The 111,986-nt window shown below is 67.9% G+C and carries 107 protein-coding genes (2 of these 107 cut by a window edge); 49 read left to right on the forward strand and 58 right to left on the reverse strand.

The features are described 5' to 3' along the window. From J2P76_RS03700 to J2P76_RS03715, 4 genes are all read left to right on the forward strand, one after another. Window positions 1-37, forward strand: partial view of a TRAP transporter substrate-binding protein gene (locus tag J2P76_RS03700; protein ID WP_207404541.1) — the end only. Its footprint begins 938 nt before the window's first position; 37 of the gene's 975 nt are visible here — the last part of the coding sequence; its start codon lies beyond the left edge, outside the window; it ends in the stop codon at window positions 35-37. 6 nt (window positions 38-43) lie between these two features. After that, on the forward strand, window positions 44-544 hold the full coding sequence (locus J2P76_RS03705; RefSeq protein ID WP_207404542.1) for a TRAP transporter small permease: 501 nt from the start codon (window positions 44-46) through the stop codon (window positions 542-544). Then, entirely contained in the window at window positions 537-1,838 is a 1,302-nt protein-coding gene (locus J2P76_RS03710; protein ID WP_207404544.1) for a TRAP transporter large permease, read from the forward strand. Before J2P76_RS03705 ends, J2P76_RS03710 begins: the two co-directional genes overlap by 8 nt. Window positions 1,839-1,976: 138 nt before the next feature. After that, a complete protein-coding gene (locus J2P76_RS03715) occupies window positions 1,977-3,035 on the forward strand; it encodes a porin (RefSeq protein ID WP_207404545.1) in 1,059 nt (352 codons plus the stop codon). Window positions 3,036-3,183: 148 nt separating this feature from the next. Here the strand turns inward: J2P76_RS03715 and J2P76_RS03720 are convergent, their stop codons facing one another. The 7 genes from J2P76_RS03720 to J2P76_RS03750 all read right to left on the reverse strand — a co-directional run bounded on the left by J2P76_RS03720 (window position 3,184) and on the right by J2P76_RS03750 (window position 9,851). Continuing rightward, complete coding sequence (locus tag J2P76_RS03720; protein WP_207404546.1) at window positions 3,184-3,978, reverse strand: putative hydro-lyase; 795 nt, start codon at window positions 3,976-3,978, stop codon at window positions 3,184-3,186. Further along, window positions 3,975-5,321 carry an amidase gene (locus J2P76_RS03725; RefSeq protein ID WP_207404548.1) on the reverse strand — a complete coding sequence of 449 codons (1,347 nt, stop codon included), beginning with the start codon at window positions 5,319-5,321 and terminating at the stop codon, window positions 3,975-3,977. The genes J2P76_RS03720 and J2P76_RS03725 overlap by 4 nt, the downstream gene beginning before the upstream one ends. Window positions 5,322-5,383: 62 nt before the next feature. After that, window positions 5,384-6,067, reverse strand: a complete 684-nt coding sequence (locus J2P76_RS03730) for a DUF2848 domain-containing protein (RefSeq protein ID WP_207404550.1) — start codon at window positions 6,065-6,067, stop codon at window positions 5,384-5,386. A gap of 44 nt (window positions 6,068-6,111) precedes the next feature. Continuing rightward, window positions 6,112-7,395: a TRAP transporter large permease gene (locus tag J2P76_RS03735; RefSeq protein ID WP_207404551.1), complete on the reverse strand. Its 1,284-nt coding sequence runs from the start codon at window positions 7,393-7,395 to the stop codon at window positions 6,112-6,114. Beyond that, window positions 7,392-8,012, reverse strand: a complete 621-nt coding sequence (locus J2P76_RS03740) for a TRAP transporter small permease subunit (protein ID WP_207404552.1) — start codon at window positions 8,010-8,012, stop codon at window positions 7,392-7,394. The genes J2P76_RS03735 and J2P76_RS03740 overlap by 4 nt, the downstream gene beginning before the upstream one ends. 87 nt (window positions 8,013-8,099) lie before the next feature. Next, window positions 8,100-9,140 (reverse strand): TRAP transporter substrate-binding protein, encoded by a 1,041-nt coding sequence (locus J2P76_RS03745; RefSeq protein WP_207404554.1) that lies wholly within the window; start codon window positions 9,138-9,140, stop codon window positions 8,100-8,102. A gap of 318 nt (window positions 9,141-9,458) precedes the next feature. Beyond that, window positions 9,459-9,851 (reverse strand): hypothetical protein, encoded by a 393-nt coding sequence (locus J2P76_RS03750; protein WP_207404555.1) that lies wholly within the window; start codon window positions 9,849-9,851, stop codon window positions 9,459-9,461. A 222-nt stretch (window positions 9,852-10,073) separates the two neighbouring features. Between J2P76_RS03750 and J2P76_RS03755 the strand changes: the two genes are divergently transcribed. Continuing rightward, on the forward strand, window positions 10,074-10,850 hold the full coding sequence (locus J2P76_RS03755) for an AraC family transcriptional regulator (protein ID WP_207409106.1): 777 nt from the start codon (window positions 10,074-10,076) through the stop codon (window positions 10,848-10,850). Window positions 10,851-10,866: 16 nt separating this feature from the next. Here J2P76_RS03755 and J2P76_RS03760 read toward each other — a convergent pair whose 3' ends face one another. Next, window positions 10,867-11,778: a LysR family transcriptional regulator gene (locus J2P76_RS03760; RefSeq protein ID WP_207404557.1), complete on the reverse strand. Its 912-nt coding sequence runs from the start codon at window positions 11,776-11,778 to the stop codon at window positions 10,867-10,869. Between the two features lie 102 nt (window positions 11,779-11,880). Between J2P76_RS03760 and J2P76_RS03765 the strand changes: the two genes are divergently transcribed. Then, window positions 11,881-12,849, forward strand: coding sequence for a DMT family transporter (locus tag J2P76_RS03765; protein ID WP_207404558.1), 969 nt, complete (start codon window positions 11,881-11,883; stop codon window positions 12,847-12,849). A gap of 98 nt (window positions 12,850-12,947) precedes the next feature. On the opposite strand, the gene J2P76_RS03770 is transcribed toward J2P76_RS03765, so the two are convergent. Further along, entirely contained in the window at window positions 12,948-13,619 is a 672-nt protein-coding gene (locus J2P76_RS03770) for an ABC transporter ATP-binding protein (protein WP_207404559.1), read from the reverse strand. On the opposite strand from J2P76_RS03770, the gene J2P76_RS03775 reads away from it, so the two are divergent. Further along, window positions 13,618-14,286 (forward strand): arylesterase, encoded by a 669-nt coding sequence (locus tag J2P76_RS03775; RefSeq protein WP_207404560.1) that lies wholly within the window; start codon window positions 13,618-13,620, stop codon window positions 14,284-14,286. The genes J2P76_RS03770 and J2P76_RS03775 overlap by 2 nt on opposite strands. On the opposite strand, the gene J2P76_RS03780 is transcribed toward J2P76_RS03775, so the two are convergent. Beyond that, complete coding sequence (locus tag J2P76_RS03780; protein WP_207404562.1) at window positions 14,271-16,232, reverse strand: SurA N-terminal domain-containing protein; 1,962 nt, start codon at window positions 16,230-16,232, stop codon at window positions 14,271-14,273. The two genes, J2P76_RS03775 and J2P76_RS03780, sit on opposite strands and share 16 nt — an antisense overlap. Between J2P76_RS03780 and J2P76_RS03785 the strand changes: the two genes are divergently transcribed. The 3 genes from J2P76_RS03785 to J2P76_RS03795 all read left to right on the forward strand — a co-directional run bounded on the left by J2P76_RS03785 (window position 16,231) and on the right by J2P76_RS03795 (window position 18,312). Then, entirely contained in the window at window positions 16,231-16,395 is a 165-nt protein-coding gene (locus J2P76_RS03785) for a hypothetical protein (RefSeq protein WP_207404563.1), read from the forward strand. The two genes, J2P76_RS03780 and J2P76_RS03785, sit on opposite strands and share 2 nt — an antisense overlap. Before the next feature lie 303 nt (window positions 16,396-16,698). Further along, window positions 16,699-17,439, forward strand: coding sequence for a glycerophosphodiester phosphodiesterase (ugpQ, locus tag J2P76_RS03790; protein WP_207404564.1), 741 nt, complete (start codon window positions 16,699-16,701; stop codon window positions 17,437-17,439). Between the two features lie 15 nt (window positions 17,440-17,454). Further along, a complete protein-coding gene (locus tag J2P76_RS03795) occupies window positions 17,455-18,312 on the forward strand; it encodes a 23S rRNA (adenine(2030)-N(6))-methyltransferase RlmJ (protein ID WP_207404566.1) in 858 nt (285 codons plus the stop codon). Between the two features lie 61 nt (window positions 18,313-18,373). Here J2P76_RS03795 and J2P76_RS03800 read toward each other — a convergent pair whose 3' ends face one another. From J2P76_RS03800 to folC, 5 genes are all read right to left on the reverse strand, one after another. Continuing rightward, the gene (locus tag J2P76_RS03800) at window positions 18,374-18,841 is read right to left on the reverse strand and encodes a disulfide bond formation protein B (protein WP_207404567.1); all 468 of its coding nucleotides are present in this window, start codon (window positions 18,839-18,841) and stop codon (window positions 18,374-18,376) included. Window positions 18,842-18,904: 63 nt separating this feature from the next. Next, on the reverse strand, window positions 18,905-20,425 hold the full coding sequence (purF, locus tag J2P76_RS03805) for an amidophosphoribosyltransferase (RefSeq protein WP_207404568.1): 1,521 nt from the start codon (window positions 20,423-20,425) through the stop codon (window positions 18,905-18,907). Window positions 20,426-20,446: 21 nt separating this feature from the next. Further along, window positions 20,447-20,935 (reverse strand): CvpA family protein, encoded by a 489-nt coding sequence (locus J2P76_RS03810; protein ID WP_207404569.1) that lies wholly within the window; start codon window positions 20,933-20,935, stop codon window positions 20,447-20,449. Further along, on the reverse strand, window positions 20,932-21,717 hold the full coding sequence (locus tag J2P76_RS03815) for an SPOR domain-containing protein (protein ID WP_207404570.1): 786 nt from the start codon (window positions 21,715-21,717) through the stop codon (window positions 20,932-20,934). Before J2P76_RS03815 ends, J2P76_RS03810 begins: the two co-directional genes overlap by 4 nt. Window positions 21,718-21,771: 54 nt before the next feature. After that, window positions 21,772-23,079, reverse strand: a complete 1,308-nt coding sequence (gene folC / locus J2P76_RS03820; RefSeq protein ID WP_207404571.1) for a bifunctional tetrahydrofolate synthase/dihydrofolate synthase — start codon at window positions 23,077-23,079, stop codon at window positions 21,772-21,774. Between the two features lie 160 nt (window positions 23,080-23,239). Here folC and J2P76_RS03825 point away from each other — a divergent pair, with 160 nt between their 5' ends. From J2P76_RS03825 to J2P76_RS03840, 4 genes are all read left to right on the forward strand, one after another. After that, on the forward strand, window positions 23,240-23,650 hold the full coding sequence (locus J2P76_RS03825) for a cupin domain-containing protein (protein WP_207404572.1): 411 nt from the start codon (window positions 23,240-23,242) through the stop codon (window positions 23,648-23,650). Window positions 23,651-23,713: 63 nt separating this feature from the next. Next, window positions 23,714-24,679, forward strand: a complete 966-nt coding sequence (locus J2P76_RS03830; protein ID WP_207404573.1) for a Bug family tripartite tricarboxylate transporter substrate binding protein — start codon at window positions 23,714-23,716, stop codon at window positions 24,677-24,679. Then, window positions 24,676-25,896 carry a CaiB/BaiF CoA transferase family protein gene (locus J2P76_RS03835; protein ID WP_207404574.1) on the forward strand — a complete coding sequence of 407 codons (1,221 nt, stop codon included), beginning with the start codon at window positions 24,676-24,678 and terminating at the stop codon, window positions 25,894-25,896. Before J2P76_RS03830 ends, J2P76_RS03835 begins: the two co-directional genes overlap by 4 nt. Beyond that, window positions 25,896-27,062, forward strand: coding sequence for an acyl-CoA dehydrogenase family protein (locus J2P76_RS03840; RefSeq protein WP_207404576.1), 1,167 nt, complete (start codon window positions 25,896-25,898; stop codon window positions 27,060-27,062). Before J2P76_RS03835 ends, J2P76_RS03840 begins: the two co-directional genes overlap by 1 nt. A gap of 481 nt (window positions 27,063-27,543) precedes the next feature. On the opposite strand, the gene J2P76_RS03845 is transcribed toward J2P76_RS03840, so the two are convergent. Beyond that, window positions 27,544-28,281: an IclR family transcriptional regulator gene (locus J2P76_RS03845; RefSeq protein WP_207404577.1), complete on the reverse strand. Its 738-nt coding sequence runs from the start codon at window positions 28,279-28,281 to the stop codon at window positions 27,544-27,546. A 136-nt stretch (window positions 28,282-28,417) separates the two neighbouring features. Between J2P76_RS03845 and J2P76_RS03850 the strand changes: the two genes are divergently transcribed. The 7 genes from J2P76_RS03850 to J2P76_RS03880 all read left to right on the forward strand — a co-directional run bounded on the left by J2P76_RS03850 (window position 28,418) and on the right by J2P76_RS03880 (window position 33,123). Beyond that, window positions 28,418-28,792 carry a flagellar protein FlaG gene (locus tag J2P76_RS03850; protein WP_207404578.1) on the forward strand — a complete coding sequence of 125 codons (375 nt, stop codon included), beginning with the start codon at window positions 28,418-28,420 and terminating at the stop codon, window positions 28,790-28,792. Window positions 28,793-28,884: 92 nt separating this feature from the next. Beyond that, window positions 28,885-30,258 (forward strand): flagellar filament capping protein FliD, encoded by a 1,374-nt coding sequence (gene fliD, locus J2P76_RS03855; protein ID WP_207404580.1) that lies wholly within the window; start codon window positions 28,885-28,887, stop codon window positions 30,256-30,258. Window positions 30,259-30,277: 19 nt separating this feature from the next. After that, a complete protein-coding gene (fliS, locus tag J2P76_RS03860; RefSeq protein WP_207404581.1) occupies window positions 30,278-30,703 on the forward strand; it encodes a flagellar export chaperone FliS in 426 nt (141 codons plus the stop codon). Between the two features lie 38 nt (window positions 30,704-30,741). Beyond that, a complete protein-coding gene (locus tag J2P76_RS03865; protein ID WP_207404583.1) occupies window positions 30,742-31,092 on the forward strand; it encodes a flagellar protein FliT in 351 nt (116 codons plus the stop codon). A gap of 40 nt (window positions 31,093-31,132) precedes the next feature. Then, a complete protein-coding gene (locus J2P76_RS03870) occupies window positions 31,133-32,395 on the forward strand; it encodes a flagellar hook-length control protein FliK (RefSeq protein ID WP_207404584.1) in 1,263 nt (420 codons plus the stop codon). Next, window positions 32,392-32,709, forward strand: coding sequence for an EscU/YscU/HrcU family type III secretion system export apparatus switch protein (locus tag J2P76_RS03875; protein ID WP_207404585.1), 318 nt, complete (start codon window positions 32,392-32,394; stop codon window positions 32,707-32,709). Before J2P76_RS03870 ends, J2P76_RS03875 begins: the two co-directional genes overlap by 4 nt. Window positions 32,710-32,721: 12 nt before the next feature. Continuing rightward, on the forward strand, window positions 32,722-33,123 hold the full coding sequence (locus tag J2P76_RS03880) for a hypothetical protein (protein ID WP_207404586.1): 402 nt from the start codon (window positions 32,722-32,724) through the stop codon (window positions 33,121-33,123). An 11-nt stretch (window positions 33,124-33,134) separates the two neighbouring features. Here J2P76_RS03880 and fliE read toward each other — a convergent pair whose 3' ends face one another. Continuing rightward, the gene (gene fliE / locus J2P76_RS03885; RefSeq protein ID WP_207404587.1) at window positions 33,135-33,467 is read right to left on the reverse strand and encodes a flagellar hook-basal body complex protein FliE; all 333 of its coding nucleotides are present in this window, start codon (window positions 33,465-33,467) and stop codon (window positions 33,135-33,137) included. A 321-nt stretch (window positions 33,468-33,788) separates the two neighbouring features. Between fliE and fliF the strand changes: the two genes are divergently transcribed. The 13 genes from fliF (at window position 33,789) to fliR (ending at window position 44,994) form a co-directional block, all read left to right on the forward strand. Then, on the forward strand, window positions 33,789-35,468 hold the full coding sequence (gene fliF / locus J2P76_RS03890) for a flagellar basal-body MS-ring/collar protein FliF (protein WP_207404588.1): 1,680 nt from the start codon (window positions 33,789-33,791) through the stop codon (window positions 35,466-35,468). Next, window positions 35,458-36,468 (forward strand): flagellar motor switch protein FliG, encoded by a 1,011-nt coding sequence (gene fliG, locus J2P76_RS03895; protein WP_207404589.1) that lies wholly within the window; start codon window positions 35,458-35,460, stop codon window positions 36,466-36,468. Before fliF ends, fliG begins: the two co-directional genes overlap by 11 nt. Further along, complete coding sequence (gene fliH, locus J2P76_RS03900) at window positions 36,461-37,222, forward strand: flagellar assembly protein FliH (RefSeq protein WP_207404590.1); 762 nt, start codon at window positions 36,461-36,463, stop codon at window positions 37,220-37,222. Before fliG ends, fliH begins: the two co-directional genes overlap by 8 nt. After that, window positions 37,219-38,688 (forward strand): flagellar protein export ATPase FliI, encoded by a 1,470-nt coding sequence (gene fliI / locus J2P76_RS03905; RefSeq protein ID WP_207404591.1) that lies wholly within the window; start codon window positions 37,219-37,221, stop codon window positions 38,686-38,688. Before fliH ends, fliI begins: the two co-directional genes overlap by 4 nt. Beyond that, complete coding sequence (gene fliJ, locus J2P76_RS03910; RefSeq protein ID WP_207404592.1) at window positions 38,681-39,130, forward strand: flagellar export protein FliJ; 450 nt, start codon at window positions 38,681-38,683, stop codon at window positions 39,128-39,130. Before fliI ends, fliJ begins: the two co-directional genes overlap by 8 nt. Window positions 39,131-39,170: 40 nt before the next feature. After that, on the forward strand, window positions 39,171-40,487 hold the full coding sequence (locus J2P76_RS03915) for a flagellar hook-length control protein FliK (RefSeq protein ID WP_207404593.1): 1,317 nt from the start codon (window positions 39,171-39,173) through the stop codon (window positions 40,485-40,487). 150 nt (window positions 40,488-40,637) lie between these two features. Continuing rightward, the gene (locus J2P76_RS03920) at window positions 40,638-41,210 is read left to right on the forward strand and encodes a flagellar basal body-associated FliL family protein (RefSeq protein ID WP_207404595.1); all 573 of its coding nucleotides are present in this window, start codon (window positions 40,638-40,640) and stop codon (window positions 41,208-41,210) included. 2 nt (window positions 41,211-41,212) lie between these two features. Further along, window positions 41,213-42,220: a flagellar motor switch protein FliM gene (gene fliM / locus J2P76_RS03925; RefSeq protein WP_207404596.1), complete on the forward strand. Its 1,008-nt coding sequence runs from the start codon at window positions 41,213-41,215 to the stop codon at window positions 42,218-42,220. Continuing rightward, window positions 42,213-42,755 carry a flagellar motor switch protein FliN gene (gene fliN, locus J2P76_RS03930; RefSeq protein ID WP_207404597.1) on the forward strand — a complete coding sequence of 181 codons (543 nt, stop codon included), beginning with the start codon at window positions 42,213-42,215 and terminating at the stop codon, window positions 42,753-42,755. The genes fliM and fliN overlap by 8 nt, the downstream gene beginning before the upstream one ends. Window positions 42,756-42,760: 5 nt before the next feature. Further along, on the forward strand, window positions 42,761-43,084 hold the full coding sequence (gene fliO, locus J2P76_RS03935) for a flagellar biosynthetic protein FliO (protein ID WP_207404598.1): 324 nt from the start codon (window positions 42,761-42,763) through the stop codon (window positions 43,082-43,084). 31 nt (window positions 43,085-43,115) lie between these two features. Beyond that, window positions 43,116-43,889: a flagellar type III secretion system pore protein FliP gene (gene fliP / locus J2P76_RS03940; RefSeq protein ID WP_207404599.1), complete on the forward strand. Its 774-nt coding sequence runs from the start codon at window positions 43,116-43,118 to the stop codon at window positions 43,887-43,889. Between the two features lie 10 nt (window positions 43,890-43,899). Continuing rightward, the gene (fliQ, locus tag J2P76_RS03945; RefSeq protein WP_207404600.1) at window positions 43,900-44,169 is read left to right on the forward strand and encodes a flagellar biosynthesis protein FliQ; all 270 of its coding nucleotides are present in this window, start codon (window positions 43,900-43,902) and stop codon (window positions 44,167-44,169) included. A 36-nt stretch (window positions 44,170-44,205) separates the two neighbouring features. Further along, a complete protein-coding gene (fliR, locus tag J2P76_RS03950; protein WP_207404602.1) occupies window positions 44,206-44,994 on the forward strand; it encodes a flagellar biosynthetic protein FliR in 789 nt (262 codons plus the stop codon). A 203-nt stretch (window positions 44,995-45,197) separates the two neighbouring features. On the opposite strand, the gene J2P76_RS03955 is transcribed toward fliR, so the two are convergent. From J2P76_RS03955 to flgB, 12 genes are all read right to left on the reverse strand, one after another. Further along, window positions 45,198-46,817 carry a methyl-accepting chemotaxis protein gene (locus tag J2P76_RS03955; RefSeq protein WP_207404603.1) on the reverse strand — a complete coding sequence of 540 codons (1,620 nt, stop codon included), beginning with the start codon at window positions 46,815-46,817 and terminating at the stop codon, window positions 45,198-45,200. A gap of 49 nt (window positions 46,818-46,866) precedes the next feature. Further along, window positions 46,867-48,090, reverse strand: coding sequence for a flagellar hook-associated protein FlgL (gene flgL / locus J2P76_RS03960; RefSeq protein ID WP_207404604.1), 1,224 nt, complete (start codon window positions 48,088-48,090; stop codon window positions 46,867-46,869). A gap of 35 nt (window positions 48,091-48,125) precedes the next feature. Beyond that, complete coding sequence (gene flgK / locus J2P76_RS03965; protein ID WP_207404605.1) at window positions 48,126-49,781, reverse strand: flagellar hook-associated protein FlgK; 1,656 nt, start codon at window positions 49,779-49,781, stop codon at window positions 48,126-48,128. A 216-nt stretch (window positions 49,782-49,997) separates the two neighbouring features. After that, entirely contained in the window at window positions 49,998-50,939 is a 942-nt protein-coding gene (gene flgJ / locus J2P76_RS03970; protein ID WP_207404606.1) for a flagellar assembly peptidoglycan hydrolase FlgJ, read from the reverse strand. A gap of 7 nt (window positions 50,940-50,946) precedes the next feature. Beyond that, window positions 50,947-52,080, reverse strand: coding sequence for a flagellar basal body P-ring protein FlgI (locus J2P76_RS03975; RefSeq protein WP_242697284.1), 1,134 nt, complete (start codon window positions 52,078-52,080; stop codon window positions 50,947-50,949). Between the two features lie 2 nt (window positions 52,081-52,082). Beyond that, on the reverse strand, window positions 52,083-52,772 hold the full coding sequence (locus tag J2P76_RS03980; RefSeq protein ID WP_207404607.1) for a flagellar basal body L-ring protein FlgH: 690 nt from the start codon (window positions 52,770-52,772) through the stop codon (window positions 52,083-52,085). Continuing rightward, window positions 52,772-53,557, reverse strand: a complete 786-nt coding sequence (flgG, locus tag J2P76_RS03985; RefSeq protein WP_207404608.1) for a flagellar basal-body rod protein FlgG — start codon at window positions 53,555-53,557, stop codon at window positions 52,772-52,774. The genes J2P76_RS03980 and flgG overlap by 1 nt, the downstream gene beginning before the upstream one ends. A gap of 54 nt (window positions 53,558-53,611) precedes the next feature. Further along, a complete protein-coding gene (locus J2P76_RS03990; RefSeq protein WP_207404610.1) occupies window positions 53,612-54,361 on the reverse strand; it encodes a flagellar basal body rod protein FlgF in 750 nt (249 codons plus the stop codon). A 27-nt stretch (window positions 54,362-54,388) separates the two neighbouring features. Then, window positions 54,389-55,630: a flagellar hook protein FlgE gene (flgE, locus tag J2P76_RS03995; protein WP_207404612.1), complete on the reverse strand. Its 1,242-nt coding sequence runs from the start codon at window positions 55,628-55,630 to the stop codon at window positions 54,389-54,391. A gap of 50 nt (window positions 55,631-55,680) precedes the next feature. After that, entirely contained in the window at window positions 55,681-56,376 is a 696-nt protein-coding gene (locus tag J2P76_RS04000) for a flagellar hook capping FlgD N-terminal domain-containing protein (protein ID WP_207404614.1), read from the reverse strand. Window positions 56,377-56,397: 21 nt separating this feature from the next. Next, the gene (gene flgC / locus J2P76_RS04005) at window positions 56,398-56,817 is read right to left on the reverse strand and encodes a flagellar basal body rod protein FlgC (protein ID WP_207404616.1); all 420 of its coding nucleotides are present in this window, start codon (window positions 56,815-56,817) and stop codon (window positions 56,398-56,400) included. A 16-nt stretch (window positions 56,818-56,833) separates the two neighbouring features. Then, entirely contained in the window at window positions 56,834-57,241 is a 408-nt protein-coding gene (flgB, locus tag J2P76_RS04010) for a flagellar basal body rod protein FlgB (protein ID WP_207404618.1), read from the reverse strand. Window positions 57,242-57,419: 178 nt separating this feature from the next. On the opposite strand from flgB, the gene flgA reads away from it, so the two are divergent. From flgA to J2P76_RS04025, 3 genes are all read left to right on the forward strand, one after another. After that, window positions 57,420-58,136 (forward strand): flagellar basal body P-ring formation chaperone FlgA, encoded by a 717-nt coding sequence (flgA, locus tag J2P76_RS04015; protein ID WP_207404620.1) that lies wholly within the window; start codon window positions 57,420-57,422, stop codon window positions 58,134-58,136. Window positions 58,137-58,260: 124 nt separating this feature from the next. Beyond that, window positions 58,261-58,551 carry a flagellar biosynthesis anti-sigma factor FlgM gene (gene flgM / locus J2P76_RS04020; protein ID WP_207404622.1) on the forward strand — a complete coding sequence of 97 codons (291 nt, stop codon included), beginning with the start codon at window positions 58,261-58,263 and terminating at the stop codon, window positions 58,549-58,551. Window positions 58,552-58,580: 29 nt separating this feature from the next. Next, window positions 58,581-59,051, forward strand: coding sequence for a flagella synthesis protein FlgN (locus J2P76_RS04025; RefSeq protein WP_207409108.1), 471 nt, complete (start codon window positions 58,581-58,583; stop codon window positions 59,049-59,051). 128 nt (window positions 59,052-59,179) lie between these two features. On the opposite strand, the gene flhF is transcribed toward J2P76_RS04025, so the two are convergent. The 16 genes from flhF to flhD all read right to left on the reverse strand — a co-directional run bounded on the left by flhF (window position 59,180) and on the right by flhD (window position 77,140). Next, the gene (flhF, locus tag J2P76_RS04030; RefSeq protein ID WP_207404624.1) at window positions 59,180-61,516 is read right to left on the reverse strand and encodes a flagellar biosynthesis protein FlhF; all 2,337 of its coding nucleotides are present in this window, start codon (window positions 61,514-61,516) and stop codon (window positions 59,180-59,182) included. Next, window positions 61,513-63,627 (reverse strand): flagellar biosynthesis protein FlhA, encoded by a 2,115-nt coding sequence (gene flhA, locus J2P76_RS04035; RefSeq protein WP_207404626.1) that lies wholly within the window; start codon window positions 63,625-63,627, stop codon window positions 61,513-61,515. Before flhA ends, flhF begins: the two co-directional genes overlap by 4 nt. 27 nt (window positions 63,628-63,654) lie before the next feature. After that, window positions 63,655-64,794 (reverse strand): flagellar biosynthesis protein FlhB, encoded by a 1,140-nt coding sequence (gene flhB / locus J2P76_RS04040; RefSeq protein ID WP_207404628.1) that lies wholly within the window; start codon window positions 64,792-64,794, stop codon window positions 63,655-63,657. Window positions 64,795-64,903: 109 nt separating this feature from the next. Continuing rightward, entirely contained in the window at window positions 64,904-66,436 is a 1,533-nt protein-coding gene (locus J2P76_RS04045) for a methyl-accepting chemotaxis protein (protein WP_207404630.1), read from the reverse strand. A 72-nt stretch (window positions 66,437-66,508) separates the two neighbouring features. Further along, complete coding sequence (gene cheZ / locus J2P76_RS04050) at window positions 66,509-67,141, reverse strand: protein phosphatase CheZ (protein ID WP_207404632.1); 633 nt, start codon at window positions 67,139-67,141, stop codon at window positions 66,509-66,511. 8 nt (window positions 67,142-67,149) lie between these two features. After that, complete coding sequence (gene cheY, locus J2P76_RS04055) at window positions 67,150-67,539, reverse strand: chemotaxis response regulator CheY (protein WP_207404634.1); 390 nt, start codon at window positions 67,537-67,539, stop codon at window positions 67,150-67,152. Window positions 67,540-67,587: 48 nt separating this feature from the next. Next, a complete protein-coding gene (locus J2P76_RS04060; protein WP_207409109.1) occupies window positions 67,588-68,643 on the reverse strand; it encodes a protein-glutamate methylesterase/protein-glutamine glutaminase in 1,056 nt (351 codons plus the stop codon). Window positions 68,644-68,650: 7 nt separating this feature from the next. Continuing rightward, complete coding sequence (locus J2P76_RS04065) at window positions 68,651-69,511, reverse strand: CheR family methyltransferase (protein ID WP_207404636.1); 861 nt, start codon at window positions 69,509-69,511, stop codon at window positions 68,651-68,653. 6 nt (window positions 69,512-69,517) lie between these two features. Further along, on the reverse strand, window positions 69,518-71,239 hold the full coding sequence (locus J2P76_RS04070; RefSeq protein ID WP_207404638.1) for a methyl-accepting chemotaxis protein: 1,722 nt from the start codon (window positions 71,237-71,239) through the stop codon (window positions 69,518-69,520). 18 nt (window positions 71,240-71,257) lie between these two features. Then, window positions 71,258-71,758, reverse strand: a complete 501-nt coding sequence (gene cheW / locus J2P76_RS04075; protein ID WP_207404640.1) for a chemotaxis protein CheW — start codon at window positions 71,756-71,758, stop codon at window positions 71,258-71,260. Window positions 71,759-71,771: 13 nt separating this feature from the next. After that, window positions 71,772-73,868, reverse strand: coding sequence for a chemotaxis protein CheA (gene cheA / locus J2P76_RS04080; RefSeq protein ID WP_207404642.1), 2,097 nt, complete (start codon window positions 73,866-73,868; stop codon window positions 71,772-71,774). Between the two features lie 28 nt (window positions 73,869-73,896). Further along, window positions 73,897-74,277: a response regulator gene (locus J2P76_RS04085; RefSeq protein ID WP_207404644.1), complete on the reverse strand. Its 381-nt coding sequence runs from the start codon at window positions 74,275-74,277 to the stop codon at window positions 73,897-73,899. 2 nt (window positions 74,278-74,279) lie between these two features. Next, window positions 74,280-75,218, reverse strand: a complete 939-nt coding sequence (gene motB, locus J2P76_RS04090) for a flagellar motor protein MotB (protein ID WP_207404645.1) — start codon at window positions 75,216-75,218, stop codon at window positions 74,280-74,282. A gap of 11 nt (window positions 75,219-75,229) precedes the next feature. Beyond that, window positions 75,230-76,105 carry a flagellar motor stator protein MotA gene (motA, locus tag J2P76_RS04095; protein ID WP_207404647.1) on the reverse strand — a complete coding sequence of 292 codons (876 nt, stop codon included), beginning with the start codon at window positions 76,103-76,105 and terminating at the stop codon, window positions 75,230-75,232. Between the two features lie 115 nt (window positions 76,106-76,220). Then, window positions 76,221-76,805, reverse strand: coding sequence for a flagellar transcriptional regulator FlhC (gene flhC / locus J2P76_RS04100; RefSeq protein ID WP_207404649.1), 585 nt, complete (start codon window positions 76,803-76,805; stop codon window positions 76,221-76,223). Window positions 76,806-76,816: 11 nt separating this feature from the next. Next, the gene (flhD, locus tag J2P76_RS04105; protein ID WP_207404651.1) at window positions 76,817-77,140 is read right to left on the reverse strand and encodes a flagellar transcriptional regulator FlhD; all 324 of its coding nucleotides are present in this window, start codon (window positions 77,138-77,140) and stop codon (window positions 76,817-76,819) included. Window positions 77,141-77,479: 339 nt separating this feature from the next. Here flhD and J2P76_RS04110 point away from each other — a divergent pair, with 339 nt between their 5' ends. The 3 genes from J2P76_RS04110 (at window position 77,480) to J2P76_RS04120 (ending at window position 83,979) form a co-directional block, all read left to right on the forward strand. Next, the gene (locus J2P76_RS04110) at window positions 77,480-78,220 is read left to right on the forward strand and encodes an RNA polymerase sigma factor FliA (protein ID WP_207404653.1); all 741 of its coding nucleotides are present in this window, start codon (window positions 77,480-77,482) and stop codon (window positions 78,218-78,220) included. Window positions 78,221-78,374: 154 nt separating this feature from the next. Further along, the gene (locus J2P76_RS04115) at window positions 78,375-79,514 is read left to right on the forward strand and encodes a FliC/FljB family flagellin (RefSeq protein WP_207404655.1); all 1,140 of its coding nucleotides are present in this window, start codon (window positions 78,375-78,377) and stop codon (window positions 79,512-79,514) included. A 184-nt stretch (window positions 79,515-79,698) separates the two neighbouring features. Then, on the forward strand, window positions 79,699-83,979 hold the full coding sequence (locus J2P76_RS04120; RefSeq protein WP_207404657.1) for a tetratricopeptide repeat protein: 4,281 nt from the start codon (window positions 79,699-79,701) through the stop codon (window positions 83,977-83,979). A gap of 173 nt (window positions 83,980-84,152) precedes the next feature. On the opposite strand, the gene lpdA is transcribed toward J2P76_RS04120, so the two are convergent. Beyond that, on the reverse strand, window positions 84,153-85,955 hold the full coding sequence (gene lpdA, locus J2P76_RS04125; RefSeq protein WP_207404659.1) for a dihydrolipoyl dehydrogenase: 1,803 nt from the start codon (window positions 85,953-85,955) through the stop codon (window positions 84,153-84,155). Between the two features lie 12 nt (window positions 85,956-85,967). Then, a complete protein-coding gene (gene aceE, locus J2P76_RS04130; RefSeq protein WP_207404661.1) occupies window positions 85,968-88,676 on the reverse strand; it encodes a pyruvate dehydrogenase (acetyl-transferring), homodimeric type in 2,709 nt (902 codons plus the stop codon). 309 nt (window positions 88,677-88,985) lie between these two features. On the opposite strand from aceE, the gene J2P76_RS04135 reads away from it, so the two are divergent. The 6 genes from J2P76_RS04135 (at window position 88,986) to J2P76_RS04160 (ending at window position 95,676) form a co-directional block, all read left to right on the forward strand. Then, window positions 88,986-90,740 carry a PAS domain-containing sensor histidine kinase gene (locus J2P76_RS04135; RefSeq protein WP_207404663.1) on the forward strand — a complete coding sequence of 585 codons (1,755 nt, stop codon included), beginning with the start codon at window positions 88,986-88,988 and terminating at the stop codon, window positions 90,738-90,740. Next, window positions 90,737-91,363 (forward strand): response regulator transcription factor, encoded by a 627-nt coding sequence (locus J2P76_RS04140; protein WP_207404664.1) that lies wholly within the window; start codon window positions 90,737-90,739, stop codon window positions 91,361-91,363. The genes J2P76_RS04135 and J2P76_RS04140 overlap by 4 nt, the downstream gene beginning before the upstream one ends. Continuing rightward, window positions 91,360-92,238: a bifunctional methylenetetrahydrofolate dehydrogenase/methenyltetrahydrofolate cyclohydrolase FolD gene (gene folD / locus J2P76_RS04145; protein WP_207404666.1), complete on the forward strand. Its 879-nt coding sequence runs from the start codon at window positions 91,360-91,362 to the stop codon at window positions 92,236-92,238. The genes J2P76_RS04140 and folD overlap by 4 nt, the downstream gene beginning before the upstream one ends. Window positions 92,239-92,482: 244 nt before the next feature. Continuing rightward, entirely contained in the window at window positions 92,483-94,552 is a 2,070-nt protein-coding gene (locus J2P76_RS04150; RefSeq protein WP_207404668.1) for a M3 family metallopeptidase, read from the forward strand. A 97-nt stretch (window positions 94,553-94,649) separates the two neighbouring features. Further along, window positions 94,650-95,264, forward strand: coding sequence for an SCO family protein (locus J2P76_RS04155; protein ID WP_207404670.1), 615 nt, complete (start codon window positions 94,650-94,652; stop codon window positions 95,262-95,264). A gap of 160 nt (window positions 95,265-95,424) precedes the next feature. Then, window positions 95,425-95,676 (forward strand): GlsB/YeaQ/YmgE family stress response membrane protein, encoded by a 252-nt coding sequence (locus tag J2P76_RS04160; protein ID WP_207404671.1) that lies wholly within the window; start codon window positions 95,425-95,427, stop codon window positions 95,674-95,676. 139 nt (window positions 95,677-95,815) lie between these two features. Here the strand turns inward: J2P76_RS04160 and adeC are convergent, their stop codons facing one another. Genes adeC through J2P76_RS04175 form a run of 3 tightly spaced genes read right to left on the reverse strand, consistent with a single transcriptional unit; the run spans window position 95,816 to window position 101,679 of the window. Further along, on the reverse strand, window positions 95,816-97,273 hold the full coding sequence (adeC, locus tag J2P76_RS04165) for an AdeC/AdeK/OprM family multidrug efflux complex outer membrane factor (protein ID WP_278253089.1): 1,458 nt from the start codon (window positions 97,271-97,273) through the stop codon (window positions 95,816-95,818). Continuing rightward, complete coding sequence (locus tag J2P76_RS04170; RefSeq protein WP_207404675.1) at window positions 97,270-100,479, reverse strand: efflux RND transporter permease subunit; 3,210 nt, start codon at window positions 100,477-100,479, stop codon at window positions 97,270-97,272. Before J2P76_RS04170 ends, adeC begins: the two co-directional genes overlap by 4 nt. A 9-nt stretch (window positions 100,480-100,488) precedes the next feature. Then, entirely contained in the window at window positions 100,489-101,679 is a 1,191-nt protein-coding gene (locus tag J2P76_RS04175; RefSeq protein ID WP_278253090.1) for an efflux RND transporter periplasmic adaptor subunit, read from the reverse strand. A gap of 224 nt (window positions 101,680-101,903) precedes the next feature. On the opposite strand from J2P76_RS04175, the gene J2P76_RS04180 reads away from it, so the two are divergent. Further along, window positions 101,904-102,833 carry a LysR family transcriptional regulator gene (locus tag J2P76_RS04180; protein ID WP_242697286.1) on the forward strand — a complete coding sequence of 310 codons (930 nt, stop codon included), beginning with the start codon at window positions 101,904-101,906 and terminating at the stop codon, window positions 102,831-102,833. Window positions 102,834-102,894: 61 nt separating this feature from the next. On the opposite strand, the gene J2P76_RS04185 is transcribed toward J2P76_RS04180, so the two are convergent. After that, the gene (locus J2P76_RS04185) at window positions 102,895-103,626 is read right to left on the reverse strand and encodes a pseudouridine synthase (RefSeq protein ID WP_207404678.1); all 732 of its coding nucleotides are present in this window, start codon (window positions 103,624-103,626) and stop codon (window positions 102,895-102,897) included. Window positions 103,627-103,752: 126 nt separating this feature from the next. Between J2P76_RS04185 and J2P76_RS04190 the strand changes: the two genes are divergently transcribed. Beyond that, the gene (locus J2P76_RS04190; protein ID WP_207404680.1) at window positions 103,753-104,319 is read left to right on the forward strand and encodes a chorismate--pyruvate lyase family protein; all 567 of its coding nucleotides are present in this window, start codon (window positions 103,753-103,755) and stop codon (window positions 104,317-104,319) included. Between the two features lie 25 nt (window positions 104,320-104,344). Here the strand turns inward: J2P76_RS04190 and J2P76_RS04195 are convergent, their stop codons facing one another. Beyond that, the gene (locus J2P76_RS04195) at window positions 104,345-104,881 is read right to left on the reverse strand and encodes a YaeQ family protein (protein WP_207404682.1); all 537 of its coding nucleotides are present in this window, start codon (window positions 104,879-104,881) and stop codon (window positions 104,345-104,347) included. Between the two features lie 116 nt (window positions 104,882-104,997). Here J2P76_RS04195 and J2P76_RS04200 point away from each other — a divergent pair, with 116 nt between their 5' ends. Continuing rightward, complete coding sequence (locus J2P76_RS04200; protein ID WP_207404684.1) at window positions 104,998-105,657, forward strand: LysE family translocator; 660 nt, start codon at window positions 104,998-105,000, stop codon at window positions 105,655-105,657. A gap of 97 nt (window positions 105,658-105,754) precedes the next feature. Here J2P76_RS04200 and leuB read toward each other — a convergent pair whose 3' ends face one another. The 6 genes from leuB to J2P76_RS04230 all read right to left on the reverse strand — a co-directional run. After that, entirely contained in the window at window positions 105,755-106,831 is a 1,077-nt protein-coding gene (gene leuB / locus J2P76_RS04205) for a 3-isopropylmalate dehydrogenase (RefSeq protein WP_207404686.1), read from the reverse strand. A gap of 264 nt (window positions 106,832-107,095) precedes the next feature. After that, the gene (gene leuD, locus J2P76_RS04210) at window positions 107,096-107,746 is read right to left on the reverse strand and encodes a 3-isopropylmalate dehydratase small subunit (RefSeq protein WP_207404688.1); all 651 of its coding nucleotides are present in this window, start codon (window positions 107,744-107,746) and stop codon (window positions 107,096-107,098) included. A gap of 12 nt (window positions 107,747-107,758) precedes the next feature. Continuing rightward, window positions 107,759-109,162 carry a 3-isopropylmalate dehydratase large subunit gene (gene leuC, locus J2P76_RS04215; RefSeq protein WP_207404690.1) on the reverse strand — a complete coding sequence of 468 codons (1,404 nt, stop codon included), beginning with the start codon at window positions 109,160-109,162 and terminating at the stop codon, window positions 107,759-107,761. Window positions 109,163-109,313: 151 nt separating this feature from the next. Continuing rightward, complete coding sequence (locus J2P76_RS04220; RefSeq protein ID WP_242697287.1) at window positions 109,314-110,156, reverse strand: M48 family metallopeptidase; 843 nt, start codon at window positions 110,154-110,156, stop codon at window positions 109,314-109,316. Window positions 110,157-110,215: 59 nt separating this feature from the next. Further along, window positions 110,216-111,274, reverse strand: coding sequence for a chorismate synthase (gene aroC, locus J2P76_RS04225; protein WP_207404692.1), 1,059 nt, complete (start codon window positions 111,272-111,274; stop codon window positions 110,216-110,218). A gap of 96 nt (window positions 111,275-111,370) precedes the next feature. Next, a protein-coding gene (locus J2P76_RS04230) for a protein adenylyltransferase SelO (protein ID WP_207404694.1) crosses the window boundary here: on the reverse strand, window positions 111,371-111,986 show its end. 878 nt of this gene lie beyond the right edge of the window; only the last 616 of its 1,494 coding nucleotides appear in the window; its start codon lies off the right edge, out of view; it ends in the stop codon at window positions 111,371-111,373.

Consider the following 111,986-nt stretch of genomic DNA (forward strand, 5'->3'; position numbering starts at 1 on the left):
CGGCAAGGCCATGGTCGAAGCCTATCGCAAGATGTAGGCCCGCATGCGCCGTTTTCTCGATACTTTGTACGGCGCGGCCGGCCTGCTGGCCGGCCTGTGCATGATCGGCGTGCTGGCCTCGGTGCTGGCCGCCATCATCGCCCGCCAGATGGGCTGGAACATTCCCGGCACCGATGCCTACGCCGGTTATTTCATGGCCGCGGCCGGGTTCCTGGCCCTGGCCACTACCTTCAAGCACGGCGAGCACATCCGCGTCACGCTGCTGCTGAATTCGCTGGCCGCGCGCGGCGGCCGGCGGCTCGACATCTTCGCGCTGGCGGTGGGCGCGGTGCTGGCCGCGGCCTTCGCGTATTTCAGCATCAAGCTGGTGCACGATTCGCGGATGTACAACGATATTTCCACCGCCAACGACGCCACGCCGCTCTGGATTCCCCAGATCGCCATGGCGGTGGGCACCGTGCTGTTCCTGGTGTCCGTGGTCGATGAACTGGTGCGCCGCCTGCGCGGCCTGCCCGCACCCTCTTCGCAGCAAACCCATGAATGAAGTCCTGGTCATTACCCTGCTGATCGTCTCGATCTTCGCGCTGCTGGGTTGCGGCGTGTGGGTCGGCCTGACCCTGGCCGGCACCGCCTGGATCGGCATGGAGATTTTCTCCAGCCGCCCGGCCGGCGACGCCATGGCCGTCACCATCTGGGGCGCGGCGTCCAGCTGGACGCTGACCGCCCTGCCCCTGTTCCTGTGGATGGGCGAGATCCTGTTCCGCACCCGCCTGTCCGAAGACCTGTTCAAGGGCCTGGCGCCCTGGCTGAACCGCCTGCCCGGCCGGCTGCTGCACACCAACGTGATCGGCTGCGCCATCTTCGCGGCGGTATCGGGCTCGTCGGCGGCCACCTGCGCCACCGTGGGCAAGATGACCATCCCGGAACTCAAGCGGCGCGGCTACCCCGAAGACAAGGTGCTGGGCACGCTGTCGGGCGCCGGCACGCTGGGACTGCTGATTCCGCCGTCGATCATCATGATCGTGTACGGCGTGGCGGCCGACGTCTCGATCGCGCGCCTGTTCATCGCCGGCATCGTGCCCGGCATCCTGCTGGCCGCGCTGTTCATGGGCTACATCGCCTGGTGGGCGCTGCGCAACCCGGGCCGCATACCGGCCGCCGACCAGCACATGACGCTGGGCCAGAAGCTGTACCAGTCGCGCCACCTGATTCCCGTGCTGCTGCTGATCGCGGCGGTGCTGGGCTCCATCTATGCCGGCATCGCCACGGCCACCGAGGCCGCCGCCATCGGCGTGGTGGGCGCGCTGATCCTGTCGGCCCTGCAGGGCTCGCTGTCGCTGAAGACTTTCACGCAATCGCTGATGGGCGCCACCCGCCTGTATTGCATGATCGCGCTGATCCTGGCCGGCGCGCAGTTCCTGACGCTGTCGATGGGCTATATCGGCCTGCCGCGCGCGCTGGCCGAATGGATCGGCGGCCTGGGGCTGTCGCAGTTCTGGCTGGTCATCGCCCTGATGGCGTTCTTCGTCGTGCTGGGCTGCTTCCTGGACGGCATCTCCATCGTGGTGCTGACCATGGGCGTGCTGCTGCCCACGGTGCAGGCGGCCGGCATCGACCTGATCTGGTTCGGCATCTTCGTGGTGTTCGTGGTGGAAATGGCCCAGATCACGCCGCCGGTGGGATTCAACCTGTTCGTCCTGTCAGGCATGACCGGGCGCGAATTGCCGTATATTGCCCGGGCGTCGCTGCCGATGTTCTTCCTGATGATCGTGGCGGTGCTGCTGCTGTACATGCTGCCCGGCATCGCCACATGGCTGCCCCAGCACATGCGCATGTAAAAAGTAGGCGCGCCGGCCCCGCCCAGCGGAGCCGGCGCATTATCAGCCGACAGCGCGGCAATCATCCGCTGCCGCGCCACCGGCACCCTGCACCGGCCACGAACCGGGCAAAGTAGAAGTTGTACGGGAGGAAACACCATGAAGAAAACCGCCATCGCGCTGCTGGCCCTGAGCGGGCTGGCCGCGGGCACCGCCGCGGCCGAAACCAGCGTCACGCTGTACGGCATTGCCGACATCAGCATGCGCTATCTCAGCCGCAGCAGCCAGGACGACGGCAGCCGCTTCGGCCTGGCCAACGGCGCCATTTCCAACAGCCGCTGGGGCCTGCGCGGCACCGAAGACCTGGGCGACGGCATGAAGGCCTTCTTCCGCCTGGAAAACGGCTTCAACATGCAGAACGGCAACGGGTCCGACCCCGACAAGACCTTCAGCCGGCTGGCCTACCTGGGCCTGGACGGCGGCGCCATCGGCACCCTGACCCTGGGCCTGCAGAACACGCCCATGTTCAACCTGCTGGCCGACCATTTCGACCCGCTGACCGTCGGCAACTACGACCAGAACGCCTGGCTGCCGGCCGCCATGTCGCGCGTGCGCACCGGCAACATGTTCACCTATTCCAACACGCTGGGCGGGCTGGCGCTGGTGCTGTCGTATGCCAACGGCGAAGACTACGACGACCACAAAGTGGGTTCACAGTACGGCGCGTCGCTGCGCTATGCCTTCGGCCAGTTCGCGGTGGGCGGCGCCTACCAGCAAACATACTCGGACACCAATTCCGACGACCGCCAGCGCGTCTGGAACCTGAACGCCTCGTACCAGTTCGAGGCCGCCAAGCTGTTCGCCGGCTACTTCAACGGCCGCGACGAAACCGGTTTCGTGAACGCCGTGATGGGCGGCACGCCCATGCCGGGCCTGGACCGCAAAGACGACGGCTACTTCGCCGGCGTAACCTGGCAGGCCACGCCGCGCTGGGCCATTACCGGCGCCGCCTACTACGACCGCAGCAAGAACGTGGTCGAATCCGGCGACAAAGGCAAGCGCTACGCCCTGGTGGCGGTGGCCGAATACGCCCTGTCCAAGCGTTCGCAGGTGTATGCCACGGTCGACTACAACAAGGTCAAGGACGCCGCCAGCGACGAGATCGACGGCGGCAGCAACCAGGTCGGCGCAGCCGTGGGCTTCCGGCACATCTTCTGACCGGGCGAGCCGGGTGCCTGACGAAGTACCAGGTGCCTGACTAAAGGCCAGGTGTCTGACACCCGCGGGGTGTCAGACACCGTACGGCCGAGACAGCCGACCGGTGTCAGGCACCCTGCGGGAGCCCGACACCCGAACATCCGACTTTCTACAGCACCGCCATCCGGCTGTTGAGCAAATCCGTCACCAGCATGTGGCCCGGCGCGTGCGTGATGCAGAACTTCGGCCGCACGGCCGCCACCACCGATTGCGGCGTGACGCCGCAGGCCCAGAACACGGGGATCTCGCCCGGCCGGATCTCGACCGGGTCGCCGTAGTCCGGACGGTTGATGTCGGCAATGCCGATCTGGGCCGGATCTCCCAGATGCACCGGCGCGCCGTGCACCGACGGAAACCGCGAAGTGACCTGGATGGCGCGGATGGCATCGGCGGCTTTCAGCGGCCGCATCGACACCACCAGCGGCCCCTGGAACGGCCCGGCCGGCTCGGTGGGGATCGAGGTGCGGTACATGGGCACATTGCAGCCCTGTTCGATATGGCGCACCGGCAGGCCGTTGTCGAGCATGGCCTCTTCAAACGAAAACGAGCAGCCGATCAGGAATGCCACCAGATCGTCGCGCCACAGGTCGCGCACGTCGGTGGGCTCGCCCGCCAGCTGGCCGTCGAGCCATACACGGTAGCGCGGAATGTCGCTGCGCACGTCGATGTCGCGGCCCAGGCCGGGCAGCGCGGGGTCGCCCGGCTCGGACACCGCCAGCAGCGGACACGGCTTGGGGTTGCGCTGGCAGAAGCGCAGGAAGTCGCCGGCCACGTCGGCCGGCAGGATCGCCAGGTTGGCCTGCACGTGGCCGGGCGCCACGTTGGCCGTGGGGCCGGCCAGCCGGCCGGCGCGCGCCTCGAGCCGCGCCCGGTGGGCCGCGCCGGGCTGAGGAGAATGCGTCATGATTGCAGCAGGTCTTCGATGGCCATGCTGATCGACAGGATGCGGCGGTCGGCGCCGTTGGCGCCGGCCACCATCAGGCCGGCGGGCGCCGTGCCGGGCGGGTGGCACGGCACCGACGCGGCGCAGCCGTCCAGGAAGTTGATCAGCGTGGGATTGCGCAGGATCAGGCCGTTGGCCGCGTAATAGGCTTCGTCGCTGGCCGTGAGTTCGGCCACGGTGGGCGCGGCCACCGGCACGGTGGGCAGCAGCAGCGCGTCGTAGCCGGCAATGCGGTGCTCCACCGCCGCCACCCAGGCTTCGCGCGCGTCGAGCAGGTCCAGGTAATCGGCGGCCGACATGTCGGCCCCACGGCGGATGCGCGACACCACGCGCGGATCGTAGCGGTCGGCCTTGCGGGCGATCAGGTCGCGATGCCAGGCCCAGGCCTCGGACGCGGTAAAGCCGCCCTGGGCATTGATAGCGGCCAGCTGCGCGAATTCGGGCGCTTCGATTTCTTCGATGCGCGCGCCGGCGGCCGACAGGCGCGACAGCGCGGCGGCGAAGGCCTGCGACACGTGCGCGTCCATGCCGTCCAGCGCCAGGGTCGTGGGCACGGCCAGGCGCAGGCCGCCAAGCATGGCCGGCTGCCATTCGGATACATCCTCGCCGGCCAGGACGGCGTCCAGCGTGGCGCAGCAGCGCACCGTGGGCGCCAGCGGGCCGATCGAGTCCAGGCTGGTCGACAGCGGCAGCACCCCGGCCATGGATACGCGCCAGGCGCTGGGCTTGAAGCCGGCCAGGCCGCACAGCGCCGCCGGGATGCGCACCGAACCGCCGGTGTCCGAGCCGATGGCGCCCAGCGCCATGCCGTCGCTGACCGATACCGCCGCGCCCGACGACGAACCGCCGGGAATGCGGCCGCTGGCGCGGTCCCAGGGATTGAGCGGCGTGCCGTAATGCGGGTTGATGCCCAGGCCCGAGTAGGCGAACTCCACCATGTTGGTGCGGCCGATGATGACGGCGCCCGCCGCCAGCAGGCGCTGCACCACCACCGCGTGCTCGTCGGCCGCCGGCTCGCCCCGCCGCGCCACCGACCCGGCCAGCGTGGTTTCGCCGGCCACGTCGAACAAGTCTTTGATGGAGATGGGCAGGCCGTCGACGGGCGAGCGCGCCAGCCCGGCCGCGCGCAGGGTGTCGGAAGCCCGCGCGGCCGCGCGGGCCTGCTCGGCGTACACGCGCGTGAATACGCGCGCGCCCTCTCCGGCCGGATCCTGGGCGCGGGCCAGCGCGGCCTCGGTCAGTTCAACCGAACTGGTGCTGCCTTGCTGCAAGGCGGCGGCGGTGTCGTTCAAGGTGGCAAGCATGAAGTCCTCGTGCCGCGGGGCGGCGTGCAAGTCGGTGGATATCGCAAGTGGCGCGGCGGAGCTCAGGCCACTTCGGGCAAGACCTCGACATCATAGCGGTGGCGCAGCACGCGCTGGCGGCGCGGGTCGGAAAGCTCCATGATGAAGGTGGCCGACGGCCGGATGCCGCCGATGGCCGCCACGGTGCCGCAGGTCATGCCGGTGCCGTCGGGCAGCGTCCCGCCCTGGGTGTAGCCGGCGATGAGCTCGGCGGGCGTGCGCAGCGACGCCAGCGTGCCCTCTTGGTACAGCACCTGGGCGCCGTTCTCGACAATGTACGCGCGCACTTCCAGTTCATCCCAGTAGCCGGCCACGTCCGCCAGCCGCCAGGCGGCGGTGCCGACCGGCTTGGCGCACACTTGCTTGGACAGCGCCACGCTGTGCGATTCCAGCTTGCGGTCGGTGTGGTCGGACGCGATGCTGACATACAGCTCGCCGCCCACCGCGAACACGAAGGTCTCGATTTCGCCCGACGAGGCGTCGCCCACCGCCTGGATGCGCGCGGCCTGGGTCAGCTGGTTGTCGGCGATGCGGTAGTACAGCGGCACGCTGCTGGGGCGCGGCACGCCGATGGCGGCCAGCTCTTCGATGTGGTGCTCGATGGCGGCGCGATCGCGCCCGGCCCAGCCTGCCACCACCAGGTTGCGGATGTCGGTTTCCAGGCTGCGGACGGCGCCGTCGGACTCGACTTGGAATACAGCTTTCATGATGATTCCTGCGTGAAACTCGATAAAAGGAAACGGCCCGCGCGTCAGCCGAACACGCGCGGCAGCCACAAGGCCAGGCCGGGGAAAAACGCCAGCAGCGCCAGCATCACGAACATAGCCAGCACGAACGGCAGGCTGCCCACGATGACGGCGCCCATGCTGCCGCTCTTGCGCAGGCTCTGCACCACGAACAGGTTCAGGCCCACCGGCGGCGTGATCAGCGCGGCCTCGACCAGCACGATGATGACAATGCCCAGCCAGATCGGGTCGTAGCCCAGCGCGATCATGATGGGCGCCACGATAGGTATGGTGGTGATCATCATCGACAGCGTTTCCATGAAGCAGCCCAGCACCAGGTAGAACAGCACCACGATCAGCAGCATCCAGCCCGGTGACAGGCCCAGGCCGGTGATCGCCTGGGTCAGCGCGTCGGTCAGGCCGGTGGCCGACAGCACGAAGTTCAGGAAGCTGGCGGCGACCACGATCAGCATGATCATGGCGGTGGAGCGCATGGTGCCTTCGATGGCTTCGCGCAGCATGGCCAGAGTCAGGCGGCCGAAGCAGGCCGCCAGGACCAGCGCGCCCAGCACGCCCAGCGCGGCCGCTTCGGTGGGCGTGGCCAGGCCGGCATAGATCGAACCCACCACCAGGAAGAAAATGCCCAGCGGCGGCGCCAGGTGCACCAGGCTGGCCAGGCGCTGCGCCAGCGTGGCGCTGATCTTGCGGCCGCCCCATTGCGGCTTGATCACGCAGGCCAGCACCACCATCAGCATGAACAGCGCCGCCAGCCCGAAGCCGGGCAGAATGCCGGCCAGGTACAGCTTGGGCACCGACGAGTTGGTCAGCACGCCGTAGATCACCAGGTTGATCGACGGCGGAATCAGGATGCCCAGCGTGCCGCCGGCGGCCAGGCTGCCCAGGAACAGCGGCTCGTTATAGCCGTAGCGCTTGATCTGCGGCAGAGCCACCGTGCCCACCGTGGCCGCGGTGGCCACGCTGGAGCCGGACGTGGCCGAGAACAGGGTCGAGGCGCCGATGTTGGCATGCATCAGTCCGCCGGGCAGCCACGACAGCCACAGGCTCATGGCGCCGTACATGCGCTCGGCAAAGCCCGACCGCAGCAGCACCTCGCCCAGCATGATGAACAGCGGAATCGCCACCAGCAGGAACTCGTTATTGGCGCTCCAGGATATTTCGCCGATGGCGCGCGTCAGCGGCAGCATGGAATACAGCGGGTCCAGGATCAGGCCCAGCACGCCCAGGGCCGCGCCCACGGGAATGGAGATGCCGATCAGGACCAGCAGCAGGGTCAGGGCGGTGGCGATCATGCGGCGCCCCCTTTCACCATGCGCTCGCCGGCGGCGGCTTCTTCATCGGCTTCTTCCTGGGCCGAGCGCACGCCGCAGATCTGCTTGACCAGATCCAGGTCGCCGGTGGCCAGCGCCAGCGAGGCGCGCACCAGCATCAGGGCCACGGTGATGCACATCCACAGCAGGCCCAGCATCCACAGCCCTTGCGGAATCCACAGCGGCGTGGCCAGCGGCGTGTTGGCCGCCGAATTGCGCATCCAGGAAGTCTGCGCCATGTCCATGGCGTAGTAGGTCAGGTAGACCATGAAAACGCCCAGCGCCACCAGCGATATCCAGTCCAGCAGCGCCGACAGGCGCACCGGCAGGTACTGGTACAACACGTCGACGCGCACGTTGGCGCGCTGCAGCGTGGCGAACGCCAGGGCCCACGAGGTGCTGATGGCGAAGGCGTAGCTCGACAGCTCATCGGCCCCGCCGGTGGTAAAGCCGAAGAACTTGCGCGCCAGCACATCAAACGAAATCAGCAGCACGCTGGCCAGGGTCAGCGCGCCGCCCACCCAGACGGCCACGCGCGAGCAGGACTCGGCCCGGCGCAGCAGCGCGCCGAGGGTCCGGAATTGTTCAGGTCGGGTCATGACTCTGCCTCCGCGGCCGCGCGCGGCCCGCGCCAGGGTCGCCCCCGGGCGCGGCGCGCAGCCGGCCGCCAGATGATGTGCGGCGGATTACTTCTTGGCCACCAGGTCGAGTTCTTTGCCGATGGTCGCGTTGAAGTCCTTGACGCATTGCGCCGAGCAGCGCGCCGCCCATTTCGGCAGCACGGACTCGCTGAGCACCTTCTTCAGCAGCTGGCGGTCGGCATCGGTAGGCTGCACCAGCACCATCTTGCCCTTGACCGGGTACGGGCAGGCGGCCGCGCCGGTGTTGCAGTCATAGCCTTCCTGGGTCTGGCGCGCGGCGGCGTCCCAGATGTCGTCGACCATCTTGTCGATGTTGGTCTGCAGGAACGTCCGCACCTTGGGGTCGAGCTTGTCCCAGGCCTTCTGGTTGACCGCGTGGATCTGCTGGTTCCAGTTGATGGGCAAGGCGTACAGGTGGGTGGACACTTCATACCACTTGGCCGAATAGCCCGACAGCGAGCCGGTGATGGCGCAATCCACCACCTTGTTCTGCAGGGCGGGCACGACTTCGCCGAACGCCATGGTGACGCTGGAGCCGCCCAGCGCCTCGACGAATTCGGCCGTGGTGCGGCTGCTGGTGCGCACCTTCTTGCCCTTGACGTCGGCCAGGCTCTTGATGTCGGCGTTGCAGAACAGTACCTGCGCCGGATAGGTGGAAATGCCCAGCAGCTTGACGTTGGCGCCCTCGCCGTACAGCTTGGCGTACACGGGCTCGAAGGCGCGGGTGACCGCGCGCGCCGTCTTCACGTCGGGGGCCAGGCCGGCCAGGTCGATGGCTTCGTTGATGGGGTTGTCGCTGGCGAAGTACGACAGCGTGGCCGTGCCGAACTCGATCACGCCCTGCGACATCAGGCGCAGCAGTTCGGGGCCTTTCAGGCCCATTTCGTTGAAGCCCTTGATATCGGCGGTGACCTGCCCCTTGGACAGCTCGGGCACGGTCTTGGTCCAGAACGGCTTTTCGTAGTCGTTGTAGGCGGTCAGGTTGCTCAGCCCGCCCACCACCTTCAGGTGGGTCTTGGGCAGGTCCTGCGCGTGGGCGGCGGTGGCCAGCAATGCGATGGCGGCGACGATCAAGGGCTTCTTCATGGGAGGATTCTCCTTGCAGGCGGGGTTCGGTCGCGCGCCGGGCCCCGTTACCCGATGGCGCGCTGCAAATCGGCCAGGCCGGCCGCTTCGCGCGTCCGGCCCCTCTTTGCCGCGCATTGCACCGGGCAGGCGATGCCCTGTCCAATCGTAAGTTCGGATGCCAAGGTATAAATTATTTTTAAGTCTTGGCCGGCAAGCCGCACCAGGCGGCGTGGAACGCAGCAATCGCGCGGCTTTGCGGGGCGCGCCCGGAAAAGCGCGCGGGTTGCCGCGCCGCTTCGCCATATACGGGTTTGCCTGGAGGCATCAGGGAAAATCCTAGGCGGCCCGGCGCGCCATGGCCGCGCCCTGCCCGCCGGAAAACGCCGCCAGCAGCTCGCGCGCGCGGTCGCGCGCCTGCGCCAGCGTGGGCACCGCCACGAACGGCAGGCCGAACGCGCGCGGGTCCGGCACGATGGAGATGAACCCGGCGCAGCAGCGCCGCAGCCTGGCCATGTTCAAGGCCTGCCATGCCACCATGTCGCGGCGGTCGGCGGGCGCCATGTCCACGTTCAGGTCGGTGCCGACCAGCACAAAGGGCGTCTGGCTGGCGGCCAGCATCTCCATCTCGCGCGTCCAGGTGTGTACGGCGCCCTGGGCCACGCTGGGGCGCCGGGTCAGCACCACCGGAAAGTGCGTCAAGTCGTGCAAGGCATATGCATCCCGATTCATTCGAACACTCCTGTCGTGCGGGCCGGCCGGGCAGTTGCCCCGGGGCCGGCCCTGGTGGGGTCGCCGCGGCGCAAGCGTGGCCCCGGCAAAGCGGGCGCGCATGCCGCCCCGCCCCTGCTCGCAGCAAGGCCATTGCCGCAGATCATGGCTGAGAATGATATACATTTGTATCTGCTGCCACTAACGCAATTGCGTCAACCAATGCTCCAGACCCGCCACCCCATGCTTGCCCAGGCGCCGCCGGCCGTGGATCCGGCCCGCCTGCTGACGCCGTTCCAGGTTGAACGGGCGCGCCAGAACCGCGGCATTGCCGTGCCGCCGCACTGCCACGACCAGGGCATGCTGCTGATCGTGCTGGAAGGCGTCAGCGTGGTGCGCTGCAACGACGAGGTGCTGACCATGACGCCCGGACGCGTGGGCTGGATGCCGCCCGGCGTGCTGCACGAGGCCAACTGGTTCGGCCAGGCGCGCGGCCTGTTCCTGTACGTGCGCGCCGATGCCTGCGGCGGCCTGCCCGCCCGGGCGTGCGTCTGGCCGTCCAGCCCGCTGGTCGAGGCCCTGCTGCACCGGCTGGCCGATACGCCGCCGGACGGCCAGGACGCCGCGCATACCTTGCGCCTGTTCGAGGTGCTGATCGCCGAACTGCGCATGAGCCGCCAGGCGCGCCTGCCGCTGCCCATGCCGCGCGACCGCCGCCTGCGCGAGCTGGCCGACTCGCTGCTGGACCGGCCCGACGACGCCCGCGGCATCGAGGCCTGGGCGCGGCGGGTAAACATGTCGTCGCGCACCCTGATGCGGCGTTTTCGCGCCGAAACCGGCGTCACGCTGGGCCGATGGCGGCAGCAGGCGCGCCTGCTGCGCGCCCTGGAATGGCTGGCGGCCGGCAAGCCGGTCACTGAAGTGGCGCTGGCGGTGGGCTATGAAAGCATCAGCGCCTTCATCAGCAGTTTCCGCAATGCCCATGGGGTGACGCCCAGCCAGTACTTCGCGCGCCATTGAGGCGCGCCGTGCGCGGCTATACCCCCTCCGAGGGCCGCGCCAGCCGGCCGGCGGCGGCCTGCTGGGCCAGCTGCGCGATGACGCGCGCCACATGGCTGTCGGGGCCCTGCACCCAGGTGGCGGTGAAGGCCAGGTCGGGCAGCGGGTCGGCCCGCACATCCAGCAGCCGCAGCTCGCCGCTGGCCAGTTCCTTGTCGAGGAACACGGGCGCGATCACGCTGGTGCCGATGCAGTCCAGCGTCATGCGCACCACCATCGACAACGACGCGCTGCCGTACATGCGCGGTGCCTGCACGCCGGCACGGGTAAGCATGTCGCGCACGAACAGGTACGGGCTGCTGCTGGACGGATAGGTAATGACCGGCAGCGTGCCGATGCGCTGCAGGGTCAGGGGCTCGGGCCCCAGCGCCAGGCGCGGGCTGGCCACCCAGGCCAGCGGATAGGCGCACAAAGGAAGATTTTCGAAACGGGCTTCCAGCACCGGGCCCATCAGGAAGGCCAGGTCGATCTGGCGCGCCGTCAGGTGGCTGCGCAGCACCGGCGTGGTGTCGACTTCGATCTGCAGCACCAGCGCGGGGTAGGCGGCGTGCAGGTGCTCGACCAGCGCCGGCAGCCAGGTCTGCACGATGGTCTCGGCCACGCCGATGCGCAGGGGGCCGCGCATCACATTCTGTTCGCGCGCGGCCTGCAGCATGTCGCGGCGCAGCTGCAGCATGCGCTCGGCGTGCGACAGCAGTTCATGGCCCTTGCCGGTCAGCGTCACGCCCCGCGCGTCGCGCTCGAACAGGCGCACGCCCAGGTCGCGCTCGAGCGAGGCGATGCGCTGCGAGACCGCCGGCTGGGTGGTGTTGAGCTTTTCGGACGCGGCGCGAAAACTGCCCAGCGTCGACACCCAGAAAAAAGTTTCGATGTTTCGTAGATCGATCATGGCCCGCATCCGTGTGGCGAGGATGAGCGTATCATGTGCCCGTTTCGCCGAGCCGGCCGCGCGCCGGCTCGCGCATGTCGTCCGCCTGACAAGGAGACCCGCATGTCCCGGGCCGCCGCCGGGTCCGCCCCGGCTGCCTCGCCGCCAGCCGCAGCCGCGCGCCCGCCATCGGCGCGCCCGCTGATCGGCATCGTACTGTTGATTCTGTCGGCCTGGACACTGTCGTGCCTGGATGCCAGCGGCAAGTGGGTAATGGAAGCCGGCGTGCCGCTGCTGATCCTGTGCTGGGTGCGCTACCTGGCGCACCTGCTGCTGGTGCTGGCGCTGGTGCTGCCCCGCCGCGGCCTGGCCGTGCTGCGCAGCACGCGCCCGCGCGAGCAGCTGCTGCGCGGCGGCTCGATGCTGCTGGCCACCCTGGCGTTCTTCACCACGCTGAGCTATATGCCGCAGGCCGAGGCCACGGCCATCAACTTCCTGGCGCCGCTGATCGTGCTGGCCCTGGCCCCCTGGGTGCTGAAAGAACCGCCGCGCGCGTCGCGCTGGGTGGCGGCGGCCGTGGCGTTCGGCGGCGTGCTGATCATTGTGCGCCCCGGCGGCGGGCTGCATCCGCTGGGCGTGATGTTCGGCCTGCTGACGGCCTGCTGCTTTGCCGCGCAGTTCATCGCCACCCGCCGCGTGGCCGGCGACGACCCGTACACCTCGCTGGTCTGGAGCGGCGCGGTGGGCACCCTGTGCCTGACTCTGGCTCTGCCGGTCACCCTGCCGCCCGCCCTGCCCGTGCTGGCCCATTTAAGCCCCGGCAACTGGCTGCTGCTGGTATCCACCGGCGTGTCCGGCGCGCTGGGCCACCTGCTGCAGATCGGCGCCTACCGCAACGCCGCGGCCTCGACGCTGGCGCCCTTCGTGTATTTGCAGATCGTCAGCGCCACCGCGGTGGGCTGGCTGGTGTGGGGGCACTTTCCGGATGCGCTGACCTGGCTGGGCATCGCCATCATCTGCGGCAGCGGCATCGTCATCGGCCTGATCGAATGGCGGCGCAGCCGCACGGCCGCGCCGCTGACGTCCGCGTAGCGGGTGTTGCCGGACACCGTACGGCTGAGATGGCTGCGGCGTACCGCGGTGCCAGGCACCTGGCGGAGCCTGACACCTTCCAAGGCCCCGTGAAACGATCAACCGGCCAGCCGGCCCGCCGCCAGCACCAGCTGCCGCCCGCAGCGGGCGGCCAGCTGCGGGTCGTGGGTGACCAGCACCAGCGTGGTGCCATGCTCGCGGTGCAGGTCGAACATCAGGTCCATCACGGTGGCGCCGGTGGCCGCGTCGAGGCTGCCGGTGGGCTCGTCGGCGAACAGCAGGTCGGGCTGCACCACGAAGGCCCGGGCCAGCGACACGCGCTGCTGTTCGCCGCCGGACAGGGTGCGCGGATAGTGATGCAGCCGCTCGCCCAGCCCCACCCGCCGCAGCATGGCCTGGGCGGCCTCGCGCGCCGGCTGGCCGGCCAGTTCCAGCGGCAGCATGACGTTTTCCAGGGCCGTCAGGTTGGGCAGCAGCTGGAACGACTGGAACACGAAGCCCACGTGGCGCGCGCGCAATTGCGCCCGGCCGTCTTCATCGAGCGAGAACAGGTCCTGTCCGGCCAGCCGCACGCTGCCCGCCGAGGGAACGTCCAGCCCGGCCATCAGTCCCAGTAGCGTGGACTTGCCGGAACCGGAGCTGCCGGTGATGGCCACGGCGCTGCCGGCCGCCACCGTAAAATCGATTCCTTCCAGGATCGACAGCGTGCCGCCCGCGTCGGACACCTGCTTGCCCAGCCCAGAGACTTCGATCGAGACCTTGCTATCCATGCGCTTATTCTTCCGTTGGTTTATTGCCGCCGCCATGGCCGCCGCCCTTGCCGCGCCGGCCGCTCACGCTCAGACTCCCGCCCCGGCGCCAGGTTCCGCGGCACGCACCGTGCTGGTGGTGGGCGACAGCCTGTCGGCCGAATATGGCCTGGCGCGCGGCACCGGCTGGGTGCCGCTGCTGGCGAAGCGGATGTCGGAACAATACCCCAACTACCGGGTCGTCAATGCCAGCATCAGCGGCGATACGACCAGCGGCGGCGTCTCGCGCCTGCCGGCGCTGCTCGAGCGCCACCATCCGGCCATCGTGGTGCTGGAACTGGGCCCGAACGACGCGCTGCGCGGGCTGTCGCTGAAAATGACCGAGCAGAACCTGCGCGACATGGCCCGGCAGTCGCGCCAGGCCGGCGCCCAGGTGCTGATCGTGGGCATGCAGATTCCGCCCAATTACGGGCGCGATTACACCCAGCGCTTCGCCGCGGTGTTCCCGGCGGTGGCCAAGGCCGAGCAGGCCGGGCTGGTGCCCTTCTTGATGGACGGCATGGCCACCGACCGCGCGCTGTTCCAGGCCGACGGCATCCACCCCAATGAGCAGGCGCAGCCGCTGCTGCTGGACAACGTATGGGCCGCGCTGCGGCCCATGCTGAAGAAGGATCAGCCGGCGGACTGATCCTGGCTTTGCAGCACCGCCGCCGCTTCGGGCAGGATCTTCACCTGGTATTGCTGGCGCAGCATCTTCAGCACCGCGGCGTCTTCGGCCTGGCCCCAGGCCGCCCCCAACTGGCGCGCCAGCATGTCGCGGGCGGATGCCTCGGTGGCGCCGGGCTCGATCTTGTCCAGGCGCACCACCACGAAGTCGCTGCCGTCGTTCACGCCCGTATAGGCGGGCACCGGCTGGGCCGGCAGGCGCATCGCGGAGTTGAGCACGTCTTGCGACAGCTGGCCGGGCTGCTGGCGCGACACCACGGCAGACGCGCCGAAGCCTTCGGGCAGCGTGGCCGGGTCGGCCTTCCAGCCTTCCAGGGCCGCGGTGCCCGCCTTGCGGGCCGCCTCGGCGGCGCGCTCGTCGAGCAGGCGCTCGCGGATCTGGTCGCTGACTTTTTCCAGCGGCGGCACGTGCTCGGGCTGCATTTGCGCCACGCGCACCGCCAGCATGGTGTCGGGCGACAGTTCGATGACGCCGGAGTTCTGCTTGTCGCGCAGCACTTCGGGTGAAAACAGGGCCTGGCGCACGCGGGGATTGTCGAGCAGCTGGGCATCCGGGCTGCCGGCCGCCGCGCCGGCGCCGGCCTGCTCGGCCGGCAGCAGCCCTTCGCGGGTGATGCCGGAGGCAGTGCGCAGCTTCAGGCCCAGTGCGTCGGCGGCGGGCTGCAGGCTGTCGCGCTGGTCGTAGACGGTTTCGGTAAGCTTGGTGGCCATCTCGGAAAAGCGCGTGGCCGCGATCTGCTTGCGGATTTCGGCGGTGATTTCGTCGCGCACTTCGGCCAGGGGCTTGATGGCGGCCGGCTGCACTTCGGTGACCTTGACGATGTGCAGGCCCGAGGGGCTTTCGACCACCCCCGAAACCTGGTCTTTGGACAGGCTGAAAATGGCTTTTTCAAGCGGGCCGGTAAGCATGCCCGGCGCCAGCCAGCCCAGGTCGCCGCCCTTGTCGGCGGAACCGGCGTCCTGCGAGTTGGCGCGCGCCAGTTCGGCGAACTTGGCGGGATCGGCCGCGGCCTGCTTGGCCAGCGCTTCGGCCTTGGCGCGCGCCGCCTTGCGGGCGTCTTCCGTGGCGCCGGCGGGCAGCTCTATCATGATGTGGCTGGCGCGGCGGCGCTCGGGCTGGCCGAAGCGGTTCTTGTTCTGTTCGTAGTAGCTGGCGATGTCTTCGTCCTTGACCTGCACGCCCTGCGTGGCGGCGGCTTCGTCCAGCACCAGGTATTGCGCGCTGACCTGGTCGGGCACCGTCAGCTGCTGCTTGTTGGCGTCGTACCAGGCCTGGATGTCTTGCGGCGACACCGAGACCTGCGCGCGGTAATCGGCCGCGGCAAAGCGGCGCAGCTGTACGGTGCGCTGCTGGGTCAGGGCGGATTCGAGCGAGGCGGTGACGACGTCGGGCACGCTGGCCGACTGCGTGATGGGTTCGAGCACGCGCCCCACCGCCAGGTCGCGGCGCAGGCCGGCCTCGAACGAGGTGGGAGTCATGCCCTGCGCGGCCAGCACCTGGCGATAGCGTTCGGGCGAGAAACGGCCGTTGTCCTGCACCTGCGGGATCGCGGCAATGGTGTTGCGCAGCGTGCCGTCAGATACCGAAAAGCGGTTGTCGATGGCCACCTGCGCCAGCAGGCGCTGGTCGATCAACTGGTTGAGCAGCTGCTCGCGCATGGCGGGCGTGTCGACCAGGGCGGGATCGAACTGGCTGCCCATGCGCTGGCGGAACTGCTCGAGCTGGTTGCGGTGGGCCATGTCGAACTCGCCGCGCGTGATGGGCTGGCCGGCCACCGTCGCCAGTTCGGGCTCGCGGCTGATGAAGCTTTCGTAGCCCTGGATGCCGACCAGGAAGAACGACGGCACGATCAGGATCAGCAGAATGAACTGCATCCAGCGGCGATGATTGCGTAGTAGTTCGAACATGGATTCCCTGTTTGCCGTACGCGGCGCGCCCGACGAAGATGGACGCCGCGCCGCAAAAAAACGCGTAAAAAAAGGCGAAACCGATTCGCCCTTGCCAGGTGCCGGAACCGAACCCGGTAAGCCGCCGGAGTTTACCATTTTCGCCCCGTACGCCACAGCCTGACCAGATGGCCGCCTCTAGGGGCGTGGCGGTGCCGGTGCTATGTCCGGCTTCTTTTGGGACGTGCTTGTTTCCCCGAGGCCGGTTGAGTTCTTGCCCCGTCTCGAGGCGTGCGGGCAGGCGGCGCGGCGTACGTGCGTCGGGCTCGGGCGCATGCAGGCGCCCGAGCCCGACGGGCTTCGCCCGGACCGAGCCCTGCACGGCCAGGCGACTCAAGAACTCGTGACAGACGAGCAAACGTCAGGCAGGCACCCCGAAGGAGTATCCTTGCACCCTTCCCCCCAGCAAACGCCCCGCGTCCCCAGCATGACCGCCCCCTGGCCCTATCCTTCCCACATCGCCCACCGCGGCGGCGGCCGCCTGGCCCCCGAAAACACCCTGGCCGCCATGCGGGCCGGCGCCCAGCACGGTTTCCGCATGTTCGAGTTCGACGTCAAACTCAGCCAGGACAAGGTCGCCTTCCTGCTGCACGACGACACCCTCGACCGCACCACCGATGGCCGCGGCCCGGCGGCGGCGCTGTCTTTCGCCGAGCTGGCCCGCCTGGACGCCGGCGGCTGGCATTCGCCCGCGTACACCGGCGAACCCGTCCCCAGCTTTCAGGCGGTGGCGCGCTACGCCATCGCCAACGGCATTGCCTGCAACGTCGAAATCAAGCCCAACCCCGGCCAGGAAAGCGAAACCGGCGCCGCCGTGGCGCTGGCCGCGCGCGCGCTGTGGCAGGACGCCCTGCCCGCGCCGCTGCTGTCGTCGTTTTCGGAAGCCGCGCTGGCCGCTGCCCAGGCGGCCGCCCCCGAACTACCGCGCGCCCTGCTGGTGGAACAGGTGCCCGCCGATTGGCCCGAGCGGCTGGCGCGCTACGGCTGCGTGGCGCTGAACATCAACCACCGCGACGCCAGCCGCGAGCTGATCGACGCCGTGCATGCCGCCGGCTACCGCATCGCCGCCTGGACGGTCAACGACCCCGCGCGCGCGCGGCTGTTGCTATCCTGGGGCCTGGATGCCCTTTTCACCGATGCGCTGGCCGAGATCGGCCCGCCCGCCTGAGCGCAGGACCCCGCCTTGTTCAGTTACCGACACGCCTTCCATGCCGGCAACCATGCCGACGTTCTCAAGCACGCCCTGCTGGTCCACACACTGGACTACCTGAACCGCAAAGACACCCCCTACTGGGTGGTGGACACCCATGCGGGGGCCGGGCTGTATGCCCTGGATGGCGACTGGGCCGCCAAGAACGCCGAATTCGCCGACGGCATCGGCCGCCTGTGGCAGCGCGACGACCTGCCGCCGCTGCTGGCCGACTACCTGGCGCGGGTGCGGCGCTACAACTCCGACGGCCGCCTGCGCCACTACCCGGGCTCGCCCTGGCTGACGCTGGACGCCCTGCGCGAGCGCGACCGCCTGCGCCTGTTCGAAATGCACCCCACCGAATCCGATGTGCTGGTGGGCAACCTGGAACAGCTCGACAAGACCTCGCTGCGCCAGACCACCATCTACGCCACCGACGGTTTCGAAGGCATGAAGGCGCTGCTGCCCCCGCCGCCGCGGCGCGGCCTGGTGCTGATCGACCCGTCGTATGAAGACAAGCAGGACTACCGGCGCACGCTGAGCGCCGTGAAAGAAGGCCTGAAACGCTTTGCCACCGGCACGTACGCGGTGTGGTACCCGCTGGTGCAGCGCCGCGAGGCCACCGAACTGGCCCGGCACCTGGAAAACCTGCAGGTGAAAAGCTGGCTGCATGTGTCGCTGACCGTGAAAAGACCGGCCAGCGATGGTTTCGGCCTGCATGGCAGCGGCATGTTCATGGTGAATCCGCCCTGGACGCTGCACGCGGCGCTGCAGGAAACCATGCCCATCCTGACGCGGCTGCTGGCGCAGGACGACCGCGCCGCCTACACGCTGCAGCAGCGCGCCGCCTGAAGCGCACGCCGGCTGGACACGGCCGCCGGCCAGCCCGGGCCGCCCGGGCCTTTTCCGCCGGTCAGCGGCGCAGCAACGCCCGCAGGGCCGCGATCACCAGCACCGCGAACAGGGCCAGGCTCCACAGCGCGTATTCCACGCCCAGCACCTCGACCGTGGCATCCATGCAGGTGGCGAAGATGCCGAACAGCCACGGCACGGCGCCGTCCAGGCCCGAGCCGCTCATGAAGCGGTCGGCGAAAGTCTGGTCGCACGAGAACATTTTCGCGGCCACATCGTACTGGTACCAGGCCGCGGCCATGCCGCCCACGCCCAGCAAGGCGCACAGCGCCGCGCAGGCGCGCGCGATGGCGCCGGCGCAGGCCCCGGCCAGCGCCACCACGCCGATCACCAGGTAGATCAGGCGCTGCAGCACGCACCAGGCGCAAGGCGGCATGTCGAACACATGCTGCGAAACAAGCGCCACCGCGACGGCGGCGAAACACAGAACGGCGATCAGCAGCAGCAGGCGCTGGCGGGACGAAGACATGGCATGAACCGGACAAGGCGTTGAAGAAGCTGCCGGGCCGCGCGCGGCCCGGCCCGGATGGGATCAGGCGTCGTTGGAACCGTAGCCCATGTTGAACTGCAGCCCGCCGGACGACTCTTCGTCGCCGGAGCCGCTGCGCGACTGCCCCAGGCGCTCGAGGTATTCGGCGGTAATGTCGCCGGTGACGTACTGGCCGTCGAAGCACGAGGCTTCGAAGCGCGTGAGCGCGGGGTTGATGTCGGTGACCGCCTGCTGCATGTCTTGCAGGTCTTGGTAGATCAGGCCGTCGGCGCCGATGGTGCGGGCGATTTCTTCATCGGAACGGCCGGTGGCGATGAGCTCGCTTTGCGTGGGCATGTCGATGCCGTACACATTGGGATAGCGCACCGGCGGCGCGGCCGAGGCGAAATACACTTTGTTGGCGCCGGCGGCGCGCGCCATGTCGACGATTTCGCGGCTGGTGGTGCCGCGCACGATGGAATCGTCGACCAGCAGCACATTCTTGCCCTTGAACTCCATGCCGATGGCGTTGAGCTTCTGGCGCACCGATTTGCGGCGCACCGCCTGGCCCGGCATGATGAAGGTGCGGCCCACGTAGCGGTTCTTGATGAGGCCTTCGCGGTAATCCAGGTTCAGGCGCGCGGCCAGCTGCATGGCGGCCGGCCGCGAGGAATCGGGAATGGGCATGACCACGTCGATGTCGCCCAGGCGCATGTTGCGGGCAACCTTGTCGGCCAGGTATTCACCCATGCGCAGCCGCGCGTCGTACACCGATACGCCGTTGATCAGGGAATCGGGCCGGGCAAAGTACACGTATTCGAAAATGCACGGCACCAGCTGCGGGTTGTCGGCGCACTGGCGGCTGACCATGCGGCCGTCCAGGTCGACGAACACGGCTTCGCCGGGCTCGACGTCGCGCACGAAGGCAAAGCCGCTGCCTTCCAGGGCCACCGACTCCGAGGCCGCCATCCATTCGACGCCTTCTTCGGTTTCCTGGCGGCCGATGCACAGCGGCCGGATGCCGTGAGGGTCGCGGAAGGCCAGCAGGCCGTAGCCCGAGATCTGCGCCACCACGGCGTAGGCGCCGCGCACCCGCTTGTGCACGGCGGCCACGGCGCGGAAGATCGTGTCGTCGTCGAGCGAGACCCCGTTGGCGGCCGACTGCAGTTCGTGCGCCAGCACATTGAGCAGCACTTCGGAGTCGGAATTGGTATTGATGTGGCGCCGGTCGACCCGGTAGAGCGATTCGCGCAGCTCGCGCCAGTTGGTCAGGTTGCCGTTGTGCGCGAAAGTGATGCCGAACGGGGCGTTCACGTAGAACGGCTGCGCTTCTTCTTCGCTCTGGCTGGAGCCGGCGGTGGGGTAGCGCACATGGCCGATGCCGCTGGCGCCCGGCAGCGAACGCATGTTGCGGGTGCGGAACACGTCGCGCACCAGGCCGTGCGCCTTGAACATGTTGAAGTGGCTGCCGTGGGAAGTGGCGATGCCGGCCGCGTCCTGGCCACGATGCTGCAGCAGCAGCAGACTGTCATAGAGCAGCTGGTTGACCGGCCCGCGCCCGATGACCCCGATGATTCCACACATGGTGATTTCCCGTTAAAACAATTAGTACGGCAGCCACGTCGCCAGCGACGGGGGCAGCCACAACTTGATGTGCCTGACGGCCTCGGTGGCCGAATGCGAAAACATGGCGTCCTGCCACCAGGGCTCTTGCGGCAGCGGCGTATAGCCGCCCAGCGCCACCAGCACCAGCACGATCAGCAGCCCGCGCGCCAGCCCGAAAATGGCCCCCAGGCCATGGTCGGCCGGCGTCAGCCCGGTAGTGCGGATCAGGGCCGCCAGCGTCATGTTGACCAGCCCGACCGCCAGCAGCACCACGATGAACACCGCCGCATAAGACACCCCCATGCGCAGCATGGCCGTTTCGATATAGGCTTGCAGCCAGCCATAAACCGTGGGCCCCCACCAGATGGCGGCGACGAACGCCAGCGCGAACGCCATCAGCGACAGGACTTCTTTCAGCAGGCCGCGCAACAGGCCCAGCAGGCCCGACACCGCCAGGATCGCCAGCACGACGAAATCGAAGCCGGTCACTGGCTGGCGATGAAGCCGTTGTCGTAGCCCAGGGTGCGCAGGCGCGCCTGGGCCGCCTGGGCGGCGTCGCGCGACGGGAACGGCCCCACGCGCAGGCGGTATTGCTGCTTGCCGCCCACGGAAGCCTGTTCGACGAAGGCATTGGTGACGCCGGCCTGATGCAGCTTGGTGCGCCGCGACTGGGCATCGGCCTGGCTGCTGTAGGAAGCGATCTGCAATACGAAATTGCCCTTGGCGGCCGGCGCCGGCTTGGCCGCGGACTGGCTGCCGGACGAGCGGCCTTCCAGCAGCGCCAGGGCGCGTGCGCCGTCGTCGTCGCGCTGCGGCTTGGCCGGCTGCGCCGGCGGCTTGGCGGCGGGCGGCGGCGCCGGGGCCGGTTCGGGGGGCTGGGCCTGGGCCGTGGCGGGGGGCTGCGCTGGCGGCGTGGAGACGTCGGGCGGCGCGGGCGGTTCGGCCGGCGCCTGGGCGGCGGGGGGCTGGGCCTGTGCAGTAGCGTCAGGCGTGCCCGCGGCGCCGGGCTCGGCCGGCGGCGATACCGACGGCTGATAAGGAGTGTTGCGGTCGGGAATGCGGATGGGGATGTCGTCGGCTACCGGCACGGGCTCGGAATCGAGCACCATGGGCAGCACGATGACGGCTGCCAGCACCAGCGCCACTGCCCCGGCCAGCCGGCGGCGGGCGCGCGCGCGCAGTTCCGCCGCCTGGGCTTCGCTGGAGACCGATGGACGCGGCCTGGAGGGCGATGCCTGCGAGGCGGAATCTTTGCGAGAAAACAATCCCATGGACAGGAATTCCTTGCGACCTGGACGGGGGCCGGCGCCCCGCCTGCCCGAAGCCTATGCTTTGCGGCCCAGCGCCTGCAAAACCGAGGCTACGGTGAGAAATGAGCCGAACACCACGATTCTATCACCCTCGCCCGCCCGTTCGCGGGCCGCGGCATAGGCCGCGGCGGGGTCCGCAAAGGCCTGCACGGTCGGGGCCTCGCCGCCCGCCGGCGCGGCCTGCACGGCCGCCGACACGCGGCTGGCGAGGTCCTGCCCCGAGCCGCCGCGCGGGCCCGGCAGGCCGGCGCAGTACCAGTGGTCGACGCGGCTGGCCAGTTTGGCAATGACGCCGTCGGCGTCTTTGTCGGCCAGCATGCCGAACACCGCGTGGGTATAGGGATGAAACCCCATGTTGTCGAGGTTCTGGGCCAGCACCGCGGCCGCGTGCGGATTGTGCGCCACGTCCAGGATGACAGCCGGCTGGCCGGGCAGGATCTGGAATCGCCCGGGCAGCGAAGCCTGCAGCAGGCCGACGCGCACCGCCTGCTGGGGCACCGGCAGCCGGTCGCGCACGGATTCGAGCGCGGCCAGCGCGGCCGCGGCGTTGAGCAGCTGATTGGCGCCGCGCAGCGCCGGGTAGGCCAGCGCATTGCGGCGCTGGGCGCGTCCGCCGTAGGCCCACTGCTGGCGGTCGCCCGAATAATTGAAATCCTGCCCGAACCGCCACAGGTCGGCGCCGATGGCCTGCGCGTGCTCGAGCAGCGATTGCGGCGGCTGCGGGTCGCTGCAGATGGCGGGCCGGCCGGCGCGGTAGATGTGGGCCTTTTCCAGGCCGATCAGTTCGCGCGTATCGCCCAGGTAATCGGTATGGTCGAGGTCGACGCTGGTGATGATGGCGCAATCGGCGTCGATGATATTGACGGCGTCGAGCCGACCGCCCAGGCCGACTTCGAGCACCACGGCGTCCAGGTTCGACTGCGAAAACAGGCGCAGGATGGCCAGTGTGGTGAATTCGAAATAGGTCAGCGTGACCTCGCCGCGGGCGGCCTCGACGGCGGCGAATTGCTCGGCCAGCGCGGCATCGCTGGCGATCTCGCCGTTGATGCGGGCCCGCTCGTTGAAATCGATGAGGTGCGGCGAGGTGTACAGCCCCACCCGGTAGCCGGCCGCCAGCAGCATGGCCTCGAGCATGGCGCAGGTGGAGCCCTTGCCGTTGGTGCCGCCCACCACGAATTTCACGCCGTCCAGGCGCAGCGCCAGGCGCCCGGCAACCTGCCTGACGCGATCCAGGCCCAGGTCGATGGCCTTGCCGTGTATGGACTCGAGATACTGCAGCCACTGCGGCAACGGGGTAGCGGCATCGAGACGGGAGGCAGGCATGACAACGGGCAAAAATGGCAGAGGCGGAAGTTTAGCAGCCGGCCCCGCGCCAGCCCCGGATACCCTGGCCCGGCGTGGTGCCATCAGGGAAAATCCACTTGCCGTATTTTTTCCCATGTATGAAAATACTTTCACATACAGGAAATTCAGGAGACTCCGCATGTCCCGATCCCCCAGCTGGCTGGTACGCGAGGCCGAAGTGCCCGGCTATCACCCCGCGAACCACACCGGCACGCTGAACCGGCGCCTGATCGGCCCCGATACCGTCGGCGCCCGCCATGTGGAAGTGCTGCTGGGCGTCATTGAAAAAGGCCAGGGCGCGCTGCCCCATGCCCACCCGGGCATCGAGCAGGTCTGCTACCTGCTGTCGGGCACCGCCCGGGCCCAGGTGGGCGACGAATCCGCCGACATGGCCGCCGGCGATTGCTGCTATTTCCCGCCCGACATTCCGCACGTGTTTACGGTGACCAGCGAGCAGCCCGCGCGGCTGCTGGTCATTTATTCACCCCCCTACGAAGAATCGCCCGAGCGCGTCATACGCGGCTTCGCGGCGCCCCCGGCGTCCGCCTGAACGGCCCGCCCTTTCCCTACCAGGCGGCCGACAGACGCCGCCGCACTACCAGGAGACCTACCCATGTTCCTACGCTCTTTGTGCGCCGCCGCCCTGGCCGGCGCCGCCCTGGCCGCCGCCGGCCCGGCACAGGCCGCCTACCCCGACAAGCCCATCAACCTGGTGGTGCCCTTTCCGGCCGGCTCGGGCACCGACGCGGTGGGCCGCATCTTCGCCGCCGAACTGGGCAATATCCTGGGTCAGCAAGTGGTGGTGGAAAACAAGCCGGGCGCCAACGCCACCATCGCCGCCAACTATGTGGCGCGCGCCAAGCCCGATGGCTACACGCTGTTCGTCACCACCAACACCTCGCATTCGGCCGCGCCCTTCCTGATGAAGAACGTGCCCTATGATCCGGTGAAGGATTTCACGCCCATCGCACGTGGCGGCAACCTGCCGTTCCTGCTGGTGGTCAACCCGCAGCGCCCGTACAAAAGCGTGCAGGAATTGATCGACTACGCGCGCAAGAACCCCGGCCGCGTCACCTATGCCACCGGCAACAGCACCGGCATCGTGGCCGGCGGCACGCTGGCCCGCCGCGCCAACATCGACATCCTGCACGTGCCCTATAAGGGCACGCCGCAGGCGCTGACCGACCTGGTGGGCGGGCAGGTGGATTTCATGTTCACCGACCTGGCCTCGGGCCTGCCCTTCGTGCAATCGGGGCAGTTGCGGGCGCTGGCGGTGTCCACCGCCGAACGCAGCACCATCGTGCCCGACCTGCCCTCGATGCGCGAAGCCGGCGTAAAGGATTTCGACCTGAATTCCTGGAACGGCTATTTCGGCCCGGCCGGCCTGCCCCCCGAGATCGTGGCCAAGCTCAATGCCGCCATCAACCAGATCGTGTCCAACCCCGACGTGCGCAAGCGCCTGGCCGGCCTGGGTTTCGATGCCTTCAGCGGCACGCCTGAATCGTTCGCCAAGTTCGTCAGCGAGCAGCGCGACCTGTGGGGCAAGCTGATCAAGGACGCGGGTATCCAGCCGCAATGACGCCGATTCCCGAAACCGCCGGCCCGCTGGCCGGCGTGCGCATCCTGGACCTGAGCTCGGTCGTCATGGGGCCTTATGCCACGCAGGTGCTGGGCGACCTGGGGGCCGACGTGATCAAGGTCGAACCCCCGGCCGGCGACAACATGCGCGCGGTGGGGCCCATGCGCAATGCCGGCATGGGCCACCTGTACCTGCACCTGAACCGCAACAAGCGCTCGATCGTGCTGGACCTGAAAACCGCGGCCGGCCGCGAGGCCTGCCTGAAGCTGGCCGAAAGCTGCGATGCGCTGCTGTACAACATACGGCCGCAGGCCATGGCGCGGCTGGGCTTGTCGTACGAAGCCGTGGCGGCGCGCAACCCGCGGCTGGTGTATGTGGGCGCGTACGGTTTCGGCGAGGCCGGCCCGTATGCCGGACGCCCCGCCTACGACGACCTGATCCAGGGGCAGACCGGCATCGCCGATCTGTTCAGCCGGCAGAGCGGCGACGTGCCGCGCTATGCCCCGCTGACGCTGGCCGACCGCGCGGTGGGCCTGCACGTGGCCATCGCCCTGGTATCGGCGGTGCTGCATGCGCGCAGCCACGGCCAGGGCCAGGCGGTCGAGATTCCCATGTTCGAAGGCATGGCGCACATGGTGCTGGGCGACCACCTGGGCGGCGCCACCTTCGACCCGCCGCTCGGCCCCACCGGCTATACCCGCCTGCTGGCGGCGCACCGCCGGCCCTACGCCACGGCCGACGGCTACCTGTGCCTGCTGATTTACAACGACAAGCACTGGCGCAATTTCTTCACCCTGATCGGCCGCCCCGAACTGGAACAGGACCCGCGCTTCTGTACCCATACGGCGCGCGCGCGCCATATCGACGAAGCCTATGCGTTCGTGGCCGAGATCATGCGCACGCGCGGCAGCGCCGAATGGCTGACCGACCTGGCGCGCGCCGACATTCCCGCGGCCTGCCTGTATTCGGTGGACGACCTGGTCGAAGACCCCCATCTGCGGGCCACCGGTTTCGTGCGCACGCTGGAGCACCCCACCGAAGGCCGGCTGCGCACGCCGGCGCCGCTGGGACGCTACGACGGCACGCCCACCTCCATACGCCGGCCGGCGCCGCGCCTGGGCGAGCACAGCCGCGAAATATTGCGCGAAGCGGGCTGCACCGACGCCGAAATCGATGCGCTGATCGCCGCGCGCGCCACTCAAGAAGGAGCCCTTTGATGGATTTTGAATTCTCGTCCGACCAGCTGGCCTTGCGCGATGCGGTCAGCCGGGTCTGCGAACGCTTTCCGGACGACTACTGGCTGGAGCGCGACCGCGACGGCGGCTTTCCGCACGACTTCCACGCGGCCCTGGCCAACGATGGCTGGCTGGGCATCGCCATGCCCCAGGAGTACGGCGGCGCCGGCCTGGGCATGACCGAGGCGGCCCTGATGATGCAGACCATCGCGGCTTCGGGCGCCGGGTTCGCGGGCGCATCGGCCGTGCACATGAATATTTTCGGCCTGAACCCGGTGGTGGTGTTCGGCTCCGACGAGCAGCGCCGCCGCTGGCTGGAGCCGCTGATCGCCGGGCGCGAGAAAGCCTGTTTCGCGGTCACCGAGCCCGACGCCGGCCTGGACACCACCAAGCTGTCGACCCGCGCCGAGCGCCAGGGCGATGAATACGTGGTGCATGGCCGCAAGATATGGATATCGACCGCGCAGGTCGCCCACAAGATGCTGCTGCTGGCCCGCACCACGCCGCTGTCCGAAGTGGCCAAGCCGACCCAGGGCCTGTCGCTGTTCTACACCGACCTGGACCGCGGCAAGGTCGAGGTCCGCGAGATCGAGAAAATGGGCCGCAAGGCGGTCGACTCGAACATGCTGTTCATCGACGGGCTTCGCATCCCGGTGGCCGACCGCATCGGCGAAGAGGGCCGCGGGTTCGAATACATTTTGCACGGGCTGAATCCCGAACGCATCCTGATTGCCGCCGAGGCAGTGGGCATCGGCCGCGCGGCGCTCGACCGGGCCGTGCAGTATGCCGGCGAACGCACCGTGTTCGGCCGTCCCATCGGCCAGAACCAGGGCATCCAGCACCCGCTGGCGCAGGCCTGGATGCAGCTCGAGGCCGCCAACCTGATGGTGTTCAAGGCGGCCAGCCTGTACGACGCCGGCCTGCCCTGCGGGCCGTACGCCAACAGCGCCAAATACCTGGGCGCCGAAGCCGGCCACAACGCCTGCCAGACCGCCGTGCTGACGCTGGGCGGCATGGGGTATGCGAAGGAATACCACGTGGAAAGGCTGCTGCGGGAAAGCTACATCCCGCGCATCGCGCCGGTCAGTCCGCAGTTGATCATGTGCTTTATTGCCGAGAAAGTGCTGGGACTACCGAAGTCTTATTAGGCTGCTGGTTTCTTCTTGCGTGAGGGTGTTGGTTCTTCTGCCGCCGGGGCGGGGACGAGCCGCGTTCTTGCGTTTGTCGGGGCGGCCTTTTTTGAAGAGGAAAATTGTGCGGGGCCGGCCAGCCCGGCCGCCCAGCGCGGCCGGGCTGGCCATTCGTTTTGTGGCTGGCCTAGGTATGCCTTATTGCATCTGGATCCCCCAGCATCATCGCCCGCATCGCCGCGCGAATGGCAATTCAAGCCGCGCAGGGCGGCTTGGATTGCCGGCCCTGTACGCTTTTTTTCTTTTCAAAGAACCGCGGCCAAGCATTCAAGAACCCCGCCCTTCCCGGCGACGGGGGCATTGGATCCACTGCAAGCCGGTCCGGGTTGGCGTGGCTGCCGCGGCGCCTCGGCGCCGGGCCCGGGCGCGCTGGGCGCCCGGACGGCGTCGTGAAGCCAAGGCAGCCACGCCAGCCCGGACCGGCGCCAGAAGAAAGAAATCACCCGCGCTGTTCAAGCGCCGTACAAGCCGCGCGAAGTATCCGCGCGTATTCCTGCTGCTGCGGCTCGATCCGGTAGACCGGTCCGCCCACGGAGATGGCGTAGACCTCGCCGGACAGGGTCACCGGCCAGGCGATGGCGCAGACGTCGGGGATGGATTCGCCCAGGTTCATGAACCAGCCGCGCTGGCGCGACAGGTCGAGGTCGGCGTCGACGGCTTCGGGGGTGGTCAGGGTGCGCTCGTTGTGGCGGGCCAGCGGGCGGCGCGCCAGCAGCGCGTGGCGCGTGTCGGGATCCAGCATGGAAAGCAGGGCCTTGCCCAGCGAATTGGCATGCAATTCGCGGAATTCGCCCGCCACCGGCGCATAGCGGATGGTGTGCGGGGAATCGAGCACGTCCAGGTACACCACCCGGCCCTCGCCGCCGAGCTTGCCGAAGACCACCGTTTCCTGGGTGGCGTCGCGCAGTTCAACCAGGCTAGGGTAAACCCGGTCCAGCACCGGGTCGGCGCGCGCGATCCGCTGCGCCATGGCCAGCAGGCGCCCCGTGGGGTAGTAGCCCTGGCGCCGGCCGGTTTCGTACAGGTAGCCCAGGTCGGACAGGGTGCGGATCAGCGCCAGGCAGCTGGACACGGGCACGCCCAGCAGCCGCGCCAGCTCGGACAGCGGCAGGGCGCGCCGTTCGCGGGCGTAGGTCTCGATGATTTCGATGACTCGCAGGGCCGTCTTGACGCTCATGGGCTGATGGCAGGTTAAGGGACGAACCGCCCGGCGGCGGCCGGCTAAAGTTCCGCCCCGGGGTGCCGTTATGGTAGCTGAGAAATTCCCGCAAACCTCGCCAGGCGCCCCAGGCGTCCGTTCGACAGGAGTGACTATGGCTGTCAGCCCGCTCGCCCCCGCCCCTCTTGCGCTGCCCACCGTGGCGGTCGCGCCGGCTCCGCCAGAGCCGGCCGTGGCCGTGACCCCAGCGGCCGCGTCGACCGACAGCGGCGGCGCGCAAGATGCGGCGGAGGGCACCGGCCAGCCGCCCTTGCCGCTGGAACGGGCACTGGAAGAGATCAACCAGCAATTGCAGGCCTGGAAAACCCAGCTGCAATTCGAAATCGATCCGGACGTCCACCAGGTGGTGGTCAGCATCATCGACTCGGAAACCGGGGACAAGATCCGCACCATCCCCTCTGAAACGCTGCTTCGCATCGCCCGGATGATCGTGCAAATGCAGGGCAACGCCGTCCAGACCACGGCCTGAAAGCGCCAAATTAGCCCGCCCTTGTGCCCTTGCCCGGCCAATCGCGCGGCGCGGTGTTTTGACAGAATCACACAGCTCGCAAGGAAATAACCATGGCCTCAATTACTTCGCTCGGCTCCGGGTCCGGCCTGACCAACCTGGAAGACATGCTCGACCAGCTGCAAAAAGCCGAAGAGACCCGGCTGACGCAGATCACCACCCGCCAGTCCAGCTTCAAGACGCGCATTTCCGCCTACAGCAAGATCCAGAGCGCGGTCGAGGCTGTGCAGAAGGCGGCCGCCGGGCTGGGCGATTCCGCCACGCTGAACGCGGTCAAGAGTTCGGTGAGCGGCGAGGGGCTGACCGTAAAAGCCGAGGCCGGCGCGGTGGCGGGCAACTACAAGATCGGCATCACCAGCCTGGCGGCCTCGCAGACCCTGAAATCGGGTGCGGTGGCCGACCGCACGGCCGCGATGGGCGCCGGCGGCAGTATCGAGATCACCCTGGCCAACGACGAGACCACGACCATCGAACTGGGCTCGGACACTTCGCTGGACGGCGTGGCCAAAGCCATCAACAGCAGTGACGAGGCCGGCGTGCGCGCCACCATCATTACCGATGGCAACGGCGACAGCTACCTGATGCTGACCAGCAAGGACACCGGCGAGCAGGCCGCCGTGAAAAGCATCACGTCGGACAACACGGCGGTGCAGGACGTGGTGGGCTACCAGGCCGGCAGCGCCTCGCCCATGACCGAGCAGCAGGCCGCCCGGAACGCCCAGATCACCATCAACGGCATCGACGTGGAAAGCCAGTCGAACACCATCGACAAGGCCATCGACGGCGTCACACTGGAACTGACCGCCACCACCGCCGCGGGCGAGACCGTCAATGTGTCGGTCACCAACGACCCGTCGGTGATGTCCAAGGCCGTGAGCACCTTCGTGGATGCCTACAACAGCCTGCAGTCGACGATTGCCGACCTGACCGCTTTCGACGTCGACACCGAATCGCAGAGCGCGCTGACCGGCGACGGCACTACCCGCAGCATCCAGTCGAGCATGGCGGCCGCCCTGCGCGTGGTGGGCAGTGAAGGCACGCTGCGCACGCTGAGCCAGCTGGGCATCACCAGCGACCCCACCACGGGCAAGCTGCAGCTGGACCAAGGCAAGCTGGACAAGGCCCTGGACGAGAACCCGGCCGACGTGGCGCGCCTGTTCGGCGGCAGCGGCGGCCTGGCAGAGAAAATGCAGGCTGCCACCGATGGCATCCTGGGCAGCAAGGGTTCGATCCAGACGCGCACCAACGGCCTGCAGGACACCGTCGATACGCTGCAGGACCAGTACGACCGCACCAAGGTGTCCATCCAGGCCACCATGGACAACTACCGCGCGCAGTTCACCCGGCTGGACGCGCTGGTGACGCAGATGAACGGCATCAGCAACTACCTGACCCAGCAGTTCAACGCGATGTCCAAGCAAAGCTGATCTTTTTGACGCGCAAACCATGACATACGCCGCTCGCCGCCCTGCGGGCTATTCCGCCCGCTCTTACACCGACATCGGCCTGGAAACCCAGGTCTTGAGCGCCAGCCCCGAACGGCTGATCACGCTGCTGTTCAACGGCGCGCGCGCGGCCATTGCCCAGGCCCGCCTACATCTCGAGGCGGGCCGGCTGGCCGAGCGCGGCGCCGCCATCTCCAAGGCTATCCGCATCGTGGATGAAGGCCTGAAAACCGGCCTGAACATGGAAGCAGGCGGCGAGATGGCCGCCAATCTGGCCAATCTGTACGACTACATCGTGCGCGCCCTGCTGCAGGCCAACCTGAAAAGCGACGCGGCGCAGCTGGACGCCGCCGACCGCCTGCTGGCCGAACTGGCGCAAGCCTGGCAGGCCGCCAACGATCCCCCCGCCAGCCCCGTGCCGGCCTGACCCTGACCAACTCGCTTCGTGCGCGAGCCCCCACTTTTATGATGCCCCCCTCGCGGCCCGCCTCTGTCCTGGATATCTACCGGGAAATCGCCACCCTGACCGACGACATGCTCGCCGCCGCCCGAGCGGGCGATTGGGGTGTCGTGCTGGCGTGCGGCCAGCGCTATTGCGAATCGGTCGAACAATTGCGCCGCATCGACGCCGCCCCTCCGCTGGATCATGCCGGACGCGAGGCCAAATACGAGCTGCTGGTGCGCATTCTGGAAAATGATGCCGCCACGCGCGACCTGGCGGTTCCGCAGATGGCGCGCCTGAGTGATTTGCTGGGACGCATGAAGCGCCAGCAATCGCTGTTGTCCACCTACGGCGCGCGGACTTCGGCCGCATGACGCCGATGCCGGGCCGCTGGCCGGCTGAGGAGCACCACTCATGAGCGTCGGCCCGTCAGCCCTGGGCACCGTCCTGGTGCAACGGCTGGATGCCGTGCTGGGCACCACCATGGCGGCGCACGCCAACCTGATTTCGGGCGCGCGCCCCAACGCCGTGACCCAGCCCGGCGAAGCCGTGCGCCCCGGCCAGACCGACGGCACCGGGCGGGCCCCGCGCCAGCCCGTCGACCCGGCCGGCACGCGCGGCAACACCGTCGCCGACGCCAAGACCACGGATACGCCGGGGCAAGCCGGCCGCAACCTGGTCACGCGCACCGACACCACGGCATCCGCGCCGACCACGCTGGGCCAGACCGCGCGCACCATCCTGGCGCTGCTGGCGCGCTATCCGGAGCAGGCTCCGCCGGCGCGGGGCAAGGCGCCGCTGTGGCAGCCCGCTACGCAACCCGCCCCGTCCGCGGCGCAGCCCGATGCCGGCAACGCGGCCCGGCCCGATGCGGCTGCGGCCGGCCGCGCCGGCTCCGCGCCCGCGCCCGCCGGTTCGGCCGCCGCCAGCCGCGCGGACGCCGCAGCCGCGGGCCGGCCGGAATCCGGCGCCACCGCGCAAACGGCGCGGGCCGGCGGGCCTGCGGCGCCGCTGCCCAGCGCTGCCGTACTGGCCGGCGCCTTGCGCCAGGCGCTGCAGGGCAGCGGGCTGTTCTACGAATCGCACCTGGGCGACCTGGCATTCGGCCAGCGCAGCGCCGAGCAGCTGCGCGGCGAGCCGCAGGCGCAGCTGCCACGCGCGCCCGCCGCGCCCGGCCAGCCATCGGAAGCCCGGTCCGCGCCGAGCGCCGCCCCGCTCCAGTCCACCGGCGACGCGCCGGCCGCCCCCGGCAGCCACGGCGCCAGCGCCGCGGCGCCGCACGCGCCCGTGCCCGCCGGCATCCATCCGGATGCCGCGCCGCTGGTGCGCCAGCAGCTCGATATCCTGGCCAACCAGGCGCTGGCCTGGCAAGGCGAGGCCTGGCCGGGTGCCGAGATGGAATGGGAAGTGCGGCGCGACGCCCCCGAAGGCGCGGCCGACGCCGAGGCACACTGGGCGACGCGCCTGAAGCTTGATCTGCCGCGCCTGGGCCTGGTCGAGGCGCGCCTGAACCTGGCCGGCGACCAGTTGGTGATGCAGCTGGTCGCGCCGCGCAGCGCGCCCGAAATCCACGGCGCCGCCCAGGCCCTGCGCGAAAGCCTGCAGCGCGCCGGGCTGACTTTAAGCCACCTGTCGGTGGGCGCCACGGCGCCCCGCCCGGACGAACCCGCGCCATGACCCGCAACGGCCCGGACCCAAAGAATCCGCACCGCGGCGCCGCGGTTGCGCTAAGCTACGGCGAGCACGACACGGCGCCGCGCGTCGTGGCCAAAGGCTATGGCCAGATCGCCGACACCATCGTGCGTACCGCGCGTGAACACGGCCTGTACGTGCACGAATCACGCGAGCTCGTGGGCTTGCTGATGCAGGTGGATCTGGATGCGCACATTCCGCCACAGCTTTATGCAGCCGTGGCCGAACTGCTGGCCTGGCTATACCGCCTGGAGACCGGCGCCGCCCAGGATGGCGGCAGCTCGCCCGCCGCGCCCTGACCCGCCGCCGCCATGAAGCCCGCAGCCACAGGCGCCCTGCTCAACCGCACCGACGAGATCCGTTCGGTGCTGCGCGAACTGATGCACCCCGACTGCCGCGTGCGCGTGCGCGCCGCCCGCGAATCCCAGGACGACCCTTCCTGCGAAGCGCGCATACTGGGGCCCGATTGGCAACTGCGGCATTTTTTCTGGCGGCCGCGCGATCTCGACGCTTTCGAGGCGCAACTGCGCGCCTGTCATCCGCACCATGACATCATCCTGGATTTCGCGGGGGCCACACCCGACGGCACCGACATCCGCTTCCGGGTGTCGCGCCCGCTGATCATGCATTTTCCCGACAGCAGCGCCGCCATGTTGTCCGGCTTTCCAGAGGCGATCTGGTATCAGCGCACGCCGCCGCCGGCCGATATCTGAGCCGCGCGGGCTCACACCGACATGGAAGAGATTTCCTTGTAGGCGGCAACCAGGCGGTTGCGCACCTGGACGGCGGTCTGGAAAGCGATCGAACTCTTCTGCAGGTCGATCATCACGTCATTCAGTGAAATGCCGGGCGCGCCCAGTTCATAGGCCTTGCCCTGGTTGGAGGCGGCGACCTGGGCCGCCGAGACCCGCTGCAGCGAGCGATGCAGTTCGGCGGCGAAGCTGGCGGGCTGGGGCGCAAGCTCGGCGGGGCTGGCGCCGCTGTTCTGGGCAGCCTGCACCACGGCGCGCATCTGCTGCAGCATGCTTTCAATACCCGACAAACCCGATACCGCCATGGCTGGCTTCCTTGCGTCCAAAACAGGATGAAGCCGCAAGGTTACGCGCGGCGGCGTTCGCGCATAGCCCGCAATAGCCGGCAAAACACCCGGCAGTTCCCCCGCATGCGCCCGGCCGGCGCGCCAGTGGCCGGACGCCGCAAAACACGGGACACATAGGGAACAAGTAACGCCAAAAAACGGTTGTTTTCATCGATTGGGATGGCGCGGGCCGCCGCCATAATTCACGCTCCCCCGATACCAAGCACGTTGCATGCGTAACCTGCCCCACCCGCCCATGTTGTCCGTCTCTACGCTCCGCGAAGCTTGCCGGAGCCCCCGATGAACCAGCAGGCCACCCTAGGCACATCGCTGCTGGCCAAGTTTCCTGTGCTGGAGAAGATCCGCGCGCTGCCCAAGCCGCTGCTGCTGGGCGCCGCCGCCGCGCTGGTGGCGATCGTGGCCGTGCTGGCGATGTGGGGCCGCGAGCCGGACTACAAGGTGCTGTTCGCCAACCTGGACGACCGCGACGGCGGCGCCATCGTCACCGCGCTGGGCCAGATGAACGTGCCATACCGTTTCAGCGGCGACGGCCGGGCCCTGCTGGTGCCCGCCGACCGCGTCTACGGCACCCGCATGCAATTGGCGGGCCAGGGCCTGCCGCGCGGCGGCTCGGTGGGCTTCGAACTGCTGGACAACACCCGCTTCGGGGCCAGCCAGTTTGCCGAGCAGATCAACTACCAGCGCGGCCTGGAAGGCGAGCTGGCGCGCTCGATCGAGGCCATGAACACCGTGCAGAGCGCCCGCGTGCACCTGGCCCTGCCGCGCCAGTCGCTGTTCGTGCGCGACCGCCAGGCGCCCACGGCGTCGGTGCTGCTGCACCTGTACCCGGGCCGCAGCCTGGGCGACGCGCAGGTCGCCGCGGTGGCCTGGCTGGTGGCATCCAGCGTGCCGGACCTGACCGCCGAGAACATTTCCATTGTCGACCAGAACGGCCGCCTGCTGTCGGCCCCGCAAGGCGAAGGGCGCGGCCTGGACGCCGACCAGTCGCGCCTGCGCCGCGATATCGAACAGCGCACGGTCGAACGCATCCTCACCATCCTGAACCCGCTGGTCGGACCCGGCAACGTGCAGGCCCAGGCCAGCGCCGAAATGGATTTCGCGCGGCGCGAGCAGACCTCGGAGGTCTATCGCCCCAACCAGGAGCCCGGACAGGCCGCGGTGCGCAGCAAGCAGACCAGCGATTCGCTGCAGACCGGCGTCGACCCGGCCCAGGGTGTGCCCGGCGCGCTCAGCAACCAGCCTCCCGCCGCGGCCCAGGCGCCCATCGTCAATCCGCCGCAGGCGGCGCAGGCCGCCGGCCAGCCCGGCCAGAACGCCGCACAGAATGCCGCACAGAATGCCGCGCAGAACGCCGCCGCGCAGGCGGCGGCGCGCCTGCCCACCAACAACCGCAACGACGCCACGATCAATTACGAGCTCGATCGCACCATCAGCCACGTCAAGCAGCCGGTGGGCCTGCTCAAGCGCCTGTCGGTGGCGGTCGTGGTCAATTACCTGCCCGACGACAGCGGCGAACCCCAGCCCCTGCCCGAAGAAGAGTTGACCAAGCTGACCAACCTGGTGCGCGAAGCCATGGGCTATTCCGAGGCCCGCGGCGATTCGCTGAACCTGGTCAACAGCCAGTTCAACGACAAGCCGGCGCAGCCGCCCATCTGGCGCGACCCGGAACTGCTCGACCTGGTCAAGACGGTGCTGGCCTGGGTGCTGGGCCTGGCGCTGGCCCTGTGGCTGTACCGCAGGCTGCGGCCCGCCGTGGCCAATTATCTGTACCCGCCGGTCGATCCCGAGGAAGCCGAGGCGCGCCGCCAGGAAGTGCAGCGCGAGGCCCAGGCGGCCGCGCGCGCCAAGGAAGTCGACCGCTACGAAGACAACCTGCAGCGCGCCCGCGAGATGGCCACCAAAGACCCGCGCGCTGTCGCCATGGTGATGCGCGCCTGGATGACCAAAGATGAGAAATGACGGAAAACCGCTGGACGGCGTGACGCGCAGCGCGGTGTTGATGATGTCGCTGGGCGAGGACGCCGCCGCGGAAGTCTTCAAGTACCTGACGGCGCGTGAAGTCCAGCAGGTGGGCGGCTCGATGGCCAACCTGAAGCAGGTCACGCGCGGCGACGTCGCCGTGGTGCTGGAAGAATTCCGCCAGGAAGCCGACCAGTTCATGGCCGTGACGCTGGGCTCGGACGAGTACATCCGCTCGGTGCTGACCAAGGCCCTGGGCAGCGACCGCGCCGCCGGCCTGATCGAAGACATCCTGGAGGCCGGCGAAGGCGCCAGCGGCATCGACGCGCTGAACTGGCTCGACCCGCACACCGTGGCCGAGCTGATCGGCGACGAACACCCGCAGATCATCGCCACCATCCTGGTGCACCTGGAACGCGATCGCGCCGCCGGCGTGCTGGCCCTGCTGACCGACCGCCTGCGCAACGACGTGATGCTGCGCATCGCCACTTTCGGCGGAGTGCAGCCGGCCGCGCTGTCGGAACTGACCGACGTGCTCAATTCGGTGCTGGCCGGCCAGGGCGCCAAGCGCAGCAAGATGGGCGGCGTGCGCACCGCGGCCGAGATCCTGAACATGATGAACTCGTCCGACGAAGAAGCCGTGGTGGAAAGCCTGCGCGAGCGCGACAACGACCTGGCGCAGAAGATCATCGACGAGATGTTCGTGTTCGACAACCTGATCGACGTGGAAGACCGGGCGCTGCAGCTGATCCTGAAGGAAATCGACAACGACAGCCTGATGGTGGCCCTGAAAGGCGCCTCGGAAGAACTGCGCAACAAGTTCCTGCGCAATATGTCCAGCCGCGCCGCCGACATCCTGCGCGAGGACCTCGAGGCGCAGGGCCCGATCCGCATGTCCAAGGTCGAGTCCGAGCAGAAGAAGATCCTGCAGATCGCCCGCCGCCTGGCCGAAAGCGGCCAGATCGTGCTGGGCAACCAGGGCGACGACGCCTATGTCTGAAGCCCGCCGGGCCGCTCCCGACGCTCTGCCCCGCGCCGCCTGGCGGCGCTGGCAGATGTCGTCGTTCGACCTGCCGGTGGAAGACGCCGTCGAAATCGCGCCGCCGCCGCCCGAACCCGAGCCCGGGCCGGATCCCGAGGAGCTGCTGCGCGAAGCGCGCGCGCGGGCTGAGTCAGACGGGCGCCGCGACGGATTGCAACAGGGCCTGGAACAGGGCCTGGAACAGGGCCTGCAGGAAGGCCGGCAGGCCGGCCACGCCGAAGGCCTGGCGGCGGGCCGCGAAGCCGGCTACCAGGAAGGCCTGGCGCAGGGCCGCGAACAGGCCCGCCAGGAAGCGCTGCAGCTGCATGCCCTGGCCGAATCCTGCGGCACGTCGCTGGCGGGGCTGGAAGCCCGGATGGGCCAGGCGCTGCTGACCCTGGCGCTGGACATCGCCGGGCAGGTTCTGCGCACCACGCTGGCCGAGCAACCCGAAACCATGCTGGCCGCCGTGCGCGAGGTTCTGCACATCAATCCCGCCGCCACCGGCGCCATGCGGCTGTGGGTGCATCCAGCCGACCTCGAACTGGTGCGCCAGCACCTGGCCGACGAGTTGCGCGACGGCCACTGGCGCGTGCTGGCCGACGAATCCATCGCGCGCGGCGGCTGCCGCGCCGAGACGCCGTACGGCGACATCGACGCCACGCTGCAGACGCGCTGGCGCCGCATCGCCGCTTCGCTGGGGCGCAGCGCGTCCTGGGAGGACGAGGTATGAACCCGCCGGGCGCAACAGTGAGCGCCGCGGCTGCCCCGGTCATCGAGCGCTGGGAAACCCAGCTGCGCATCGGCTCGATCCGCGCCGCGTCGACCGAGCCCTGGCTGGCCAGCGGCCGCATCATTCGTGCCACCGGCCTGGTGCTGCATGCCACCGGCCTGCGCCTGCCGGTGGGCGCGGCCTGCCGAATCGAGATCGCGCGCGGCCACGACCACTGGGCCGACGCCGAAGTCGTGGGCTTCGACGGCCATACGCTGTACCTGATGCCGCAAGCCGATATCTCGGGCCTGCCGCCCGGCGCGCGGGTCGTGCCCGGCGAGCCGCCGGTGCAGCGCGCCATTCCGCTGCCGCGCAAGGCCGAGCTCAATGGCAACGCCAAGCCGCAGCTGGGCCGCCATCTGCCGGTGGGCAACGCCCTGCTGGGCCGCGTGCTCGACGGCGCCGGGCGGCCGCTGGATGGCCTGGGCCCGCTGACCGGCGCCGAGCTGGCCCCCCTGTCCGCCCTGCCCATCAACCCCTTGTCGCGCGCGCCCATCGACACGGTGCTGGACGTGGGCGTGCGGGCCATCAATGGCCTGCTCACCGTGGGCCGCGGCCAGCGCATGGGCCTGTTCGCCGGTTCGGGCGTGGGCAAGAGCGTGCTGCTGGGCATGATGGCCCGCTATACGCGCGCCGATGTGATCGTAGTGGGCCTGATCGGCGAACGCGGCCGCGAAGTCAAGGAATTCATCGAACACAACCTGGGCGCCGACGGGCTGGCGCGCTCGGTGGTGGTGGCCGCGCCGGCCGATGTGTCGCCGCTGCTGCGGCTGCAGGGCGCCGCCTATGCGACCCGCCTGGCCGAGCATTTCCGCGACCAGGGGCTGGACGTGCTGCTGATCATGGATTCGCTGACGCGCTACGCCATGGCCCAGCGCGAAATCGCCCTGGCGATCGGCGAGCCCCCCGCCACCAAGGGCTATCCGCCTTCGGTATTCGCGCGGCTGCCGGCGCTGGTCGAGCGTGCCGGCATGGGCGCGCCCGGCCCCGGCGGCAAGGCGGGCTCCATCACGGCCTTCTACACCGTGCTGGCCGAGGGCGACGACCAGCAGGACCCCATTGCCGACTCCGCGCGCGCCATCCTGGACGGGCACGTGGTGCTGTCGCGCCACCTGGCCGAGGCCGGGCATTACCCGGCCATCGACATCGAGGCGTCGATCTCGCGCGCCATGACCTCGCTGATTCCCGACCCGCAGTATGCCGTGGTGCGCCGCTTCAAGCAGACGCTGTCGCGCTACCAGCGCAATCGCGACCTGATCGCGGTGGGCGCCTACAGCGCCGGCAACGATCCGCAGCTGGACGACGCGATCGCCCGCTACCCGCGCCTGGAAGCTTTCCTGCAGCAGGATATCGGCGACAGCGTGTCGTACGGTGCGGCGGTCGACCAGCTGCGCGCCGCCTTCGAGACCAAGGAAGCCTATGCCTAGCCAACTGCCCCTGGATACGCTGATCGGCCTGGCCAAGGAAAGCACCGACGAAGCCGCGCGCGCGCTGGGCCGGCTGAACGCCGAGCGCAGCCATGCCGAACGGCAATTGTCGATGCTGCAGGACTACCGGCAGGATTACCTGCAGCGCCTGCAGAATGCCATGCAGGCCGGCATGTCGGCCGCCGACTGCCACAACTACCAGCGCTTCATCGCCACCCTGGACGATGCCATCGGCCAGCAGGCCGCGGTGCTGCGCCAGGCCGACACCCACCTGGCGCAGGGCCGCACCCATTGGCAGCTGCAGCAGCGCCGGCTCAATTCTTTCGATGCCCTGGCAGAACGCGAGCGGCGCGCGCAGGCCGTGCAGGAAACCCGGCGCGAACAGCGCGCCAGCGACGAGTTCGCGTCCCGCATGATGTTCCGCCAGTCCGCCCCACACTAGTGTCGAACGCCCCAACCCGACCGCCGATCAGGATGCCCTCATGACCGCGACCCCGCCCACCCCGCTGCTTGTTCCCGCCGCGCCGCCCGCCCAGGGCAAGCGCGCCGCCGCCCCTGCCGACAATCCGAAGGCCGGCAGCTTCGCGCAGCAGCTGGCGCGCCAGCGCGGCGCGGCCGCCGACGAGACCCGGCCCGCCGCCGGCGCGCCGGCCAGGCCGGCCGGCAACGCCAAACCCGCCAAAGAACCTGGCGCCGAAACGCCGGAATCCGCGGCGGCTGCCGATCCGGCCGCCTCTGCCGATCCGGCCGCCGCGGCCGCCGCCGGCGCCGCGGCCGTGCAGGCGCAAGCGCAGCCCCAGCCCCAACAACCGCCGCCCGCCGCCCTGCCCGCCCAGGCGCTGGAGATCGCCGCCCAGGCCGCGCAGCTGCAACGGCCGGCGCCCGCGGCGGCCGGCATGGCCGATGCCGGCACGCCTGCGGCTTCGGCGACGCCCGCGCCCGCCGCCCAGGCCGCCGCCGCCCAGGCCGCCGCCACGCCGCAAGCCGTCGCGGCGGCCCTGCCCGCTGCCGCGCCGGCCAGCGCGCCGGCGCCGCATGCAAAAGCGCCTGCCGCCAGCGCCGGGCCTGACGCCCGCGCCGCCGCACGCGATGCGCGCGCCGCGCCCGCGCCACAGCTGGCGGCCGCCGGGCCCGGCGCGCCGCAGCACATCGATGCCCAGGCGGCCGCCGATGCCGACCTGGCGCTGCAGCTTGCCGATAACACCCCACAGCCTGCCGGCCACGGCGGCGCGTCCCTGCATGCCGCCGTCACCGATACGGCTGACGGCCTGGCCGCCGCCGCCGGCATTGCCGGCCGTGCGCCCGCGACATCCGCTCCGCTGCTGGCGCCCGCCACGCCGCTGGCACTGGGCGTGGCCGTTCCCGTGGCGGCTACGCCCGCCTGGGGCGCCGACCTGGGCCGCCAGCTGGTCGTGCTGAGCCACGACGCCGCGCGAGGCCAGCAGACCGCCGAGCTGCGGCTCGATCCGCCCGACCTGGGGCCTTTGCGCGTCACGCTCAGCGTCAATGACGGCGTCGCCACCGCCAGCTTTGTGTCGGCCCATGCCGCGGTGCGCCATGCGGTCGAAGCCGCGCTGCCGCAGCTGCAGCAGGCGCTGGCGCAGGCCGGCCTGTCGCTGGGGCAGGCCAGCGTGGGTGAGCACGGCTCGCAATCCGGCTTCGACATGCAGCAGCAGCAGGGCCGCGGCCAGGGCCAGGGCCAGGGCGGCGGCGCGCAAGGTGAAGTCGCCGTGGCGCTGACGCCCGCCGCAAGCGCCACCGCCACCCGCGGCGACAGCCTGGTCGACACCTTTGCCTGACCCGGGCCGCGCCGTTGCGCGCGGCGGCGGGCGCGCCCCGCCGCGGGCCGCGCAATAGCCTGAGATACGCAGCTTTCGTCCTGTTTTTCGCCTGCAAACCGCGGCGGACTTTGGGGCAGAATCCCATCATTCCCAAGTAGCGATACCCTGATGGCCACTTCCAAGAATTCTTCCCTGCCGGCAAGCAACCTGCCGCTGCGCACATCCCGTGGCAGCCCGATCCTGCGCGGCCTTTTCTGGCTGCTGGCCCTGGCCATCGTTTCCGGCGCCAGCGTCGCCATCACGTGGTTCGTCATGCACCGCCAGTACGCCGAAACGGCGCCGGTGCGGCTGGGCGTGGGCAAGGCCGGCGCCGGCCCCGCGCCGGCCGTGTTCGTCGAGCCGCCGGCCACCCCGGCGGCCGTGCCGGCGCCCATCTTCATTCCCCTGGAAGCCTTCACCGTCACGCTGCAAAGCGCCGACAGCGAGCGCATCCTGCACGTGGGCATTACGCTGCGCGCCGGCGATGAGCAAACCCGCGCGCGCATCGAGAAATACATGCCCGAAGTGCGCAGCCGCATCCTGATGGTGCTGTCGGCGCAGTCGCCGGCGGCCGCCCAGTCGCAGCAGGGCAAGGCCGACATCGCGCGCGCGGTCGTCACCGCCGTCAACCAGCCGTTTTCGCCCCTGCCCGATGGCCAGTACGTCAGCGCGGCCCTGTTCACGGCTTTCGTGGTGCAGTAAGCATGGCCTACGAGGCGTTTCTTTCGCAGGATGAAGTCGATGCGCTGCTGGCCGGCGTTACCGGCGAGAGCGACAGCAAATCCGGCGACGAGGCCGATGCGCGCGGCGCGCGCGCCTACGACCTGAGCTCGCCCGACCGCGTGGTGCGGCGGCGCATGCAGACGCTCGAACTCATCAACGAGCGATTCGCCCGCCAGCTGCGCCACCTGCTGCTGAACTTCATGCGGCGCAATGCCGACATCACGGTCGGCTCGATCAAGATACTGAAGTACGCCGACTTCGAACGCAATCTTCCGGTGCCCAGCAATCTGAACATGATCCAGATGAAGCCGCTGCGGGGCACGGCGCTGTTCACCTACGACCCCAGCCTGGTGTTCCTGGTGATCGACAGCCTGTTCGGAGGCGACGGCCGCTACCACACGCGCGTGGAAGGCCGCGATTTCACCACCACCGAGCAGCGCATCATCCGCCGCCTGCTGAACCTGACCCTGGAAAGCTACGGCAAGTCGTGGGACGCGGTGTACCCGATCGAATTCGAGTACGTGCGTTCCGAGATGCACACCAAGTTCGCCAGCATCACCGGCAACAACGAAGTTGTGGTGGTGTCGTCGTTCCATATCGAATTCGGCGCCACCGGCGGCGACCTGAACATCTGCCTGCCCTACTCGATGATCGAGCCGGTGCGCGATCTGCTGACCCGGCCGCTGCAGGAGGCCACCCTGGAAGAAGTCGACCAGCGCTGGACCCACCAGCTGTCGCGCCAGGTGCGCAGCGCCGACGTCGACCTGAGCGCCGAATTCGCCACGATTCCCTCCACCATCCGCGACCTGGTGCGCCTGAAGGCCGGCGACGTGCTGCCGATCGAAGTGCCCGAGACGATCGTCGCCAGCGTCAACGGCGTGCCGCTGATGGAATGCAGCTACGGCGTCTTCAACGGCCAATACGCCCTGCGCGTGCAGAACCTGTTTACCTACGAAAGCGATACACACGAGGCCCCCGACCATGACTGACACGAACGAGCCCGGCCAGGCCGGTTCCGGTTCGTCCGCCGCCCCGGCCGACGACTGGGCCGACGCGCTTGCCGAGCAATCCGCGGCGGCCCAGCCCCCCACCCAGGCCGACGGCCTGAAGCCGCAGGATGACTGGGCCGGCGCCATGGCCGAGCAGGCCGCCGCCGCCCCGGCAGCCCCCGCGGCGGCGGCGGCCGCCACGCCCGCGGCCCGCCCCGCCGGCGGCTCGGTCTTCAAGCCGCTGGCCGACACCGTGGGCAGCACCGGCAACGACATCGACCTGATCATGGACGTGCCGGTACAGCTGACCGTAGAACTAGGCCGCACCCGCCTTACCATCAAGAACCTGCTGCAGCTCGGGCAGGGCTCGGTGGTCGAGCTCGACGGCCTGGCCGGCGAGCCCATGGACATCTTCGTCAACGGCTACCTGATCGCCCAGGGCGAAGTGGTGGTCGTGGAAGAGAAGTACGGCATCCGCCTCACCGACATCATCACGCCGTCGGAACGCATCAACCGCCTGAACAACCGCCGCTGAACGCCATGACGGAATCGGGGGTGCTGCGCGTGGTGATCGGCCTGCTGCTGGTGCTGGCGGCCATCCTGGCCTCGGCCTGGCTGGCGCGCCGCGCCGGCCTGGCCGGCCGCGCCGGCACGGGGCTGCTGCGGCAAGTGGCCAGCCTGCAGCTCGGCCCGCGCCAGAGCGTGGCCGTGCTGCAGATCGAGGACGCCTGGCTGGTGGTGGGCGTGACGCCCACCCAGATCACGCCCCTGCACACCCTGCCCGCCGGCGCCGCGCCGCCGGCGCCGTCCGAACTCGGCGCCTTTGCCGGCAAGCTGTCGCAGGCGCTCAAGCGCCGCGGCTGATGCTGTCCCGGCTTTCATGATGCCCCAGAGCATGACCCCTTACCGCCCATGCCGCCGCGTGCCGCTGATCCTGGCCGCCGCCGCGCTGGCGGGGCTGGCGCTGTTTCCCGCCGGCGTGGTGGCCCAGGCCACCCTGCCGGCCCTGACCGCCACCCCCGGCCCGGGCGGCGCGCAGACCTATTCGCTCAGCATGCAGACGCTGCTGCTGATGACCTCGCTGTCTTTCCTGCCGGCGGCGCTGCTGATGATGACGGGCTTCACGCGCATCATCATCGTGCTGGGGCTGCTGCGCAGCGCGCTGGGTAGCGGCATGTCGCCGCCCAATCACGTGCTGATCGGACTGGCGCTGTTCCTGACCTTCTACACCATGTCGCCGGTGTTCGACCGCATCTACAGCGAAGCCTACCAGCCGCTGTCCGAAGGCTCGATTCCTTTTGAAACCGCGGTCGAGCGCGCCGCCGCGCCGCTGCATACCTTCATGCTGCACCAGACGCGCGAGAACGACCTGACGCTGTTCGCCAACCTGGCGAACCAGCCGGCGCTGGAAGATCCGTCCCAGGTGCCGATGAAGATCCTGGTGCCGGCCTTCATTACCAGCGAGCTGAAAACCGCCTTCCAGATCGGCTTCACGATTTTCATTCCCTTCCTGATCATCGACCTGGTGGTGGCCAGCGTGCTGATGGCGCTGGGCATGATGATGGTGCCGCCGGTGACCGTGGCCCTGCCCTTCAAGCTGATGCTGTTCGTGCTGGCCGATGGCTGGAACCTGCTGCTGGGCTCGCTGGCGGGCAGCTTCTACCAATGACGGAGCTGCCATGACTGCTGAAACCGTCATGTCGATGATCTACCAGGCGATGAAAATCGCGCTGGCGATGGCCGGGCCGCTGCTGCTGGTGACCCTGGCGGTGGGCCTGGTCATCGCCGTGTTCCAGGCCGCCACCCAGATCAATGAAATGACGCTGTCGTTCATTCCCAAGCTGCTGGCCATGTGCGGCGCCCTGGTGCTGCTGGGCCCCTGGCTGCTGAGCCTGATGACCGACTACATCCGCCAGTTGATCAGCCAGATCCCGCTGCTGGTTTCGTAAGCGCGCCGCGCGCATCCGCCCGCCCGCCGGCACGCCATGATTACCTTCACCCAGCAACAGCTCGACGCCTGGCTGCTGCAATTCCTGTGGCCGTTCGTGCGCATGCTGGCGCTGGTGGGCAGCGCGCCGCTGTTCTCGGAATCCACCATCCCGATCCGCGTCAAGGTGGGCCTGGCCTTCGTGCTGACCATGGCGGTGGCGCCCGGCCTGGGGCCGCCGCCCGCCATTCCGCCCGGCTCGTATGCGGGCCTGTGGCTGCTGGGCCAGCAAGTGCTGATCGGCACCGCCATCGGGTTCACCATGCGCATCGTCTTTGCCGCGGTGCAGACCGCCGGCGAATTCGTGGGCCTGCAGATGGGGCTGTCGTTCGCCTCGTTCTTCGACCCCGCCACCGGCGCCAATACGGCAGTGCTGTCGCGCCTGTTCAATATCGTGGCGATGCTGGTGTTTCTGGCGCTGGACGGCCATCTGCTGGTGCTGGCGGCGCTGGTGCGCTCGTTCGACGTCCTGCCGCTGACCGAACTGACGCTGGACCGCAACGGCTGGGGCATCCTGGTGCAGTGGGGGCAGACCATCTTCGTGTCAGGACTGCTGCTGGCGCTGCCGCTGATCTGCGCCCTGCTGACCATCAACCTGGCGATGGGCATCCTGAACCGCGCGGCGCCGCAGCTGTCCGTGTTCGCGGTGGGCTTTCCGGTCAGCCTGATCACCGGGCTGCTGCTGCTGGCGGTGGTGCTGCCGCACGCGGCGCCGTTCCTGGAACACCTGCTGCGCGACGGCCTGCAGACGGTCAGCGACGTGATTGGCGGCCTGGCGGGGCAATAGCGGCCCGGGCCAGCGCAGGCGCTAAGGGTGTCGGACACCGTACGATTGAGACGGCGATGGCTTACTGCGGTGTCAGGCACCTGGCGGAGCCTGACACCTGGGCTATGCCGCCGTCTTTCGCCTTAAGGCGCCTGGCGCCGCTGCGGCTCATAAAAAAAGCGCCGGGCTTATCCGGCGCAATGTGGGGGAGTCAGCGGGTCTGCTTATGATTGGGCCACCAGCGGCGCCGCGTAATTGCCCGTCAGCTGCTGGGCCGGCACTTCGATGACTTCGCCCGCGTTGATCTTGAACACCGATACCGCCTCGGCCAGCCGCTGCGCCTGCTCCTGCAGCGAACCTGCCGCCGCGGCCGCCTCTTCCACCAGCGCCGCGTTCTGCTGCGTCACCTCGTCCATCTGCGACACCGCCCGGTTCACCTGGTCGATACCCCCCGACTGCTCTTCCGAGGCCGCCGAAATCTCGCCCATGATGTCCGTCACTCGCTTGACCGAGGCCACGATCTCCTGCATCGTCGCCCCCGCCCGCTCCACCTGCTGCGAGCCCGTGCCCACCTTGCTTACCGAGTCCTCGATCAGCACCTTGATCTCTTTGGCCGCCTGCGCGCTGCGCTGCGCCAGCGAACGGACCTCGCCCGCCACCACCGCAAAGCCCTTGCCCTGCTCGCCCGCGCGCGCCGCTTCCACCGCCGCGTTCAGCGCCAGTATGTTCGTCTGGAACGCGATACCGTCGATCACCGACACAATCTCGGAAATCTTGCGCGAACTCGCCGAGATCCCCTCCATCGTGCTCACCACCTCCGACACCGCCGCGCCGCCGCGCTCGGCCACATCCGAGGCGCTGGCCGCCAGCTGGTTCGCCTGGCGTGCGTTGTCCGCGTTCTGCTTGACCGTCGAGGCCAGCTCTTCCATCGACGCCGCCGTCTCTTCCAGCGACGCCGCCTGCTGCTCAGTGCGGCTGCTCAGGTCCGTGTTGCCCGCCGATATCTCGCGCGAGCCCACGTTGATCTCGTCCACTCCGCGTCGCACCTGCGACACCGTGCGCGCCAGGTTCTCCTGCATGCGCTTGAGCGCCGCGAACAGCTGGCCGATCTCGTTGCTGTTGCGCACTTCCACCCGCGCCGTCAGGTCGCCCGCGGCCATGCGGTCGAAATGCTGGCCGGCCTGGCGCAGCGGACGCAGCACGCTGCGCTGCAGGAACATCCAGCACAGCGCCGCCAGCAGCACCGCAATGGCCACCAGCGCGATCGACACGATTTTCGAAACGGAATAATCAGCCTGGGCGTCGACCACCAGCTCGTCGGTGCGCTCATCGATGTACTTCAAGTATCCGGCCAGAGTCTCTTCGAACGTGGTCGCGGCCGCCTGGGTAGCGTCGTTCTGTTCGATAAAGGCGCGGGTGTCCTGCTTGCCCAGCGCATCGCCCTGCAGCGTGGCCTGCCCCGCATAGCGCTGGTAGGCGGTGTTCAGAACAGCCGATTTCTCTTGCAGCGTGCTGCTCTTCTCAGTTTTCATGAAGGCAGCCATGCCTTGCGCGGCCGTATTGCCGGCCTCGCGCGCGCGCTGCAGGAACCGGTCGGCTTCCGGGAAGCGGCCCGCCTGCAGCTCGACTGCCGCCGCCGCCAGGTTCAGGCGCGAGCGCTGCAGCAAGGTGTACGCCTCGTACACCGGCACTACCTGGTTCGAATAAGCCGAATTGACCCGATCGAGCTTGTCGTTGCTGGAATGCATGGCCAGCCAGGCGGTGCCGTTGGATGCCAACAAGGCCAGCAGTAATACGCCGAGCACAAGCAGGATGCCTGTGCGTACTTTCATATTGGACAGCATGATCTGAGGTGATAGATAAAAATATGCAAGAAATGCCGGGCCGCCTGGCCTAACGGCCGCGGCTGAACAGGCTGGAACCCTGGATGATCGAGAATGACGAAGTCGCCGCATCGAGCGCGACCTTGCGCAGCAGCAGTTCCGAAGTCACCGAATAGACATCCACGTCTTCCAGGTCGGAAAGCTGCTTGGTATATGACAGCGTGCGCTGCGTCCCCACCGCGTCCAGCGCGTCGAGCTCGTTCAGGCGCGCGCCCACCGAGGCCTGCACCGTCAGCACGTTGTCCAGCGTCAGCGTCAGCTTCTTGTTGGCCGTGGCCAGCCCATTGTTGATGGCGGCGACGGCGGCCGGGTCGTTCGTGGTCGAACGCCCCAGCGTGTCGATCAGGCTGTCCAGCGTTTCGAACATGTCCATGTTCGACGCCTTGGGGGGTTCGACGGTATAGCTGTCGCCGGCGGCCGGCTGGCCCGAGATGCTGAAGCTGATGCCGCCCAGGTCGATGGTCTGCCCTTCGACATAAGGCACGGGCGCGGGTGCCGGGGTCGAACCCGGCACCGTGTCGGCGGTATAGTGCAGCACGCCGCCGATTTCCGAGAAGCTGACAAGAAAGTCCTGACTGGAAGCGGCGCCAGCCGCCGTGTCGAACGACACGCCGCTGAACTGGCCGGTGCCGGTATTGGCCGGATTCGCTTCGACGATGTAGGCCTTCGAACCAGCCGAGGCCTTGCCGAAAATGTCCGAGATCACGTCGCTGCCCGCCATCTGGCGGGTCTGGTCGACCTGGATCATGCGCTGGCCATCGTCGCCGCCGTAGCTCACATTGCCGTTGGCGTCTACCGTGACAGGCGTGCTGAAGCCGTCATGGCCGGAAAACAGATACTGGCCGTTGCCATCGGTGGAATTGGCCAGGCCCACCAACTGGTCGCGCGAAGCTTCCAGTTCGGTCACCAGCGCCTGCCGGTCGGCGTCGCTGAGCGTGCCGCCCGCCTGCACCACGCGCTGCAGCACCGACTGCAGCGTGGTCACCACCGAGCCCAGGGCATTGCTTTCCAGCCCCAGGGTCTGCTTGGCCGTGTTGCGGTTGGACGCATACGTGGCGTTCATGCTCGACGTCTGCGAAACGTTCACCGCCAGCGAGGCGGCCAGCGGGTCGTCGGCCGGCGTCAGCACGCGGCGGCCGCTGGCCAGTTGTTCCTGCAGGCGCGACAGGGTGCTTTCCTGCTTCAGGATGCCGTTCAGGCCGTTCTGGTAGATCAGCGAGGTGCTCAGGCGCATGGGAAAAACTCCAAATCCGTGTCAATCAGCATCGATCAGCGCAGGCCCAGCAGGGTGTCGAACACCGTGCTGGCCACATCCAGAATCTTGGCGCTGGCCTGGTACTGCTCCTGGTAAATCGTCAAGTTGACGTATTCCTCGTTCAGATTCACACCCGATACCGACTGATAGGCCGAGGTCTGCTGCGTAATCAGGTTGTCCTGCGCCGTCGCCGCCGTCTTGATCTGCTGGGTCTGCACGCCGACGTTGTTGATCAGCTGCGAAAACTGTCCGCTCAGGCTCAGGGTGCCGCCGCCCAGCACTTTCTCGGTCTGCAGCTTGGCCAGCAGCAGGCCGTTGGCGCCATTGGTAGTGCCGCCTGCGCTGTCGGCCAGGGCCAGCTTGGCCGGATCGGTGATCAGCGCCTTCAGGTCGCGCGCCGCGTCGCGGACAGGCTGCAGCTTCCAGGAATCGCCCGCCGCGGGCGTGCCGGCCAGGCTGACCGACATGCCGTCGAATTCGATGGTGGGCGGCGTGCCGGCCGATGGCGTCAGCGTCTGGGTAAAGCCATCCGACTGCCGCGTCACCACGTACTGGTTCAGCGTGCCGTCGTACACAATGTCGTACGAGGTGGCCTTGACGGCATTGGAATCGGTGAACTGCGCCGTCAGCGAGCCGTCGCCGGCGTTGCCCGCCTTGGGAATCGCCGCCGGCTGGCCCAGGCCGAACATGGCCTCGCCCGGGTCGCCGCTCAAGTCCAGCCCCGCTTCGTGCTGGGCATTGAACGCCAGGGCCAGCCCGACCGCGAGCTGCCCCAGCTGGTCTTGCACCGCATCCAGCGACTGGCTGCGGAACTGCAGGAATCCGGCCAGCTTGCCGCCGCTGACTTCGCTGTCGGCCAGCTCCACCTTTACCGTAGAGCCCGAGCCGGCGGGCAGCGAATAGGCCAGCGCCATGCGCGTGGGGTCGGTGGCCGACTGCACGGCGGCCAGCGGGTATACCGTAGTGCCCGACAACAGCGTCTGGCCGCTCTGCAGGGTGATGTTCAGGCTGTTGCCCTGCTCGTAGTACCGCACGCCCACCAGCTGGTTCAGCTCGGACAGCGCCTGGTCGCGCTGGTCGAGCAGGTCGTTGGGCGCGTGGCCGGACTTGCCCTGGGCCACCACGATCTGCTGGTTCAGGTCGTTGATGCGTTCCAGGTAGCTGTTGACCTGCTCCACCGTGGTCGAGATCTGCGTATTCACGCCTTCGCGCAGGTTCTGCAGTTCGCGGTAGGCGGAGTTGATCTGCGTGACCAGCGAATTGGTCTTGCCCAGGATGTCCTGGCGCACCGCCGGATCGGCCGGATTGCTGGCGCCGGCGTTGAGGCTGGCGAAAAACCCTTCCAGCGCCGGGGTGATGCCCACCGTGCGGTCGGCGAACAGGTTGTTGATCTGCGAGACCTGGTCGTACTGAGTGGCGAGCTGGGCGCCACTGCCCTGCGCGCCCACCATCTGGCGGTACAGGAAGCTGTCGTACTGGCGCTTGACCGTGTCGACCTGCACGCCGCGCCCGAAGAAACCCTGGCCGGTCTCGGTGGCGCCCGCGGTCGAGGTCATCACCCGCTGCCGGCTGTACCCCGCGTTAGCGGCATTGTTGATATTGTGGCTGGTGACTTCCATCCCGGCCTGAGATGCGTTCAGTCCGGTAAGCGCCAAGTTGTACAGATTCATGCTGCCGATATCCCGTAGAAAACCGCATCCGATCCCGAGGTGAAAACCCACCCCCGAAGCGCTGCGCGCTGCCCCCTCATGGGGGCGACGCCGGCGGGCCGGCAAAGCCGGCTTCGCCGCGTCCCCGATTTCGCCATGCCCGTTTTCACTCCGGGAGGGGCGTGCGGCGCCTGGTGAAACCCTGATACCGGATTAACGGCAAGCGGGCGCGAGAATTTAGCGTGCACGGGAAAAATCCATGCCGCCCGCCTCGCGCAGCTGGCCCATGACGGCGATCAGCTTGTCGGCATAGGCCGGGTCGGTGGCGTAGCCGGCCGCCTGGATGCGGCGCGCCGCGTCGATTTCGTCGCGGGCCCGCAGTACCGGCTCGTAGCGCGGGTTGTCGCCGATCAGGCGGGCGTAGTCGGCGAACGACTCCTCGTACGACCCGTAGGCGCGGAACGGCTGCACCACCTTGCGCGCCACGCCGTCTTCGTACTCGGTGGTCAATACGTTCACCACCTTGCCGTTCCAGCTCGATCCGGCCTTGATGCCGAACAGGTTGTAACTGGTGCTGCCGTTGTCGTACTTCAGCTCGCGCCGGCCCCAGCCCGATTCCAGCGCGGCCTGGCCCAGGATCAGGCGCGCCGGCACGCCGGTCTGGCGGGCGGCCTCCTGCGCGGGCCCGGCCATGCGCGACACGAAATCCACCACGTGGGCGGGCGCCCCTTCGGCCGTGGCCAGCGCCCGGTCGCTCGCCCGGTTGTTGCGCAATACGTCCAGCAGCGCCGTCACCTGGCGCGGCGCGGCGGAATTCTGCAGCGCTCCATCCAGGGCGGCGTCGGCCACCCCCGCCGGCCGGCCCTGCTGCATCTGCCGCAGCATCGCCTGCGCCAGGCCCACCCCGGGCCGGGACAGTTGCAGCGCCAGCTGCTCGTCGGCCATCGACTGCATCATCTGCGACTGCTGCGAGTCGAACAGCCCGCTTTTGAGCGTGGCCTCGCGCATGCGCTTGAGCATCATCTGCAGGAACAGCGCCTCGACCTGGGTGGCCACCTGCTTCTGCGCCGCGGCATCGCCCGGCTTGGCCTGGACGCCGCGCTTCAGGTCGGCCAGGCGGCCCAGGTCGAACACCGATTGCTGGGCGTCCGGCCGCGGCGTGTAGCTGACGAAAGCCATGGCGTTCCTAGATGATCTCGAGATCGGCGCGCAGCGCGCCGGCGGATTTCATGGCCTGCAAAATGGCCAGCAAGTCCTGCGGCGTGGCGCCCAGCGCATTCAGCGCCTTGACCACATCGGCCAGGTTGGCGCTGGTGCGCACCCGGTGCAGCGCGCCGTCTTCCTGGCGCACTTCGATCTGCGTATTCGGCACCACCACGGTCTGGCCGCCGCCGAACGGCGTGTCGGGCTGCGACACCTGCGCCTGCCGGTTGATGATGACCGACAGGTTGCCGTGGGCCACGGCGGCCTCGTCGATCATGACAGTCTGGTTCATGACCACCGAGCCGGTGCGCGCGTTGATAATGACTTTGGCGGTGGCCGGCGCGCGCCGCACCTGCAGGTTCTCGACGCGGGCCAGGAAGGCCGCCTGGTCGGCGGCGCTGACCGGCCCGCGCACCTGCACCACCCGGCCGTCCACCGCCTGCGCGGTGCCGGCGCCGAACTGTCGGTTCAACGCGGCCACCACATTCTGGGTCGTGCCGAAGTCGGTCACGTCCAGCTCCAGATAGATCATGCCGTCGTGCGCGAACGAGGTCGGCACGCCGCGCTCGACGATGGCGCCGGCATTGATGCGGCCGCCGTTGAGCTGGTTGATCTGCACGCTGGAGCCGCCCGCCGACGCGCCGGCCCCGCCCACCAGGATATTGCCCTGGGCGATGGCATATACCTGGCTGTCGGCGCCCTTGAGCGGCGTCATCAGCAGGGTGCCGCCGCGCAGGCTCTTGGCATTGCCCATCGACGACACCACCACGTCCAGCCGCTGCCCCGGCCGGGCAAAAGCCGGCAGCGTGGCCGTCACCATGACGGCGGCCACGTTCTTGAGCTGCATATTGCTGCCGGGCGGCACGGTAATGCCCAGCTGCGACAGCATGTTGGTCAGGCTCTGCTGGGTGAACGGCGTCTGCCGCACCTGGTCGCCGCTGCCGTCCAGGCCCACCACCAGGCCGTAGCCGATCAGGGGGTTGCCGCGCACGCCCTGGATGGATGCCAGGTCCTTGATCCGCTCGGCCCGCGCGGGCCCGGCCAATACCAGCAGCGCCGCCGCCAGCACGAGGCCGGCCCGGCGCAGCAGAACAGAAAACAAAGGCGTAGGCGTCATGGTCAGAATGGCGAGGCAATCAGGAAAAAGCGCTGCAGCCAGCCCATGGTCTGCACTTCATCCATGACGCCCTTGCTGCGGTATTCGATGCGGGCGTCGGCAACCTGGGTCGACGACACCGAGTTCGCGCCGGTGATCGAGCGCGGATCGACCACGCCCGAGAAGCGCACGTACTCGCTGCCGCGGTTGATGGCGATCTGCTTCTCGCCGGCCACTTGCAGGTTGCCGTTGGGCAGCACGCCGATCACCGTGGTGGTGATGGTGCCGGTAAAGGTATTGTTGGCGCTGGAATCGCCCTTGCCCGAGGCCTTGTTGGAGCCCGACGCGTCGGTGTCCAGCTTGGCGTTGGCCCAGCTGTCCATGAAGCCCGGCGAGGCCGCGATGCCCAGGCCGACGCTGCCGCTGCGGTCGGTATTGGTGGCCACGTTCTTGGCGGCATTGGTGCGCTCGTTCAGCACGATGGTGACGATGTCGCCCACGTTGCGCGGCCGGCGGTCTTCGAACAACGGGTAATTGCCGTACACGCGCGGCTGATAGATCGAGCCATTGGGCTGCGCCGCCGGCATGGGCGGCGACGGCGGCGCGGCCGTCATCGGGCCGGTCACAATGGGCTCGGGCGGGATCATGGCGCAGCCGGCCGCGGCCAGCGCGAGCACCGCCGCGAACAGCAGGCGCAGCACAGTCATCGGCATCACAGCTGCGTCAGGCGGGCCAGCATTTCATCCGAGGTCTTCACAGCCTTGCTGTTCATCTCGTACGCGCGCTGCGTGGTGATCATGTTGACCAGTTCCTCGGCCACATTGACGTTCGAGGTCTCGACGTACTGCTGCAGGATGGAACCCGCCCCGTCGATGCCGGGCTGCAGGATATTCGCCGGGCCCGACGAATCCGTTTCCAGGTACAGGTTCTCGCCCACGCTCTGCAGGCCGGGCGGGTTGATGAACGTGGCCAGTTGCAGCTGGCCGATTTGCACATTCAGGCCGGCCGCGCCGGGCTGGGTCACCGACACCGTGCCGTCCTTGCCTATCGTCAGCGACAGCGCGTTGTCGGGCACGTTGATGGGCGGCTGGACCACATAGCCGCCGGCGGTGGTCAGCTGGCCGTTCTGGTCCACCTGCAGCGTGCCGTCGCGCGTATACGCCTGGGTGCCGTCGGGCAGGTCGACCTGCAGAAAGCCCTTGCCGTCGATGGCAATGTCCAGCTCGCTGCCGGTGTTGTTCAGGTTGCCCTGCGTGAAGACCCGTTCGGTCGAGGCCACCCGCACCCCGGTGCCCAGCTGCAGGCCGGTGGGCAGCTGGTTGGCGTCGCCCACCTGGGCGCCGGGCTGGCGCAGGGTCTGGTACATCAGGTCCTGGAAGATGGCGCGGCCGCGCTTGAAGCCGTTGGTCTGGACGTTGGCCAGGTTGTTGGAAATCACGTCCATCGAAGTCTGCTGGCCTTCCAGACCGGTCTTGGCGATCCACAGCGAACGCATCATGGTGAAAACTCCTGGCGAGAACCCGGCGCATGCCCGGCCCGCGCAAAAAAACGGTTAGTTCATCGACAGCAGGCCGTTGGCCCGCTCGGCGTTCTTGTCAGCCTCGCTGATCACCTGCATCTGCATCTCGAAACGGCGCGCGTTGTCGATCATGCCGACCATGGCCTTGATGGGGCTGGCGTTGCTGCTTTCCAGCACACCCGACATAAGGCGCAGCGCCGGGTCGGCCGGCAGGGGCAGGCCGCCGCCCTGCGCCATGCGGAACACGCCGTCGTCGCCGCGCACCAGCGCCGTATCGGGCGGGTTGACCATCTTCAGGCGGCCCAGGTTCAGGATATTGTTGGGCGGATCGCCCGCCCCCAGCGCCGTGATGGTGCCGTCGCTGGCGATGGTCAGCGTGGCCAGCTCAGGCACGTCGATCGGCCCGTTCTGGTCAGACAGCACCGGCTGGCCCTGCGCGGTCTGCAGCAGGCCGTTCACGCCCACCTGCAGGTCGCCGGCGCGGGTGTAGGCCTCGCCCTGCGGCGTCTGGATCGCCAGCCAGCCCGGACCGGCCAGCGCCACGTCCAGCGCGCGGCCGGTGGTTTCCATATTGCCCAGCTCGAAATTGCTGCCCGGCGTGGCCGTCACGGTGGACACGCGCGTGGGCAGCGATGTGCCGTCCAGCACCGGCACCGACCGGTACATCGCCAGCTGTTCGCGGAACCCCGGCGTGCTGACATTGGCCATGTTGTTGCTCAGCACGGCCTGGTGCTCGGCGGCGCGCGCCGCGCCGCCCATGGCGGTGTAGATGATTCGATCCATGACTTATTCCCGTGCCGTACCTGCGCCTTAGCGCATGTTCATCAGCACCTGCATGACCTCGTCCTGGGTCTTGATGGTCTGCGCATTGGCCTGGTAGGTGCGCTGGGCCACGATCATGTTGACCAGCTCTTTGCTCATGTCCACGTTCGAGGCCTCTACCGCCTGGCCGACCACGGTCGCCAGGCCGTTGGTGCCGGGCTGGCCCAGCGTGGCCTGGCCCGACGCGCCCGTCTCGGCCCAGGCATTGTTGCCGACCGGCTGCAGGCCTTGCACGTTGTTGAAATTGGCCAGCGCCAGGGTGCCGATGATGGCCGTCTCGCCGTTGGTGTAGTTGGCCTGCAGCGTGCCGTCCTTGTTGATGGACAGGCCCGAATATTCACCGCTGGAATAGCCGTTCTGCGTGATCTTGGGCGAGAAATCGCTGCCGTACTGGGTGACGCCGTCGTAGCTCATGGTGATCGCCAGCGGATCGGCCGGCGAAGTCGTGCCGCCCGGATCGGCGAACGACAGGCCCACCGTCGGCGGCGTGGTCGTCAGGCGGCCGGCCGCGTCGAAGGTCAGCTGCGTGGCGCCGCCCCAGTCGCCCGAAGTGGCATCCTGGGTGGTCGGCGCCATCGCTTCGCCGTCCAGCGTGTAGTACACGTCGTAGACGCTTTCGCCGGCCACCGCTTCGCGCTTGACGAAATACTGCGTCAACTGGTGCGCATTGCCCAGCGAGTCGTACACCGTGGTCGGCACCGAATCGGTATAGGTCGAGGCCAGCGTCGGGTCGAACAACGTGGCCGGGTCGATCGCGTCGGCGTTGGCGTTCAGGTTGGTCTGCAGGCTGGCCGCGCTGGTTTCCTGGGGCGCGATATTGCCTTGCGGCAGGCGCAAGTCCACCGGCGCCGAACCCACCGCGCCGGCCGCGTAGCCGGTCAGGCGGTAGCCCTGGGCATTGACCAGGTAGAAATCCTTGTCCACCAGGAACTCGCCGTTGCGCGAGTAGAACACGCCGCCGCTGGGGTCGGTCAGGCGGAAAAAGCCCTTGGGCCCGTCGATGGCGATATCGTATTCACCGCCGGTGACGGTGACGTTGCCCACCGAAAAGCGCTGGTTGATGGCGCTGACCTTCACGCCCAGGCCCACGCGCGAACTCGCGTACACGTCGGCGAACGACGCCGTGGCGGACTTGAAGCCCACCGTGCCCGAGTTGGCGATGTTGTTGCCGATGACGTCCAGGTTCTGCGCCGCGGCGTTCAGGCCGCTCAATCCTTGTCCGAAACCCATGTGTTATCTCGCTCGTGTGTGAGTGTCTAGTCGATTGCCGCCGCGTACCCTCAGGTACCCAGCACCTTGCGTACATCCAGCATGCTGATCTGGCCGGCCAGGCCCAGGTCCAGCCGCAGGCCGTCGGTGGAATACGACACGCTGTTGACCTTGCCGTAGGTCAGCGTCTCGGCCTGCACCTTCTTGCCGTCGGCGTCGGTGGCGCTGACGTTCACCGTGTACTTGCCGTCCACCAGCGCCTGCCCGCCATCGTTGGTACCGTCCCAGTCCAGCGTCAGCACCCCGGTATCCTGCGCGCCCAGTTCGAAGCTGCGCACCACCGCGCCGGAAGCATCCAGAATCTTGACCGACACCTTGGCCGCATCGCCCTGCAGGTCGATGCCGAAAGGCGTGGCCACGCGCTTGGACGGATCGGCGGCGTCGGTGCCCAGCGAGATCTTCTCGCCGGGAATCAGCACGCCCTTGCCTATCATGGACACGGCGTTCATCGACTGCGACACGTCGATCTGCCCGCTGATGGCCAGCAGGGTGTTCTTCAGGTTGGTGATACCTTCCACCGTCGAAATCTGCGCCAGCTGCGACGTCAGCTCGGCGTTTTCCATCGGGTTGAGCGGATCCTGGTTCTGCAACTGCGTCACCAGCAGCGTCAGGAAGCGGTCCTGCAGGCCCTGCGCGGTGCTGGCGCCCGCGCCGGTCTGCGCCAGCGCCAGTCCGGTAGGATCGGTATTGTTGTTGACCGTGGTCATCCGGTGCTCCGTTCAGGGGGATCAGGACTGACCGATGGTCAGCGTCTTCATCATCAATTGCTTGGCCGTGTTGAGCACTTCCACGTTGGCCTGGTACGAGCGCGAGGCCGCGATCATGTTCACGGTCTCGGCCACCGGATCCACGTTCGGCATCGTGACGTAGCCCTGCTGGTTGGCCAGCGGGTGCGACGGGTCGTAGACGAGCCTGGGCGGCGAGGGATCCTGCACCACCCCGGCCACCCGCACGCCGCCGATCTCGCGGCCGTAAGGCTGGCCGGCGGGCGGATTCACCTGGAACACCACCTGGCGCGCGCGGTAGGGCTGGCCGTCCGGGCCCACCGCGCTGTCGGCGTTGGCCAGGTTGCTGGCCGATACGTTCATGCGCTGCGACTGGGCCTGCAGCGCCGAACCGGCGATATTGAAAATGCTGGTCAAAGACATGGCGGAGTCCGTTGGGTTATTCCTGGATGGCCGACATCATCGAGCGGATGCGGCCCGACAGCATTTGCAGGCTGCTCTGGTAATGCAGCGTGTTGTCGGCGAACTGCACGCGCTCGGCATCCATGTCGACGGTGTTGCCGTCGATGCTGGGCTGGTACGGCAGGCGGTACAGCAGCTCGGCCGGGTTGGGCGTCACGGCCTTGCCCGGTATGTGGCGCGCCGAGGTCAGTGTCAGGTTCGTATCGGGCAGGCGCATGCGCGTGTCCAGCGCGTTGCGCATGGCGGTCTGGAAATCGAAGTCGCGCGCCTTGTAGCTGGGCGTGTCGGCGTTGGCGATGTTCGAGGACAGCACTTCCTGCCGCTGGGCGCGCAGCGCGATCGCCTGTTGGTAGAAGCGGAAATCCTCGTTGAGCCTGTCTAGCATCCTGGGAATGTCCTGCGGGAGGAGTAAAGGAACATGCGGGACCGCGGCGCGCCGCAATCCTTTTTTGCATGACGGCATCTTAGGGGCCGGGCGCGCGCCACAATCAGCCAAATAACCCGTTATTTCCGAGTCAATTCGGGTCTTGGCCGTGCCCCCCCGCTTCTACAATGCCAGCATCATGCAATCGCTATCGCGCGCCCTCCTGCAACTGGCCCTGCTGGGCACCGTGCTGCTGCCGGCGCCGCCGGCCCGGGCGGCCGCGCGCGCCGATGCCACGGCCGATGCGGCCGCCATCCGGCAGTCGGCCGAGGCCTTCCTGCGCGAGCAGCTCGCCGACCTGCCCGGCACGCTGTCGGTCACGCTCGATCCCATCGATACCTCCCGCACGGCGGCCTGCACCCAGCTGGCGCCCTTCCTGCCGTCGGCGCTGCGCCCTCGTCCGCGCATGACCGTCGGCGTGCGCTGCACCGCGCCGCAATCCTGGACCCTGTACCTGCAGGCCACCGTCAGCGTGCGGGGCCAGTATTACGTGGCCGCGCACATGATCCCCGCCGGACAGGCCATACAGGCCAGCGACCTGACCACCCGCGACGGCGACCTGGTGGCGCTGCCCCGCGGCGTGGTGGTCGATCCGGCGGCCATCGTCGGCATGCGGGCCCGCTACCGCATCGCCGCCGGGCAGGCCATCAAGGGCACGGCCCTGCGCAGCGCCCGGGCCGTCACGCGGGGCCAGCAGGTGCGGGTCACCGCGCGCGGGCCCGGCTTCGTGATCAGCAGCGAGGGCGAGGCGCTGGACGACGCCCCGCCGGGCGCACCCGTGCAGGTGCGCACGCCGTCGGGCCAGATCGTCAGCGGCATCGTGCGCAACGCCACCCTGGTCGAGGTCGTCCTGTAATGTTACATATTGAAGACATTCACCCGGCGGGCCTGCTAAAGTTCGCCGCGCGGCGGCCGTTACAAGGACCAGAGCCGGCCGCCCCTTGCAGCGCCTGCCGGCACAACGCCTTGCGGAGACTGCCTTGAAAATCACCCCTCCCTCTTCCCGGCCGATCGGCGCCCAGGCGCCTGGCGGGCGGGCCGACACCCCGGCCGGCGCGGCGCCGTCGGCCGCGGCGCCGGGCGGCGGCAGCGCGCAGGTGGCGCTCAGCCCCGCATCGCGCCAGCTGCTTGCCCTGCAGGACGGCGGCAGCGACATCAACGTCGAACGCGTAGCCGCCATACGCGCCGCCATCGCTTCCGGGCAACTGCAGATCGACGCCGGCCGCATCGCCGACAGCCTGATCGCCAGCGCCCGGGACTTGCTCAAATAGACTTCTCACGCACGGCCCGCTCCATGGACATGCCCACTTCCCTGCTCGATTGCCTGGCACGCGAAAACACCCTGGTGCAGGAATTCTCCGCCGCGCTCGACACCGAAACCCATGTCCTGGTCGACCGCACCGCATTCCAGCAATTGCCGGAACTGTCGCGCCACAAAGAAACCCTGGCCCTGCAATTGGCCGCGCTCAGCGACCATCGCGATGCGCTGCTCGCACAGATGGGCCTGCCTGAAGGGCACGAAGGCACCGAGCATGCCGCCGCGCGCGACCCGCAACTGGCGCAGGCCTGGCGCACGCTGCTGGCCAACGCCGCCATCGCGCGCGAACGCAACGCCCGCAACAGCGCCCTGGTGGAAGTCAGCCTGCGCTATACGCAGCAGTCGCTGGATGCCCTGCGCGAGCTGGGCGGCTTGGCCAGCGCCGGCACCTATGACGCCCAGGGCCGCGGACGCCGCGGCGCCTACGGCGGAAAGAACATCGTCGCCGCCTGAGCCAGGACTCGGGTAGGTGTCTGACTCCCGCAGGGTGTCAGACACCGTGCTGCTGAGACAATCGCCGCACACTTCCGTGCCAGGCACCCTGCGCAGCCTGGCGCCCGGCCCTCGTTCCCCGCCGCCGTTCAAGCGGCCATTTCCAGCATCGAAAACAATTTCAGCATGGCGGCCGGCATGGCGCGCGTGTTGAGCTTTCGCCCCGCTCCCAGTGCGCCGCGCAGCGGCAGTTCCAGGACGGCGGCGCCGGGCGCGTGGGCCGCCTGCCAGCAGGCCGCGCCCAGTTGTGCCGCCAGGGCCGCGCGCGCAGCCAGCCCGGCCGCGCCCGTGCCGGCCGGCAACGCCGGCCAGGCCTGCGCCATCTCGCGGAACGCGCCGCGCGCCCGTTCCTGCAGCGCCAGCCAGCGGGCCACGGTGCTTGCATCCGCCTGACCCGCCGGCAGGCTGGTCAGGCCGAACAGCTGGCGCAGCACCGCTCCGTCGGCCGTGGCCACCCGGGCGCACACCAGCCGCAGCGCCAGGGGCGGCGCGCCACGGCGCGGCACGGCCACTTCGGTGCCCGACGCCCAGAGTTCGAGCGACTGGCCCCGGGCCGATCCCGGCAAGACCGCGACGCCGGCCGCGGCATCCAGCGGGCCGGCCGGCAGATAGCCCAGGGCCTTGCCCACCGCGTTCAGCGTGGTCGGACAATCATCGTGCAGCACCTTCATGGCGCCGGCGCAGCGCGCCAGCCAGGCCGTGCCGGCCGGCAGGCTGCGCCAGGCGGGCCCGTCGCCAGGCTCGATCAGGTGCACCAGCGGCACCCTGGGCATGCCTTCGGCCAGGGCCGCGGCCCGCTCCGCCAGGGCGCGGCCGAAACCGCCGGCCCGTACCTGGGCCGGCGCGACGGCCGCCTGCGGACGGTGCAGCCGGCCGTCGGCCGCACCCAGCGCGGCGCCACGATCGCTGAGCAGCAAGGCGGCCTGCAGCCGGGCGCCGGGCAATCCGGCGCCGTCCAGCGCGGCCGCGCCATGCAGCGCCAGCAAATGCCGGTCGCAGGCCGACGCAAAGGCTTGCCGGGCGCCCGCCAGGCCGGCGTCCGGCACGCCACGCCCGGCCGCCGCGTCGCGCGACGCATCCGCTTCGCGCCAGGCGGCGCGCGCCAGCCGGCAGGCGGAATCGCCATCCAGCCAGGCCAGCGCCTGGTCCAATGACGGCCCGGCCGCCGCGCCGCCCGGCAGCAGTGCCGCCGCCAGCCACTGGCGCCGACGTTGCGCGGCGTCGTCGGGCGCCGCAGCGCGCGCACGCCACAGCGAGGCCATGTCCGCCTCGCTGGGCGCGTACAGTGCGGGCGCCTGCGCAGGCGCCGCCAGCGCACGGTCCACCAGTTCGTCCGCGCGCGCCGGCGCCAGGTCTTCCGGCACCTTCTGCCCCACGCATATATAGTGCACCGGCAGCCGGTGGCGCACCGCCGTATCCAGCGCGGGCCCCAGGCGCGACGCCTCGTCGAGCTTGGTAATGATGCAACCCGCCACGTCCTCGCCCGCGCCGTGCCGATAGGCGTGCGCCACCTCGTCCAGCGTATCGCCCTGGCTGGCCGCGTTCAGCACCAGCAGGCGCCGCACCGTCCGGCCCGCGCCGCATAACAGCGCGGCCTGGGCCGCCACATTGCGGTCGCGCTGGCTGATGCCGGTGGTGTCGATCAACACCACCTTGCGATCGCCCAATTCGGCCAGCGTGGCGCGCAGCTCGGCCTCGTCGCGCACCGAGCGCGCCGGCACGCCCATCAGGCGGCCGTAGATCTGCAATTGCTCCAGCGCGCCAATGCGGAAGTTGTCGGTCGTCAGCATCGCGACCTGCTCGCGGCCCTCGCGCGCCACGCAGCGCGCGGCCAGCTTGGCCAGCGTGGTGGTCTTGCCCACCCCCGTGGGCCCCACCAGCGCATATACGCCGCCCTGGGCCCACAAATCGTCTTCGCGGGCCAGCACCGGCAAATGCGTCACCAGCTCGTTACGCACCCATGACTGCGCCTCGCGCTGGCCCAGGCCGGCCGGCAGGCGCTCCAGCATCGCCCGCGCCAGGCGCGCGCTGAACCCGGCGTCGAGCAGCAGGCGGAACAGCGCCGCGCGCCGCGGTTCGCGGCCCGGCGCCTCGGCGCCGCCCCACAGCAGGCCGTCCAGCCGGGTTTCCAGTTCGCCCCGCAGCGCCCCGATGGCTGCTTCCAGGCCGGCCGCGGCATCCACGGCCGCCGGCGCGGGCGGCCGGGCCGCGGGCAGCGGCGCCTGCGGAGCCGGCAAGGCGGCCACAGGCGTGGCGACAGGCTCGTCAAGGGGTGCGGCGGCGGCGTGTTCGTCCAGGGTGGCCAGCACCTCGACGCCATCGGCCACGCTGCGGTTGGAAACGATCAGGGCTTCCGGGCCCAGCGCCGCGCGCACCTGGCGCATCACTTCACGGCTGGTGGCGCCGATGAATCTGCTTATCTTCATGCGCCGGCACCGATCAGCGCCGTCACCCGCAGCATGCGCTCATCGGGAATCTCGGCATTGGACAACACGCCCAACTGAGGCAGGTGGTGGCGCAGGAAGCGCGACAGCGGCGCGCGCAAAGGCGGCGACACCACCAGCACGGGCGCCTGGCCCTGCGCCTCCTGCCGGGCCACGCTGCTCTGCGCCTCGCGCAGCAGCGTATCGGCCAGGCCGGGCTCGAGGCCGCCGCTGGTGGTCAGGGCCTGGGTCAGCACGCGCTCCAGCTTCACATCCAGGCCGATCACCTGCAGCTCGCCATCGCCGGGGAACCACTGTTGCGTAATGGCGCGGCCCAGCGCGCGGCGCGTCAGGGCGATCAATTCGGGCACATCGGCCTGGCCGCCCGTGGCCGCGGCCTGCGCGGCCAGCCGCGGCGCGTGCTCGGCCAGGGTATCCACGATGGAGCGCATGTCGCGTATGGGCACCTCTTCGGCCAGCAGGCCCTGCAGCACTTTCTGCAGCGTGGTCAGCGACAGGGTCTTGGGCACCAGGTCCTCGACCAGCTTGGGGGCCTCGGCGCCAATGCGGTCCAGCAGCTGCTGGGCTTCCTGGCGGCCCAGCAGGCTGGCGCCGTGGCGATGCATCATGTGGTTCAGGTGCGTGGCCACCACTGTACTGGCATCCACCACGGTGTAGCCGGCCGCCTGGGCCGGGTCGCGCTGGCTGCTGTCGATCCACAGCGCCGGCAGCCCGAAGGCCGGATCGGTGGTCGCCGTGCCCTTGATCGGGGTGGTCACGCCGCCCGGGTCGATGGCCAGCCACTGGTTCGGCATGGCCATGCCGCGGCCGATCTCCACGCCGGACAACAGAATGCGGTAGTCGTTGGGCTTCAATTCCAGGTTGTCGCGGATGTGCACGACCGGCGGCAGGAAGCCCACGTCCTGGGCGAACTTCTTGCGCAGGCTGCGGATGCGGTGCAGCAGTTCGCCGTTCTGGGAATGGTCCACCAGCGGAATCAGGCGGTAGCCCACTTCCAGCCCCAGCGGGTCCACCATCGAGACATCTTCCCAGCTGGCCTCGGCGGCGGCGGCCTGGGCCTGCGCCGCCGCCTGCGACGGCTGGCCGGCCGTGGCCTGCTCGGCGGCCTGCGCACGCCGCAACAGCATCCAGCCGGTGCCGGCCAGAATGGCGGCCAGCGTCAGGAACGCCACGTGCGGCATGTTGGGAATCAGGCCCATGATGCCGATAATGGCCGCGGTCAGAAACAATACGCTGGGGTTCGAGAACAATTGCGCCAGCATCTGCTGGCCCACGTCCTGGTCGGTCGACACCCTCGACACCACCACGCCGGCGGCGGTCGAAATCACCAGCGCCGGAATCTGCGCCACCAGGCCGTCGCCGATCGTCAGCAGCGTGTACACGCGCGATGCGTCGCCGATGGCCATGTCGTGCTGCGCCATGCCCACGATCAGGCCGCCCAGGACGTTGATCACCATGATCAGCAGGCCGGCGATCGCGTCGCCGCGCACGAACTTGCTGGCGCCGTCCATCGAGCCGAAGAAGTCGGCTTCCTGCGAAACCTCGGCGCGCCGGCGCCGCGCCTCGTCTTCGCCGATCAGCCCCGCATTCAGATCGGCATCGATGGCCATCTGCTTGCCGGGCATGGCGTCCAGGGTAAAGCGGGCGCCGACTTCGGCGATGCGCCCCGCGCCCTTGGTGATGACGATGAAGTTGATGATGGTCAGGATCACGAACAGAATGATCCCCACGGCGAAGTTGCCGCCCACCAGGAAGTGCCCGAAGGCCTCGATCACCTTGCCCGCCGCGTCGGGCCCGGTATGGCCGTGCAGCAGCACGACGCGGGTCGAGGCCACGTTCAGCGACAGGCGCAGCAGCGTGGCAAACAGCAGTACGGCGGGAAACGCGGCAAAATCCAGCGGCTTGCGCGTGAACATCGCCACCAGCAGGATCATTACCGACAGCGCGATGTTGAACGTGAACAGCAAGTCGAGCAGGAACGTGGGCAGCGGCAGCACCATCATGCCCAGCACCAGCACGATCAGTACCGGTCCGGCCAGCATGCGGGCGTTGGCCGCCCCGTGGGTCTTCAATGCGGAAAGCAGTTGGCTCATGCGTAAAAAGTCTCCAGGCCCATTCTGTTACTGGGCGCCGGCAAGAGGGTCAAGTTCGGCGGGCACCACCAGGCCGGTCGGCGCGGACGGCTCGGCGCCCCACTCCGCGCGCCAGCTGCGCAGCTGGAACACCCAGGCCAGAACCTCGGCCACGGCGGTGTACAGCGCTGCCGGAATCTCCTGCCCCAGCTCGACATGCTGGTGCAGGGCCCGCGCCAGCGGCGGCGCCTGCAGCATCGGCACGCGATGCTCGGCGGCCAGTTCGCGGATGCGGGCGGCCACCAGGCCGGTGCCCTTGGCCACCACGCGCGGCGCCGGCTGCCCGTCGGCATAGCGCAACGCCACGGCGTAGTGGGTGGGGTTGGTAACCACCACGTCGGCGCGCGGCACCTCGCTCATCATGCGCCGCCGGGCCATGGCCCGCTGCTGCTGGCGGATGCGCGCCTTGATGTGCGGATCGCCTTCGCTTTCCTTGTGTTCCTGCCGCACGTCTTCCTTGGACATGCGCAGCTTCTTCAAATGGCTCCAGATCTGCCACGGCACGTCCAGCAGCACGATGATGCCCAGCGACGCCACGATCAGGGCCGCGCACAGCGCGACCAGGGACAAGGCCTGCACCAGCGCTTCGGTGGGCGCGGCGTGCATCAGCGCCAGCATATCGTCGCGGTGCCCGCCGATCACGGCCACGGCCACGCTACCCACCAGCAGCGCCTTGGCAATGGCCTTGAGCAGTTCCACCACGGTCTGCGCCGACACCATGCGCTTCAGGCCGGAAAACAGGCTCAGCTTCGCAAAATCCGGCTGCAGCGGCTTGGCGGAAAACACAAAGCCGCCCAACAGCACACTGGCCAGCACCGCCACCACCATCAGCACGCCGAAAATGGGCAGCACCACCAGCAATGCCTGGCCGGCGCTGTCGACAGCCTGGGCGACCATGATGCCGGGGTCGCGCCCGAGCCGCGCGTCGAACCCCAGCCCGTCGCGCAGCACGCCGGTCAGGCCGCGGTACAGCATCGAACCGCTCAGCCACAAGCCGCCCACGCCGGCCGCCAGCAGCAGAAACGTACCCAGCTCGCGCGAACGCGCGATCTGCCCCTCCTCGCGCGCCTTTTCCAGGCGCCTGGGAGAGGCGGATTCGGTTTTCTCCAGATCGCTGTCGTCGGCCATGCTCGCGGTTTCGTCCGCCGCCCCTGCCGTGCGCAAACGGGGTGGCTCGCCGAGATTCTAGGAGGCCCGGGCCGCCGGCGATCACCCAAGAAACAGCAAGAAAGCGGCGCTATTCAGCGGGGCGCGGCAGCCGGCCCGCGAACTCGCCCTCGAAGCGCGCATAGTCCAGGCCGATGCGCACCGCGCCCCAGTGCGCGCCATCCAGGAACAGCGGCAGCGACACATCATTGACAATCTCGCCCGTGTCGCGCGAATAAGTCTGGAACAGCTGCCCCGCGGTATTGGCCGCCAGCCGCGCGCCCACCGGATCGTTGAAGATCCGCTTGTGCCGCACCCGGGCCACGTCGGCCGCGCGGTCGCCGCTGGGCGCATGCGAATAGCGGCTGTTGTGGGCCGGGGCGTAGCCCGACGCATCGACCACGATGGTGTAGCTGCCGCCGGCCACCGAATCCAGCACCTGGTCCAGCAGCCGGGTAAGCGGCTGCTCCACGGCCCGGTCGTAGCGGGTGTGATAGCGCGGCGGATCGCTGTCCGGAATGCGCTGGTAATGCCGGTCGAACACATCCACGCCCTGGGCGGCGGCGTCCTGCAGCAGGCGTTGCGCGGCATCCCGGAAGGCCGCCAGCATCGCCGACAGGCGGTCGAACGCCGTGCCTCCGGTGCGCATGCCGGCCAGCACTTCCTGCACGCTTTCGGTCTGCGCCCGGATGCGCTCGACCTGCTCCGACATCGCCGCCGCGCGGCTCAGCACATCGGCGCTCAGGGTCGCCACATGACCGATGCGGGCATTCATGTCGTGGTTGGTGGCGTCCACCTCGTCCACCGCGCGCAGCACCTGCGCCACCTGGCCGTTCATGCCGTCGAAATCGCGCACGAAGCGCGCGAACTCGTCGCGCGTCAGGTCCAGCTGGCCGCCCGAGGCATCGATATCGGCGCGCAGCGTCCCGGCCTGGCGCTGCGTGGCCTCGACCAGCTCCAGCATTTCGCCGGTGTGGGCGCCGATCTCGCCGGTTGCCGCATTGACCCGCTCGGCCAGGCGCCCTACTTCGGTCGCCACGACGGCAAAGCCGCGGCCCGCTTCGCCGGCGCGCGCGGCTTCCACTCCGGCGTTGAGCGCCAGCAGCTGGGTCTGCAGCGACACGTCCTTGATCAGGCGGCTGATGTCGGCCACCGAACGGGCCCGCTGCGTCAGCTGCTCGACCACGCCCGCCAGCCCGGCCATCTCGGCCGTCATGCGCGCCATGCGGTCCTTCACCTCGCCCAAGGCCTGCAGCGCGGCCTGGGCCGCATCGAGATTGCGCGCCGACACCTGGGCGATCTCGCGCATGTGCTCGGAAGCCGCATCCGACAGTTGTTCGATCTGCGCGCCGCTGCCGGCCAGCGCCTCGGCCGCCGCGGCCTGCTCGCGCGCCAGCGCCGCGCACTGGCTGGCCTGGTACTGCGTACGGGCGGCATTCAGCGCGATCTGGATGCTGGCCTGCCGCACCGCCACCACGTGGGTGCGCATGCGCGCCAGGAAGCGGTGCAGCGGCCGCGCCAGCGGACTGGCCGACCAGGCGCGGTCCGCCAGTGCCGCCTGGCCGCGGTCCAGCCGCCGCACCAGCCGCCAGAGCCCGCCCCAACGCAACGAAGAATGCGCCATGCCCGTCTCCTTGTCGATGCCCGGCGCCTTCGACGGGCGCCGTGGCGAGGCCCTGCTTCGCGCTGAAAGGCCCTAGAACCCCAGACTGGCCAGCAGGTCGTCGACCTGGTCCTGGCTGGTCACTACGTCGGCCTTGCCGTCCGGGCTGACCTGCGGCCCGTTGAGCAAGGTCTGCGCCTCGTCGCGGCGTTCCTGCGGCACGTTGTCCAGCAACACCTGCAGCAGTTCCCGCTCGATGGCGCCCACCACGTCCATCATGCGCATGATCACCTGGCCGGTCAGGTCCTGGAAGTCCTGCGCCATCACGATTTCCATCAGCCGGCTCTGGGTCTGCTGCGTGCGCACCGGCACGTCGGCCAGGAAGGCCCGCGTGTCATTGACCAGCTCGCGCGCCTCGGGCAGTTCCAGCGGCTGGTCGAACCACTGCTGCCAGCGCGTGTCCAGCGCCTGCGCCGAGCGCGCCAGCTGGTCCTGCAGCGGCCCCGCCGCCTCGGTGGCGTTCAGCACGCGGTTGGCGGCCTGCTCGGTCATCTGCGCCACGTAGCGCAGGCGGTCGCGGGCATCGGGAATGGCTTGCGCGGCATCCTTGATGGCCTGGTCCAGGCCCAGCTCGCGCATGCTGTCGCGCAGCATGCGCGTCAGCGAGGCGATGCGGTGTATGAGGTCGGCCGGGTCCCCGCTATTGCCAGTTTCGATTGCACTCATCCCGCACCTCAGCCAGCGATTTTCTCGAAGATCTTGGTCAGCTTTTCTTCCAGCGTCGCCGCGGTGAACGGCTTGACCACATAGCCATTGGCGCCGGCCTGCGCGGCGGCGACGATGTTCTCTTTCTTGGCTTCGGCCGTCACCATCAGCACCGGCAGCGACTTCAGCGCGCCGTCGGCGCGGATCTGCTTGAGCATTTCCAGGCCATCCAGATTGGGCATGTTCCAGTCCGACACCACGAACTGGAAGCTGCCGTTGCGCAGCTTTTCCAGGCCGATGGCGCCGTCTTCGGCCTCATCCACATTCTCGAAACCCAGCTCCTTGAGCAGGTTGCGGATAATGCGCCGCATCGTGGGGAAATCATCCACCACCAGAATCTTCATACCCTTGTCTATCATTTCAACTCCAGAAAATAATCTTGGCAGCCCGCGGCCCGCGCCGCGGCGTCAAACCCGGTTCGCGCGGTCGCCCAGGCGCGTCAGGATGCGTTCGCTCATGGCCCCCAGCGGCACCACTTCGGCGGCGGCGCCCAATGCGATGGCCTCGCGCGGCATGCCGAACACCACGCAGCTGGCCTCGTCCTGCGCCAGCGTGTGCGCGCCGGCCTGCCGCATCGCCAGCATGCCGGCGGCGCCATCCTTGCCCATGCCGGTCAGGATCACGCCGATGGCGTTGGCGCCGGCCGCGCTGGCTGCCGAACGGAACAGCACATCCACCGACGGGCGGTGGCGGTTGACCGGTTCGCTGGCCTCGAGCTCGATCACGTAGTTGGCGCCGCTGCGCCCCAGCTTCATATGCGTATCGCCGCCGGGCGCCAGGTACACGTGGCCCGGCAGCACCCGTTCGCCGTGCGCGGCCTCGCGCACCGTAACGGCGCACAGGGCGTCCAGGCGCTGGGCGAACGAACGCGTGAAGCCGGCCGGCATATGCTGGGTGATCAGCATGGCCGGGCTGTCCGGCGGCAGCGGCCGCAGCACTTCGCGGATCGCCTCGGTGCCGCCCGTCGAGGCGCCCACCATCACCAGTTTTTCCGAGCTGGCGTACGGGCTGCGCAGGCGCACCAGGGGCGCGGCCTGCGAGGCGGCGGCCGGCACCGGCAGGCGGGCCCGGGCCGCGGCGCGGATTTTGTCGGCAATCAGCTCGGCATATTCGAGCATGCCGTGGCGGATGCCGAGCTTGGGCTTGGTCACGAAATCGATGGCGCCCAGCTCCAGCGCCCGCAAGGTGGTTTCGCCGCCGCGCTCGGTCAGCGACGACACCATCACCACCGGCATGGGCCGCAGCCGCATCAGTTTCTCAAGGAAATCCAGCCCGTCCATGCGGGGCATTTCCACATCCAGCGTCAGCACGTCGGGGTTGTGCTGCTTGATCAGTTCGCGCGCCACCAGCGGGTCCGGCGCGACCGCCACCACTTCCATGTCCTCGTGGCTGTTGATGATCTCGGTCATCAGGCCGCGCACCAGGGCCGAATCGTCCACGCACAGAACGCTTATTTTCTTCATCATCGCCTCAGCGTCCTGGTTGCGCGCCCACGCACTCATACACCGTCTGCCCGCGCAGGCGGAACTCCCGGCTGATATACGTGAAATTCTCTGAATGGCCGGCAAACAGCAGGCCGCCCGTCTTCAACAGCGGCACGAAGCGCTTCAAAATGCCCGCCTGGGTCGGTTTGTCGAAATAAATCATGACGTTGCGGCAAAAAATCGCATCGAATTGCTCGCCAATGGGCCACGCCGGGGCCAGCAGGTTCACCGTCTCGAAGCGCACCATGGCGGCCAGCTCGGGCCGCACTCGCACCTGGCCGGTATTGGCGCCGCGCCCGCGCAGGAAAAAGCGTTTCAGCCGGGCCGGATCCATGCGGGCCACGCGCTCGTCGGCGTACACGCCGGCGCGGGCCCGGTTCAGCACCTGGGTGTCGATGTCCGTTGCCAGCACCGTGGCCGACGCGGCCCGCGCGCCCAGCGTCTCGGCCAGCGTCATGGCGATCGAATAGGGTTCCTCGCCGCTCGAGGCCGCGCAGCACCACACCGAAACCGGGCCGGGCCGGGTCCGGGCCAGGTCGGCCAGGATCGGAAAATGATGGGCCTCGCGAAAAAAAGCCGTCAGGTTGGTGGTCAGCGCGTTGACGAAGTCTTCCCACTCGGGAGCCGCCGGCTGGCTTTCCAGGTGATCCAGATAGCCGCTGAAGTCCTGCCGGCCCAGCGCCCGCAGGCGGCGGGTCAGGCGGCTGTACACCATCTCGCGTTTGTGCTCGCCCAGCGAAATGCCGGCCCGTGCATGGATCATGCGGCGCACGCGCGCGAAATCGGCCTCGCGGAACTCGAATTGCCGCTCGGCCGGAAACGATGCGCTGGCGCCAGGGCTTGCCACGGCAGGCTACTGCAAAGCCAGCGCGTCCGGCGCGGCCGGCTCGCGCTCTGGCGCGGGTTGGCGCAACGCTTCGCGCGCCGCGCGGCCGCCGTCGAGCTGGCGAGCCGGCACCTCGATGACTTCGCCCGCGTTGATCTTGAACACCGATACCGCCTCGGCCAGCCGCTGCGCCTGCTCCTGCAGCGAGCCCGCCGCCGCGGCCGCCTCTTCCACCAGCGCCGCGTTCTGCTGCGTCACCTCGTCCATCTGCGACACCGCACGGTTCACCTGGTCGATACCCCCCGACTGCTCTTCCGAGGCCGCCGAAATCTCGCCCATGATGTCCGTCACTCGCTTGACCGAGGCCACGATCTCCTGCATCGTCGCCCCCGCCCGCTCCACCTGCTGCGAGCCCGTGCCCACCTTGCTTACCGAGTCCTCGATCAGCACCTTGATCTCTTTGGCCGCCTGCGCGCTGCGCTGCGCCAGCGAACGGACCTCGCCCGCCACCACCGCAAAGCCCTTGCCCTGCTCGCCCGCGCGCGCCGCTTCCACCGCCGCGTTCAGCGCCAGTATGTTCGTCTGGAACGCGATACCGTCGATCACCGACACAATCTCGGAAATCTTGCGCGAACTCGCCGAGATCCCCTCCATCGTGCTCACCACCTCCGACACCGCCGCGCCGCCGCGCTCGGCCACATCCGAGGCGCTGGCCGCCAGCTGGTTCGCCTGGCGTGCGTTGTCCGCGTTCTGCTTGACCGTCGAGGCCAGCTCTTCCATCGACGCCGCCGTCTCTTCCAGCGACGCCGCCTGCTGCTCAGTGCGGCTGCTCAGGTCCGTGTTGCCCGCCGATATCTCGCGCGAGCCCACGTTGATCTCGTCCACTCCGCGTCGCACCTGCGACACCGTGCGCGCCAGGTTCTCCTGCATGCGCTTGAGCGCCGCGAACAGCTGGCCGATCTCGTTGCTGTTGCGCACTTCCACCCGCGCCGTCAGGTCGCCCGCGGCCATGCGGTCGAAATGCTGGCCGGCTTCCTGCAGCGGCCGCAGCACCCGGCGGCGCAGAAACAGATAGGTGCTGAATACCAGGAACGCCGCCATGGCCCCGCCCACGGCCACCGCCACCAGCACTCCCTGATAGCGCTGCGTGGCCAGCACGTACTCATCCTGCAGCTGGCTGGCCCGCCAGAAATCGAAGCCTTCCAGGGCCCGGGCGAAGCGCCCTTCGGCCGCATCGTGCATCGCTTGCGCCTGCTTCTGGTATGACGCCATGTCGCCGCGTTCGAGCAGGCCGAACAATGGCGCGACGCCTTGCTGCATCAGCGCGGCATACGCCTCGTCGACCGCGGCCAGGCTTTCCTGCGCGCCTTCCGGGCGCGGCAGCTTCCTGTAGTACTCGAATTCGGTCTGGGCCCGGTTCATCGCCGCATTGGCGCGCTGCAGCAGGCCGGCCGCCTCGGCGCCCAGCCCCTGCGACAGCGGCACCGGCTGGCCGATGCTGCGCACAATGTCGCTGTAGTGGGCATTGGCCGTGCGGGCCAGCCCGTTGACCACGTCCTTGTAGCTGTTGGCCACGCGCGTCAGCGCGTCGCCCACATCCTGGGTCTGGCGGATGCTGGCCAGCGTATCGTTGCTGACGCGCAGCGACAGCACGCCGAGCACGGCCCCGATCACCAGCATCAGCGAAAAAAACGCCAATACGCCAAGCAGGCTGGTGCGTATCTTCATGTTGACCAGGAACTTGCGCATGAAAAACCCCTGTCTGCCCTAGGCCGCGGCCTTCTCCACCAGCGCCATTTCCTCGCTGGTCATCAGCTTCTCGATATCCACCAGAATCAGCATGCGGTCGTCGATCGTGCCCAGGCCGGTCAGGTATTCGGTGGACAGCGTGGCGCCGAACTCCGGCGCCGCGCGCACCTGCGAGGCGGCCAGCATCAGCACGTCCGACACGCCATCCACCACGATGCCCACCACGCGGTTGTCCAGGTTCAGGATGATGACGACGGTCTGCTCGTTGTATTCGACGCTGCCCAGCTTGAACTTGATGCGCAGGTCCACGATGGGCACGATGATGCCGCGCAGGTTTGTGACCCCCTTGATGAACGAAGGCACGTTGGCGATGCGCGTCACCGTGGCCGCGTCGTAGCCGCGGATCTCCTGCACCTTCAGGATGTCGATGCCGTATTCTTCTTCGCCCAGCGTGAACACCAGGAACTCACTGCCGACATCTTCGACGCGCGCGGCCTGCGCTTGAGGTTTGACTGCCATGAAAGGTTCTCCGTCAATGTGTGAGTTCGGGCTGCGCCCATTTCTCGCGGTTCGCCCGCGCCAGCGCAAACACGTCGACAATCAGCGCCACGCTGCCATCGCCCAGGATGGTGGCTGCCGACACGCCCGGCACTTTCCTGTAGTTGGATTCCAGGTTCTTCACCACCACCTGATGCTGGCCCACCAGGTGGTCCACCAGCAAGGCAAAGCGGCGTTCCTGCGCCTGCATGATCACGGCGATGGCCTGGGTGGGATCGGCCTGGGCATTTCCCACCCCGAATACGCGGTGCAGCTCGACCAGCGGCAGGTACTCGCCGCGCACCTGCATCACGCGCTCGTCGCCCGCGACCGAATACATCTGGTCTTCGGTGGGCTGCAGCGACTCGGTTACGTGGTTCAGCGGCAGGATGAAGGTTTCATCGCCCACCCGCACCGACATCCCGTCCAGGATGGCCAGCGTCAGCGGCAGCACGATGCGGGTAGTGGTGCCTTCGCCCGGCACGCAGGACAGCTGCACGTGGCCGCCCATGTCCTGGATATTGCGCCGCACCACGTCCATGCCCACGCCGCGCCCGGAAATATCGGTTACCTGCTCGGCCGTGGAAAAACCCGGCGCGAAAATCAGCTGCCACACTTCTTCGTCGGGCGTGTTCTCGCTGACCGCCAGGCCCTGGGCCACGGCCTTCTTCAGGATCTTGTCGCGGTTCAGCCCGCCGCCGTCGTCGCTGACCTCGATGACAATATTGCCGCCGTTGTGCTCGGCCGACAGGATCAGCTGGCCCACCGGGTCCTTGCCCGCGGCGATGCGTTTTTCCGGCGTTTCAATGCCGTGGTCCAGGCTGTTGCGCACCAGGTGCGTCAACGGATCGATGATCCGCTCGATCAGGCTCTTGTCCAGTTCGGTGGCGCGTCCGTAGGTCTGCAGCTCGATCTGCTTGCCCATCTTGACCGCGATGTCGCGCACCAGCCGCGGAAAGCGGCTGAACACGTAGTCCATCGGCATCATGCGGATCGACATCACCGCTTCCTGCAGGTCGCGCGCGTTGCGCTCGAGCTGCTCCATGCCGTTGAGCAGCCGGTCGTGCAGGACCGGATCCAGGCCCGAAGCGGTCTGCGCCAGCATGGCCTGGGTGATCACCAGCTCGCCCACCAGGTTGATGACCTGGTCGACTTTCTCGACGCCGACACGAATCGAGGTGGATTCCTTGTCGGCCGCCGGCGCCGCGGCCGCGGCCCGCGCCGGCCTGGCCGCGGCGGGCGCCGCAGCCGGCCCGGGCGCGGGCGGCTGGCTGGCGGCCGGCTCGCCCGCCGCCTGCGCAGCGAAATCCGCGGCCGCCGCGGCAAATTGCTCCACGGCATCGCCGGCCTGCGGCGCGGCGGCGCGCTGCACGTCCAGCTGGTCGGTGTCCACAATAAAGCAGCACACCGCCTCGATATCGTCGGCCGAGCAAGTGCTGTCCACCCAGACCGTCAGCCCGCCGTCGGCGCGGTCATGGGCCACCACGCTGCCCAGGTTGCCCATCTCTTCCAGCAGCGATTGCGCATCCTTGTCGGATACACGGGTAATGCGCACCCGGAACGGCAGGCTGCTGTCCTGCGCGGCCGGCATAGCCGCCGGCGCGGCGGGCGCGGCGGCCACGGGCGCGACGGCGGCAGGCTCGGCCGGCATGGCCGGCGCAGCCGGCTCCAGCGGCGCAACGGCTGCCGAGCCGTGTTCCTGGGCCAACTGCCGCAATACCGCGCAGATCCGTTCGTACACCGCCTCGTCGGGCTCTTGCGCGGCGCGATAAGTGTCCAATTGGCTTTTCAGCACGTCTTTCGTTTCCAGGAAAATGTCCACCATATCGGCGCGCAGCGCCATTTCGCCGCGCCGGATCTCGTCCAGCAGGTTCTCCAGCAGGTGGGTGGTGCCCGCCAGGTGCTGGAAGCACCCGAACGTGGCCGCGCCGCCCTTGATGGAATGCGCGGCGCGGAAGATCGCGTTCAACTGCTCGATATCGGGCGCCGCGACATCCAGTTGCAACAGCAACTGCTCCATTTCGGCAAGCAGCTCGTCCGCCTCGTCGAAAAATGTCTCGTAGAACTGACTGAGATCCAGACCGCCGCTCATAGACCGTATGCCTTCCTTTCGAACTTGCTCAGGCGCCGGGCTGCTCGCCGAGCAGCTCGGATGCCAACTCCACCAGCACGGCGGGATCGAGCGGCTTGTTCAGCCAGCCGCACACCCCCAGGCCGCGCGCCGCGTCCTTGCTCTGCCCGTCGTCTTCGGTGGTCAACACCAGCACGGGCAGGTCTTGATAGCCGGGCTCGCCGCGCAAGCCCTGGATCAGCGCCAGGCCGCCCATGACGGGCATGTTCCAGTCGCTGACCAGCATGTCGATGCGATTGCCGCGCGCCAGCTCCAGCGCCTGCTGGCCGTTGCCGGCCGTCAGCACCCGCCAGCCCGCCTCGTTCAGCGTCGCCTGGACGATCATGCGCATCGTTGCCGAATCGTCCGCCACCAATATCGTTGCAGTCATGACTACCTTGCCGTCTCGCCCGCCAGCGGCCGGGCCGCCGCGGATTCGCTCAGTTCCCTGGCGTTGCGCACATTCAAGTCCGCCGCCGCCGCATTTTCCTGTTCGATCTGCTGCTGGGTGCGCCGGTTCAGCACCACCAGGCTGATACGACGGTTAACGGCCGCATACGGATCATCTTTAACCAGGCTCATGCTGGACGACAGCCCCTGGATGCGCATCAGCTTGCCCTCGGCCATGCCGCCCGCCACCAGTTCCTGGCGCGAGGCGTTGGCCCGGTCGGCCGACAGCTCCCAGTTGCTGTAGGCCCGTTCGCCGCGGGCATACTGGGTGGCGTCCGTGTGGCCGGCGATGCTGACCTTGTTCGGCAGCTCATTGAGCACCGGACCCAGTTCGCGCAGAATGTCGCGCATATACGGCTGCACTTCGGCGCTGCCGGTGGCGAACATCGGCCGGTTCTGGTTGTCGACGATCTGGATGCGCAGCCCTTCCGTGGTCATGTCGATCAGCAGCTGCGGGCGGAAATTCTTCAGTACCGGGTTTTCCTCCAGCATGGCATCCAGGCGGCGCTTCAGGCGCTCCAGCGCATGGCGGTCGCGCCGCTCGGCATCCGCCTGCACCTGGGCCTGCACGCGATTGCCCTCGGACTGGCGCACATCGCCGTCGTCGCGCAGCGGGTCGCGCCCTCCGCCGGGAATCGCGCTGGTCTCGGCCGAGTATTTCGGCCCGCCCGTCAGCGCCACGCGCAGCGGCATCCGGAAATACTCGGCCAGGCTGCGCAGTTCTTCCTTGGGCACAATGGCGATCAGCCACATCACCAGGAAGAACGCCATCATGGCGGTAATGAAATCCGCGTAGGCGATCTTCCAGCTGCCGCCATGGTGCGGGCGGCGCACCCCTCGCTTGCGGCGGACCACCACCCGGTGATTGTTCGGCGCACTCATCGCACGCCCCGTCAGGCGCGGCCGGTGGTGGCGGACTTGGCCTGGCGCACGTGCTCTTCCAGCTCACCGAACGACGGGCGCACGGCCGAGAACAGCACCTTGCGGCCGAACTCCACGGCCAACTGGGGCGGGTAGCCGTTCATGCTGGCCAGCAGCGTCACCTTGATGCATTCCAGCACCTTGACCGACTCCGACGTGCGCCGCTCCAGGCGCGACGCCAGCGGCGCCACGAAGCCATAGGCCAGCAGCACCCCCAGGAAGGTACCCACCATCGCCTTCGAGATCAGGTCGCCCAGCACCGCGGGCGGCTGGTCCACCGCGCCCAGCGCCTTGATCACCCCCAGCACCGCCGCCACAATGCCGAAGGCAGGCAGCCCGTCCGCCACCTGCTGCAGCGAATGGCTGGGCACTTCACGCTCGTGGCGATAGGTCTCGATTTCCTCGTCCATCAGCGTCTCGATCTCGAACGAGCTCATGTTGCCGCTGATCATGATGCGCAGGTAGTCGGTGATGAACTCCATCAGCTTGGCATCCTGCCGGATACGCGGGTACTCGGTGAAAATGGCGCTGGATTCCGGGTCTTCGATGTGCGACTCGATCGCCATCAGGCCCTCGCGCCGCGCCTTGTTCAGCAGCACGTACAGCAGCGCCATCAGCTCCATGTACACCTCTTTGCTGTACGGAGCCCCCTTGATGGCCTGTGGCAGCGAATGCGCCATCAACGCCAGCGATTTGCGGCTGTTGCCCGCCAGGAACGCACCCAGCGCGGCGCCCGCGATCAGCGTCAGCTCGAACGGCTGGTACAGCGCTCCAAGGTGCCCGCCCAACGCGACAAAGCTGCCGACCACCGCGACAAGCACCACCGCATAACCAATAACAATCAACACATCGGGCCTCTGCCATCGAGTCTAGAGTTGGCGACAATGATCCCCCGCGCACCCGGTTGTAAAAACACGGGTTACGGGGGGTTTTCAGGGGCTTTTGGGCTGTTTGGGGCCGTATTCAGGCCCGTGCCGCCGCCGCGGCCGCCGGCGCGATGGCGCGCTGGCCCGCGCGCGCCTTGGCCGCCGCGCGCGTCTTGCCCGCGCGTGGTGGCGGGCGGCAGATCGCGCAGATGAAATCCCCCTGCGGATCGTGCGCATGCGCAATGAAATGCCCGCCGCACTGGCGGCAGGGCGACAACTGCAGCATGCCGCTGTCGAAGAACCTGACCAGCATCCAGGCCCGCGTAAAGCTCAGCACCGGTTCGTCGGCCTGGTTTTCCACGCCGGCGTGCTCCAGGTACAGGCGGTAGGCGTCGATGGTGGCCCGGATGCCGCGGCTGGCCGTATGCGCGTTCAGGAACGAATACACGTTATAGAACAGCGACGAATGAATGTTCGGCAGCCAGGTCATGAACCAGTCCACCGAAAACGGCAGCATGCCCTTGGGCGGCGAGCAGCCGCGAATCTCGCGATACAGCCGGGACAGCCGGTCGTGGCTGAGGCAGGTTTCGGATTCCAGCACCTGCAGGCGGGCGCCCAGCGAAATCATGGAACTGGCCAGGAGGATGTCATCGGCCTCCTGGGTCACGCTTTTTGTAGCCATGGCGCGAGACATCAGGCCAACTGCTCGACCGGCTGCCTGGCCAATAGAATCGTGGCATGGGCCTGCTGCAGCGCCCCGCCCAGCACGTCCTGGGTCAGCGCCGACAACAGGCTGTAGTCGTCAAAGCGGAAGCGGCACAGCAGCGAGCTCGAGCCGGCCAGCTTCACCAGCTGGGCGGGCGACAGGCGCATCAGGATGTCAGCCACTTCGTTGCTGAAACCCAGGCGAAACATCGACGCGGCGTAATCATCACGCAGCATCCGCTGGGCCAGCAGCAAATACGACAAGTTGACTTCCCGAATATCGGCGAGCAAAGAACTATCCGCTGTATTCACGCTTGTGGCTCCTAGAGACTTGTAATACCGGCACTTTTTCGGCGCCGGCCATATCGGCCCGATCCCGCGGCCCGTGATTCGTTCGTAGATACAAGATGTATCTAGTACTACCAATATGCGTACAATCTACCATGCAAGGTGTCAATTTTTATGACATTCATGTCTTAATGTGGATTATTTTTTGTTATTTGGCATAAAAGATACATCGACGTTACATTTTCAGCGATTCTTGTCAAGGGAAATACGTAAACAAACGCTTAAAACCTTTCGTTTTTATACAAATGAAATCGTCAACTTTGCCGACAATCCTCGCTTGAAACGAGACGTCGACAGATACGCATGCCCTACGCCGATGACAGCCTGGTCAGGTACGCGCCGCTGGTCCGCAAGCTGGCGCTGCAGCTGTTGGCGCGTCTGCCCGCCAGCGTCCAGCTCGACGACCTGATCCAGGCCGGCATGATCGGCCTGCTGGACGCCGCCAGGCGCTACCAGGAAACCCCCGACGCCCAATTCGAGACCTACGCCACCGCCCGCATCCGCGGCGCGATGCTGGACGAACTGCGCAGCCAGGACTGGCTGCCCCGCAGCGTGCGCAGCAAGGGCAAGCGCATCGAAGCCGCCATCCAGCAGAAAGAGCACGAACTGATGCGCCCGCCCTCCGAGGGCGAGATCGCCGATGCGCTGGAGCTGCCCCTGGACGAATACCAGGCCATGCTGAACGACGCCCGCGGCATCCAGATCCTGCACTACGACGACATCGGCGGCAGCGACTCCGATGAGCGCGGCTGGCGCGACGTGCCCGCCGATACCGGCGGCGACCCGCTGGACGCCCTGCTCACCAGCGACCTGCGGCGCGCCCTGGTCAACGCCATCGAAGCCCTGCCCGAGCGCGAGAAGCTGGTGCTGTCGCTGTGCTACGAACAGGGCCTGAACCTGAAGGAAATCGGCGCCGTGCTGGAAGTGACCGAGGCGCGCGTCTGCCAGCTGCGCAGCCAGGCCACCGCCCGCATCCGGGCCCGCCTGAAAGAAGGCGCCTGGCAGCAATTGCCCGCCGAATCCCACCTGGCCCACGTGCTGTAACAACTTTGCGGGCACATGCCCGCAAATCCGGCTTGAATTGCACTTAAGTTGGCGATGATCGCGCCGTTACCCAGGACAGCGGGACATCACGTCTCGCGAAGTGGGCGGCCTGGCTGCCCGGTTTGAAGAAGCCTTTCTCTCTTGGGAGCTATCCATGGCTGCTGTTATCAACACCAACTACTTGTCGCTGGTTGCGCAAAACAACCTGAGCAAGTCCCAATCCGCTCTGGGTTCCGCCATCGAGCGCCTGTCCTCCGGCCTGCGCATCAACAGCGCCAAGGACGACGCCGCCGGCCTGGCGATTGCCAACCGCTTCACGTCGAACGTTCGCGGCCTGACGCAAGCCGCCCGCAACGCCAACGACGGCATCTCGATCGCTCAAACGACCGAAGGCGCGACCGCCGAAATCACCACCCACCTGCAGCGCATCCGCGAACTGTCGGTGCAAGCCGCCAACGGCACGTACTCGTCCACCGACCTGGCTTCGATGCAAGACGAAGTCGAAGAGCGCCTGGCCGACATCGACCGCATCAGCCAGCAGACCGACTTCAACGGCGTGAAGGTTCTGTCCGCCGAGCGCACCCTGACGCTGCAAGTCGGCGCCCGCGACGGTGAAACCATCACCATCGACCTGAAGGAAATCAGCTCGGGCACGCTGAGCCTGGATACCTTCAGCATCGCCGGCCCCACGGGCACCACCGCAGACTACGCCGGCGGCACCGCCGCTGGCGCCGTGACGCTGAAGTCGACCAACGGCTCGGGTGAACCCGCCGCCGTGAGCGGCGCCGCCGTCACGCTGAAGGATGTGAGCAACGGTTCCACGATCGCCGGCGCGACCGGCGGCGCCCGCGAACTGGTGCAAGACGAGCGCGGCAACTGGTACGTTTCTGCCACGACCGGCGGCTCCACGGTTTACTACGCCGCCAGCGTGAGCGTCTCCGCCGGCACCGGCACGGGCGCCAATGCGGCCCCCACCGCCACGGTGACCTACGATTCGACCAAGGAACTGGGCACCGCCAGCGACGATCCGATGAGCTCGCTCGACACCGCCCTGAACACGGTCGACACCCTGCGCAGCAACCTGGGTGCGGTTCAGAACCGTCTGGAATCCACGGTTTCCAACCTGAACAACATCGTGAACAACCTGTCGGCCGCCCGCTCGCGCATCGAAGATGCCGACTACGCGGTCGAAGTGTCGAACATGACGCGCGCCCAGATCCTGCAACAGGCTGGCACCTCGGTTCTGGCCCAGGCCAACCAGGTTCCGCAGACCGTTCTGTCGCTGCTGCGTTAATCCCGGCAAGCAGGCCGGCCCGGCGGGCCGGCCCGTTGGATACATCCGTATCCTTGATAAGCCCCTTCTCGAAGGGGCTTATTTTTCGGGTTTTGAAAATAGGCGGGTTTTTGTTCGCTCTCCGGCACATTGCCGCCTGACGCCGGGCGGTACGCTGTCGCCCTGCCTCAGTGTGTGAATTGCCATGTCCAGAACCGTCCGTCCCCCCCGCAAGGTGCCTGCCTCCGCCAACGTCCTCACCATCATGGGGTTGTCGGAAAAACAGGCTGCGGCCCGTACCCGAAACCATCCGGGCGACCCCAGGGGATGGAAAAGCCTGGGCGCGCATTGCCTGGAAGCAGGACGCCTGGCCGAGGCGCGCGGCGCGCTCGAACGGGCGCTGGACCTGGCGCCCCGCGATGCGGAGGGCCTGCGGGTCATGGCGGACCTGCAGATCAAGGAAGGCCGCCTCGAGGATGCGCACCGGCACCTCGATACGGCACTCGGCATCGAACCGGATCACCTGCTGGGCCGCATCAAGCTGGCGGAGATCCTGCACCGGCTGGGGCGCAACGAGGAAGCCCTGCAATGCCTGGAGAAATCCACAGCCCCGGCCGGCGCGCACCGGGGAGCCTGGCTGTCCTGGCATGGCGTCATCCTGCTCGCCATGCAGCGCTACGACGAGGCGCGCCTGGATTTCGAAGCCCAGATCGAGATTGAGCCGAAGGAATACTCTCCCTGGAACAATCTGGGCAATGTCTATCGGGACACCGGCGATCTCGACCAGGCCGAGTGCTGCTATGCAAGGGCGGCGGCGCTTACCAAGGTAGACCCGCTGCCCAAGTCGAACCACCTTACCGCCTTGCACTACCAGCCGGGCGCCACCGTCGAGCACATCCTCGAGGCCTGCAAGGACTGGGGCGCGATGTTCGCGCCGGCCGTGCGCCCCGAGCGGCCCGTGCCGGCGGACCGCTCACCCGCCAAGGTGCTGCGCATCGGCATGTTCTCCGACGGCTTCCGCCAGCACCCCGTCGGCACCATGACGGTGTCGGCCCTGGAACACCTGGCCAAGCTCGGCGTCGAGATCTACGCATATACCACGAACAACTCCGTGGACGCCATCACGCGCCGCTTCATGGCGCTGGCGCGCCAATGGACGCCGATCTACCACCTGGACGACGAACAATTCGCCGCCCGCATCGTTACCGACCAGATCGACATCCTCATCGACCTGAGCGGCCACAACGCCGGCTCCCGCATCCGCGCAATGACGATGGAGCCCGCGCCGATATTGGTCAAATGGGTGGGCGGACTCATCAATACCACCGGCGTGGAAGCCATCGACTATCTGATCAGCGACAGGATCGAGTCCCCCTTGGACAGCGATCACCTGTACACCGAGAAGCTGATCCGGATGCCGGATGACTACATCTGCTTCGTCCCGCCGCCCAAGCCGCCGGAAATGGCTCCCCTGCCCGCCTTGCGCAATGGCTACATCACCTTTGGATGCTTCAACAACCCCACGAAGATCAACAAAGTACTGTTGGCCCGCTGGGCCGAGCTGATGCATGCCGTGCCGCAGTCGCGCCTCTTCCTGAAGGGCGCGGCGTACACCACCCAGGAACTGCGCCAACGCGTGGTGGATACCCTGGCCGAACACGGCATCGGCGAGGATCGCTTGCGCATCGAAGGGCGATCGCCGCATCTCGAGCTCCTGGCCCGCTACAACGACGTGGACATTGCACTGGATCCGTGGCCGTATTCCGGCGGCCTGACGACGTGCGAAGCCATGCTGATGGGCGTGCCGGTGATCACGTTGCCCGGCCCGACCTTCGCGGGGCGACATTCCGCCACCCACCTGGCCAATGCGGACATGCCGGAGCTGGTAGCCCACGACTGGGAGCAGTACCAGGCGCGCGCCGTTGAGCTTACCCGCGATCTGAACAGCCTCGCCACCATACGGAGCCACCTGCGCCAGGTGCTTCTGGACTCGCCCGTGTGCGATCCGCACAAGTTCGCCCGCCATCTCGCAGATGCGCTGCGGGCCATCTGGCAGCGCTACTGTGCGGGCAAGGCGCCTGCCGCCCTGGCGCTGGGCAAGGACGGCACAGCCTGGTTCGAGGATGAAGACCAGGCAGTACAACTCTCTCATCCCCCTGTCGCCCACGATCCGGAGAAGTTCGACTTCACTTTTTCGGGACGCATTATGGTGGTCGATCATGGCGGCCTGCTCGTCGGCCACGACGCCTTCAGCCATTTGAATAGACTCAATGCGCTGTCTATCGTTGCCTTGGACCCTGCCGGCAAACTGGACTGCTCGGGCAGTCCCGACGCTGCGCGGAATGTCCAGCACCATGCTCATATTGCCTTGGGAGACGGTGCGCCGGCCACACTGCACGTCTGTCTGGACAACTCGCTTTCAGGCACGCTGGAACCGCTGCCCGGCGAACAGCAGTCCGGCGTGCCGGCCCATCAGGCGACGACTGTTGTGGCCCGCATTCCCCTGCCCACCGTGCGCCTGGACGGCATCGAAGGCCTGTCTCATATCGACTGGCTCGTGCTGGACGATGCCAACGACAATCTCAAGATACTGAAAGGTGCGGGCCGCATCCTCGACACCGTGCTGATCACCCAGATTCGGGTGCGCTTCTCACGCATTTTCCAGACCCAGCCCTATTTGTCCGATTTCGAGCGGCTGCTCGATAGCGCGGGATTCCGCTTGTTGCGGCTGAACAGCTTTGAACACGGCAGCTATTGCGGCGAAGCCGAGGTCCGCCCCCACGCTGGTTCGCAGCTGTTGCAGGCCGACGCCGTCTTCATTCCGAATGACGCCCGGCTGCGCACACTCACCGACGATCAACGCCTGAAACTGGCCTTCCTGCTGCATATCGCGTATCAGCTCCCCGACGCGGCGTATACCGTATTGGCAGCAACGGGCAAAGACACGGCGCAGCGGTACCTGAAGCATATCGGCTGGCTCAAACCGGAGCAGGCCGCGCCTTCCGGCGCATCATTGCAGCGCGCCGCCGCGCACAACCAGCATGGCTACGACTTCCTCGAGACGCTGTGCACGGCGATAGACAAACATACGACAGCAGTGACGCGTGTATTGCCCCAGGCCTATCATTGGCGCGGGATGGACTTGCGGCGCGCCGTCGAGCGGCAACTGTTTTTCGTCGGACTATATTCGGAAGCCCCATTCCAGGCATATCTGCACGCCATAGGCGAACGGGACACCGCTCCGGAGCTCGGGGGCTATGAGCAACGCGTCTTGCTGCCCTTTTTCGACAGAGACGAAATAAGGCACTCCGTCGATTATTCAAATGAAAAGATGAAGCGCAGAAAGGTGGGCGACGGCCATCCTGTCATGCGGGCAAACATGAATGCCGGGGAAACCGAAACTGGCGTTCTGGCCGTCATTACGCATCCGAAATTCGCCCTGTATCTGCATCCCATATTGCAGGGCCTGCGGAAATCCGGTTTCTCGTACTTGTCCGTATTCAATGAACAGACCGAGGAATGGCTGCGTGACAACGATTATCCTTCGGTCGCCGTGGGTGCGGAAGGCAACGCTGCACAAACGGCTCCATGCAGCACCGTCCTGCTCAACTACGCGGGCCTTTTGCAGCTCGCCGATGCGACCCTGGCGGCCTTGGCCCGACTGCGGCCGAAATGTGTCGTGGTTCCCGAAGGCAATGCCCCCCAGGACATCATCACGCTGGAAGCGTGCAAGTTGCTGGGCATTCCATGCTATTGCGTGCAGCAAGGCTGGGCGCCTTATGTGCATACCGGCTTCCGGAACATGGCATACACCGGAATGTTCGTCTGGGGAGAGCGATTCAAGGACGTACTATCCCCCTGGAACCCGGATCAGCACTTTCTCGTAAGCGGCAGTCATGTGCTGCCATCGCCGCCGGCCGAAAAGGCGCATGCCCCTGTATTCGGCTTCTTCCTGCAAAGGCCGAATGCCCAACTGCACGTAGATACGTTTGTCTCCTTCATCAACCTGATCATTGATTTCGCGCGGGCACACCCGGAAGCCGAAATAGTGGTTCGTCCGCACCCGGGATACCCACTGTCCGATGGCATCATGCGGGTCTTGCAAGGCTTGCCGAATGTGCGGATTTCAAATCCTTTCGAGCAAAAACTGGCCGACGTGCTGGCCAGCCTCAGCGTGGCCGTCGGCATCAATAGTACGGTGCTGCTCGAAGCGATCCGGATGAATGTAGTGCCGCTTGTCTGCAGCATCGGGGCCTACAAAAAGTATCCCTTCGATTTCACCGAAATGGGAATAGGATACGAAGTATCGACTACGGCTGACGCGCGCAGGCACCTGGACGAGATGCTGCGCGCACCCGGCTCGCTGGCCGCCATGCGGCAACGACAGAAAGAAGTATCGGCTCAATTCTTTGCCGACGTAGATGCCGCAAGATTTATCGCCGACCATCTTGAAGGCGCGATTGCCGCGCCCCGTTCAGGCAGCTGATCACCACAGGCGCCAAGATACAAGGTGTCTGGCTCGCAGGTGCCAGACACCTTGCTGTTGAGACAGTCGCTGCACACTTCGGTGTCTGGCGCCTGCGGAGCCAGACACCTGGTTTACCCAAAAAAACGAGGCCGCCCACAGAGGCGGCCTCGTTTCTATGGCAGCAAAACCGCCTACTTCTTCCGCACCGGCGGCAAATCAGTGCAAACGCCTTCCGCCACTTCGGCGGCCATTCCCACCGATTCTCCCAGCGTGGGATGCGGGTGGATGGTCTTGCCGATGTCCACCATATCCGCCCCCATCTCGATCGCCAGCGCGATCTCGCTGATCAGGTCGCCGGCATGGGTGCCCACGATGCCGCCGCCCAGAATGCGATGGCTTTCGGCGTCGAACAGCAGCTTGGTGAAGCCTTCGTCGCGGCCGTTGGCGATGGCGCGGCCCGAAGCCGCCCACGGGAACAGGCCCTTCTCGACCTTGATGCCCTGCTTTCGGGCCTCGTCTTCGGTCAGGCCCACCCACGCCACTTCCGGATCGGTATAGGCCACCGACGGAATGACGCGCGCGTCGAAGAACGACTTCTGGCCGGCGGCGGCCTCGGCCGCCACATGGCCTTCATGCACGGCCTTGTGCGCCAGCATGGGCTGGCCGACCACGTCGCCGATGGCGTAGATGTGCGGCACGTTGGTGCGCATCTGCTTGTCGACTTCGATGAAGCCCCGGTCCGTCACGGCCACGCCCGCCTTGTCGGCACCGATCTTCTTGCCGTTGGGGCTGCGCCCCACGGCCTGCAGCACCAGGTCGTAGCGTTGCGGCTCTTTGGGCGCGCCCTCGCCTTCGAAGCTGACGTAGATGCCGTCTTTCCTGGCTTCGGCGCCCACCGTCTTGGTCTTCAACATGATGTTGTCGAAGCGGCCGGCGTTCATCTTCTGCCATACCTTGACCAGGTCGCGGTCGGCGCCCTGCATCAGGCCGTCCAGCATTTCCACCACGTCCAGGCGCGCGCCCAGCGTGGAATACACCGTGCCCATTTCCAGGCCGATGATGCCGCCGCCGATGATCAGCATCTTCTTCGGAATGGCGCGCAGCTGCAGCGCCCCGGTCGAATCGACGATGCGGTCGTCGTCGGGCAGGAACGGCAGCTTCACCGACTGGCTGCCGGCGGCGATGATGGCATTCTTGAAGCGGATGGTCTGGGTCTTGCCGTCAGCGCCCTTCACCGCCAGATGATGCGGGTCGGCGAATTCGCCCACACCCGTTACCACCTTGACTTTGCGGGCCTTGGCCATGCCGGCCAGGCCGCCGGTCAGCTTGGCCACCACGCTGTCTTTGTAGCCGCGCAGCTTGTCCAGGTCGATCTTGGGTTCGCCGAAGCTGATGCCGTGCGCGGCCAGGGCGCGCGCCTCGTCGATGACGGCGGCATTGTGCAGCAAGGCCTTGGACGGAATGCAGCCGACGTTCAGGCAGACGCCGCCCAGGGTTTCGTAGCGCTCGACCAGCACCGTGGACAGGCCCAGGTCGGCGGCCCGGAAGGCCGCCGAATAACCGCCCGGGCCGGCGCCCAGCACCAGCACATCGCATTCCACATCGGCCGAGCCGCTGTATTGGGCGGCAGCGGCGGCGGGTTGGTCTTTCTGCGGCGCCTTCTCCTTAGTGACGGTGTCTGACACCCGTTGGGAGTCAGACTCCTGGGAGGCGGCCGGCGCGGCTGGCGCCGGCTTGGCGTCGGCAGCCGCTTCGCCGGCCTCGACCTCCAGGATCACCTTGCCTTCGGCGACCTTGTCGCCCACCTTCACCTTCACCGACTTCACCACGCCGCCCGCCGACGCCGGAATCTCCATCGACGCCTTGTCCGACTCCACCGTGATCAGGCTTTGCTCCGGCTTGATGGTGTCGCCCTCCGACACCAGCACCTCGATCACTTCCACTTCCTTGAAGTCGCCTATGTCCGGAACCTTGATTTCCACGAGTTTGCTCATGTCTGTTTACCTTCAGGCGTGATGCGGGTTGGCTTTGGCGGGGTTGATGCCGTACTTCTTGATGGCCTCGGCCACCTTCGCAACGGGAATCGTACCCTCATCGGCCAGGGCGCGCAGGGCGGCCAGCACCACGAAATGGCGGTCGATCTCGAAGTGCTCGCGCAGCTTGTAGCGGAAGTCGGAACGGCCGAAGCCGTCGGTGCCCAGCACACGGTAGGCGCGGTCTTTGGGCACGAACGGACGGATCTGGTCGGCGAACAGCTTCATGTAATCGGTGGACGCGATGATCGGGCCCTGGGTTTTTTCCAGCTGCGTCGTCACGTACGGCACCTGCGGCTTTTTCTGCTCGGGGTGCAGCAGGTTGTGGCGCTCGGCATCCAGGCCGTCGCGGCGCAGCTCGGTAAAGCTGGTGACGCTCCAGAGGTCGGACGCCACGCCCCAGTCGGCTTCCAGCATTTCCTGGGCCGCCAGCACTTCGCGCAGGATGGTGCCCGAACCCATCAGCTGCACGCGCTGCTTGCCCTTGCCGTGCGATTTGAGCTTGTACATGCCCTTGATGATGCCTTCCTCGTCGCCCTTGGTCAGGCCGGGCTGCGGGTAGTTCTCGTTCATCACGGTCAGGTAGTAGTACACGTTCTCCTGGTCTTCCACCATGCGCTTCAGGCCATGCTGGATGATGACGGCCAGTTCGTGCCCGAAGGTGGGGTCGTACGACACGCAGTTCGGGATGGTCGAGGCCAGGATGTGGCTGTGGCCGTCTTCGTGCTGCAGGCCTTCGCCGTTGAGCGTGGTGCGCCCCGCCGTGCCGCCCAGCAGGAAGCCGCGCGCCTGCATGTCGCCGGCCGCCCAGGCCAGGTCGCCAACGCGCTGGAACCCGAACATCGAGTAATAGATGTAGAACGGGATCATGATGCGGTTGTTGGTGGAATACGACGTGGCCGCCGCGATCCACGAGCTCATGGCGCCCGCTTCGTTGATGCCTTCCTGCAGCAGCTGGCCGTCGGCCGATTCCTTGTAGTACATGACCTGGTCTTTATCGACCGGGGTGTACTTCTGCCCTTCGGGCGCGTAGATGCCGATCTGGCGGAACAGGCCTTCCATGCCGAAAGTGCGCGATTCGTCGGCCAGGATGGGCACCACGCGCGGGCCCAGGTCTTTGTCGCGCAGGATCTGGTTCAGCACGCGCACGAAGGCCTGGGTGGTCGAGATTTCACGGCCTTCGGAAGTGGGCTCGAGCACGGCCTTGAAGGCGTCCAGCGCCGGGGCCTTGAGGTGCTCGTCGGCCTTGGCGCGGCGCTTGGGCAGATAGCCGCCCAGCGCGCGGCGCCGTTCGTGCAGGTACTGCATTTCGGGCGAATCTTCGGCCGGCTTGAAGTACGGCAGCTTTTCGAGCTGGTCGTCGGGAATGGGAATGGCGAAGCGGTCGCGGAACTCGCGGATCGAATCCAGTTCCAGTTTTTTCTGCTGGTGGGTGGGGTTCTTGGCCTGGCCCACATGGCCCATGCCGTAACCCTTGATGGTCTTGGCCAGAATGACGGTGGGCTGGCCCTGGTGCGTGGCGGCCGACTTGAAGGCCGCGTACACCTTGTGGGGATCGTGGCCGCCGCGGTTCAGGCGCCAGACGTCTTCGTCGCTCATGCGCGACACGGCTTCGAGCAGCTTGGGATGCTTGCCGAAGAAGTGCTCGCGCACGAACTTGCCGTCATTGGCCTTGTAGGCCTGGTATTCGCCGTCGACCGTGTCTTCCATGATCTGGCGCAGAATGCCTTCTTTGTCGTGCGCCAGCAGCGGATCCCAGTAGCCGCCCCAAATCAGCTTGATGACGTTCCAGCCCGAGCCGCGGAAATCGCCTTCGAGTTCCTGGATGATCTTGCCGTTGCCGCGCACCGGGCCGTCCAGGCGCTGCAGGTTGCAGTTGATGACGAAGATCAGGTTGTCCAGTTTTTCGCGCGCGGCCAGGGCGATGGCGCCCAGCGATTCGGGCTCGTCCATTTCGCCGTCGCCGCAGAACACCCAGACCTTGCGCTTGCTGGTGTCGGCCAGGCCGCGGGCGTGCAGGTACTTCAGGAAGCGGGCCTGGTAAATGGCCATCAGCGGGCCCAGGCCCATCGACACCGTGGGAAACTGCCAGAATTCCGGCATCAGCTTGGGGTGCGGATACGACGACAGGCCCTTGCCGTCGACTTCCTGGCGGAAGTGATCCAGCTGCTCGGCGGTAAGGCGGCCTTCAAGATAGGCGCGGCCGTACATGCCGGGCGAGGTATGGCCCTGGAAATACACCAGGTCGCCGCCGTGTTCGGCGTCTTCGGCGTGCCAGAAGTGGTTCTGGCCGCAGCCGATCATGGTGGCCAGCGATGCGAACGAGGCGATGTGGCCGCCCAGGTCGCCGCCATCGGGCGGATTGTGCTTGTTGGCCTTCACCACCATCGCCATGGCGTTCCAGCGCACATACGAGCGAATGCGCGATTCCAGCTCGAGATTGCCGGGGTGAGCGGGCTCGAGCGCGGGCGGGATGGTGTTGACGTAGGCCGTATTGGGCGAAAATGGGATGTGCGCGCCAGAGCGGCGGGCCTCGTCGATCAGGCGTTCCAGCAGGTAATGGGCGCGCTCGGGGCCTTCGCGGTCGAGCACGGCGGCCAGGGCTTCGAGCCACTCCTGGGTTTCCAGGGTGTCTTCATCATTGGCGGCAGATAGCGCGCTAGCCTGGGCATTAGAGGACATCGTGTGTCTCCTGTGGGAGTTCTGAGCACGCCCGCCCCGGGGATAGCGGGTCGGGCAGACCAATGGTTCCGGCACTTGCCGGGATTATCCACTGCCCGGGCGGTCGATCGATGACGCACGGCAGGGACGCTAAAGGCGAAGAGTAACCCGTCCCGGGGAAAATTTCATGTTGCGGTACGGCATTTCATAATACGAAATATTGACAGAAAACTGAACGACACCGGCCCATCTGGCGCCGCCAGCCGCCGCCTGCCCGCGCAACCGCGCGCAACACGCTCTAAAATGCCGGCTCTATACGGCCCGAACGTTATGTCCAGCCCGCACAAGTCCAATATTCCGAACTCGTTCCACGACCACGCCCGGCAGCGCCGGCGCGGGGTGTACTGGGTGACGCCGGCCGTCGTGCTGATCCTGTACCTGTGCGTGATGGGCGCCTTCTTCTGGCTGCAGCGCCTGCACGACGACAGCGTCATGTTCGTGACCATCGACCAGGAAGTGCGCCAGCAGCGCCTGATCTGGGTGGTGCTGGCCCTGTCGTGCGTGATCATCATCAGCCTGCTGATGCTGTGGCGCTATACGCGCTTCCGGTCCAGCGCCGAAGCCGCCCTCATCGCCGAGACCGGGTTCCGCCGCGCCATGGAAAACTCCATGTCCACCGGCATGCGCGTGCTCGACATGGAAGGCCGCATCGCCTATGTAAACCCGGCCTTCTGCCGCATGATCGGCTGGAACGAGGCCGACCTGATCGGCCGCAGCCCGCCGTTCCCGTACTGGGTGCCGGGCCGCCACGAACAGCACCAGCATACGCTGGATGTCCTGACTTCGGGCAAGACCCCCAGCAGCGGGCTCGAAGTCGAGGCGCAGCGCCGCGACGGCTCGCGCTTTACGGCGCGCATGTATGTGTCGCCGCTGCTCGACCCCAACGGCACGCAGATCGGCTGGATGACCTCGATGACGGACATCACCGAGCCCAAGCGCATCCGCGAGGCCCTGACCGCGGCGCACGAGCGCTTCATGACCGTGCTGGAAGGCCTGGACGACGCCATTTCGGTCACGGCCGACACCCACGACGGCCTGGAACTGCTGTTCGCCAACCGCACGTACCGCCGGGTGTTCGGCGCCCAGACGGGCGGGCACGACGAACTGCTGGCCGGGCGCCGCGGCCGCTTCACCGACGAGTCGGTCGAGGTATTCGCGCCATCGGTACAGCGCTGGTTCGAAGTGCACCACCGCATGCTGGCCTGGACCGACGGGCGCCGGGTGCGCATGCAGGTGGCGCGCGACATCACCGAGCGCCGCAACCACGAAGAAGCCTCGCGCGTGCAGCAGGAAAAAATCCAGCTGACCAGCCGCCTGACCACCATGGGCGAAATGGCCTCGTCGCTGGCCCACGAGCTCAACCAGCCCCTGACCGCCATTGCCAACTACAGCATGGGCGCCGTGGCGCTGGTCAAGGCGGGGCACACCAGCCCCAACATGCTGCTGCCGGCGCTGGAAAAAGCCGCCTCGCAGGCCGAGCGCGCCGGCAAGATCATCAGCCGCATCCGCGAATTCGTGAAGCGCAGCGAGCCGCGCCGCCAGCGCGTGCCCATCAGCCGCATCGTCGACAACGCCATCGGCTTCGCCGAGATCGACGCGCGCAAGCGCCGCATCCGCATCGAGCCGTTCGTGCCGTCCAATGCCCCCGACGTGCTGGCCGACCCCATCCTGATCGAACAGGTATTGCTGAACCTGCTGAAAAACGGCCTGGAGGCCATGGAAAAAAGCGAATCCGACGAACTCAAAGTCGCCGTGATCCCGCACGAACAGCAGATCGAAGTGGCCGTGGTCGACCGCGGCCACGGCCTGGCCGAGCCCGAACGCCTGTTCGAGCCCTTCTTCAGCACCAAGTCGCAAGGCCTGGGCATGGGGCTGAACATCTGCCGTACCATAATCGAGTCGCATCACGGCCGCCTATGGGCCGACCCTAACCCCGCTGGCGGTACTATTTTCCGCTTTACCCTGCCCTGCGCCACGCCCGACAAGCATGCGCAGAGTGATCAGCCCGAGGAGTTGCACGCATGAACACCCCCCCCCAGTCGAGCACGGTATTCATTGTCGATGACGACGAAGCGGTACGCGATTCACTGCGCTGGCTGCTGGAAGCCAACGGCTATCGCGTTCGCGCGTTCGCCAGCGGCGAGACGTTTCTTGAAGAATACGACGCCAGCCAGGTGGGCGTCCTGATCGCCGATGTGCGCATGCCCGGCATGAGCGGCCTCGAGCTGCAGGAACAGATCCTGGCGCGCAACGCCCCGCTGCCCATCGTGTTCATCACCGGCCACGGCGACGTACCCATGGCGGTGTCCACCATGAAGAAGGGCGCGGTCGATTTCCTGGAAAAGCCTTTCAACGAATCCGACCTGCGCGAGATCGTGGCGCGCATGCTCGAACAGGCCACCCAGCGCATCAGCCAGTTCCAGGCCCAGAAAGACCACGAAGCCATGCTGGCGCGCCTGACGGCCCGCGAACAACAAGTGCTGGAACGCATCGTGGCGGGCCGGCTGAACAAGCAGATCGCCGACGACCTGGGCATCAGCATCAAGACCGTCGAGGCCCATCGCGCCAACATCATGGAAAAACTTGAAGTCACCACGGTCGCCGACCTGATGAAAGTCGCGCTGGCCAAACCCGAGGCGCATGCATGACCCGGCAGGACCCTTCCACCCCGGCGCGCGCGGGTGCGCGCATCATCGACGGCGCCGCCCTGGCGCTGCGCATTCGTGAAGATGTCGCCCGGCGCGTGCAGGCACTGGCCGCCAAGGGCGTGCGCCCCGGCCTGGCCGTGGTGCTGGTCGGCGACGACCCGGCCTCGCAAGTGTACGTTCGCAACAAGGTGGCGGCCTGCGAAAAAGCCGGCCTGTACTCCATCAAAGAGCAGTACCCGGCCGACATGACCGAAGCCGAGCTGCTGGCGCGCATCGACAAGCTCAATCGCGACCCCGCCATCCACGGCATTCTGGTGCAGCTGCCCCTGCCGCCGCACATGAACAGCCACAAGGTCATCGAGGCCATCGCCGCCGAGAAAGACGTGGACGGCTTCCATATCAGCAATGCCGGCCTGCTGATGACCGGCCAGCCGCTGTTCCGGCCGTGCACGCCCTACGGCGTCATGAAGATGCTGGAAGCCGAAGGCGTGGCCCTGCGCGGCGCCGAGGCGGTGATCGTGGGCGCCAGCAATATCGTCGGCAAGCCCATGGCCATGCTGCTGCTGCAGGCCGGCGCCACCATCACCATCTGCAATTCCAAAACCCGCGACCTGGCGGCCCAGACGCGCCGCGCCGACGTGCTGGTGGTAGCCACCGGCAAGCCGGGCATGATCGACGGCAGCATGATCAAGCCGGGTGCGGTGGTGATCGACGTGGGCATCAACCGCGGCGCCGACGGCAAGCTGTGTGGCGACGTCGATTTCGCCTCGGCCCGCGAAGTGGCCGGCGCCATCACGCCGGTGCCGGGCGGCGTGGGGCCCATGACCATCGCCATGCTGCTGGTCAACACCGTCGAGGCCGCTGAAAGGGCGTGATAGCCCCCCCCCGAAGCGCTGCGCGCTTCCCCCCCAGGGGGGCGACGCTTGCCAGGTGTCTGACTCCCGCCAGGGTGTCAGACACCGAGGTGCGCAACAGTTGTCTCAGCCTTGCGGTGTCTGACACCCTGGCGGGAGTCAGACACCTTAAGACACCTTAAGGTCCCGGGGAATTCCGCTTGATTTCCAGCCCGTCCGCCCTCATCTGTTCCTGTACAGATTCTTTTTCCCACAGCAACCGCCCATGACCCAGAATCCCCTGCTCGCCCCCGTTTCCGGCCTGATCGATTATGCGGCCGTCCAGCCCGGGCATATCGTGCCCGCCATCCAGGAATTGCTGGGCATCGCGCGCCAGGCGGTCGAGGCGGCCGCCGATCCGGCCGTGCCGGCCGAGTGGAATACGGTGGTCGAGCCGCTGGATGCGGTCACCGAGCGGCTGTGGCGCGCCTGGTCGGTGGCGGGCCACCTGAACGCCGTGGTCAACACCCCGGAACTGCGCGAAGCCTATAACACCGCCCTGCCCCTGGTCACCGAGTTCTCGACCTGGGTCGGCCTGCACGAAGGGCTGTACCGCCAGTACCAGCGCCTGCGCGCCGCGTCCGGCTTCGACGGCTGGGATCCGGTGCGCCGCCGGGTGGTCGAGCTGGCGCTGCGCGATTTCCGCCTCAGCGGGGTCGAACTGCAGGGCCCGGCGCGCGAACGCTATGCCGCCATCTCCGACCGCGAGGCCCAGGTGACGCAGAAGTTTTCCGAAAACGTACTCGATGCGCGCGACGCCTGGTCGCTGTTCATCGACGATGAAACGCGGCTGGCCGGCCTGCCGGCCGACGTGCTGCACGCCACCCGCCAGGCCGCTCAGGACGACGGCAAGCCGGGCTGGAAGCTGACGCTGAAAATGCCCTGCTACCTGCCGGTGATGCAATATGCGCGCGACCGCGATCTGCGCGAACAGATGTACCGCGCCTACGGCACCGTGGCATCCGAACAGGGCGATACGCGCTTCGACAACTCGCCCCTGATCGAAGAGCTGCTGGCGCTGCGCGCCGAAGAATCGGCCCTGCTCGGCTACGGCACGTTTGCCGCGCTGCGCCTGCAGACCCGCATGGCGCGCGATGCCGATGAAGTGGTCAAGTTCCTGCGCGACCTGGCCGCGCGCGCGCGCCCCTACGCCGAGCGCGACCTGGCCGAACTCAAGGCCTACGCGGCCGCCGAGCTGGGGCTGGACGCGCTGCAGCCCTGGGACGTGGCCTATGCGTCCGAACGCCTGCGCGAAGCGCGCTATGCGTATTCCGAAGACGAGATCAAGCAGTATTTCACCGAGCCGCGCGTGCTCGAAGGACTGTTCCAGGTCATCGAAACGCTGTTCGACGTGCGCTTGCGTGAAACCGAGGTGTCGCGCTGGCAGGCCGACGTGCGCGGCGTGCGCGTGGAAACGCCCGACGGCGCGCTGGTCGGCCACCTGTACCTGGACCTGTATGCGCGCGCCGGCAAACAAAGCGGCGCCTGGGTCGACAGCGAGCGCAATCGCCGCCGCGCGGGCGGCGAGCTGCAGACGCCCGTGGTGTACCTGACCTGCAATTTCGCGCGGCCCGGCGACGGCAAGCCCGCGCTGCTGACCCACGACGACGTCATCACCCTGTTCCACGAAACCGGCCACGCCCTGCACGCGCTGCTGTCGGAAGTGGACGAGCCCGCGGCCTCGGCGTTTTCCGCCGTCGAATGGGACGCCATCGAGCTGCCTTCGCAGTTCATGGAAAATTTCTGCTGGGAATGGCCGGTGGTGCAGCGCCTGTCGGCGCACGTCGACAACGGCCAGCCGCTGCCGCGCGCGCTGTACGACAAGCTGGTGGCGGCCCGCAACTTCCAGAGCGGCATGCAGACCGTACGGCAGATCGAGTTCGCGCTGTTCGACATGCTGCTGCACGATCGCGGCCAGGGCGCGTCCATCGCCGACACGCTGGCCCTGCTGCAGCAGGTGCGCAAAGAAGTGGCCGTGCTGTTCCCGCCGGCCTGGCACCGCCTGCCGCACAGTTTCTCGCACCTGTTCGCCGGCGGCTACGGGGCCGGCTACTACAGCTACAAGTGGGCGGAAGTGCTGTCGGCCGACGCCTACGAGGCTTTCGAAGAGGCCGCCCGGGCGGGCCAGCATGGCACGCTGGATGCGGCGACGGGCGCGCGTTTCCGCAAAGAGATCCTGGCGGTGGGCGGCGCCCGGCCGGCGGCGGAATCGTTCCAGGCCTTCCGCGGGCGCGGGCCGAAGATCGATGCGCTGCTGCGACACAGCGGAATGGTGGCGGGCCAAGGGCGGCTTTGAGCCGTCGCGTGCCATACGGGTAGGAAAGAACCCAACACGTTAGAATCGTGCCTGTTGCCGTTCTGATTTGCTGCGCGCCCGCGCGCGTGATACCGACATGCCTGCTTTTTTCTCTGGCCGCGTCTGGCGTGCCCTGTTGCTGGCCACTTGCACGCTGCTGGCCGCGTGCGGCGACAAGGCCGCCGACTGGACCCTGTACGACATCAAGGGCCACCTGCCCGACCTGCAATTCCAGCTCGACGGCGCGGGCGGCAAGACGGTTTCCAGCGACGACCTGAAGGGCAAGACCGTGCTGCTGTTCTTCGGCTATGCCAGCTGCCCCGACATCTGCCCCACCACCATGGCGCAACTGACTGCGGTGCTGCAGCAGCTGGGCAGCCAGGCCGACCAGGTGCGCATCGTGTTCGTCAGTGTCGATCCGCACCGCGATACGCCCGACATATTGCAGGCGTATGTCGACGCCTTCAACAACAACGCCATCGGCGTCACCGGCAGCGAAAAGCAGATTGCCGATCTGGCGCGCCGCTACCGCGTGGCCTACCAGATCGAAAAGCCCCGGCCCGGTGATTCGGCCGACGTCTACGACGTCACGCACAGCCGTGGCGTGTATATTTTCGACAATGCGGGCAAGGCGCGCCTGCTGGCCTCGGATACCGACGGTATCGACGCCATCGTCAAGGATCTGCGCCAATTGATCGACATCACCAGCTAAATCTGGCCCCTGCCGGCGGGCGGCGGCCCCTGCCCCGCCACGCGGACCGCCGGGCAGTCTGTTGCGCGGATGCCCCAAATACGTGTTGTTACAGTTTCAGCCCGGGCACGGTGAGTATCATCCCAACGCTTACCCTACACCCTGAAAGAGGAGCACGCGCATGAGCATTATCATCATGATCATCGTCGGCTTTGTGGTCGGTCTCATTGCCCGCGCCATCATGCCCGGCGACCAGAACATGGGCATCATCATGACCACCATCCTGGGCATCATCGGCGCGGTCGTGGCCGGCTTTCTCGGCCAATCGCTGGGCTGGTACGCCCCCGGCGAGCCGGCGGGCTGGATCGGCTCGGTGGTCGGCGCCATCGTGGTGCTGTTCGTGGTGGGCCTGATCACCAAGAAGCGCGCATAACGCACCGCGCATAGCAAAAAAGGGCGGCCCTGGAGGGCCGCCCTTTTTGCCGCCGGGCCGCCCCAAGGCAAGAAACGCCCCCTCGGGGGGCAGCAAGCGCAGCGCAGCGTGGGGGCCTTTTTTTGCGCCGGGCCCCGGCCTAGCGCGCGGCCACGCTGTGCTCGGTCCAGCCGCCGCCCAGGGTCCGGTACAGGGTGACCAGGTTGGACAGCCGCGCCAGCCGCGTTTCCACCAGCACTTGCTGCGACGAATACAGCGAGCGCTGCGCGTCCAGCACGCTCAGGTAGTTGTCGATGCCCTGTTCGAAGCGCTGCTGCGACAGGTTGTAGGCGCGCTGGCTGGCATCGACCAGCAGGCGCTGCGCCTCGATCTGGGACTGCAGCGTGCCGCGCCCGGCCAGCGCATCCGAGACTTCGCGGAACGCCGTCTGGATGGACTTCTCGTATTGCGCCACCTGGATGTTCTTGCGCACCTTGGAAGCATCCAGGCTGGCGCGCAACGCGCCGCCGGCAAAAATGGGCATGGTGATGCTGGGCGCGAAGCTCCAGGCCCCGGAGCCGGCATCGAACAGCCCGCCCAGGCTGGCGCTGGCGGTGCCGGCGCTGCCTGTCAGGCTGATGGTGGGAAAGAACGCCGCGCGCGCGGCGCCGATATTGGCATTGGCCGCCTTCAGCTGGTGCTCGGCCGCGCGGATGTCGGGACGCCGCGCCAGCAAGTCGGACGGCAGGCCGGCGGGCAGCGTGCGCGGCATGATGCCGTCGGGCAGCGTGGTGGCCTGGTCCAGCTGCGCCACCACGTCCGCCGGCAGCGGCTGGCCCACCAGCAGCACCAGCGCGTTGCGGTCCTGGGCCGCCATGCGCGTGTATTGCGACAAGTTGCGCTGGGCGGTGCGCAGCGCAATCTCGGCCTGGCTCAGGTCCAGTTCGGTGGCCACGCCCAGGTCGTAGCTCTGCTTGGTCAGTTTGTACGAATCCTGCTGGGCGGCCAGGGTGGATTGCGTCAGGCTCAGCAGTTCCTGGTCGGCGCGCAGCGTCAGGTAGGCGCTGGCGGTTTCCGCGACCAGGGCCAGCTGCGTGGCGGTGCGCGTCTCGTCCTGCGCCAGGTAGGTTTCCAGCGCCTGCTCGCTCAGGCTGCGAATGCGTCCGAACAAGTCCAGTTCCCAGGCCGAGATGGCGCCGCCCACCTGGTAGCTGCGGCTGATGCCGGCTTGGCCGCTCTGGGTCAGGTCGCCAGGCTGGCGCTGTACCGAACCCTGGCCGGCAATGCCCACGCCGGGCAGCAGGTCGGCGCGCTGGATGCGGTATTGCGCGCGCGCCTCTTCGACATTAAGGGCCGCCACCCGCAGGTCGCGGTTGGCCTCCAGCGCCATCGAGATCAGGCGCTGCAGCAGCGGATCGGCGAAGAAATCGCGCCAGCCGATGTCGGCCGCGGCGGCGTCCGCTGCGCCGGCCTGGCCCGCCGGCCCGTATGCCGGGCCGGCGGGAAAAGCGTCGCTGACCGGCGCCGCGGGGCGTTCATAGGTGGGCGCCAGCGAGCAGCCCGCCAGGGCCGCGGCCAGCGCCAGCGTCAGGAAAGATCGATGCATGGTCGGGTTCATTGCGGTTGCTCCCCGGGCTGCGCCGACGGCGCAGGCGGCAAGGCGGCGGCGTCCTGCGGTTCGTCCTCGCCTTCGTCGTCGTCATCGTGGCGCTCGCTGTGGCGCTTGACCTTGAACAGGCGCAGCATCACTACAAAGAACACCGGCACGAAGAAAATGGCCAGGAAGGTGCCGGCCAGCATGCCGCCGATCACTCCGGTGCCGATGGCGTGCTGGCTGCCCGAGCCGGCCCCGGTCGATATGGCCAGCGGAACCACGCCCAGGATGAACGCCATCGAGGTCATCAGGATGGGCCGCAGGCGCTGGCGCGCGGCGTGCACGGCGGCCTCGATCAGGCTGGCGCCTTCTTCGTAGTGGGCCTTGGCGAATTCCACGATCAGGATCGCGTTTTTCGCGCTGAGCCCCACCGTGGTCAGCAGGCCGACCTGGAAATACACGTCGTTGGACAGGCCGCGCAGCAGCGTGGCCGCCAGCACCCCGATGACGCCCAGCGGCACCACCAGCATGACGGATGTCGGGATCGCCCAGCTTTCATACAGGGCGGCCAGGCACAGGAACACCACGATCAGCGAAATTGCGTACAGGGCCGGGGCCTGCGAGCCGGACAGGCGCTCTTCGTACGACAGGCCGGTCCATTCGTAGCCCACGCCGGTGGGCATGGTGGCGGCGATGCGCTCCATCTCGGCCATGGCCTCGCCCGAGCTGTAGCCCGGCGCCGCCTGGCCCTGGATGTTGAACGACGGCACGCCGTTGTAGCGGTCGAGCCGCTGCGGGCCGTAGGTCCAGTGGGCCGAAGCGAAGGCCGAAAACGGCACCATGCCGCCGGACTGGTTGCGCACGTACCATTTGTCGAGGTCGGAGGGCAGCATGCGCGCCGCGGCCTCGCCCTGCACGTATACCTTTTTCACGCGGCCGCGGTCCAGGAAGTCGTTGGCGTACGATCCGCCCCATGCGGTCGACAGCGTGCTGTTGATGTCGGAGATCGCCACGCCCAGCGCGCGCGCCTTCTCGCGGTCGATGTCCAGCTGGTATTGCGGCGCGTCTTCCATGCCGTTGAGCCGCACCCCCACCAGCTTGGGGCTTTTGGCGGCCTCGGCCAGGAACTGGTCGCGCGCCTGGGCCAGGCGCTCGTGGCCCAGCCCTGCCTGGTCCATCAGCTGGAAGTCGAAGCCGAGCGCATTGCCCAGCTCCATGACCGCGGGCGGAGCAAAGGCGGTGACGCGCGCATCGTGCAGGTGCGTGGCAAAGTAGGCGTTGGCGCGCTGGGCCAGCGCGCCGACCTTCAGCGCGTCGTCGCCGCGCTCTTTCCAGTCGCGCAGCTTGATGAACAGGATGGCCGAGTTCTGGCCGCGGCCGCCGAAGCTGAAGCCGTGCACCGCGAATACCGACGCCACCGCGTCTTTCTCGTCTTCGAGCAGATAGCGGGTGGCGGCTTCGACGGTGTGGCTGGTGCGCTCGGCGGTGGCGCCGGCCGGCGCCTGCACCTGCGCGAACAGGATGCCCTGGTCTTCGTTGGGCAGGAACGAGGTGGGAATGCGCGTGAACATCCAGCCCATGGCCACCAGCAGCAGCAGGTAGATGAGCATCAGGCGCTTGGGGCGGCTGAGCCCGCGCGCCACCGAGTTGGCATAGCCGTGGTTGGAGCGGTCGAAGAACCGGTTGAACCAGCCGAAGAAACCCGTCTTGGCGGCATGGTGCCCCTTGGGCACGCGCTTGAGCAGCGTGGCGCACAGGGCCGGCGTGAAAATGATGGCCACCAGCACCGACAGCACCATCGACGACACGATGGTGATCGAGAACTGGCGGTAGATCACGCCCGTGGACCCGCCGAAAAAGGCCATGGGCACGAACACGGCCGACAGCACCAGGGCGATGCCGATCAGCGCGCCGGTGATCTGGCCCATGGACTTGCGCGTGGCCTGCCTGGGCGACAGCCCCTCTTCGGCCATGACCCGCTCGACGTTTTCCACCACCACGATGGCGTCATCGACCAGCAGGCCGATGGCCAGCACCATGCCGAACATGGTCAGGGTATTGATGGAATAGCCGAAGGCGGCCAGCACGCCGAAGGTGCCCAGCAGCACTACCGGCACGGCCAGGGTGGGAATCAGCGTGGCCCGGAGGTTCTGCAGGAACAGGTACATCACCAGGAACACCAGGATGATGGCCTCGATCAGGGTGTGGATCACGCTTTCGATCGACAGGGCCACGAACGGCGAGGTGTCGTACGGATAGACCACGTCCATCCCGGGCGGGAAGAACGGCTTGAGCCGGTTGATGGTGTCGCGCACGGCGTCGACCGTGTCCAGCGCGTTGGCTCCCGGCGCCAGCTTGATGGCCAGGCCCGAGGCGGGCTTGCCGTTGTAGTAGCTGTCGATGGAATAGTTCTGCGCGCCCAGCGACACGCGCGCCACGTCGGACAGCCGCACCTGCGAGCCGTCGGCGTTCACCTTCAGCAGTATCTTGCCGAACTCTTCTGGCGTCTGCAGGCGCGACGGGCCGATGATGGTGGCGTTGAGCTGCTGGCCGCGCACGGCCGGCAGGCCGCCCAGCTCGCCCGACGACACCTGCACGTTCTGCTCTTTGACGGCGTTCATGACATCGACCGTGGTCAGGTCGAAGGCCAGCAGCTTGTCGGGGTCCAGCCAGATGCGCATGGCGTACTGCGAGCCGAACAGCTGGAAGTCGCCCACCCCGGCCGTGCGGCTGACCGGATCCTGCACGTTGGCCGCCACATAGTTGGCCAGGTCTTCCTTGGCCATGCTGCCGTCGGTGGAAATGAAGCCGGCCACGATCAGGAAGTTCTTGGTGGCCTTGCTGACGCGGATGCCCTGCTGCTGCACTTCGAGCGGCAGCAGCGGCTGCGCCACCGCCAGCTTGTTCTGCACCTGCACCTGGGCCGTGTCGGGATCGGTGCCCTGGGCGAAAGTCAGCGTGATCGACATGCTGCCGTCGGAATTGCTTTCCGACGAGATGTAGTTCAGGTTGTCGATGCCGTTCATCTGCTGTTCGATGACCTGCACCACGCTGTCCTGCACCGTCTGCGCCGATGCGCCGGGGTAGTTGACCCGGATGCTGATGGCCGGCGAAGCGATGTTGGGATACTGCGCCACCGGCAGCTGCAGGATCGCCAGCGCGCCCGCCATCATCAGGACGATGGCGACCACCCAGGCGAAGACCGGCCGGTCGATGAAAAACTTGGCCATGCGGGCTCCTTACTTGGCCGCGCCGGCCGCGGCGGCGGGCGTCGCGGCCGGGGCCGTGAATTCGGTGGCGGCCACCTCGACGCCGGGGCGCACATTCTGCAGGCCCTGCACAATGACCTTGTCGCCCGCCTTCAGGCCGCTGGTGACCAGCCACTGGTCGCCGATGGCGCGATCCACCTTCAGCACGCGCAGTTCGACCTTGTTGTCGGCGTTGACCACCAGCGCGGTGGGCTGGCCGCGCTGGTCGCGGGTAATGCCGCGCTGCGGCGCCAGCAGCCCCTGCGGCACCGCGCCCTCGATGACGCGGGCGCGCACGAACATGCCCGGCAGCAGCTTGTGGTCGGGGTTGGGAAACACCGCGCGCAGCGTGACCGAGCCCGTGCCTTCATCGACCGTAACTTCGGAAAACTGCAGCACGCCTTCGGGGCCGTATTGCGACCCGTCGGCCAGGGTCAGCGACACGCGGGCGGCATCCTTGCCGGCTTCGCGCTGCAGCAGGCCGCTTTCCAGCGCGTTTTTCAGGCGCAGCAGATCGACGCTGGACTGCGTCACGTCGACATAGATGGGGTCGATCTGCTGCACCGAGGCCAATGCCGCCGCCTGGTTGGCCGTGACCAGCGCCCCTTCGGTGACCGACGAGCGGCCGATGATGCCCTCGATGGGCGACAGCACCTTGGTGTAGACCAGGTTGATGCGCGCCGTTTCAAGCGCGGCCTTGGCCGACTGCACATCGGCGGCGGCCTGGTCGCGGGCCGCCACGGCATCGTCGTAGGCCTGGCGGCTGACCGCGCGGGTCTCGGCCAGGGGCTTGTAGCGCTGCACCAGCAGCGTCGCGGTCTTCAGCTGCGCCTGGGCGCGCGCCAGGGCGGCCTTCTGGCTGTCGTAGCTGGCCTGGTACAGGGCCGGATCGATCTGATAAAGCTGCTGGCCGGCCTGCACGTCGCCGCCTTCGGTGAACAGGCGCTTCTTGACGATGCCGTTGACCTGCGGGCGCACTTCGGCCACGCGGTAGGCCGCCGTGCGGCCGGGCAGTTCGGTGGTCAGCACCACGGGGCGGGTGGCAAGCGTCACCACGCCCACCTGCGGCTTGCCGGCGGCCGGCGCTTCCGTGCCCTTGCCGCAGCCGGCCAGGGCCAGGGCGGCCGCAACGGCCGCCAGTACCGCGGCGCCGCGCCGCATTCCATTGCTGTTCTTCTTCATACGATCCTTTCCAGGCGATGCAAGGCCGGCCGCGCCTTGTGCGGCGCCGCGCCGGCGGCTCTGTTCAGTGATTCCTGCGCCCCGCGGCGCAGCATGCTGCACCGCGAAAGCGGCAATTTTGCTTTATCCCAATTCAGAAACAAAGTAGCCAAAGGCGAAAACATCATCCCATATATGGAATAATTGGCCCCCACGGCTACGGCCGCGCTTACGGGGTATCTGCCATGAAACGGCTGCAGGGCATGGAATTTTTCGTCGAGGTGGCCAAGACCTGCAATTTCGGCCGGGCGGCCGCCAACCTGGGCATGCCGAAATCGACGGTATCGCGTCAGGTGGCCGAGCTGGAGCGCTCGCTGGGGCTGCAGCTGCTCAGCCGCACCACCCGCAAGGTCGAGCTTACCGAAGCCGGCAAGTTGTATTTCGAGCGCTGCCAGCGCATCGTCGCCGAGGCGCAGGTGGCCCACGAAGAGTTGCAGAAGCTGGTGGAAATGCCCTCGGGGCCCTTGCGGGTGAACATGCCGGCCGACTTTGGCACGGATTTCCTGGCCGAGGCCTTTATGGAGTTTTCTCAACGCTATCCCGAAGTGACGTTCTACCTGGACCTGGCCAGCCCCGAGCATGCCGGGCGGGTGTTCCAGCGCTGCGATATCTCGATCGAGATCGGCGCCCTGCCCGACTCGACCCAGATCGCCCGCCTGCTGGGCCGGCTGTCGGCGTACTTGTACGCTTCTCCCGACTACCTGAAGCGCCACGGCACGCCGCGGCACCCCAGTGACCTGACCAGCCACGAATGCCTGGAGTTCCGGGCCGACAACACCCGCGTCACGCGCTGGCCGCTGTCGCGCGGCGACGAACGCCTGGAAATCACGCCGGGAAACCGGTTTTCGGTCAACAGCGTGGCCATGGTGCGCAGCCTGGCCTCGCTGGGGGCCGGCATTGCCATCCTGGCGCCGGCCCAGAGCGTGCGCCAGGACGTCGAGCAGCAGCGCCTGCAGCGAGTGCTGCCCGAATGGCAGGCGGGGCCGTTTCCGGTGTATGCCGTGACCGACACGCGGCTGCTGCCCGCCAAGACCCGCATATTCATCGAGTTCTTGATGGAGCGGCTGCGCGAGGGCAAGCTGGCGCCACAGGATAACTCGCCCTTGCTCATCTGAGCCGGCGCCGGAAATGAACTGAAACAGCTAGTCGCCGCCGGCGCCTGCCGGGCGCGCGGGCCTAGAAACGTTCGTCGTCGCGCAAGTAGCGCCACTGGCCGGGCGGCAGGTCGCCCAGCCTGACCTGGCCTATGCGCACCCGCTTGAGCCCCACCACCTTCAGGCCGACCAGCTCGCACATGCGGCGGATCTGCCGCTTCTTGCCTTCGCGCAGCACAAAGCACAGCTGGTCGGCATTCTGCCAGCGCACCTGCGCGGGGCGCAGCGGCTTGCCGTCGAGCGACAGACCGTGGTTCAACAGGGCCAGGCCGGCCGCGTCCAGCCGCCCCTGCACGCGCACCAGGTATTCTTTGTCGACGCCGGAATCTTCGCCGATCAGCTGGCGGGCGATGCGGCCGTCTTGTGTCAGCACCAGCAGGCCCTGCGAATCGATGTCCAGCCGGCCGGCCACGGCCAGACCCTGCAGGTGCGCGCGCGTAAAGCGCAGCGGCGAGCGGTCGCGCGCATAGCGCGAGCGCGCCTCGACCAGGGCGGCCGCCGGCGTATAGCCTTTTTCAGCCTGACCCGACACGTAGCCCACCGGCTTGTTGATCAGGATGGTGACCCGCGCGGTCTGGCGCGCCTGCGCGGCGCGTTCGAGCGTGATGACCTGGTCGGCAAAGGCGCGCGCGCCCAGCTCGGCCACCACCACGCCATCCACCTTGACCCAGCCGCGCTCGATGTAGCTGTCGGCCTCGCGGCGCGAACACAGGCCGCGCTCGGCCATCAGTTTCGAGATTCGTATTTTTTCCATATGCCGTATCTGCCTGCCGCCCGGCGGCCATGATGCGGCCGGACGGCGATTCCGCATTTTAGGCCCAGGCGCGAGCCGCGCAGGCGCCGCACAGGTAAACGGCCGGCCTTGGCATAATAGGCACCCATGAAAGTCCCTGCTCCCCTGGCGCCTGGCTGGCTGCCGGCTGTTCCCCCTTCATTGTCGTCCGCCCACAAATACTGGCTGATGCGCCCCGGCGCGCTGACCGCCGGCCTGCGCAAGCTGGGCGCCGTACAGTTGCGCGTGCTGCGCGAATATGCCCAGGGCGCCCCGGCCGACGAGGCCCGCGGCATGGGCCTGGCGCCAGCCAGCCCGGTATGGGTGCGCGAGATCCTGATGTCGGTAAATGGCGTGGACAGCGTGGTGGCGCGCAGCCTGACGCCGCTGGCGGCCTCGCACGGCACCTGGCAGGGCATGCGGCGGCTGCGCACGCGCCCGCTGGCCGACATGCTGTATCACGACCGCAGCATCGAACGCTCGGCATTTGCCTGCCGGCGCCTGGCCTGGCCGGTGCCGTTCCATGCCACGGCGCGCGCCGCGCAGGCCCGGCCCGATGCCGGAGCGCTATGGGCGCGCCGTTCGGCGTTCTGGCGCCAGGGCCAGCCGCTGCTGGTGGCCGAATGTTTCCTGCCGGCGTTCTGGGCCGGGATCGAGCGCCACCCGGCGCGCTAAGCCATCCGGGCGGCGCGGGGCCGGCTCAGCGCCAGACCTCGGGCTCTACCGTGACCTGCCCCTGGTCCGCCGACACAAAGGCGGCGCCGTCCTGCACATTCACGTGCAGGTCCATGGTGCGTTCGGCCAGCAGACCCAGCTCGCGGGTCTGGCCGGCCGGCAGGTTCACTACCCGCAGGTTGCGCGCCCGCGCCAGCTTGCCGCGCACGCCTTCCCACCAGATCGTGCTGGCGTGCCCGCCATAGCAGTACACCACCACCTGCGCGGCGCGGCCGCAGGCCTTCAGAATGCGGCGTTCGTCGGGCTGGCCGACCTCGATCCAGAGCTCGATGGCGCCGGTCAGGTCTTTCAGCCACAGGTCGGGCTCGTCGGTGTCGCTCAAACCCTTGGTGAACGCCAGGCCTTCCTGCGCATGCAGGGCATAGGCCAGCAGCCGCACCATCATGCGCTCGTCGGTTTCCGAGGGATGGCGCGCCACGGTCAGCCCGTGGCTGCCGTAGTAATGGCGATCGCCGTCGGCGACGTGCAGATCGGCTTTGTAAATGGTTGCGCGCAAGGCCATGGAGACATCCGGCGGCGGCAGGCCGCAAAAAGCGGTAATGATACCCGCTGGATACCCGCCGCCCGCCGGCGCCGGCCGGGTGCGTTATGCTGGCGCCAGCCGCCCCGGAGACCGCCATGACGCCCACCGCCGCTCTGCTTGCCTTCTGTATTGCCGCCGGCATCCTGACCCTGACCCCGGGCCTGGATACCGCGCTGGTGCTGCGCACCTCGGCCGTCGAAGGCGGCCGCCGCGCCCTGTTGGCCGGGCTGGGCATCTGCGCCGGCTGCCTGGTGTGGGGCGTGGTGGTGGCGCTGGGGCTGGGATCGCTGCTGGCGGCCTCGCAGATGGCGTACGACATCCTGCGCATCTGCGGCGCCGCCTATTTGTTCTACCTGGGCATCAGACTACTGTGGCGTACGCTGCGGGGCGGGCGGCCGGCCGCCCTCTTGCAGGAAAAGCACACGTCGCCTCATGAACAGGTTTTCACTTCGGGCACCGGCGCCCAGTGGTTCTGGCGCGGCTGCCTGACCAATGTCCTGAACCCCAAGGTGGGGGTGTTCTACGTGACCTTTCTGCCGCAATTCATGCCCGCCGGCGTCAGCGTGCTGGGTTTCAGCCTGCTGCTGGCGGGGCTGCACGCCCTGATGGGCGTGCTGTGGTTCGCCGTGCTGGTGGCGGCCACCCGGCCGCTGGCGCGCTGGCTGCAGCATCCCGCGGTCATGCGCGGCCTCGACGGCCTGACCGGCACGGTGTTCCTGGCGTTCGGCTTGAAGCTCGCGCTGGACCGGCGCTGACGCGCCTTGCCAGGGCCTGGCCAGGTATCAACCAGGTGTGGCATCAACCAGGTGTCTGGCTCCCGCAGGGAGCCAGACACCAGATGAACCGCCCGCCTCAGCCCAGTGCCTTCAGCACGGCATCGCCCATCTGGCTGGTCGACACCTTGGTGGTGCCGGGCTCGTGGATGTCGGCGGTGCGCAGGCCCTCGGCCAGCACCGCGCGCACGGCGGCCTCGATGCGGTCGGCCTGCGGCGCCAGGTTCAGCGAATAGCGCAGCAGCATGGCGGCCGACAAGATGGTGGCCAACGGGTTGGCGATGCCCTGGCCGGCGATGTCCGGCGCCGAGCCGTGGCTGGGCTCGTACAGCCCCTGCCCCGACGCGTTCAGCGATGCCGATGGCAGCATGCCGATAGAGCCGGTCAGCATGGCGGCCTCGTCGGACAGGATGTCGCCGAACAGGTTGCCGGTCACGATCACATCGAACTGGCGCGGATTGCGCACCAGCTGCATGGCGGCATTGTCCACATACATGTGCGACAGTTCCACGTCCGGATAGTCGCGCGCCACTTCGATGACGATGTCGCGCCAGAACTGCGAGGTTTCCAGCACGTTGGCCTTGTCCACGCTGCACAGCTTCTTGCCGCGCTTGCGCGCCGATTCGAAGCCGATGCGCGCGATGCGGCGCACCTCGGAATCGGCATAGCGCATGGTATCGAAGCCTTCGCGCTCGCCGCTGAAGGCGCCGTCGGCCGCATTGCGCACGCCGCGCGGGGTGCCGAAATAGATGTCGCCGGTCAGCTCGCGGATGATCAGGATGTCCAGGCCCGACACGATCTCGGGCTTCAGCGACGAGGCGCTGGCCAATTCGGGATACAGAATGGCCGGACGCAGGTTCGCGAACAGGCCCAGGGCCTTGCGCAGCCCCAGGATGGCCTGCTCTGGGCGGAACTCGCGCGGCAGGCTGTCGTATTTCCAGTCGCCCACGGCGCCGAACAGCACGGCGTGCGAGTTGCGCGCCAGGTCCAGCGTGGCGGGCGGCAGCGGATGTTCGAACTGGTCGTAGGCGGCGCCGCCCACCGGCGCCTGCTGAACCTGCAGCGGCAGATCCAGCGCGCCCAGCACGCGCACGGCCTGTTCGACGATCTCGGGCCCGATGCCGTCGCCGGGCAGCACTGCGATGTTATGCGTCATGAAAGAACCTATGAATGAATATCGAAAATTTGGAATGGCGCATCCGCGGGAGCCTTATTCAGCAGTAGGCGCCATCCGTACCGCGTAAAACAGGTGTGGCCGGATCGGGGACGCCGCGGAGCCGGCTTTGCCGGTCCGCCAGCGTCGCCCCTTGAGGGGGATGAGCCCGGACATGGAACAGTCCTTGAGGACTGTTCCATGCCTGGCGAATCCGAGCGGCCTGCCAGCCGCGAGGTGGAACGCGCGCAGCGCTTCGGGGGTGGGTCATACCACAGGCCGGCTTTCCAGCCACGGGTGGCGGGCCAGCCGCTCGGCTTCGAAAGCGCGGATCTTGTCGGACTGGCGCAGGGTCAGGCCGATGTCGTCGAAGCCGTTCAGCAGGCAGTACTTGCGGAACGGTTCGATATCGAACGGCATTTCGCGGCCGTCGGCGGCCACCACCACCTGCCGTTCCAGATCGATGCGCAGCTTGTAGCCGGGAAAGGCCTTGACCTCGTCGAACAGGCGCGCCACCTCGAGTTCGGACAGCACGATGGGCAGCAGGCCGTTCTTGAAACTGTTGTTGAAGAAAATGTCGGCATACGAGGGCGCGATGATGGCGCGAAAGCCGTACTGCGTCAGCGCCCAGGGCGCGTGCTCGCGGCTGGAGCCGCAGCCGAAGTTCTTGCGCGCCAGCAGCACCGACGCCCCCTGGTAGCGCGGCTGGTTCAGCACGAAGTCCGGGTTCAGCGGCCGCTTGCTGTTGTCCATGCCCGGCTCGCCGTGATCCAGGTAGCGCAGTTCGTCGAACAGGTTGGGGCCGAAGCCCGTGCGCTTGATGGACTTCAGAAACTGCTTCGGGATGATGAGGTCGGTGTCGACGTTCTCGCGGTCGAGCGGGGCCACCAGGCCTTCGTGAGTGGTAAATGCTTGCATGACGGGTGACCTTTAGCGGAAGTTGCGGACGTCGACGAAATGGCCGGCCACGGCGGCGGCGGCGGCCATGGCCGGGCTGACCAGGTGCGTGCGCCCGCCCTGCCCCTGGCGCCCCTCGAAGTTGCGGTTCGAGGTCGAGGCGCAGCGCTCTTCGGGCTCGAGGCGGTCGGCGTTCATGGCCAGGCACATCGAACAGCCGGGTTCGCGCCATTCGAAGCCGGCCTCGATGAAGATCTTGTCCAGCCCTTCACGCTCGGCCTGCTGCTTGACCAGGCCCGAACCGGGCACCACCATGGCCTGCCGCACATTGGAAGCCACGTGCTTGCCGCGCGCCACCGCGGCGGCGGCGCGCAGGTCTTCGATACGCGAGTTGGTGCACGAGCCGATGAACACCCGGTCGACGCGGATATCGGTAAGAGGCGTGTTGGGCTTCAGGCCCATGTACTGCAGCGCACGCTCCATGCCGCTGCGGCGCACATCGTCTTTTTCGCGATCGGGATCGGGCACGCGCGAATCCACCGGCAGCACCATTTCGGGCGAAGTGCCCCACGTGACCTGCGGCTTGATGTCCTTGGCATTGACCTCGACCACGCGGTCGAAGCTGGCGCCGGCATCGCTGTGCAGCGTGCGCCAGTAGGCCACGGCCTGATCCCACAGCACGCCGTTGGGCGAAAACGGCCGGCCGCGGAAATATTCGATGGTCTTGTCGTCCACCGCCACCATGCCCGAGCGGGCGCCCGCTTCGATGGCCATATTGCACACCGTCATGCGGCCTTCGACCGACAGGTTGCGGATGGTGCTGCCGGCGAATTCGATGGCGTGGCCGGTGCCGCCGGCCGTGCCGATAATGCCGATGATATGCAGCACCACATCCTTGGCCGTACAGCCGAACGGCAGTTCGCCCTCGACCTTGATCAGCATGCTCTTGGCTTTTTTCATCAGCAGCGTTTGCGTGGCCAGCACATGCTCGACCTCTGACGTGCCGATGCCGAATGCCAGCGCGCCCAGCGCGCCGTGCGTGCTGGTATGCGAATCGCCGCACACCACCGTCATGCCGGGCAGCGTGGCGCCCTGCTCGGGTCCGATGACGTGGACAATGCCCTGGCGCAGGTCGGCCATGCGGAATTCGGTGATGCCGTACTTGTCGCAGTTCGAGTCCAGCGTGTCGACCTGCAGTTTCGAGATGGGATCGTCGATGCCGCGCGCACGGTTCAGCGTGGGCACGTTGTGGTCGGCCACGGCCAGGTTGGCGCTGGTGCGCCACGGTTTGCGGCCGGCCAGGGCCAGGCCTTCGAACGCCTGCGGGCTGGTGACTTCATGCAGCAGGTGGCGGTCGATATACAGCAGACAGGTGCCGTCGGATTCCTGGTGGACGACGTGTGCGTCCCAGAGTTTGTCGTAAAGAGTTTGGGCCATGAGTAGACTCGCGCAAGGTCCGGCCGGGCCGGACGGGGACATCGAAAATCGATGCCCCGATTATGCCCACGCTCTCAACCTAGTACAACGTCAGCAGTTATCCTAGTATTGAAAGCACTACCCTGCCCCGGCCGCGAGCGCGGCGCCCCGGCTATTTGGCCTTGCCGCCAGCCTGCTCGTACAGCGGCATGACCCGCTGCGAAGCCGCCTGCAGGTCGGAAATGCGGGTGGCGGCCGACGGGTGCGTGGACATGAATTCGGGCGGCGCGCTGCCATTGTCGGCCGCCCCCATTTTCTGCCACAGGGTCACGGCGGCGCGCGGATCGTAACCGGCCCGCGCGGCCAGTTCGACCCCCATCAGGTCGGCCTCGGTCTCGTGGGTGCGGCTGTTGGGCAGGGTGAACATGACATCGGTCAGCTTGCCGCCCAGATCGGCGGGCACGCCCGTGGCGATAGACAGCACCGACAGGCCCAGATTGGTGACCATCTGCTGCGACACGCGCTCGCGCGCATGCTCGCGCAAGGCGTGCGAGATTTCATGCCCCAGCACAGCCGCCAGCTCGGCGTCGGTGGGCTTGATCTGGCTGAGCAGCCCGGTGTACACGGCGATCTTGCCGCCCGGCATGCACCAGGCGTTGACCTCGTTGAGCGACAGCACATGCACTTCCCATTGCCAGCTGGCCGCGTCCGGCCGGAACGTGCCGACCTGGGCGATCAGGCGCTTGGAAATGGCCTTCACGCGCGCCACCTGCTTGGCGTCGCGGTCCAGCGCGCCCTGCGCGCGCGCCTTCTGGATGATGTCGGAGTACTGCTGGCCGGCTTCCTGCTCCAGCGCCTGCTCGGGCACCATGCTGGACATGTACTGGGTGCGCTCGATGCCGATCGCGCCCGATTGCGTGGTGTTGACGCTCGAGCATCCTGCCAGCGCCACGCTGCCGGCCACCGCCGCCGCCTGCAGCGACTTCCGCAAAGCCGTTCGAATTCCAGCGTTCATGAAGCCTCCTCGCATCGCAAACATTGTCGAACCGGCGCGGCGCGCCGCAAACCGGATACTCAGCCGCACTGCCCCCGATGGCGCAGCGCATGGTCGATGAGCACCAAAGCCAGCATGGCCTCGGCGATGGGCGTGGCGCGTATGCCCACGCAGGGGTCGTGGCGCCCCAGCGTCTGCACCATGACGGGCTCGCCCGCGCTGTTAACGGAACGGCGCTCGATGCGGATGCTGGAAGTGGGCTTGATGGCCAGCGATACCGTGACCGGCTGGCCGGTGGAAATTCCCCCCAGCACGCCGCCCGCGTTGTTGCCGATGAAGCCGTCGGGCGTGATTTCGTCGCCGTGTTCCGAGCCGCGCTGCGCAATGCAGCCGAACCCGGCGCCGATGGACACGCCCTTGACGGCGTTCAGGCCCATCATGACGTGGGCGATGTCGGCGTCGAGCCGGTCGTACAGGGGCTCGCCCCAGCCGGCCGGCAGGTTTTCGGCCACCACCTCGATGCGGGCCCCGACCGAATCGCCGTCGCGGCGCAGCTGGTCCATATAGGCCTCGAGCTCGGGCACGATGGCGGCATTGGGCGCATAGAACGGATTGGCGGGCACGTCGTCCCACGACACGAACGGGATGGCGATGGGGCCCAGCTGGCTCATGTAGCCGCGCACGCGCACCCCGTGCCGTTCGGCCAGCCACTTCTTGGCGATGGCGCCCGCGGCCACCGTGGGCGCGGTCAGGCGCGCCGACGAACGGCCGCCGCCGCGCGGGTCGCGCAGGCCGTACTTGTGCGTGTAGGTGAAGTCGGCGTGGCCGGGCCGGAAGGTATCGGCGATATTGGAATAGTCTTTGCTGCGCGCGTCGGTATTGCGGATCAGCAGCCCGATGGGCGTGCCGGTGGTCACGCCCTGGTAGACACCCGACAGGATCTCGACCTGGTCGGCCTCCTGGCGCTGCGTGACGTGGCGCGACGTGCCGGGGCGGCGACGGTCGAGCTCGGCCTGGATGTCGGCCGCGTCCAGCGCCAGCCCGGGCGGACAACCGTCGACCACACAGCCGATGGCCGGCCCGTGCGATTCACCGAAATTCGTAACGCAGAAAAGAGTACCTAGGGTATTGCCGGACATATGGACGGGGCGGGAAAGGCGTTGGAAGCAGGCTCGATTATGACACCGACCGGGCCCCGATCCGCTACCAAACGTAGACGGGGCGGCCCGGCGGCCTCAGGAAGAGCAGCTGACTTCGATGCCGCCGGCCCAGTCGGGCGGCAGCGCGGCATAGGCCTCGCGGCCCGGCTGCTCGACGCAGGGGTTGCGCAGCAGGGCCAGCAGGGTGTCGATTTCACCCGCATCGCCCGCCTTGGCGGCGCGGATGGCCTGCTCGGCCAGATGATTGCGCAGCACATACAGCGGGTTGACGGCGTCCATGCCGGCGGCGCGCGCCTGGGCATCGCCCGCCGCGCCGTCCTGGGCGTGGCGCGCGGCCAGGCGCTCGAACCAGGCCAGCGCGGCGTCGCGGTCGATGAACAGGTCCTGGAAGCCCTGCGGGCGGCCGCGCACCGCGTCGGCCAGCCGGCGGAACGCCAGGGTGAAATCGGCGCGCTGGTCGTGCATCAGGCGCAGCAGGTCGTCGAGCAGGGCTTCGTCGTCGGCGCGCCAGTCGCGCAGGCCCAGCTTGGCCGCCATGCGCCGGTGGAAAGCGCGGGTGAAGACGCTTTCGTAGCTGTCGAGCACGCCGCGCAGCGCCTCGACATCGGGCACCAGCGCGTGCAGGCTGCCCCCCAGGCGATACAGGTTCCACAGCGCCACTGACGGCTGGCGGTTCCAGGCGTAGCGCCCT

The sequence above is a fragment of the Bordetella petrii genome (assembly GCF_017356245.1).
Classification (GTDB): domain Bacteria; phylum Pseudomonadota; class Gammaproteobacteria; order Burkholderiales; family Burkholderiaceae_B; genus Bordetella_A; species Bordetella_A petrii_D.

Bases quoted from the DNA above. Each gene is read 5' to 3' on its own strand.
- J2P76_RS03705 (WP_207404542.1), top strand. From the start codon at position 44: ATGCGCCGTTTTCTCGATACTTTGTACGGCGCGGCCGGCCTGCTGGCC.
- J2P76_RS03710 (WP_207404544.1), top strand. From the start codon at position 537: ATGAATGAAGTCCTGGTCATTACCCTGCTGATCGTCTCGATCTTCGCG.
- J2P76_RS03715 (WP_207404545.1), top strand. From the start codon at position 1,977: ATGAAGAAAACCGCCATCGCGCTGCTGGCCCTGAGCGGGCTGGCCGCG.
- J2P76_RS03720 (WP_207404546.1), bottom strand. From the start codon at position 3,978: ATGACGCATTCTCCTCAGCCCGGCGCGGCCCACCGGGCGCGGCTCGAG.
- J2P76_RS03725 (WP_207404548.1), bottom strand. From the start codon at position 5,321: ATGCTTGCCACCTTGAACGACACCGCCGCCGCCTTGCAGCAAGGCAGC.
- J2P76_RS03730 (WP_207404550.1), bottom strand. From the start codon at position 6,067: ATGAAAGCTGTATTCCAAGTCGAGTCCGACGGCGCCGTCCGCAGCCTG.
- J2P76_RS03735 (WP_207404551.1), bottom strand. From the start codon at position 7,395: ATGATCGCCACCGCCCTGACCCTGCTGCTGGTCCTGATCGGCATCTCC.
- J2P76_RS03740 (WP_207404552.1), bottom strand. From the start codon at position 8,012: ATGACCCGACCTGAACAATTCCGGACCCTCGGCGCGCTGCTGCGCCGG.
- J2P76_RS03745 (WP_207404554.1), bottom strand. From the start codon at position 9,140: ATGAAGAAGCCCTTGATCGTCGCCGCCATCGCATTGCTGGCCACCGCC.
- J2P76_RS03750 (WP_207404555.1), bottom strand. From the start codon at position 9,851: ATGAATCGGGATGCATATGCCTTGCACGACTTGACGCACTTTCCGGTG.
- J2P76_RS03755 (WP_207409106.1), top strand. From the start codon at position 10,074: ATGCTTGCCCAGGCGCCGCCGGCCGTGGATCCGGCCCGCCTGCTGACG.
- J2P76_RS03760 (WP_207404557.1), bottom strand. From the start codon at position 11,778: ATGATCGATCTACGAAACATCGAAACTTTTTTCTGGGTGTCGACGCTG.
- J2P76_RS03765 (WP_207404558.1), top strand. From the start codon at position 11,881: ATGTCCCGGGCCGCCGCCGGGTCCGCCCCGGCTGCCTCGCCGCCAGCC.
- J2P76_RS03775 (WP_207404560.1), top strand. From the start codon at position 13,618: ATGCGCTTATTCTTCCGTTGGTTTATTGCCGCCGCCATGGCCGCCGCC.
- J2P76_RS03770 (WP_207404559.1), bottom strand. From the start codon at position 13,619: ATGGATAGCAAGGTCTCGATCGAAGTCTCTGGGCTGGGCAAGCAGGTG.
- J2P76_RS03785 (WP_207404563.1), top strand. From the start codon at position 16,231: ATGGATTCCCTGTTTGCCGTACGCGGCGCGCCCGACGAAGATGGACGC.
- J2P76_RS03780 (WP_207404562.1), bottom strand. From the start codon at position 16,232: ATGTTCGAACTACTACGCAATCATCGCCGCTGGATGCAGTTCATTCTG.
- ugpQ (WP_207404564.1), top strand. From the start codon at position 16,699: ATGACCGCCCCCTGGCCCTATCCTTCCCACATCGCCCACCGCGGCGGC.
- J2P76_RS03800 (WP_207404567.1), bottom strand. From the start codon at position 18,841: ATGTCTTCGTCCCGCCAGCGCCTGCTGCTGCTGATCGCCGTTCTGTGT.
- purF (WP_207404568.1), bottom strand. From the start codon at position 20,425: ATGTGTGGAATCATCGGGGTCATCGGGCGCGGGCCGGTCAACCAGCTG.
- J2P76_RS03815 (WP_207404570.1), bottom strand. From the start codon at position 21,717: ATGGGATTGTTTTCTCGCAAAGATTCCGCCTCGCAGGCATCGCCCTCC.
- folC (WP_207404571.1), bottom strand. From the start codon at position 23,079: ATGCCTGCCTCCCGTCTCGATGCCGCTACCCCGTTGCCGCAGTGGCTG.
- J2P76_RS03825 (WP_207404572.1), top strand. From the start codon at position 23,240: ATGTCCCGATCCCCCAGCTGGCTGGTACGCGAGGCCGAAGTGCCCGGC.
- J2P76_RS03830 (WP_207404573.1), top strand. From the start codon at position 23,714: ATGTTCCTACGCTCTTTGTGCGCCGCCGCCCTGGCCGGCGCCGCCCTG.
- J2P76_RS03835 (WP_207404574.1), top strand. From the start codon at position 24,676: ATGACGCCGATTCCCGAAACCGCCGGCCCGCTGGCCGGCGTGCGCATC.
- J2P76_RS03840 (WP_207404576.1), top strand. From the start codon at position 25,896: ATGGATTTTGAATTCTCGTCCGACCAGCTGGCCTTGCGCGATGCGGTC.
- J2P76_RS03845 (WP_207404577.1), bottom strand. From the start codon at position 28,281: ATGAGCGTCAAGACGGCCCTGCGAGTCATCGAAATCATCGAGACCTAC.
- J2P76_RS03850 (WP_207404578.1), top strand. From the start codon at position 28,418: ATGGCTGTCAGCCCGCTCGCCCCCGCCCCTCTTGCGCTGCCCACCGTG.
- fliD (WP_207404580.1), top strand. From the start codon at position 28,885: ATGGCCTCAATTACTTCGCTCGGCTCCGGGTCCGGCCTGACCAACCTG.
- fliS (WP_207404581.1), top strand. From the start codon at position 30,278: ATGACATACGCCGCTCGCCGCCCTGCGGGCTATTCCGCCCGCTCTTAC.
- J2P76_RS03865 (WP_207404583.1), top strand. From the start codon at position 30,742: ATGATGCCCCCCTCGCGGCCCGCCTCTGTCCTGGATATCTACCGGGAA.
- J2P76_RS03870 (WP_207404584.1), top strand. From the start codon at position 31,133: ATGAGCGTCGGCCCGTCAGCCCTGGGCACCGTCCTGGTGCAACGGCTG.
- J2P76_RS03875 (WP_207404585.1), top strand. From the start codon at position 32,392: ATGACCCGCAACGGCCCGGACCCAAAGAATCCGCACCGCGGCGCCGCG.
- J2P76_RS03880 (WP_207404586.1), top strand. From the start codon at position 32,722: ATGAAGCCCGCAGCCACAGGCGCCCTGCTCAACCGCACCGACGAGATC.
- fliE (WP_207404587.1), bottom strand. From the start codon at position 33,467: ATGGCGGTATCGGGTTTGTCGGGTATTGAAAGCATGCTGCAGCAGATG.
- fliF (WP_207404588.1), top strand. From the start codon at position 33,789: ATGAACCAGCAGGCCACCCTAGGCACATCGCTGCTGGCCAAGTTTCCT.
- fliG (WP_207404589.1), top strand. From the start codon at position 35,458: ATGAGAAATGACGGAAAACCGCTGGACGGCGTGACGCGCAGCGCGGTG.
- fliH (WP_207404590.1), top strand. From the start codon at position 36,461: ATGTCTGAAGCCCGCCGGGCCGCTCCCGACGCTCTGCCCCGCGCCGCC.
- fliI (WP_207404591.1), top strand. From the start codon at position 37,219: ATGAACCCGCCGGGCGCAACAGTGAGCGCCGCGGCTGCCCCGGTCATC.
- fliJ (WP_207404592.1), top strand. From the start codon at position 38,681: ATGCCTAGCCAACTGCCCCTGGATACGCTGATCGGCCTGGCCAAGGAA.
- J2P76_RS03915 (WP_207404593.1), top strand. From the start codon at position 39,171: ATGACCGCGACCCCGCCCACCCCGCTGCTTGTTCCCGCCGCGCCGCCC.
- J2P76_RS03920 (WP_207404595.1), top strand. From the start codon at position 40,638: ATGGCCACTTCCAAGAATTCTTCCCTGCCGGCAAGCAACCTGCCGCTG.
- fliM (WP_207404596.1), top strand. From the start codon at position 41,213: ATGGCCTACGAGGCGTTTCTTTCGCAGGATGAAGTCGATGCGCTGCTG.
- fliN (WP_207404597.1), top strand. From the start codon at position 42,213: ATGACTGACACGAACGAGCCCGGCCAGGCCGGTTCCGGTTCGTCCGCC.
- fliO (WP_207404598.1), top strand. From the start codon at position 42,761: ATGACGGAATCGGGGGTGCTGCGCGTGGTGATCGGCCTGCTGCTGGTG.
- fliP (WP_207404599.1), top strand. From the start codon at position 43,116: ATGACCCCTTACCGCCCATGCCGCCGCGTGCCGCTGATCCTGGCCGCC.
- fliQ (WP_207404600.1), top strand. From the start codon at position 43,900: ATGACTGCTGAAACCGTCATGTCGATGATCTACCAGGCGATGAAAATC.
- fliR (WP_207404602.1), top strand. From the start codon at position 44,206: ATGATTACCTTCACCCAGCAACAGCTCGACGCCTGGCTGCTGCAATTC.
- J2P76_RS03955 (WP_207404603.1), bottom strand. From the start codon at position 46,817: ATGCTGTCCAATATGAAAGTACGCACAGGCATCCTGCTTGTGCTCGGC.
- flgL (WP_207404604.1), bottom strand. From the start codon at position 48,090: ATGCGCCTGAGCACCTCGCTGATCTACCAGAACGGCCTGAACGGCATC.
- flgK (WP_207404605.1), bottom strand. From the start codon at position 49,781: ATGAATCTGTACAACTTGGCGCTTACCGGACTGAACGCATCTCAGGCC.
- flgJ (WP_207404606.1), bottom strand. From the start codon at position 50,939: ATGGCTTTCGTCAGCTACACGCCGCGGCCGGACGCCCAGCAATCGGTG.
- J2P76_RS03975 (WP_242697284.1), bottom strand. From the start codon at position 52,080: ATGACGCCTACGCCTTTGTTTTCTGTTCTGCTGCGCCGGGCCGGCCTC.
- J2P76_RS03980 (WP_207404607.1), bottom strand. From the start codon at position 52,772: ATGCCGATGACTGTGCTGCGCCTGCTGTTCGCGGCGGTGCTCGCGCTG.
- flgG (WP_207404608.1), bottom strand. From the start codon at position 53,557: ATGATGCGTTCGCTGTGGATCGCCAAGACCGGTCTGGAAGGCCAGCAG.
- J2P76_RS03990 (WP_207404610.1), bottom strand. From the start codon at position 54,361: ATGGATCGAATCATCTACACCGCCATGGGCGGCGCGGCGCGCGCCGCC.
- flgE (WP_207404612.1), bottom strand. From the start codon at position 55,630: ATGGGTTTCGGACAAGGATTGAGCGGCCTGAACGCCGCGGCGCAGAAC.
- J2P76_RS04000 (WP_207404614.1), bottom strand. From the start codon at position 56,376: ATGACCACGGTCAACAACAATACCGATCCTACCGGACTGGCGCTGGCG.
- flgC (WP_207404616.1), bottom strand. From the start codon at position 56,817: ATGTCTTTGACCAGCATTTTCAATATCGCCGGTTCGGCGCTGCAGGCC.
- flgB (WP_207404618.1), bottom strand. From the start codon at position 57,241: ATGCTAGACAGGCTCAACGAGGATTTCCGCTTCTACCAACAGGCGATC.
- flgA (WP_207404620.1), top strand. From the start codon at position 57,420: ATGCAATCGCTATCGCGCGCCCTCCTGCAACTGGCCCTGCTGGGCACC.
- J2P76_RS04025 (WP_207409108.1), top strand. From the start codon at position 58,581: ATGCCCACTTCCCTGCTCGATTGCCTGGCACGCGAAAACACCCTGGTG.
- flhF (WP_207404624.1), bottom strand. From the start codon at position 61,516: ATGAAGATAAGCAGATTCATCGGCGCCACCAGCCGTGAAGTGATGCGC.
- flhA (WP_207404626.1), bottom strand. From the start codon at position 63,627: ATGAGCCAACTGCTTTCCGCATTGAAGACCCACGGGGCGGCCAACGCC.
- flhB (WP_207404628.1), bottom strand. From the start codon at position 64,794: ATGGCCGACGACAGCGATCTGGAGAAAACCGAATCCGCCTCTCCCAGG.
- J2P76_RS04045 (WP_207404630.1), bottom strand. From the start codon at position 66,436: ATGGCGCATTCTTCGTTGCGTTGGGGCGGGCTCTGGCGGCTGGTGCGG.
- cheZ (WP_207404632.1), bottom strand. From the start codon at position 67,141: ATGAGTGCAATCGAAACTGGCAATAGCGGGGACCCGGCCGACCTCATA.
- cheY (WP_207404634.1), bottom strand. From the start codon at position 67,539: ATGATAGACAAGGGTATGAAGATTCTGGTGGTGGATGATTTCCCCACG.
- J2P76_RS04060 (WP_207409109.1), bottom strand. From the start codon at position 68,643: ATGAAGAAAATAAGCGTTCTGTGCGTGGACGATTCGGCCCTGGTGCGC.
- J2P76_RS04070 (WP_207404638.1), bottom strand. From the start codon at position 71,239: ATGCGCAAGTTCCTGGTCAACATGAAGATACGCACCAGCCTGCTTGGC.
- cheW (WP_207404640.1), bottom strand. From the start codon at position 71,758: ATGGCAGTCAAACCTCAAGCGCAGGCCGCGCGCGTCGAAGATGTCGGC.
- cheA (WP_207404642.1), bottom strand. From the start codon at position 73,868: ATGAGCGGCGGTCTGGATCTCAGTCAGTTCTACGAGACATTTTTCGAC.
- J2P76_RS04085 (WP_207404644.1), bottom strand. From the start codon at position 74,277: ATGACTGCAACGATATTGGTGGCGGACGATTCGGCAACGATGCGCATG.
- motB (WP_207404645.1), bottom strand. From the start codon at position 75,218: ATGAGTGCGCCGAACAATCACCGGGTGGTGGTCCGCCGCAAGCGAGGG.
- flhC (WP_207404649.1), bottom strand. From the start codon at position 76,805: ATGGCTACAAAAAGCGTGACCCAGGAGGCCGATGACATCCTCCTGGCC.
- J2P76_RS04110 (WP_207404653.1), top strand. From the start codon at position 77,480: ATGCCCTACGCCGATGACAGCCTGGTCAGGTACGCGCCGCTGGTCCGC.
- J2P76_RS04115 (WP_207404655.1), top strand. From the start codon at position 78,375: ATGGCTGCTGTTATCAACACCAACTACTTGTCGCTGGTTGCGCAAAAC.
- J2P76_RS04120 (WP_207404657.1), top strand. From the start codon at position 79,699: ATGTCCAGAACCGTCCGTCCCCCCCGCAAGGTGCCTGCCTCCGCCAAC.
- lpdA (WP_207404659.1), bottom strand. From the start codon at position 85,955: ATGAGCAAACTCGTGGAAATCAAGGTTCCGGACATAGGCGACTTCAAG.
- aceE (WP_207404661.1), bottom strand. From the start codon at position 88,676: ATGTCCTCTAATGCCCAGGCTAGCGCGCTATCTGCCGCCAATGATGAA.
- J2P76_RS04135 (WP_207404663.1), top strand. From the start codon at position 88,986: ATGTCCAGCCCGCACAAGTCCAATATTCCGAACTCGTTCCACGACCAC.
- J2P76_RS04140 (WP_207404664.1), top strand. From the start codon at position 90,737: ATGAACACCCCCCCCCAGTCGAGCACGGTATTCATTGTCGATGACGAC.
- folD (WP_207404666.1), top strand. From the start codon at position 91,360: ATGACCCGGCAGGACCCTTCCACCCCGGCGCGCGCGGGTGCGCGCATC.
- J2P76_RS04150 (WP_207404668.1), top strand. From the start codon at position 92,483: ATGACCCAGAATCCCCTGCTCGCCCCCGTTTCCGGCCTGATCGATTAT.
- J2P76_RS04155 (WP_207404670.1), top strand. From the start codon at position 94,650: ATGCCTGCTTTTTTCTCTGGCCGCGTCTGGCGTGCCCTGTTGCTGGCC.
- J2P76_RS04160 (WP_207404671.1), top strand. From the start codon at position 95,425: ATGAGCATTATCATCATGATCATCGTCGGCTTTGTGGTCGGTCTCATT.
- adeC (WP_278253089.1), bottom strand. From the start codon at position 97,273: ATGAACCCGACCATGCATCGATCTTTCCTGACGCTGGCGCTGGCCGCG.
- J2P76_RS04170 (WP_207404675.1), bottom strand. From the start codon at position 100,479: ATGGCCAAGTTTTTCATCGACCGGCCGGTCTTCGCCTGGGTGGTCGCC.
- J2P76_RS04175 (WP_278253090.1), bottom strand. From the start codon at position 101,679: ATGAAGAAGAACAGCAATGGAATGCGGCGCGGCGCCGCGGTACTGGCG.
- J2P76_RS04180 (WP_242697286.1), top strand. From the start codon at position 101,904: ATGAAACGGCTGCAGGGCATGGAATTTTTCGTCGAGGTGGCCAAGACC.
- J2P76_RS04185 (WP_207404678.1), bottom strand. From the start codon at position 103,626: ATGGAAAAAATACGAATCTCGAAACTGATGGCCGAGCGCGGCCTGTGT.
- J2P76_RS04190 (WP_207404680.1), top strand. From the start codon at position 103,753: ATGAAAGTCCCTGCTCCCCTGGCGCCTGGCTGGCTGCCGGCTGTTCCC.
- J2P76_RS04195 (WP_207404682.1), bottom strand. From the start codon at position 104,881: ATGGCCTTGCGCGCAACCATTTACAAAGCCGATCTGCACGTCGCCGAC.
- J2P76_RS04200 (WP_207404684.1), top strand. From the start codon at position 104,998: ATGACGCCCACCGCCGCTCTGCTTGCCTTCTGTATTGCCGCCGGCATC.
- leuB (WP_207404686.1), bottom strand. From the start codon at position 106,831: ATGACGCATAACATCGCAGTGCTGCCCGGCGACGGCATCGGGCCCGAG.
- leuD (WP_207404688.1), bottom strand. From the start codon at position 107,746: ATGCAAGCATTTACCACTCACGAAGGCCTGGTGGCCCCGCTCGACCGC.
- leuC (WP_207404690.1), bottom strand. From the start codon at position 109,162: ATGGCCCAAACTCTTTACGACAAACTCTGGGACGCACACGTCGTCCAC.
- J2P76_RS04220 (WP_242697287.1), bottom strand. From the start codon at position 110,156: ATGAACGCTGGAATTCGAACGGCTTTGCGGAAGTCGCTGCAGGCGGCG.
- aroC (WP_207404692.1), bottom strand. From the start codon at position 111,274: ATGTCCGGCAATACCCTAGGTACTCTTTTCTGCGTTACGAATTTCGGT.